At 56.9% G+C, this 81,291-nt stretch carries 79 protein-coding genes; 71 read left to right on the top strand and 8 right to left on the bottom strand.

The features are described from left to right. From KGZ89_08575 to KGZ89_08560, 4 genes are all read left to right on the top strand, one after another. Window positions 1-696: NAD(+)/NADH kinase (locus KGZ89_08575; GenBank protein MBS3974904.1), on the top strand; the 696-nt coding region annotated here is incomplete at its 5' end. 8 nt (window positions 697-704) lie between these two features. Further along, window positions 705-2,357 (top strand): DNA repair protein RecN, encoded by a 1,653-nt coding sequence (gene recN, locus KGZ89_08570; protein ID MBS3974903.1) that lies wholly within the window; start codon window positions 705-707, stop codon window positions 2,355-2,357. Next, a complete protein-coding gene (locus tag KGZ89_08565) occupies window positions 2,347-3,468 on the top strand; it encodes a hypothetical protein (GenBank protein MBS3974902.1) in 1,122 nt (373 codons plus the stop codon). Before recN ends, KGZ89_08565 begins: the two co-directional genes overlap by 11 nt. Before the next feature lie 13 nt (window positions 3,469-3,481). Continuing rightward, window positions 3,482-4,330: a copper transporter gene (locus KGZ89_08560; GenBank protein MBS3974901.1), complete on the top strand. Its 849-nt coding sequence runs from the start codon at window positions 3,482-3,484 to the stop codon at window positions 4,328-4,330. 22 nt (window positions 4,331-4,352) lie between these two features. On the opposite strand, the gene KGZ89_08555 is transcribed toward KGZ89_08560, so the two are convergent. Both KGZ89_08555 and murJ read right to left on the bottom strand, forming a co-directional pair. Next, window positions 4,353-5,069, bottom strand: coding sequence for a glycosyltransferase family 2 protein (locus KGZ89_08555; protein ID MBS3974900.1), 717 nt, complete (start codon window positions 5,067-5,069; stop codon window positions 4,353-4,355). Further along, on the bottom strand, window positions 5,030-6,604 hold the full coding sequence (gene murJ / locus KGZ89_08550) for a murein biosynthesis integral membrane protein MurJ (GenBank protein MBS3974899.1): 1,575 nt from the start codon (window positions 6,602-6,604) through the stop codon (window positions 5,030-5,032). The genes KGZ89_08555 and murJ overlap by 40 nt, the downstream gene beginning before the upstream one ends. Before the next feature lie 122 nt (window positions 6,605-6,726). Between murJ and KGZ89_08545 the strand changes: the two genes are divergently transcribed. The 12 genes from KGZ89_08545 to KGZ89_08490 all read left to right on the top strand — a co-directional run bounded on the left by KGZ89_08545 (window position 6,727) and on the right by KGZ89_08490 (window position 21,441). Continuing rightward, window positions 6,727-7,242: a GNAT family N-acetyltransferase gene (locus KGZ89_08545; GenBank protein MBS3974898.1), complete on the top strand. Its 516-nt coding sequence runs from the start codon at window positions 6,727-6,729 to the stop codon at window positions 7,240-7,242. Window positions 7,243-7,244: 2 nt separating this feature from the next. Continuing rightward, window positions 7,245-9,587 carry a hypothetical protein gene (locus KGZ89_08540; protein MBS3974897.1) on the top strand — a complete coding sequence of 781 codons (2,343 nt, stop codon included), beginning with the start codon at window positions 7,245-7,247 and terminating at the stop codon, window positions 9,585-9,587. Continuing rightward, window positions 9,584-10,516, top strand: coding sequence for a hypothetical protein (locus KGZ89_08535; GenBank protein ID MBS3974896.1), 933 nt, complete (start codon window positions 9,584-9,586; stop codon window positions 10,514-10,516). Before KGZ89_08540 ends, KGZ89_08535 begins: the two co-directional genes overlap by 4 nt. A gap of 55 nt (window positions 10,517-10,571) precedes the next feature. Next, complete coding sequence (locus KGZ89_08530; GenBank protein ID MBS3974895.1) at window positions 10,572-12,185, top strand: CTP synthase; 1,614 nt, start codon at window positions 10,572-10,574, stop codon at window positions 12,183-12,185. A 7-nt stretch (window positions 12,186-12,192) separates the two neighbouring features. Continuing rightward, window positions 12,193-13,311 (top strand): M20/M25/M40 family metallo-hydrolase, encoded by a 1,119-nt coding sequence (locus tag KGZ89_08525; protein ID MBS3974894.1) that lies wholly within the window; start codon window positions 12,193-12,195, stop codon window positions 13,309-13,311. Between the two features lie 84 nt (window positions 13,312-13,395). Beyond that, window positions 13,396-14,397, top strand: coding sequence for a DUF3866 family protein (locus KGZ89_08520; GenBank protein ID MBS3974893.1), 1,002 nt, complete (start codon window positions 13,396-13,398; stop codon window positions 14,395-14,397). A 66-nt stretch (window positions 14,398-14,463) separates the two neighbouring features. After that, window positions 14,464-15,597 (top strand): alanine dehydrogenase, encoded by a 1,134-nt coding sequence (gene ald, locus KGZ89_08515; protein MBS3974892.1) that lies wholly within the window; start codon window positions 14,464-14,466, stop codon window positions 15,595-15,597. Between the two features lie 13 nt (window positions 15,598-15,610). After that, complete coding sequence (locus KGZ89_08510) at window positions 15,611-16,495, top strand: tyrosine recombinase XerC (GenBank protein MBS3974891.1); 885 nt, start codon at window positions 15,611-15,613, stop codon at window positions 16,493-16,495. Window positions 16,496-16,615: 120 nt separating this feature from the next. Continuing rightward, window positions 16,616-17,689, top strand: coding sequence for a BMP family ABC transporter substrate-binding protein (locus KGZ89_08505; protein MBS3974890.1), 1,074 nt, complete (start codon window positions 16,616-16,618; stop codon window positions 17,687-17,689). Window positions 17,690-17,832: 143 nt separating this feature from the next. Continuing rightward, window positions 17,833-19,398 (top strand): ABC transporter ATP-binding protein, encoded by a 1,566-nt coding sequence (locus KGZ89_08500; protein ID MBS3974889.1) that lies wholly within the window; start codon window positions 17,833-17,835, stop codon window positions 19,396-19,398. Continuing rightward, window positions 19,395-20,495, top strand: coding sequence for an ABC transporter permease (locus KGZ89_08495; GenBank protein MBS3974888.1), 1,101 nt, complete (start codon window positions 19,395-19,397; stop codon window positions 20,493-20,495). The genes KGZ89_08500 and KGZ89_08495 overlap by 4 nt, the downstream gene beginning before the upstream one ends. Beyond that, window positions 20,488-21,441, top strand: a complete 954-nt coding sequence (locus KGZ89_08490; GenBank protein MBS3974887.1) for an ABC transporter permease — start codon at window positions 20,488-20,490, stop codon at window positions 21,439-21,441. The genes KGZ89_08495 and KGZ89_08490 overlap by 8 nt, the downstream gene beginning before the upstream one ends. A 178-nt stretch (window positions 21,442-21,619) precedes the next feature. On the opposite strand, the gene KGZ89_08485 is transcribed toward KGZ89_08490, so the two are convergent. From KGZ89_08485 to KGZ89_08475, 3 genes are all read right to left on the bottom strand, one after another. Beyond that, window positions 21,620-21,871, bottom strand: coding sequence for a hypothetical protein (locus tag KGZ89_08485; protein MBS3974886.1), 252 nt, complete (start codon window positions 21,869-21,871; stop codon window positions 21,620-21,622). A gap of 3 nt (window positions 21,872-21,874) precedes the next feature. After that, entirely contained in the window at window positions 21,875-22,900 is a 1,026-nt protein-coding gene (locus tag KGZ89_08480) for a DUF4349 domain-containing protein (protein MBS3974885.1), read from the bottom strand. A gap of 110 nt (window positions 22,901-23,010) precedes the next feature. Beyond that, on the bottom strand, window positions 23,011-23,157 hold the full coding sequence (locus KGZ89_08475) for a hypothetical protein (protein MBS3974884.1): 147 nt from the start codon (window positions 23,155-23,157) through the stop codon (window positions 23,011-23,013). A 351-nt stretch (window positions 23,158-23,508) separates the two neighbouring features. Here KGZ89_08475 and mraZ point away from each other — a divergent pair, with 351 nt between their 5' ends. The 14 genes from mraZ (at window position 23,509) to ftsZ (ending at window position 39,205) form a co-directional block, all read left to right on the top strand. Then, entirely contained in the window at window positions 23,509-23,940 is a 432-nt protein-coding gene (mraZ, locus tag KGZ89_08470; GenBank protein MBS3974883.1) for a division/cell wall cluster transcriptional repressor MraZ, read from the top strand. Next, a complete protein-coding gene (gene rsmH, locus KGZ89_08465) occupies window positions 23,870-24,883 on the top strand; it encodes a 16S rRNA (cytosine(1402)-N(4))-methyltransferase RsmH (protein MBS3974882.1) in 1,014 nt (337 codons plus the stop codon). The genes mraZ and rsmH overlap by 71 nt, the downstream gene beginning before the upstream one ends. A gap of 48 nt (window positions 24,884-24,931) precedes the next feature. Then, window positions 24,932-25,333 carry a hypothetical protein gene (locus KGZ89_08460; protein ID MBS3974881.1) on the top strand — a complete coding sequence of 134 codons (402 nt, stop codon included), beginning with the start codon at window positions 24,932-24,934 and terminating at the stop codon, window positions 25,331-25,333. Between the two features lie 34 nt (window positions 25,334-25,367). Continuing rightward, window positions 25,368-27,098, top strand: a complete 1,731-nt coding sequence (locus KGZ89_08455; GenBank protein ID MBS3974880.1) for a penicillin-binding protein 2 — start codon at window positions 25,368-25,370, stop codon at window positions 27,096-27,098. A gap of 50 nt (window positions 27,099-27,148) precedes the next feature. Continuing rightward, on the top strand, window positions 27,149-28,603 hold the full coding sequence (locus KGZ89_08450) for a UDP-N-acetylmuramoyl-L-alanyl-D-glutamate--2,6-diaminopimelate ligase (protein ID MBS3974879.1): 1,455 nt from the start codon (window positions 27,149-27,151) through the stop codon (window positions 28,601-28,603). Next, window positions 28,597-30,009, top strand: coding sequence for a UDP-N-acetylmuramoyl-tripeptide--D-alanyl-D-alanine ligase (locus tag KGZ89_08445; GenBank protein ID MBS3974878.1), 1,413 nt, complete (start codon window positions 28,597-28,599; stop codon window positions 30,007-30,009). The genes KGZ89_08450 and KGZ89_08445 overlap by 7 nt, the downstream gene beginning before the upstream one ends. After that, window positions 30,005-31,045: a phospho-N-acetylmuramoyl-pentapeptide-transferase gene (gene mraY / locus KGZ89_08440; protein MBS3974877.1), complete on the top strand. Its 1,041-nt coding sequence runs from the start codon at window positions 30,005-30,007 to the stop codon at window positions 31,043-31,045. The genes KGZ89_08445 and mraY overlap by 5 nt, the downstream gene beginning before the upstream one ends. Before the next feature lie 3 nt (window positions 31,046-31,048). Beyond that, a complete protein-coding gene (gene murD / locus KGZ89_08435) occupies window positions 31,049-32,440 on the top strand; it encodes a UDP-N-acetylmuramoyl-L-alanine--D-glutamate ligase (protein ID MBS3974876.1) in 1,392 nt (463 codons plus the stop codon). Next, a complete protein-coding gene (ftsW, locus tag KGZ89_08430; protein ID MBS3974875.1) occupies window positions 32,437-33,678 on the top strand; it encodes a putative lipid II flippase FtsW in 1,242 nt (413 codons plus the stop codon). The genes murD and ftsW overlap by 4 nt, the downstream gene beginning before the upstream one ends. Next, window positions 33,590-34,705, top strand: coding sequence for an undecaprenyldiphospho-muramoylpentapeptide beta-N-acetylglucosaminyltransferase (gene murG, locus KGZ89_08425; GenBank protein ID MBS3974874.1), 1,116 nt, complete (start codon window positions 33,590-33,592; stop codon window positions 34,703-34,705). Before ftsW ends, murG begins: the two co-directional genes overlap by 89 nt. 90 nt (window positions 34,706-34,795) lie before the next feature. Beyond that, window positions 34,796-36,139, top strand: coding sequence for a UDP-N-acetylmuramate--L-alanine ligase (locus KGZ89_08420; GenBank protein MBS3974873.1), 1,344 nt, complete (start codon window positions 34,796-34,798; stop codon window positions 36,137-36,139). A 59-nt stretch (window positions 36,140-36,198) separates the two neighbouring features. Further along, window positions 36,199-37,041 carry a UDP-N-acetylmuramate dehydrogenase gene (gene murB, locus KGZ89_08415; GenBank protein MBS3974872.1) on the top strand — a complete coding sequence of 281 codons (843 nt, stop codon included), beginning with the start codon at window positions 36,199-36,201 and terminating at the stop codon, window positions 37,039-37,041. Further along, window positions 37,038-37,949 (top strand): FtsQ-type POTRA domain-containing protein, encoded by a 912-nt coding sequence (locus KGZ89_08410; protein ID MBS3974871.1) that lies wholly within the window; start codon window positions 37,038-37,040, stop codon window positions 37,947-37,949. The genes murB and KGZ89_08410 overlap by 4 nt, the downstream gene beginning before the upstream one ends. Window positions 37,950-38,125: 176 nt before the next feature. Beyond that, a complete protein-coding gene (gene ftsZ / locus KGZ89_08405; protein MBS3974870.1) occupies window positions 38,126-39,205 on the top strand; it encodes a cell division protein FtsZ in 1,080 nt (359 codons plus the stop codon). Between the two features lie 26 nt (window positions 39,206-39,231). Here the strand turns inward: ftsZ and KGZ89_08400 are convergent, their stop codons facing one another. Further along, a complete protein-coding gene (locus KGZ89_08400; protein MBS3974869.1) occupies window positions 39,232-40,023 on the bottom strand; it encodes a DUF4013 domain-containing protein in 792 nt (263 codons plus the stop codon). Between the two features lie 101 nt (window positions 40,024-40,124). Between KGZ89_08400 and KGZ89_08395 the strand changes: the two genes are divergently transcribed. The 13 genes from KGZ89_08395 (at window position 40,125) to KGZ89_08335 (ending at window position 52,672) form a co-directional block, all read left to right on the top strand. Continuing rightward, the gene (locus KGZ89_08395) at window positions 40,125-40,964 is read left to right on the top strand and encodes a laccase domain-containing protein (protein ID MBS3974868.1); all 840 of its coding nucleotides are present in this window, start codon (window positions 40,125-40,127) and stop codon (window positions 40,962-40,964) included. 78 nt (window positions 40,965-41,042) lie between these two features. Further along, window positions 41,043-41,705, top strand: a complete 663-nt coding sequence (gene phoU / locus KGZ89_08390; protein MBS3974867.1) for a phosphate signaling complex protein PhoU — start codon at window positions 41,043-41,045, stop codon at window positions 41,703-41,705. An 11-nt stretch (window positions 41,706-41,716) separates the two neighbouring features. Further along, entirely contained in the window at window positions 41,717-42,394 is a 678-nt protein-coding gene (locus KGZ89_08385) for a YggS family pyridoxal phosphate-dependent enzyme (protein ID MBS3974866.1), read from the top strand. Window positions 42,395-42,420: 26 nt separating this feature from the next. Continuing rightward, on the top strand, window positions 42,421-42,963 hold the full coding sequence (locus KGZ89_08380; GenBank protein ID MBS3974865.1) for a cell division protein SepF: 543 nt from the start codon (window positions 42,421-42,423) through the stop codon (window positions 42,961-42,963). After that, entirely contained in the window at window positions 42,960-43,793 is an 834-nt protein-coding gene (gene proC / locus KGZ89_08375) for a pyrroline-5-carboxylate reductase (protein ID MBS3974864.1), read from the top strand. Before KGZ89_08380 ends, proC begins: the two co-directional genes overlap by 4 nt. Further along, window positions 43,793-44,062, top strand: a complete 270-nt coding sequence (locus KGZ89_08370) for a YggT family protein (protein ID MBS3974863.1) — start codon at window positions 43,793-43,795, stop codon at window positions 44,060-44,062. Before proC ends, KGZ89_08370 begins: the two co-directional genes overlap by 1 nt. A 22-nt stretch (window positions 44,063-44,084) precedes the next feature. Then, complete coding sequence (locus KGZ89_08365; protein ID MBS3974862.1) at window positions 44,085-44,885, top strand: DivIVA domain-containing protein; 801 nt, start codon at window positions 44,085-44,087, stop codon at window positions 44,883-44,885. A gap of 8 nt (window positions 44,886-44,893) precedes the next feature. Next, window positions 44,894-47,728: an isoleucine--tRNA ligase gene (gene ileS, locus KGZ89_08360; protein ID MBS3974861.1), complete on the top strand. Its 2,835-nt coding sequence runs from the start codon at window positions 44,894-44,896 to the stop codon at window positions 47,726-47,728. 111 nt (window positions 47,729-47,839) lie between these two features. Beyond that, entirely contained in the window at window positions 47,840-48,205 is a 366-nt protein-coding gene (locus KGZ89_08355; GenBank protein ID MBS3974860.1) for a TraR/DksA C4-type zinc finger protein, read from the top strand. Window positions 48,206-48,228: 23 nt separating this feature from the next. Next, window positions 48,229-48,714 carry a signal peptidase II gene (gene lspA / locus KGZ89_08350; GenBank protein MBS3974859.1) on the top strand — a complete coding sequence of 162 codons (486 nt, stop codon included), beginning with the start codon at window positions 48,229-48,231 and terminating at the stop codon, window positions 48,712-48,714. Window positions 48,715-48,723: 9 nt separating this feature from the next. After that, the gene (locus KGZ89_08345; GenBank protein MBS3974858.1) at window positions 48,724-49,725 is read left to right on the top strand and encodes an RluA family pseudouridine synthase; all 1,002 of its coding nucleotides are present in this window, start codon (window positions 48,724-48,726) and stop codon (window positions 49,723-49,725) included. Between the two features lie 59 nt (window positions 49,726-49,784). Then, window positions 49,785-50,165: a response regulator gene (locus KGZ89_08340; GenBank protein MBS3974857.1), complete on the top strand. Its 381-nt coding sequence runs from the start codon at window positions 49,785-49,787 to the stop codon at window positions 50,163-50,165. Continuing rightward, window positions 50,162-52,672: a PAS domain S-box protein gene (locus tag KGZ89_08335; protein MBS3974856.1), complete on the top strand. Its 2,511-nt coding sequence runs from the start codon at window positions 50,162-50,164 to the stop codon at window positions 52,670-52,672. Before KGZ89_08340 ends, KGZ89_08335 begins: the two co-directional genes overlap by 4 nt. Window positions 52,673-52,674: 2 nt before the next feature. Here the strand turns inward: KGZ89_08335 and KGZ89_08330 are convergent, their stop codons facing one another. Further along, a complete protein-coding gene (locus KGZ89_08330; protein ID MBS3974855.1) occupies window positions 52,675-55,245 on the bottom strand; it encodes a cell wall-binding repeat-containing protein in 2,571 nt (856 codons plus the stop codon). 244 nt (window positions 55,246-55,489) lie between these two features. On the opposite strand from KGZ89_08330, the gene pyrR reads away from it, so the two are divergent. The 13 genes from pyrR (at window position 55,490) to rpoZ (ending at window position 68,052) form a co-directional block, all read left to right on the top strand. Continuing rightward, window positions 55,490-56,044 (top strand): bifunctional pyr operon transcriptional regulator/uracil phosphoribosyltransferase PyrR, encoded by a 555-nt coding sequence (gene pyrR, locus KGZ89_08325; GenBank protein MBS3974854.1) that lies wholly within the window; start codon window positions 55,490-55,492, stop codon window positions 56,042-56,044. A gap of 1 nt (window position 56,045) precedes the next feature. Further along, window positions 56,046-56,981 (top strand): aspartate carbamoyltransferase catalytic subunit, encoded by a 936-nt coding sequence (locus KGZ89_08320; protein MBS3974853.1) that lies wholly within the window; start codon window positions 56,046-56,048, stop codon window positions 56,979-56,981. After that, window positions 56,965-58,260, top strand: coding sequence for a dihydroorotase (locus tag KGZ89_08315; protein MBS3974852.1), 1,296 nt, complete (start codon window positions 56,965-56,967; stop codon window positions 58,258-58,260). The genes KGZ89_08320 and KGZ89_08315 overlap by 17 nt, the downstream gene beginning before the upstream one ends. Beyond that, the gene (gene carA, locus KGZ89_08310) at window positions 58,257-59,534 is read left to right on the top strand and encodes a glutamine-hydrolyzing carbamoyl-phosphate synthase small subunit (GenBank protein ID MBS3974851.1); all 1,278 of its coding nucleotides are present in this window, start codon (window positions 58,257-58,259) and stop codon (window positions 59,532-59,534) included. Before KGZ89_08315 ends, carA begins: the two co-directional genes overlap by 4 nt. After that, window positions 59,524-60,375: a universal stress protein gene (locus tag KGZ89_08305; protein ID MBS3974850.1), complete on the top strand. Its 852-nt coding sequence runs from the start codon at window positions 59,524-59,526 to the stop codon at window positions 60,373-60,375. The genes carA and KGZ89_08305 overlap by 11 nt, the downstream gene beginning before the upstream one ends. Window positions 60,376-60,436: 61 nt before the next feature. Continuing rightward, window positions 60,437-63,670, top strand: a complete 3,234-nt coding sequence (carB, locus tag KGZ89_08300; GenBank protein MBS3974849.1) for a carbamoyl-phosphate synthase large subunit — start codon at window positions 60,437-60,439, stop codon at window positions 63,668-63,670. Further along, complete coding sequence (locus KGZ89_08295) at window positions 63,663-64,469, top strand: dihydroorotate dehydrogenase electron transfer subunit (protein MBS3974848.1); 807 nt, start codon at window positions 63,663-63,665, stop codon at window positions 64,467-64,469. The genes carB and KGZ89_08295 overlap by 8 nt, the downstream gene beginning before the upstream one ends. Then, window positions 64,466-65,410: a dihydroorotate dehydrogenase gene (locus KGZ89_08290; GenBank protein ID MBS3974847.1), complete on the top strand. Its 945-nt coding sequence runs from the start codon at window positions 64,466-64,468 to the stop codon at window positions 65,408-65,410. The genes KGZ89_08295 and KGZ89_08290 overlap by 4 nt, the downstream gene beginning before the upstream one ends. After that, a complete protein-coding gene (gene pyrF / locus KGZ89_08285) occupies window positions 65,407-66,114 on the top strand; it encodes an orotidine-5'-phosphate decarboxylase (protein ID MBS3974846.1) in 708 nt (235 codons plus the stop codon). Before KGZ89_08290 ends, pyrF begins: the two co-directional genes overlap by 4 nt. Window positions 66,115-66,136: 22 nt before the next feature. Continuing rightward, window positions 66,137-66,712 (top strand): orotate phosphoribosyltransferase, encoded by a 576-nt coding sequence (pyrE, locus tag KGZ89_08280; GenBank protein ID MBS3974845.1) that lies wholly within the window; start codon window positions 66,137-66,139, stop codon window positions 66,710-66,712. 130 nt (window positions 66,713-66,842) lie between these two features. Next, window positions 66,843-67,151 carry an integration host factor gene (locus KGZ89_08275; GenBank protein ID MBS3974844.1) on the top strand — a complete coding sequence of 103 codons (309 nt, stop codon included), beginning with the start codon at window positions 66,843-66,845 and terminating at the stop codon, window positions 67,149-67,151. Between the two features lie 40 nt (window positions 67,152-67,191). Further along, window positions 67,192-67,764 carry a guanylate kinase gene (gene gmk, locus KGZ89_08270; GenBank protein MBS3974843.1) on the top strand — a complete coding sequence of 191 codons (573 nt, stop codon included), beginning with the start codon at window positions 67,192-67,194 and terminating at the stop codon, window positions 67,762-67,764. Between the two features lie 39 nt (window positions 67,765-67,803). After that, window positions 67,804-68,052 (top strand): DNA-directed RNA polymerase subunit omega, encoded by a 249-nt coding sequence (gene rpoZ, locus KGZ89_08265; GenBank protein MBS3974842.1) that lies wholly within the window; start codon window positions 67,804-67,806, stop codon window positions 68,050-68,052. A 24-nt stretch (window positions 68,053-68,076) separates the two neighbouring features. Here the strand turns inward: rpoZ and KGZ89_08260 are convergent, their stop codons facing one another. Then, window positions 68,077-68,613: a ferritin gene (locus KGZ89_08260; protein ID MBS3974841.1), complete on the bottom strand. Its 537-nt coding sequence runs from the start codon at window positions 68,611-68,613 to the stop codon at window positions 68,077-68,079. Window positions 68,614-68,748: 135 nt separating this feature from the next. Between KGZ89_08260 and KGZ89_08255 the strand changes: the two genes are divergently transcribed. The 15 genes from KGZ89_08255 to KGZ89_08185 all read left to right on the top strand — a co-directional run bounded on the left by KGZ89_08255 (window position 68,749) and on the right by KGZ89_08185 (window position 81,148). Continuing rightward, complete coding sequence (locus tag KGZ89_08255) at window positions 68,749-69,420, top strand: ribulose-phosphate 3-epimerase (GenBank protein ID MBS3974840.1); 672 nt, start codon at window positions 68,749-68,751, stop codon at window positions 69,418-69,420. A 71-nt stretch (window positions 69,421-69,491) separates the two neighbouring features. Further along, window positions 69,492-70,604 carry a bifunctional diaminohydroxyphosphoribosylaminopyrimidine deaminase/5-amino-6-(5-phosphoribosylamino)uracil reductase RibD gene (gene ribD, locus KGZ89_08250; GenBank protein ID MBS3974839.1) on the top strand — a complete coding sequence of 371 codons (1,113 nt, stop codon included), beginning with the start codon at window positions 69,492-69,494 and terminating at the stop codon, window positions 70,602-70,604. A 31-nt stretch (window positions 70,605-70,635) separates the two neighbouring features. Continuing rightward, window positions 70,636-71,304: a riboflavin synthase gene (locus KGZ89_08245; protein MBS3974838.1), complete on the top strand. Its 669-nt coding sequence runs from the start codon at window positions 70,636-70,638 to the stop codon at window positions 71,302-71,304. Further along, window positions 71,222-72,571 (top strand): bifunctional 3,4-dihydroxy-2-butanone-4-phosphate synthase/GTP cyclohydrolase II, encoded by a 1,350-nt coding sequence (locus KGZ89_08240; protein ID MBS3974837.1) that lies wholly within the window; start codon window positions 71,222-71,224, stop codon window positions 72,569-72,571. The genes KGZ89_08245 and KGZ89_08240 overlap by 83 nt, the downstream gene beginning before the upstream one ends. Then, entirely contained in the window at window positions 72,568-73,029 is a 462-nt protein-coding gene (locus KGZ89_08235) for a 6,7-dimethyl-8-ribityllumazine synthase (GenBank protein MBS3974836.1), read from the top strand. Before KGZ89_08240 ends, KGZ89_08235 begins: the two co-directional genes overlap by 4 nt. Before the next feature lie 352 nt (window positions 73,030-73,381). Next, window positions 73,382-73,813 (top strand): Rrf2 family transcriptional regulator, encoded by a 432-nt coding sequence (locus KGZ89_08230; GenBank protein ID MBS3974835.1) that lies wholly within the window; start codon window positions 73,382-73,384, stop codon window positions 73,811-73,813. A 4-nt stretch (window positions 73,814-73,817) separates the two neighbouring features. Further along, window positions 73,818-75,026: an aminotransferase class V-fold PLP-dependent enzyme gene (locus KGZ89_08225; GenBank protein MBS3974834.1), complete on the top strand. Its 1,209-nt coding sequence runs from the start codon at window positions 73,818-73,820 to the stop codon at window positions 75,024-75,026. A gap of 69 nt (window positions 75,027-75,095) precedes the next feature. Next, entirely contained in the window at window positions 75,096-75,542 is a 447-nt protein-coding gene (locus tag KGZ89_08220) for an iron-sulfur cluster assembly scaffold protein (GenBank protein ID MBS3974833.1), read from the top strand. A 2-nt stretch (window positions 75,543-75,544) separates the two neighbouring features. Next, window positions 75,545-76,594: a tRNA 2-thiouridine(34) synthase MnmA gene (gene mnmA, locus KGZ89_08215; protein MBS3974832.1), complete on the top strand. Its 1,050-nt coding sequence runs from the start codon at window positions 75,545-75,547 to the stop codon at window positions 76,592-76,594. Continuing rightward, on the top strand, window positions 76,582-77,412 hold the full coding sequence (locus KGZ89_08210) for a histidinol-phosphatase HisJ family protein (GenBank protein ID MBS3974831.1): 831 nt from the start codon (window positions 76,582-76,584) through the stop codon (window positions 77,410-77,412). Before mnmA ends, KGZ89_08210 begins: the two co-directional genes overlap by 13 nt. Then, on the top strand, window positions 77,376-78,491 hold the full coding sequence (locus tag KGZ89_08205; protein MBS3974830.1) for a Nif3-like dinuclear metal center hexameric protein: 1,116 nt from the start codon (window positions 77,376-77,378) through the stop codon (window positions 78,489-78,491). The genes KGZ89_08210 and KGZ89_08205 overlap by 37 nt, the downstream gene beginning before the upstream one ends. After that, entirely contained in the window at window positions 78,488-79,243 is a 756-nt protein-coding gene (locus KGZ89_08200; GenBank protein ID MBS3974829.1) for a hypothetical protein, read from the top strand. Before KGZ89_08205 ends, KGZ89_08200 begins: the two co-directional genes overlap by 4 nt. Continuing rightward, window positions 79,215-79,694, top strand: a complete 480-nt coding sequence (locus KGZ89_08195; GenBank protein MBS3974828.1) for a ribonuclease HI family protein — start codon at window positions 79,215-79,217, stop codon at window positions 79,692-79,694. Before KGZ89_08200 ends, KGZ89_08195 begins: the two co-directional genes overlap by 29 nt. 17 nt (window positions 79,695-79,711) lie before the next feature. Further along, entirely contained in the window at window positions 79,712-80,077 is a 366-nt protein-coding gene (gene queD, locus KGZ89_08190; protein MBS3974827.1) for a 6-carboxytetrahydropterin synthase QueD, read from the top strand. 423 nt (window positions 80,078-80,500) lie between these two features. Next, window positions 80,501-81,148, top strand: coding sequence for a metal-dependent transcriptional regulator (locus tag KGZ89_08185; protein MBS3974826.1), 648 nt, complete (start codon window positions 80,501-80,503; stop codon window positions 81,146-81,148). The last annotated feature ends 143 nt before the right edge of the window (window positions 81,149-81,291 follow it).

Here is an 81,291-nt window from a genome sequence, read left to right as displayed (position 1 = left end):
CCGCCCGCCGAGATAGGCGTACCAGTGCTGACTGTCGCCTTGGGCGGAGATGGCACGATCCTCAAAGCCGTGCACCTGCTCGGCGATGTCGAGGCACCGATACTCGGTATCAATCTCGGGCGTCTCGGCTTTATGACGGGCGCTTCGGGTACGCATCTCAAAGAGGTGGTTTCCTCGGCGCTGGCCGGTGAAGGCCGACTGGAGCGCAGGACCACGCTACAGGCCGAAGTGATCATGGACGGGCGCGTGACCGGGCGATACAGGGCGCTCAACGAGATTATGGCGAGTCGATCGGATGCGGGAAGGGTCATCGAGATCGCTCTTGATGTCAATGGCACCAACATGACGACATTTCGCTGTGACGGGCTTATTGTGGCTTCCTCCACCGGATCGACCGCGTATGCGCTCTCGGCGGGCGGGCCCATAGTCTCTCCCGAGGTCCGGTGTCATATAGTGATGCCCGTTGCTCCTCATACGCTTGCGCAGAGGGCTTTGGTGCTCTCGCAGAACGACATTGTGGATCTGCGCTTTCCAAACCCGGCCAGGAGAGATGCATGCCTTCACGTTGACGGCCTCGTGATGCCGTGCCGAAGGGCGATCGAACGTATCTCGGTAACTAGATCCGATCATGAAGTCCTGCTCCTGAAGCTTGAGGGACGGGATTTCTTTGAAGTTGTGCGAAACGAATTTTTTTAGGAGGCAGAGTGCTAAGCCAGTTGCACGTTCGCGATCTGGCCCTCATCGAAGAGATCTGGCTCGAGTTCAAGGAAGGCATGAATGTGCTTTCGGGCGAAACCGGTGCGGGCAAGACGGCGTTGGTAGAGGCCTTGAAGCTGCTGGCGGGTGCCCGCGCGGACTCCGGCATGATTCGCGCTGGCTCGCAGGAGGCGTTGGTTGAAGGCGTCATTGAGCAAGATGGCCGTGAAATCCTCGTCAAGCGCCGATTGACCACGGATGGAAGATCGAAGTGCTCTATCAATGGCGAGATATCTACGGTAAGAGGCCTTACTGATCTTCTCGGCCCCATGCTTGACATGCATGGACAACACGAGCATCAGGCCCTGCTGAACCCAGCTACCCACGTCTCCTATCTCGACAGGTATATTGGCGATCATGCCGTAGTCTCGCTGGCCGCTTATGTATCTGCGAGAGGCACCTATCTTTCGGCCGAAAAGGCGCTCGCTGGTCTCGTGCGCTCCCTCGAAGCCTCTAATCGGGAGCTCGAGGACTTGAGGTTCCTCGTCGCCGAGATAGACGCCGTTGCTCCCCAAGCGGGCGAGGACGAGCAGATCAGCTCTGAGGTAGCCGTTCTTCAGCACAGTGCGCGTTTGACCGAGGCGGCGGCCGAGGCGCACGCTTGGCTCAGTGACGATGGTGGCCTGACCGACTCGGCCAGCAAGGCCTTACACGCGCTTGCTCGGAGCACAGGGATCGATGCTCGTCTCGATCAGCTAAAAGACAGGCTTGAGGATGTGCTTTCCGGGGTGCACGATATCGGGTTTGAGCTCCGTGATTACATCGAGAAGCTTGCGCATAACCAGGAGGAGCTCGAGGCGCGATATTCACGCCTGGCGGCATTGACTGACCTGAAGAAGAAGTACGGATCGACCATCGAAGAGGTGCTGGCACGCCATGCCGATGCTATGCAAAGACTCGAGTTCATAACGGATGGGGAGTCCGGCCTGGCGCAGGCCAGGGCCGTACTTGACGCGGCGCGATCCGACTATGAATCCTCGGCTGCCACCCTCGCTGCACTTAGGGAGGGATCGGTCGGGGAGTTTCTGGAAAAACTGCACGATGCGGCATCGGACCTGGCAATGGAGGCTGCTCGCTTCGCTGTCTCCATCACGCAGTTGCAGTTTGGGGCGTGGGCGACAGATGGCCCTCATCGAGTCGAGTTTACCTTTGCCCCGGGACCCGATCAGCCGTTTCGTCCTTTGGGGCGCATCGCCTCGGGAGGAGAGCTTTCCCGCGTGATGCTTGCCTTGAAAAGCGTGCTGGGCAAGGCTGACAGGGTTCCGATTCTTGTATTTGATGAAGTCGATGCGGGAATAGGCGGTATGACGGCAATCTCCGTAGGCAAAAGGCTGAAGACTTTGGCAAGGGAGCACCAGGTGCTTGTAGTCACTCATCTTCCACAGGTGGCGGCGTTCGCCGATGAGCACCTGGTAGTGAGCAAGTCAGTCGATGACGGCAAGGTTCGCACTACCGTTGCGACCGTGAAGGGTGAAGCCAGAGAGGGCGAGATCGCTCGCATGTTGGCAGGCAAAGACAGCGATAAGGCTCGAGCCCACGCGCGCGAGCTGCTTTCTAGCGCTTCAGAAGCCGAAACCGGAGGCGGAAGCCATGCGGCTTAGCGGGATCGCCAAAGTAGACAGAAGCACGAAGGTGCTTGTCAAGCGCCTCGGACACGATGATATTGCCGTGATCGATCATGTCGACATTGACAGGGTAAGCGCAGAGGCTCTCCTCGGCACAGGGGTAGAGTGTGTCATCAACGCTTCAAAGTCGATTTCGGGCTCGTACCCGAACGAGGGTCCCATCATTTTGGCCAGGGGCGGAGTGCACCTGCTCGATGACGTCGGCCAGGACGTACTCGAGAGGGTTTGCGAGGGACAGACCGTCGAGATCATCGACAACACAGTCCTGGTTGAAGGTGAAGTTGTTGGATCCGGTAGATGGCTGACGGTGGAGAGTATCGAAAGCGCTATGACCGATGCCGGCAATAAGCTGGGGGATCAGCTTCACAAGTTCACTCGCAATACACTTGCTTATCTCGAGAAAGAGAAAGAGCTTTTCACCAAGGCCGTAAAAGTGCCAGATACCGACGTCGAGTTGGCTGGCCGACATGTGCTGGTTGTGGTGCGGGGGTACGACTACAAGCAGGATCTTGATGCTCTGAGGCCTTATATCCGAGAGATGCGCCCTGCGCTAATAGGCGTGGATGGTGGCGCAGACGCCATCTTACAGGCAGGATTTATCCCGGACATAATCGTCGGGGATATGGATTCGGTAAGTGATGATGCGCTAAAGTCGGGCGCGCAGATTATCGTTCATGCGTATGCTGATGGCCGAGCGCCAGGGATGGAGCGCATTGAATCCCTAGGTCTTTCGGCTACAACCTGGCCGCTCCCGGCTACCAGCGAAGATCTCGCGTTGCTTTTGGCCTACGAGTCAGGGGCGGAGTTAATTGTGGCCGTTGGCACGCACGCTAACCTTGTAGAGTATCTTGATAAAGGGCGCAACGGGATGGCTTCGACCTTTCTTGTGCGTTTGAAGGTAGGCCCAAAGCTGGTGGACGCAAAAGGGGTGAACAAGCTGTATCGCTCCACCGTGCGCACCTCGGATTTACTGTTGCTTTCGCTTGCAGGCATGGCGGTTGTAGCGGCGATTATCACGATATCACCAGCAGCCCAGGAGATTCTGGCTTTAGTTTTGTTGCGTATCAGGGTGTGGCTCGGAATTTAATCGAAAGGAAGCGATGATGTATAACCTTCGCTATCATATCGCCTCGCTCGTCGCGGTGTTTCTGGCTTTGACGGTCGGACTACTACTCGGCACCATCGTGGCCGAGCGTGGCGTGCTCGACGCCCAGCGTGGGGCTCTTGTCGAAGGCCTTCAGCGGGATTTTACCGATCTGCTCGAAAGAAACACCGAGCTTGCCAATGAGAACAGCAGCATGCTCGAGTTTATAGCCGCGATTTCACCGGGTCTGACTGCCAACGCGCTTGAAGGCAGGCAGGTGATTGTGGTTACCAGTGAAGCCGATGTGAATAACTACGAGACTATCGCCGATGCGATAGTCGCAGCAGGCGGACTGCCCACGCAGGTAGTGCTGATGCACGAGAACCTGGGCCTTGCGAGAGCGGAGACAACGGCTGCGCTCTCTCCGATGTTCGACATTACCGCGGAGAACTTGAGGTCGTCGGTGGTAGCCTCGCTCGCCGCCGAGTGGTCTGCTCCAGGCCCTCGGCCTGTCACGTCAGCGCTTAGAGCCGCAGGTGTGTTGGGTGGAGATGTCCTGCCTGAAGCCGTAGCGGCGCAGGGCTTTGTTACTATCGCGGTGCGGGATGGCGCTCCTGATCTCGCAGGACTGGAGCTTGCCGAGCAGATCAAGTTACGCAACCTGCCCGCCGCAGGCGTCGAGGTGGTCGGTTCAGAAACAGGGCTTGCTGCAACGGCCGCAGATAGCGGCCTATCGGCTGTCGACCACTTGGGGACACCAGAAGGAGCCTACTCTCTGATCACTGTGCTGTCAGGTCAGGCTCAGGGTTACTTCGGAGTAGCGGACACTGCCGATAGCAGATTCCCTAGCGTGCCCGGCCGCTGACGCATTACCCCTTCGGCCAAAATCACCGTCGCTCAAAAGCTAGGCGCAGTAGCGCCAACGCTACATGCAAGAACTGTCGGCCGCGGTGGATAATGCCCGATATGTCCCGACCAGTGGCGGCGTGACGCATCGTAGTGGGAACTTCGAGCAACCGCATTCCTTGGCGCAGGGCCCTGATCGTTAAAGCAACCTCCACGCCGTACCCTGAAGCAAACGGCAACACGCAGCGCAGCGCCTCGGCGTTGATCGCTCGCTGCCCCGATAGCGGCGCATTGGCGTGAAATGGACCACCCAGGGATCGGATTCCAAAGTTCGCCAGTCTCATCACAAAGCCAAATCCGGCTTTTGTGGCAGGCTTTGGAAACTGTGCGATCGTCATGTCCGCCTCGCCATCAATCACAGGCTTTAGTAGCAGTGACACCTGAGAGGCGCTCTGCTCCAGGTCGGCATCGAGTAGCACCAGAATGTCAGGCCATTGAGACAGGGAGTCGATGCCGGCTTGCAGCGCCGCGCCCTTCCCTGAGTTGTGAGCCAGAGAGATAACCTGGGCTCCGGCGTTTCTGGCAGCCTCGGCCGTTGAGTCGCTCGACCCGTCATCGATGACGCTGACGGCGTTGATCTCGGGGATTTCAAGGATCGCTTTGACCGTCGCCGCAATGCGCCGCTCTTCGTTATATGCAGGGACTAGGGCCACTACTTTCACTGTTTTGAGCTCCTTTTTTGTCGCCCGATCTTGGATAGCCCCTTGCGGACTAACTCTTCTCCGTACGAGAGCTCTTGCACTCGCAGGAGCCGGGCTGCCCCCCAGGTCACGGCCAGGCCGGTGATGCCTCCTGCCAAAACAGTTGCGAGAGCGATTTTCGGAAGCGCATCAGGGTTAGGGAATGCCTGCGCGACACCAAAAGCCGCACCGCCGCCAATCGCTGCGGCAATCGCGATCTTCACTATCGTTTTTACTACAGTCCCAGCCCCGAAGTTGCCGATCTTTCGGCGCAACAGATAGGCGAGGAGAATAGCGCTCATCGCATAAAACACCGCATCAGAGATCGGTATGCCAACAAGTCCTATACCCGCAAAGCCGAGCGCACCGGTGGTAAGTACGGCGTAAAGCCCTACGTGCACTACGGTGAGCCCAAGATTTGTGAGCATAGGGGTGCGCGTGTCTTTCAGGGAATAGAAGGTCTTGAGGACGAACATGAAGCTTGCAAAGAAGAAAAGCCCCGATGCCCACCACTGGAGCACCGCCGCGACCTGAGGGACATCTTCGGCGGTGAACTTTCCGGCTCGGTATAGCGTTATCAGTGGATGCGCAAGCGCTATCAGCAATGCCGAGGCGGGCAGTATAAGCATCGCTGTGGCTCGAATTCCTGTCGTGAAGCGTGTCCGGAACTCTTCGAGGTCCTGTCTTCCGGCGGCATCTGATAGCTCCGTGAAAAACGCGGTTGCCAATGCTACCGCGAGAATGCCATAGGGCAGCTGGTAGAACATCCATGCATAGCTTAGTGTCGCAGGGCCATCAGCGGCGACATCGAGAGCATAGGCGTTTCTAAACGATACCGCGACGATGTTGGTGATCACGTATATCACCGTCGGCAAAGCCATCTTGCCCATAGCTTTTAGCCCCGGGTGGGAAAGGTCGATTCTCCATGTGTACTTTGGCCTAAGAGCGATCAGGCTCGGAAGCTGCACTCCAAACATCACGAGGACACCCAGAGTCGTACCGATCGCCAAAGTCCACTTAGCGGCTGTTGGATCGACGCTTACAATCTGGGTGTATGCGATGAGGGTCGCGATCACTGTCAGGTTGTTGAAAGCCGGGCCGAGCGCCGGCCACAGGAAGCGCCGATGGGCGTTTAGTAAGCCTGATATTACGGCCCCGGCACCATAAAAGGCGACCTGAATCGCGAATATCTGGAAGAAGAACACTATCAGGGCGGCGTCTTGTGCGTCCGTCCGGAAGGTCTGGGTCCAGACGACCTGCTCGGCAAAGAAAATTGCAAGCGCAGCAGCAGCTCCCAGCGCCAGTACCGTGATGTTGAACAGGTAGCTGGCGTATTTCCATGCGTCTTCTTCGCCGTACTGCTTCAGGCGCTCCATAAATATCGGAATAAACAGTGAGGAGATTATTCCGCCTGCCACAAGCTCGTAGAGCATGTTGGGAATGTTATTTGCTACATGGTACGAGGCCGCTAGCGCTGTTACGCCCAGTGCGTAAGCTGTGGCCCAGACGCGTACGAAGCCCGTGATCCGGGAGAGCCCCGTAGACATCGACATTATCGCTGTCGATCGCGCAATGGTCGGACGAATAATCTTGACCTCCTCAGGTAACGCCTGAATAACATCGATGTGCCGCCTGCGAGTATACTCATATATTAGGCTATCGCATGTGAAAGGGAATGCTTGTGAAGATATTGGAGATGAACTCATCAACGGCCCGCGGAGTCAGCGCGCTCGTCAAAAGGGTGTTTCCCTTCGAGGGGCATATATCTTCCTGGATATATACAACCCCCGAAGGTTCACTGTTCCGAAAGATCGGGCTTGGGGCAGTTGGCATTAGAAAGGTAACGGTCGTATGGGCTGCTTTAGATGACAGAGGCAACGTTGTGGGAACGATAGGCCTGTTTCGTCACCGCTTCGATGCCGATGAGGCTTTTTGGTTGACATATTTCTGCGTTGCGCCCGAAGCCAGGGGCGCAGGCGTTGGCAGTAGACTTCTCGATCGCGCCATCGAGCGGGCCAGGCAGGATGGCGCCGATTATTTGCGTCTGTACACCTCGGACGCCTCAGATGAGGCCGATGCTCAGCGGCTCTACGAAAGTCGAGGGCTTCATGTTTACAAAACGATGAATCTGATCTTTTACAATATTTTGTTCAGGGAAAAATCACTGGGCGATAGCGAAAGGGTGGCTTGAGGGTGAGCAGAGTTCATGTAAGGCTCTCCGCGATTGCACTAATCGCCGTTTTGCTCTTTTCGGGCACGGCATCTCCTGTTCTTGCCAGCGCGGAATCGCCGAAGACCGACACTGTCGTACTGGTGCTGGCTCCATATCTGACATGGGACGATGTCATGGGCGAGGATGCGCCGAATTTGCGCTTTCTAGCCGAGAACGGCGCTGTTGCAAGCTTGAACACGATCAGTCGCAACAGGCTTGCACTCAGGCGAGATAATCCGGCCCAGGCGGCACTGACATACTCGTCGGGAACGTGGGCGGCCGCCGATCCCAGAGCGGCTGAAGCGTACAGTATCGACGAGCGCATACTCAGTGGCCTGGTGAAAGATGTCTACACCCGCACCATGGGAGTTGACGCTGGTGGCGCAGAGGTTGTCTTTTTGGGACTGCCGAGAACTCAGCGACTGAACGACAGATCTCCGACTCTGGATGTGAAGGTAGGCTCGCTCGGTCAAACCATCGTCGAAGCTGGCGGGGCTACAGCCGCGATCGGCAACTCCGATTTCGGACTGACTGACGATGAGGCCACACATAGGCGCCCGGCGGCGCTCGCCGCCATGGACACTTCAGGAAGGGTGCGGTTTGGAGATGTATCACAGCGGCTATTGAAAGGGGATCCGTTCTCACCCTTCGATGTCGTAGCTGATCTGGGCAGTTACAGCTCCGCTTTTTCGCAGGCGATAATCTCTCTTGAGGCGGCAGGCGGTCCGGGTCTGCTGGTAGTCGATCCCGGCGATCTGACAAGAGCTGAACACGCTGCGCACGATTTTGCGCCCAAGGTTGCCGCCGCCCATAGAGCCCAGGCTATAAGCTCTCTCGATGCGCTGCTGGGGATGATTCGCGCTGAGATGCCTAAAGACGCCGCACTCATGGTCGTTGGCTCATCCACTTCGTTCGCACTGACTGACAGAAGTCCGTTCGCTCCGTTCATCCTCTACTCTCCCGAGCGGCCGGATTGGAGTGGCATGGCGATGTCATCTTCGACGAAGCGTGACGGGCTGGTTGCAAATTTGGACGTTGCCTCGACGGTGGCTTCGCTGCTGGGTATCGAAAGACCTGTCTCGGCGTTGGGAAATGCGGTAACAACAAGTGGCGCTGGCGAACCTCTTTCGGAGCGCATCGAGAAAATTCAACACCGCGACGCCGTCTCTGTGGCGATTGAGGGCGCGAGGGCGCCGACCATCAACGGATTCATTGCTCTTACGATGCTGCTCTTCGGGATATGCGTGCTTCTGTTGTTTCGGATGAGGCTTCTCTCGGAGAGGGCCAGAAGCGTGGCTGGCAGGGCGGCAAGCATAGGACTGCTCTTTATCGTGGCGGCTCCCGCAGCCTCAACGTTGATGTTCGCTGTGGGTATGGATCCTGTAACTTCCGCCGAGGCAGTATTGAAGTTTCTCGCGGTCGCTTTAGGTATCGGCGCGGTAGCTTCTCTGATGATTTTTTCGCGATACACGAGAGTGGCGCTTGGAACCACAGCCCTTGCTACAGTACTCCTGCTTGTGCTGGATCAGTGGCTCGGCGGTCCATGGTCCTTCACGGGGATACTTGGCTTTTCGCCGTTGGTTGCAGCGCGCTACTATGGGCTGGGCAACGAAGGCGCCGCAATTCTAATGGGCGCTTTAATTGTCGGCTCGGCCCTGATCTTCGATGAGTTTGCCGACTCTCGCATAGCGCGTTTTGTCAGGCGCTGGCTGTTCCCAGCGGTCGGGGTATTGGTGGTTGTCACGGCCTCGGCCCCGTTTTTGGGCGCGAATGTGGCCGTTGCTCTCTGGGGCCTCGTTGCAGTTGGGATATTTTGGGCGCAGGCCAATCGTATCAAGATCGACTGGAAGCTGGCGGTCGGAGTGCTTGTTGCGGCTATCGTGATGATAGCCGGGTTCGCGCTTTTCGATATCTCCGCCGATATGGGCACCCAAACTCATCTTGGCCGGGCGCTTGAGAGCGCACGGCAAGGAGGTCTCGGCGAGCTCTGGACGATCGTGGAGCGCAAGGCCGCTACCAATTTAAGAGTGCTGACCACGACAAACTGGTCTTTTGTGCTTATTGGAGTGCTGCTTTTCCTGGGGTATATGCGCTGGCGTCCGCAGGGCGACTTTGCCGAGACGCTACGGGAAAATCCTGCGTTTTCGGCGGCTGTGACAGCATTGCTTGCCGCCGGAGCGGTTGCCTACCTGACCGAGGACTCCGGTATTGTGATCCCCGCATTGATGCTTGTATATGTCGGAGCCGGCATACTCTACTTGATGATCAGCCGCCTGGCCTTTCAGTCAAAGGCAGAACCTGAGCATGAGGGAGATCTCAAGTGACATACTTTGCTGATCTCGCGACGGGAGTCGTTCTTGCCATAGTCGGCGGATGGCTTGTGCCGCTCGCCGGAATGTCATTGCTGGTTCCAGCGTTGAGGGATTCAAGGCTAAAGGTCGCCAACTACCGCGGCGCCGAGGTGTTTCTCGGGCTTGGACTGGTGTGGGTGTTCTGGGTTGCAGGTGTCCGTATTTTTGGTCCAGCGGGTGCCACCTCATTCGTCGTTATCGACGGCGGGATCTCTAGTGCGGCAGGAGCGGTTGCTGTCGCCGCCGCTGCCCTGACAGTCACGTGGGCACTGCTGTTCGGGCTGATCGATGATGTGTTCGGGACTTCCGGCGATAAAGGGTTCAAGGGGCACTTCACATCTCTTGCCCGCGGTCGCTTGAGCACGGGCGCCCTCAAGGCGTTTGGCATCGGACTTGTCGCGCTGGCGGCAGGCGCGCAAATCGCTTCGCGGCGGGAGCTTCTCGGCGTGGAGTATGCGGTCGTACTGATCTGCTCGGCGGCGATGATCGCTCTTTGCGCCAACCTCGTGAACCTGCTCGATTTGCGGCCCGGCCGAGCGATCAAGGGATATGGCGTACTGTGTGTAGCAGGCGCCTGTGCACTCGCTTTCCCGCTCGGGGGAGAGGTGCTCTTGACAGTGGCCTCGACCCTGATCGCGCTGGTTTGGCTTCTCGGCCCTGTGATCGCGGTGGCTCGCTGGGATTTCGGCGAGGAGGGCATGCTCGGTGATGCTGGAGCGAATGCAGCTGGAGCCCTTGCCGGCTTCGTGCTGGCGTTTGCCCTGTCGACCGGCGCACTTGTGGTTGCGACCATCATCTTGCTGGCGCTAAACGCTCTCTCCGAGCGGGTTTCGTACTCGCGTCTGATTGAATCAAATTCGATGCTTTCACGTATCGATTTGTGGGGGCGACAATCACGTTGACTCGCGTATAGTGTCAGATAGAAAAGTTGGTTACACGGGAGGCGGAAAGGGCAGTATGGCGAAATACGTGTTCGTGACGGGCGGAGTGGTCTCCTCGCTAGGGAAAGGAATCACCGCAGCATCCCTGGGGAGACTCTTGAAGTCCAGGGGGCTGAAGGTCTCGATTCAAAAGCTCGACCCCTACCTGAACGTCGATCCCGGCACTATGAGCCCATTTCAGCACGGAGAAGTTTTTGTCACGGACGATGGCGGCGAAACCGATCTGGATCTCGGACACTACGAGCGATTCATAGACGAGTCGCTGACTCGGAATTGTAATGTCACCGCCGGCAAGATATACCAGTCTGTCATCACCCGCGAGAGGCGCGGTGATTATCTCGGCGGCACGGTTCAGGTTATTCCGCACGTCACGAATGAGATCAAGGACCGCATAAAGCGTATCGCCGAGGATGCCTCTCCGGATGTCATTATCACCGAGGTAGGCGGGACCGTTGGAGATATAGAATCGCTGCCGTTTCTCGAGGCCATCAGACAGCTTCGCAGGGAGCTCGGCAGGGATAATTCTTGCTTCATCCATGTCACTCTGGTGCCGTGGATCGACGCGAGCGCGGAGCTCAAGACCAAGCCGACCCAGCACTCCGTTCAGGAGTTGCGTGGTATCGGAATCCAACCCGATTTCATCGTTTGCAGGTCAAATCGGCCGGTTGATGAATCCACTCGCAGGAAGATCGCGCTCTTTTGCGATGTCGATCCGAACGCGGTAGTCGAGGCAATAGATGCTCGCAGCATCTATGAGGTGCCACTGAACCTTTCTGCCGAGCGCCTGGACGAGATGGTTATCGAGCGCCTGGGGCTTGTTTGCGGGCAACTCGATCTGAAGGAGTGGACGAACTTTGTGGTGCGCTCTCAATCCATCGACAAGGAAGTAGACATCGCCTTGGTCGGCAAGTATGTTGCGCTTCCAGACGCTTACCTGTCTGTGACCGAGGCGCTCCAGCACTCGGGCACCTGGCACGATCACCGAGTGAAGGTGCACTGGCTCGACGCGGAGTCCCTGAGCCCCGAAGATGTCGGTCAGACGCTGGCGAAATTCGACGGAATACTGGTTCCCGGCGGATTTGGTATCCGCGGGATAGAGGGCAAGATCCGGGCCGCATGTGTGGCGCGTACAACAGGAATGCCCTATCTGGGGATATGCCTGGGCATGCAGGTCGCGGTCGCTGAGTTCGCCCGAAACGTCGCAGGGCTTCCGGGCGCAAACTCAAGCGAGTTCGATCCAGTCACCGAGCATCCAGTAATCGACCTCATGCTCGACCAGCGCGAGGTCAAAAACCTTGGAGGCACGATGAGGCTCGGCACCTACCCGTGCGCTATAACGCCAGACACTCTGGCGGCCGCGGCGTATGGCGAGAGATTGATCTACGAGCGGCATCGGCACAGGTATGAATTCAACAACGCATACAGGGATCGGCTGACCAGCGCGGGGATGGTGATCAGCGGGCTTTCGCCCGATGGTCGCCTGGTGGAGATGATCGAGCTACCGGAACATCCCTGGTTCGTCGGCGCGCAAGGCCACCCCGAGTTCAAGAGCCGGCCCTCTCGGCCAGCGCCGTTGTTCAGGGATTTTGTGGGCGCGGCTGTTCGCTATCGCGATTCGCGCCAGGGCTGATACGGTTGTGAGCGACAGGATCCTGGACACCTTTCTGGACCTGGTGCGCATCGACAGCCCCGTTCGCAGCGAGCGTCAGGTGGCCCAGTACTGCGCCGCGAGATTCTCCGAGGCGGGAGCGGCAACAACGTTCGATGAAAGCGCGGTCATTACCGGCTCGGACACGGGTAACCTGATCGCCACGCTGCCTTCCCGCGAGTGCGAGGGGGTAGTGATTCTCTCGGCGCACATGGATTGCGTTGACCCGTGCATCGGTGTTACCCCGGTGATCGAAGACGGCGTGGTCCGCTCTTGCGGTCAAACCGTGCTTGGCGCTGACGACAAGGCGGGGATAGCCGTCATCATAGAGGCCGTTCGCGCACTTGCGGATAGCTCAGAACCGCATCCCGAGATAAAGGTTGTGTTGACCGTCGCCGAGGAGAAGGGGCTCGCCGGCGCGAAGGCGCTATCTCCCAAGGCGTTTGAGGGGGATGTTTGCCTGGTGCTGGATGCGGCCGGATCACCCGGTCAGGTTGTGGTCGGGGCTCCAACTCACTATACCTTCGAGGCTATCTTCACAGGCACATCCGCTCATGCGGGGATCGCTCCCGAGGAAGGGCGCTCAGCTTTGGCGATGGCCGCTAGCTCGGTGTGCGCCATGGAGCTTGGACGCCTCGACGAATCCACGACCGCCAACATCGGCGTGATCGAGGGAGGAACTGCCACAAACGTTGTACCTGCCTCGGCGCGTATGACAGGTGAGTGCCGCTCGCTCTTTCGGGAAAAGGTCGAACAGGCTCGGAGCTCGATGGACGAGAGCATGCGAGAGAGCGCCGAGAAACTCGGCGGTTCTGCCGAGGTCAATTGGGTCCTCGAATATGAAGGCTTTACGGTAAGCGACGACGCGCGTTATCTGCCGCAGGTGCTGGACGCCTGCCGCGATGCCGGAATCCCGCCTGTCAAGGTCACTACGGGCGGAGGTAGTGACGGGAGCATCTTTGCTTCGAGAGGAGTGTCGACCTTCGTTTTGGCGTGCGGAATACGCGATGCGCACTCGACAACCGAGCACATAGCGATAGACGACTTGCGAGTCACGCTCGAAATTGTGTTGGCGTTTATCAAGCGCCTGAGCAAGGAGTCGATGTAATTGAGGCTGGAATGGGGAGAGGTAATCGAGGTGGCTCGCGAAGGCGATTCCATCCAGCACCTGGAGGTCTCACTCGACTCGGGCTTGAGCGGTTCGGCTATCTGTTACACGCGATTGAGTGGGCCGTGTGCGATCGGCGATCGTGTTTTGCTCAACACCACAGCGGTCAGGCTCGCCTTGGGCACTGGCGGCCGGCATTTCGTCGTCGCTCGTGCCGACAAGTTGGCGGGCGTGGCGTACGAGGACGACTCGACGGGGCATATCATGAAGGTGAGGTATACCCCTATGCAGCACGATGTCCTCTCCGTTGAGGAGCAGGGCAGCCCCCATCACGAGGTCATGGCCACCGCCGAGGATTTACTTGGGCTTCCCGTCGCATGTTGTGGCCTGCACAGCCAGGCCCCTCTTGTGGCAGCCGCGGTAAAGTCGAGCTTCCCGACGGCGAAGGTGGTCTATGTGATGACGGATCAGGCCGCGTTGCCGATCGCTCTATCGGACGTCATCAGGAGCTCTGTAGACTCGGGGTTGATCGACTCGACGATAACGTGCGGTCAAGCATTCGGCGGAGATCTCGAGGCAGTGAATTTGCACTCCGCGCTGCTTGTGGCAAAGCACGTCACCAAAGCCGATGTGGCAATCGCCGCGATCGGCCCTGGAGTTACGGGCACGGCCACGCCTTTTGGCCATGGTGGCGTCGCTCAAGGTGAGGCGATTAATGCGGTAGCGGTGCTTGGTGGGGCGCCGGTCGCGGTGCTCAGGATGTCGTTTGCGGACTCGCGCAAGCGGCACCGGGGCGTGAGCCACCACACCCTTGCGGCGCTTTCGAAGGTTGCTCTCGCCAAGGCGTATGTGGCGGTTCCACGATTGCCGGGTGAGCAGGCTGGCATAGTCGAGCGAATGCTTGAGCAATCCGGTGTGTGGCATCTGCATAAACAGGCTCTGGTCGAGCAAGCACTCGCACCTTCCTTGCGCGACGTGGAGGTGCGTACAATGGGTCGTGGCCCAGGTGACGACCCGGCGTTTTTCCTGGCCGCTTTTGCGGCCGGTGAAGTTTGTGCGGGATTGGCGTTAGGTCGGGAGTATTGAGTATGCTTGCGTTTTGAGTCTCGAGTTTTCATTTTTTTGGCACACCCGGAAGAGGAGGAAAGGCCCGTGATAGTCGGAGTACCCAAAGAGATAAAGAACAACGAGTTTCGGGTGGGCTTGACACCCGGTGGTGTCGCCGAGTTTGTCGCGCACGGACATGCGGTGCTCATAGAGGCCGGCGCGGGCGTTGGCTCTTCATTCAGCGACACAGAGTACACCGCTGCCGGCGCCCAGATGGTCGCTTCGGCGGCAGAAGTTTTCGAGCGCGCCGATATGATCATCAAGGTAAAGGAGCCTCAGGCCGAGGAGATCGAGCTATTGCGCCCGGGGCAGATACTCTACACGTTCCTGCACTTGGCTCCCGATCGTCCTCAGACCGAAGGCCTCGTGAAGTCAGGGGCGATATCTATCGCGTATGAAACAGTAGAGCTTCCCAACCGCTCACTCCCGCTGCTTGCTCCGATGTCGGAGGTCGCCGGCAGGATGGCAGCCCAGGTCGGCGCGGCGTACCTTCAGAAGCCCAACGGCGGACGTGGAGTTCTCATGGGTGGGGTTCCCGGTGTACTTCCGGCGAAAGTCGTTGTCTTCGGGGGTGGAGTAGTCGGCACGAACGCCGCTTATGTGGCGATGGGAATGGGCGCGGACGTTACCATAATGGACATCAATCTGGATAGGCTTCGTTATCTCGACGAGATATGGGGAAATCGCATCCGGACCATGTATTCCAGCAAGCACAATATCGAGCAGATCATCACCGAGGCCGATCTGCTGATCGGCGCTGTGCTTCTCATCGGCGCCAAGACGCCGTTTTTGGTCACGCGAGACATGCTTTCCGCGATGAAACAGGGCGCGGTTATAGTTGACGTGTCCGTAGATCAGGGAGGCTGCATCGAAACCACAAAGCCCACTACACATGCCGATCCCACCTACTTTGTAGATGGCGTCTTGCACTATGGCGTGGCAAATATGCCAGGCGCCGTCCCGCACACCTCCACCCTGGCGCTGATGAACTCCACGTTGCGCTATGGTCTGGCGATAGCGGACAAGGGCTGGAAGCAGGCGGTACTCGACGATCCTTCGCTTGCCAAAGGGGTAAATGTGCTCGATGGAGCGGTCACCTATCAGCCTGTAGCTGAAGCTCACGACGTGGCGTACACGCCTCTATCGGAGATGATCGGAAGTGCGACAGCATCTCGATGATTTTATCGCCCATATGACTGTCGAGCGGGGAGCCTCGGCTCACACCGTGGACGCATATCGCCGTGACATCGGCAGCTACCTCGATCTTCTCGGCGATCGTGGGGTGTCAAGCGTCGATCACATAACCTCAGATGATGTGCGGGCGTTCATCTCAAAGCTTTACCACGATGGGCTGGCGCACAGCTCGACAGAGCGAAAGCTGGCATCGGTGAAGAGCTTCCACAAGTTCCTGGTGCGAGAAGAGGTAACCGCTAATCACCCGACATCCGACGTTCCGCTGCCGAAGGTGAGCCAGCGGCTTCCCGAGGTTATCTCGGCGGATCAGGCCGAAGCGCTGCTCTCTCAGCCCTTTGAGCCTACGTTTGCGGGGCACAGGGATCGGGCGATCCTCGAGGTTCTGTACGGGTGTGGGATGCGGGTAAGCGAGCTTATCGGCCTTGACATGACCTCACTGGACCTGCAGGAGGGCTTCATCCGCGTGTTCGGCAAAAACTCCAAGGAGCGCGATGTCCCTGTCGCCGGAGCTGCGCTGCGGGCGCTGGAGGAGTACCTCGCTTCCGGGCGACTCTTTCTTCGCGGGAAGGGTCGTCGCGGCGGGATCGAGCCTGCCGCTGTTTTTCTGAACTGCCGAGGAGGAAGAATCTCCAGGCAGGCCGTTTTCGGCATAGTCCGAAAGTACGGCCGTCGTGTCGGCCTGACCCTGCATCCCCACGTTCTTCGGCACTCCTACGCCACCCACATGCTGGAAGGCGGTGCAGATCTGAGGGTTCTTCAGGAGCTTCTCGGCCATGCCGATATAGCGACTACGCAGGTTTATACCCACGTGAACAGGCGTCATATTCGCGAGGAGTATATGTCGACCCACCCGCGCGCCAGAGTTCGCTCGGCAGGTCGGTGATCTATGAACGTCTCTTGCGCACACGCCATCAAAGCCTGTTGCCTCGCTGCGTCGAATTAGGTGTATAGTGAATAAGTACCGTAAGTTTTTGTATTGTCTACGACAAGGAGGACGATGCGCGTGAACGGTCGGACACGTAAGCTTCTCTCAATGGTGGTGGCGCTCGCTCTGATCGCCGCGGTGTTCGCGGGGTGCGCTCCGCAGGAGACCCCTCAGCCGGAACCGGAGGCCCCCGGAGTCGACTTTTCGGCGGCCATGGTTACCGACGTTGGAGGGCTTGGCGACAAGTCTTTCAATGACATGGCTTGGGCGGGTCTTGAAAGAGCTCGTGATGAGCTGGGTGTTGAGGTCAAGTCTTTGCAGTCAAACGAGATCGCGGATTATGAGCCAAATATCGATCAGTTGGCCAACGCTAACTTCAACGCGATCTTCACAGTCGGGTTTCTGATGACCGATGTCACCAACAACAAGGCGCCGGAGTATCCGGATGTCGTTTTTGGAGGAATCGATCAGTTCTTCGAGGCCCCGGCGTCAAATCAGGTCGGCTTGCTCTTCAAAGAGAACGAGGCTGCTTACTTGGCCGGCGTTGTGGCTGGACTCGCAACCTTGGATCAGACCCTGGATGAGCGCATCAATGATGCCAACACGATCGCTTTTATCGGCGGTATGGACATTCCGCCAGTGGAGAAGTTCGAGGTCGGATTTATTGCGGGTGCGAGATCTGTCAATCCGGACGTCAAGGTGATCTCCCTGTACGCGGGCGACTTTGACGATCAGGCAAAGGGCAAGGAACTGGCGATGTCCGCCATCGGTCAGGGTGCGGACGTGGTCTTCGCGGCTGCCGGCCTTACCGGACTGGGCTCCATTACTGCAGCCCAGGAGAGAGGCGCATTGTTTATCGGCGTTGACGCTGACCAGTATTTGACAGTTCCCAACTCGGGTGATGTCATGCTCACCTCGGCAGTCAAGCGCGTTGATGTAGCAGTGTTCGAGACGATCAGAGCGGCCCTGGAAGGCACCTTCGAGGGTGCTCAGAACATCTCCTTCGGCCTTGCCGAGGAAGGTGTAGGCCTGGCGCCCTTCCATGATTTTGACGACAATGTATCGCAGGAAATCAAGGACGCTGTGGAGAAGGCACGTGAGGATGTGCTCTCCGGCGCCGTGGCCGTTCCTCAGACGAGAGATGAGCTGTAAAGACAAGGAGTCAGTGATACTTGGCATCGGTTATGCTGGTGACGTATCTGGCTGATTCGACGTAAGGGCGACTGGAATGCGATGACGCGCCGGTCGCCCTTACGCTTGTATGCGGCGTCCGATATTTTTGACGGGAAACGATGATGAGTGCTGCCCTGCTTGAGGTTCGTGAACTGACGAAGCGCTTTCCAGGTGTTCTGGCAAGCGATAGAGTCTCGTTTACCTTATCCGAGGGTGAGATTGTGGCCTTGCTTGGGGAAAACGGGGCCGGTAAATCTACGCTGATGAAGATCGTCTATGGGTTGCTCAGTGCGGATTCTGGTGAGATTCTGCTTGACGGCAACCCCGTCAATATTCGGTCTCCTCGAGCCGCGATCGATCTTGGTATCGGCATGGTGCACCAGCATTTTATGCTTGTTGAGCCCTTGTCGGTTACGGAAAATATTGTTTTGGGCCACGAGCCTGCGCACCCGGGCGGAGTTTTGGATATGCGCAAGGCCCGACAGGACGTCATGGAGCTTTCTCGGCGATACGGACTCCGTGTCGATCCGGACTCCATCATCCGTGACCTGCCAGTAGGCATGCAGCAGCGGGTCGAGATATTGAAAGCTCTTTACCGAAGCGCGAGGATATTGATTCTCGATGAGCCAACAGCGGTGCTGACACCGCAGGAGGTAAAGGAGCTCTTTTCTGTAGTGCGCTCCCTGGTAGCCGAAGGGCTGTCGGTTGTATTCATTACCCACAAGCTCGAGGAAGTGATGTCGATCGCTGACAGGGTTTTAGTCATGCGAGACGGGCACATTGTTGGCGAGACTCGACCGGCTCAGACAGATACAGCAGGCCTCGCGCGATTGATGGTTGGCCGCGACGTGGTCTTCAGGGTTGAGAAGAAGCCGTCGGAGTGCGGAGAGGCACTGCTCGAAGTCACTGAGGTTTCTGTGCCTGACGAGCGTCGACTTGAGGCGGTGCGTGGAGTATCCTTTAGCGTCTGTGCGGGTGAGGTGGTGGCGATAGCGGGTGTCTCCGGAAACGGCCAGAGTGAGCTCGTCGAGGCTATCACCGGTTTACGCAAGGTCTCAAGTGGTACCATCAGATTGTCCGGCAAGGACATTACCGGAGCCTCTGTAAGGCAGACGATCGCGGCGGGTGTATCCCATGTGCCTGAAGATCGTCATCGTAGAGGCATGGTGCTCGAGTTCAACCTGTCAGACAATATCCTCCTCGGCGATCATCGGAATCAGCCCTTCTCCCGATATGGAATCCTGAACCCAGAATCTATTAGAGACACCGCCAAAGAGCGAGTCTCTGAGTATGATGTGCGCACCCCTTCCGTCGATGTGCCGGGCACCTCGCTCTCAGGCGGCAATCAGCAAAAGCTGGTTCTCGCCCGTGAGTTGGGTCGCGACCCGAAGCTGCTTGTCGCCGCTCAACCTACCAGGGGACTCGACGTTGGGGCAATCGAGTTTGTTCACAAGCAGATTCTTGCCGAGCGTGATTCCGGCACGGGAGTTTTGCTGGTATCGCTTGAGCTCGAGGAGATTCAGTCACTAGCCGATCGAATTCTCGTGATGTATGAAGGCCGGATAGTCAAGGAGTTTCAGGCAGGAGAAGCAAGCGACGAAGAACTCGGTTATTACATGACCGGGGGAGGCGGCGAGAAGTTGACTGATAAAGCGAGTCAATTGCCACGGGAAGAGAGTAACCGATGATCTCCAGCGAAAAGGAGGTACGCGCAGCCAGGATCCGAGCAGCGCTTGAGCATGTCGCAACGCCGTTTGTCTCGATCGCACTGGCCATGCTTGTGGGATCTTTAATCATCTGGCTGGTCGGCTACGATCCCGGCAAGGCCTTCCTTGCCCTGCTCGACGGCTCGTTTGGCGGCCCGCGTCAAATTGGCGACACGATGCTTCGCGCAACTCCGCTAATATTCACCGGTCTCGCGGTGGCTTACGGATTCAGGGCTGGGTTGTTCAACATTGGCGCAGAGGGCCAGCTTTTCATGGGCGGCCTGGTCGCCGCCTGGCTTGGCCTTTTGCTTGCCGGCTTGCCACCTGTCGTCACGATCCCCACAATTATCGTTGCCGGAATGATCTCGGGAGCCGCATGGGCGTTCGTGCCCGCGGTTCTCAAAGCCCGGGTGGGCGCTCACGAGGTAATCACCACAATGATGTTTACCTTCATAGCGCGGTACATAGTCTCGTGGCTTGTTACCGGCCCTCTTCAGGCCGAGGGGGCGATTCCGCAGACTAAGGAGCTTCCACCAGAATCAACTTTGCCAAGACTCGTGGAGCTTATGCCCTTCCTGGAGACGGGACGCGCTCACGTTGGGTTCTTTATGGCTTTGGCGTTTGCGGTGTTCGTTTGGTGGATACTCAAGCGTACCACTTTGGGTTTTGAGGCCCGAGCGGTTGGCTACAATCCTTTTGCCTCCGAGACAAGCGGCATATCCGTCTCATCGACTACCGTCAAGTCGCTTTGCATCTCAGGCGCACTGGCATCCATGGCGGGAGTCATGGAGGTGATTGCGGTACACGGCCGGCTGTTCGATCAATTCTCGGCGGGCTTTGGATTTACCGGAATCGCGGTTGCGCTTTTAGCGAGAAACAATCCGCTCGCTGTCGTCGCAGCGGCCATATTGTTCGGAGCGTTGTCCGCGGGCGCCGGAACCATGCAGATGCAGGCCGACGTGCCTCCGGAGGTAATCTTCATAATTCAGGCCCTGATAATCTTTTTTGTGGCCGCGCAGCAGCTGGCTCGCTGGGTTGTCAGGCCTCTGAGCGGCAAAGGGGAGGCAAAAGGTGCTTAGCGATATACTCGCCCCCGATCTTTTTGCTTCGGCAATTCGAATCGCAACTCCGATTGCCCTTGCCGCGATCGGCGGCGCCATCTGTGAGCGGGCCGGTGTGGTGAACATCGCGCTCGAGGGAATCATGCTTTTCTCGGCGTTCATGGGTGTGGTCGGGGCCACCTTCACAGGGAGTGCGTGGGGAGGCGTCGCGGTAGCGGTTGTAGCGGGCTTGTCGCTGGCGCTCGTTCACGCGTTCGCTTCGATCACGCTCAAGACCGATCAGGTTGTCTCGGGCACGGCTATAAATATTTTAGCTGGCGGCCTGACCGGATTTTTCATGGAAGTGATCTTCCAGCGCCCTGGAACCACCGACCCGGTGACGCGACTTAGCCCGTTACTGGAATTGAATGGGCCGACAACAGGGTATCTGGCAGATATCTGGGTGTGGATCAATACGACGCTGTTCAGCTACACCCCTATCGTTTACATTGCGATTTTGATCGCTATCGTTGGGCAGTGGGCCATGTTCAATACGCGTTGGGGATTGCGTCTGCGAGCGCTCGGCGAGCATCCGCAAGCCGCGGACACGGTCGGTATCAACGTGTATCGCGGCAGGTATGTAGCTGTGCTCATGAGCGGCGCTTTGGCTGGTCTGGCCGGAGCGAATCTGACGCTGGAGCAGGTCGGGTCGTTTACCGAAGGAATGACCAACGGTCGCGGTTTTATCGCTCTTGCCGCAAACATATTCGGCCGCTGGACGCCCGCGGGGTCGTACGGCGCCTCGCTGCTGTTCGGCTTTGCGGATGCGCTTCAGATCAAGTTGCAGCTGCTGCGTGATGTAGTTGCTATTCCATCACAGTTTTTCCTGATGCTACCCTATGTGCTGACCGTGGTTGTCCTCGCGGGTGTTGTTGGCAGGGCTGTTGCGCCCGCGGCTGTGGGTAAGCCTTACGAGAAGAGCTGACATGGTGATGCGAAAAGGCAGTTTCTCACTACCAGCCACTGTGTTTTGGGCGGGAACCTGGGCGGTAGGGGTCGCGATTGGCGTGGCGCTAGGAGCCTGGATTACCGTCGTATCAGGTGAAGGCGCACCGGGTGTGCAATCACTCGATATCGCCGAGGACCTACTGATGCTTCCAGCGCTAGCCGGAGTGGCGGTCTTCCTGTTGTATCTCTCTGGAAGCGGTCTCGTCGCCTTGGTGAGAGTGCGCACGGTGCCGAAAAGCTCCGACGATCACTAGTGCGATCACAAAGACTACCGCCGCGATAATGTCTTCGGGAATATCGGGGCTGAAATCGAAGCCCCTGCCGATCGATCTTATCAGGTAGGCGGCGGCCGGAATGGCAACCGCCGCCCACAAGGGGATTTTGATCTTTGGTCTCAGTAGGCCCATCGCTTAAGCGGCGGGATCCTTGGAGCCCGAGACCGCCTTCATGGCGCGCCTCCTGTTGAGGTAGAGGCGCAGTACCAGCGCTGCAAGCGCCAGAATGATGATCACCGGCGTGAGTGCTCCGAGCAACACGATCAATGTGTTGATGGTGCGCACGAAGGCTCGAACAGACTCGGTCAGTGCCGCTACGAAGCCCCAATCTTCACCGGTCGGACGCACGATGGGCTTTGGTCCAGTAAGCTCTATCGTGACAACAGAGTGTGCCGCTTGCCTTTCCAGGTAAGCTATTTGCGCTTGCATCGACTCGATTTCTCCGCGAATGCGGGACAGCTCTTTTTCAACCGCGAGCATCTCGGTCACGTTCTTAGCTTTTGCGAGAAAGTCGCGCAACTGAACCTCGCTTGCCTGCAGGTTCTTCAGCCGAGCATCGAGATCCAAGTGTTCCTGCGTCACGTCACTTTGGGTTTCCGCGTGGCGCAGCACGGCTCCGATCTCTGAAATCGTTGCTATAAAGGTTTCGAGGTTTTCAGCGGGCACCCTGACCGTGAGGTATCCGGAAATAGGAGCTCCGTCCATCGCCGTCACTTCGGATTGCCTGTAGATTGGGAATCCTTCGTCGGTGCTCACATTCAGGTCTATTATGGTTCCGTTGTGCTCTTTCGCCGCCGCCCTGAGTGATTCAACCGCAGAATCGATCGCATCGACACCAAGACGCATCTCGACGCGTTGGACGATCAGTCGATCTTCCTGGGGAATTGCAGATGCATCAGGACCGGCGCCCGGAGCAGGGGCAAGAAGGATTTCCGCCTGCGGGTCTCCATAAGGGGTCATGTCAGGCGAGACTGCCCGATCTCCATCGGCGGCCGTGTCCTGGTATATCATCGGCTCCGGCGTTCCGAGATCTGTTCCCGCGCCTTCGTCTGTGGAAATTGCCGAGCACCCCGTTACCAGAAGTGTCAAGGCGACGAATGCCGCTACCAGATAGAGAATCGGCGAATATTGAGGGAGTTTTACGCTTTTCGATCTTTCCACTTGGTCCTCCAAATGTCTGCTGGATTATTCGCTATCAGCAACACTGACGCCCTCTGCCTAGGTTGGCAGGAGGGCGTCGGACACAAAGACAGTGGAAACTACCTACCAGCTTATTCGGACTTGTCTTCGAGCTTCTTCATTTCCAGGGCTGCATAGACACCCAGTGCAATACCCATGGCGACCACTATGAAGAAAGCCCACCACATCGTGATCCACAAAGTGCCTGCAACATTGGCTCCGAACAGGGCTCCGACCATGAAACCTTCACCTCCGAAAGCGGGTTCGACCTGATTTAGATTCTACTCCCACTTTGCAAAAGCGGCAACAGTGTCGAATCTCGATTGTTGAATTCCACTGTCAATGTGCGTTTCCTGCGTACCTGATCAATTTGACGATGAAAGCGCTCGTTTGGTTTTCAGAAACGCGCCCCGGAGTACCCGGATTCGTAGGCAAATCGCTCGATTGTGTGATTTGGTGGGAAAAATTCCCATCTAGGTGTTGAAAAGTGGGACATAGTGGTATACAGTTTATCCCATCAGGCCACGGTGGCCTTTGGGCAATGTCCGACGGAGTATTCCTCGAGACACGAGGGGAGGCGATGAGCACATATGTTTCTAGGCGATCACCGGCACACGCTGGATGCCAAAGGACGTGTCTCGCTGCCTTCGCGATTCCGCTCGGAGATGACGGGCAAGCTTGTCGTCGCAAAAGGGTTGGACAAGTGTCTTTACGTCTATCCAGCCGGCGAGTACGGACGCTTCGTCGAAGAGTTGGTGGCAAAGGAGGACTTTGAGCCTCGTTTGCGAAAGATTCGCAGATTTTTCACGGCCGGGGCGGTTGAGGTCGAGCTTGACTCCGCCGGACGCATTGGGCTGCCAGGAAACTTACGAGCCTATGCCGGCCTTTCCAAAGACGTTGCGATCGCGGGCAACGGCAACAGGATAGAAATTTGGGACTCCGCGATGTGGGATGAGTACAGCGAGGCTGGGGAGAACATCGAAGACCTCGCAAAAGAGTTGTCCGAAGCGGGCATGCTCTGAAGGCTTGATAATGGAATATCGGCACACTCCAGTTTTGCTGGCCGAGGTCACGCAGTACTTATCATTGCAACCCGGTTCGATAATCGTCGATTGCACCTTAGGCGGGGCAGGACACGCGAAGCGGATAGTAGATTTGATTGCGCCCTCAGGCATCCTTGTCGGAATCGACCAGGATGATGCAGCACTAAACGTAGCAGCGGACATACTCCGCCTCGGCCAGCATGTCGTGTTGTTGAAAGGGAACTTCGCCGATCTCGATCGGCTGTTGTTGCAGGCGCAGGTTCCCTATGTCAACGGATTTCTCTTCGACCTCGGTGTGTCCTCGCCACAGCTTGATCTGGTTGAACGTGGTTTTACTTATCAGGAGGACACTTCGTTGGACATGCGGATGGATCTCGGCGGGCCTATCACAGCAGCGGATATCGTAAATACCTACTCCGAATCACAGCTGGCCCGCATCATCCGCGAGTACGGGGAGGAAAAGTGGGCCTCGCGAATAGCAGCTTTCATCGTAGCAGCGCGAGGCCGCCGCCCCGTAAAGACCACCGGTGAGCTCGTAGAGATCATCAAGATGGCTGTTCCCGCAGCCGCGCGCCGACAGGGACCGCACCCTGCGCGAAGGACCTTTCAGGCCCTGCGAATCGAGGTCAACTCTGAGCTGGAGGTCTTGGAAAAGGCGCTTCATACGGCAGTCAGATGGTTGGCGCCAGGCGGACGGTTGGTGGTCATAAGCTACCACTCGCTTGAGGACAAGATCGTAAAGCGCGTTATTACCGATTTGCAGGACCGCTGTAAGTGCCCTCCGGCAATGCCGGTGTGCGCATGTGGAAAAGTGCCGAAACTCCGGACAATTACAGGAAAGCCGGTGGTTCCAACCGCCGCAGAAATAGAAGTGAACCCCAGATCTCGCAGCGCAAGACTGAGGGTCGCAGAGAAGATCTAGCCCGCATTGCATCATTTTGCGGCAAGGAAGAGCGAACAGGAGAGGAAGATGGGCGTCGCAGCTTGTTCAAAAAAACGGCATAACGCGGATAGCCGCAGTCGCATGATATTCCAGTTCGCAACTCTATTTATGGTGTTGTTGGCTATCTTTGGTATCGGCAGGGTGACAATTATGGCTAACGCTGCCGAGCTAACCTTTGAGCAAGCGCGCCTTGCCGCCGAGATCGAAGATGAGCGCGAAAGAGGCGAGATTCTAGAGCTGAGTCGCATAAATCTTGCCACACCTTCCCGGATCGAGTCGATAGCGGCCGGATCGCTAAATATGATGCCGGCCACTCAGGTGAGCTATCTGGCTGTGAACACGAGGGTCCGCGAGCCGATCCTCGCTGAGAATAACTCTCCCGCCCAGGCGACTTCGATGGAGGACGCAGAGGCGGCAGCACCAAGGTAGTTCGGGTTAGCACTGCACGTTTACAGGAGGAATGTTGGGCGAGAGGCGCAAGAAACGCGCGAAGTCAACCTCAGGCAGCGGTCGTTTCATCTTTCTGTGGGTTGCGGTCACGCTGGCCCTGCTCGCCATATCCGCTCGTCTGGTCGAGCTGCACGTCATCGAGGCTCCTGCGTTTGCAAAGTTAGCCGAAGAGCAGCGGACAAGAGATTTGGAGCTTCTGCCTCGGCGGGGCACGATATTTGACCGTGAAGGCGAACCGCTGGCCATCAGCGTAGAGGCACGCTCCATATATGCATCCCCTAGATTCGTAAAGGATCCTGCTGCAACTGCAAAGTCGCTTTCGACCATACTCGGCGGCAATGCTGCTGAGTATGAGGAGAAGCTTCGCCGGGATGCCGGATTCGTCTACATCGCCAGAAAGGTCGATATCGAGCGGGCCAACGCACTAAAGGAGCTGGATCTTGCCGGTATCGGCTTTCTCGATGACTCCCGCCGTGTCTATCCCTTCGGCGAGCTTGCGGCTCAGGTTCTCGGGTTCGTAGGCGTCGACAACATAGGTCTTACCGGCATCGAAAAACAGTACGACGATGTGCTGGCAGGCACTCCTGGTCGTATCATCGCTGAGCGAGACCCCTCTGGTCGACCTATTCCGGGCGGCGTGAGCCATACAGAGCTGCCCGTCGATGGCGAAGACATACAGCTCACGATCGACAAAGACATTCAGCATAAAGCACAAATGGTGCTGGCCGAGACGGTAAAATCCTCAGGCGCTATCGGCGGTAATGTGATTGTGATGGATGCAAATGATGGCAGCATCTATGCGATGGCTTCCTACCCTGGGTTCGATCCAAACAACTTCCGGTCGGCCGATCAAAGCGCGGTCAGGAATCGGGCTCTAACAGATGTGTATGAGCCAGGTTCGACCCTGAAGGCGTTGACGGTCGCCGCCGCTATCGATAGAGGCTTGTTCACGCCAGAAAGCGTCTTTGATCTGCCGGCCACGATACAGATAGGCGGAAGGACGATCGGTGAGGCTCGCAGAAGGGAGTTTGCCCGGATGGACCTCACCGAAATATTGGCTTTTTCCAGCAACGTTGGCTCGGTCAAGCTCGGTATGGCCATGGGGCCGGAAACCCTATACGACTACTTCGATAGATTTGGCTTGAACGAGGCACCCGGAATCGACTTCCCGGGACAGTCAAGAGGCGTACTTATCCCGGTTGATCAATGGTCCCCCTCAACGCTAGGTACACTCACTTACGGTCAGGGAATATCGCTAACTCCAATGCAGCTTGCGCGCGCTATGTGCGCGATTGCAAACGGCGGCACTCTCCCAGCTCCGCATCTGCTGAGTTCAGCTGACGGAGCTCAAACCACCGGGCCACGCGCCATCAGCGAGTCGACCTCTGCGACGATGCGCGAAATGCTTGTCTCGGCGGTTACATCAGGAACGGGTAGCGCCGCGGCTATGCCGGGATACTCGGTTGCGGGAAAGACGGGCACCGCCCTGAAGATCAAAGAAGATGGATCGGGGTATGCGAAAGGAAAGTACATCGCTTCATTTGCGGGCTTTTTGCCGGCTGGCGATCCGCAAGTAGTGATACTTGTGAATATAGACGAGCCTGGCGGCAACGCTTTCGGTGGAGTGGTCGCCGCTCCTGCGTTTAGAAGGATCGCCGAGTTTGTCGTTTCACACATCGGGATATCTCCTCAACCCGAAAGGCAAATTGACGATACGACGACAGTAGGCGCCGATGTCCTGTAGTCAAGAGTGCGCGATGCTAGTATCGTTCATTCGCGACGACTCGAGAGCGGGTGATAACGGTTTACGATTTACTCGACTTGATCCCCGGGGAATTGGTGATTTCAGGCCATCCGGTTAGCTGCACGGGGATAACATACAACTCTCGCAACACTCGCTCTGGCGATGTGTTTTTCTGCATTTCTGGTCACCAGTTCGATGGACACGAGTTTGCTCACGACGCGGTGAAAAATGGAGCCGTTGCCATCGTGGCTGTCAAGCCGCATTCAGCAGGCACCGAGATCCCGACTGTGCTGGTTCGTGATTCGCGGATCGCGCTTGCGGCCGCCTCGGCAGAAATTTTTGACTGCCCAAGTCACAAGTTGCCTGTTATAGGGGTTACGGGAACAAACGGCAAAACAACAACTACTTATCTTGTCGACTCGATTCTGAGAAGCGTTGGCAGCATCACTGGGCTGATCGGAACGGTGGAAACGAGGATCGGCCGGGAAACTTTTCAAAACGAGCGAACGACACCGGAATCACTCGAGCTACAGGGATTGCTCGCCCGGATGGTTGACTCGGGCGTGCAGGCGGTGTCCATGGAAGTATCATCGCACGCCATCGACTTGCACCGAGTTGACTACATGCGTTTCGCGGTCGCCGCATTTACCAATCTCACACAAGACCACCTTGACTACCATCGAACGATGGAGGAGTACTTCTCGGTGAAAAAGCGCCTGTTTACCCAGGCGGAAGCGGAGAACAGGGTGGTAAACATCGACGATGCCGCCGGCTTAATTCTCGCCTCCGAGCTTGACAGTGTGATCACCGTCGGACTCACTCCGAGTGCCGAAGTAAGAGCCGAGACAGTCAAGCTGTCGCCCGGCCAATCCAGCTTTCAGCTATGCCTGCCGAGTGGCTCTGCTGATGTGTTTTTGACTTTAGCCGGAGCCTACAATGTCAGTAACGCACTTGTAGCCGCAGGCTGCGCCTATGCTTTGGGGTACAGCGCCGAGCAGATCGCATCTGGCCTCGCGCAGGCCGTGCAGGTTCCGGGCCGCCTTGAGCGAGTCGATGAGGGTCAGCCCTTCTCTGTGTTTGTTGATTACGCGCATACTCCGGATAGTCTTGAGCAAGTGCTGAGCGCGCTTAGGGCAGTGACGCCCGGCAAGCTTATCGTTGTCTTTGGGTGCGGCGGTGATCGGGATCCCGCGAAAAGGCCGTTGATGGGGGCCGCCGCGGCGAAGGTCGCAGACTATGTGATCTTCACGAGCGACAATCCCCGTAGCGAGAACCCTGAAGCTATCATCGCGCAGATCGAGCGTGGGGTCGACCAGGGGTTCTCCAGTTACCAGGTTGAACCAGATAGAGCCCAGGCTATTGGAGCGGCACTGTCACTTGCCCGGGAGGGGGATGCAGTCTTGATCGCGGGAAAAGGACACGAGGATTACCAGATATTCGCCGATAAGACTATCAGGTTCGTTGACCGCGAGGTCGCCACGGAGGTTTTGAGGTCACTATGCTGACATTGCCGGTATGGTCACTTGCTGAGATAACCAAAGGCGAAATCCTTTTTGGATCCACCGATACAATGGCCAATGGGCTCAAGATAGATTCAAGGCAGATCGAGCCGGGCAATATCTTTGTTGCATTCGAGGGAAACAATGTAGACGGACACGACTATCTTGAGCAGGCGATCTCTCTGGGAGCCAGGGTGCTGCTCGTCACGTGCTCCGATGATCGTCTGGGAGCCGTTGCGGAGTATGCTTCCAAAAGATTGGTTGTAGCGGTTCGGGTCGCCGATGCCCTCGGTGCGGTTCAGGCACTTGCGAGGCATCATCGCTCCAGGCTCTTTTGCCCGGTCATAGGGGTTACGGGCTCGACCGGCAAAACCACCACTAAGGACTTCATTACAAGCGTGTTATCGCGGGCCGCCAGGGTGGTGGCAACAGAGGGAAACAAAAACAACGAGCTTGGAGTGCCCCTTACGCTTTTCGAGGCCGGAGCCGATGCCGATGTGATCGTGCTGGAGATGGCCATGCGGGGAACGGGGCAGATCAGGGCACTCGCGCAGATCGCGCAGCCCACAGCAGGGGTTATCACGAATATCGGCACAAGTCATATCGAGCTTCTCGGCAGTCAAGATGCTATTGCTGACGCAAAGGCCGAGCTCGTCGATTCGATAACCGCCAAGGGCACTGTTTTTCTCAACGGAGACGATGCATATACAGAGCGGATCGCTGCGGAAGCTGTTGCCAGGGTTGTTACATACGGCCTCGGGCAGGACAACGAGGTTCGGGCAGAGCGAGTCTCACTTGATGAGCGAAGCCTGGCGACCTTCGACATCGTCGCAGATGATTCCTCGGTCAGCATCACGCTTGGGCTGCCGGGGCGACACAATGTGTATAACGCGCTCGCAGCTGCAGCCGTCGGCAGGCACCTGGGGATGAGCCTCGAAGGGATCGCTACCGGATTGCAAGAGGCGCTCGTCACCGAGATGCGGATGCAGGCTTTCGTCACCGCCGGTGGCGTGCATGTAATCAACGACGCCTACAACGCCTCGCCCGCCTCGATGCGAGCGGCGATCGAGACGCTATCGGCAATCTCGATGGCAGATCGCAGAGTTGCGGTCTTGGGCGACATGGCCGAGCTTGGCTCTTTGACCGAGTTGGCGCACTTTCGCATTGGCGAGGAGGTCTCAAGGCTTCGGATCGACTATCTGTTGACAGTTGGAGAGCGAGCGATAAGGATTGCCGATGGAGCCAAAGCCGAAGGTATGGAGCACGCGAGAGTGATGAGCTTCGATACCATTGACGACGCAAACCGAAAGCTAAAAGAGCTGCTGCGTCCGCGAGACGCGGTTCTCGTCAAGGCCTCTCGTGTGATTGGATTGGAAAGAATAGTCGAGGAGCTAGTGAGTCCAAGTGATTGATATTGCAACATATCCAACTTATCAGGTGTTTTTGGGCATAGTGCTGGCGGTAGTGGCCTGCGTTGCGCTCTTTCCATTATGGATAAAGATGCTGAGATATCGCAATATCGGGCAGCAGGTGCGGGCCGATGGGCCGCAGGGGCATCTAATCAAACAGGGCACTCCAACCATGGGCGGAGTGCTGATCATACTTGTCGTTACAGCGATCTATGTTCTCATGGGAAACTTTGGCCGCCTGTCGCTGCTGGCGCTTGCGGCAGTCATCGCGTGCGGTGCGCTCGGCTTTTTGGACGACTGGTCAAAAGTGGCGCGGGAACGCTCTTTGGGGCTTACCCCCAGAATCAAGATAGCTGGGCAGGGTGCCATCGCGCTTCTCTTCGGCCTTTTGGCGGTGAACTGGGGACATGTTTCCTCGGAAGTGCTTATTCCGATGACTGGTGTGTCGCTGGACTTGGGCGTATATACCTCGATCTTTCAGCTTGGTTCATACGCAATCGTGGTTCCATGGCTATATCTTGGTCTGGTGTTTCTGATGATGATCAGTACGACCAATACTGTGAATCTCTCGGACGGACTCGATGGACTGGCCGCCGGCACCATCACAATAGTGATGCTTGCTTACGCCGGAATAGCGTTTCGTCAGGATCATCTCGATATCGCTCTGCTTGCGGCCGCCGCCGCAGGAGCCTGTGTAGGTTTTCTCTGGTACAACAGCCATCCTGCGGACATCTTCATGGGTGATACAGGATCGCTTGGGCTTGGAGCCGGACTTGCGGCTCTTGCGATCATAACGAAGACGGAGCTTCTTTTTGTGCTTATCGGCGGAATCTATGTAATCCAGGGCCTCTCTGTGATATTGCAGGTGGCCTCGTACAAGCTGACCGGCAAGCGAATATTCAAGATGGCGCCCATCCACCACCACTTCGAGATGCTTGGCTGGTCGGAGACGAAGGTCATGGTTCGCTTTTGGGTGGTGACAGGAATTTTGGCAGGCGCAGGATTCGCCTTGTACTTTGTGGGCACGGTGAGAGGGTAAACGATGCGCGGTTTACCTGAAAAAGTGGCTGTGCTTGGTTTAGGAAGATCGGGGCTGAGCGTGATCGGATACCTGCTGCGGCAACGCAGGGACCCCGGTGAGCTTCGCATCACGGCGTACGACTCCGGCGAATCCGGGAAACTCAAGGATTACGCCACCGCACTGCGCGAAAGATCTGTCGACGTGTTTCTTGGCGCAACCGAATTGGTCGAGCCGGCGGATCTTGTTGTGGTAAGTCCCGGCATCCCTCCGCATGCGCCGCTCTTTGCCTCGGCCGCGCTGTCGTCCGAGCGGATGATCGGCGAGCTGGAGTTCGCCTTTGAGCGCTCGAGCTCTCCGTGGTTGGCGGTGACCGGCACGAACGGCAAGACAACGGTCACAGCGCTCCTTGCCCATCTGCTGCGGGAGGGTGGCCTGGCTGTCGAGTGCGTCGGCAACATCGGGCGTCCCGCAATCGATGTGGCAGATGTTTCTCTGGCTGAGACAGCCATAGTCGCCGAGGTGTCCTCTTTTCAGCTTGTGTTGACTCAGGAGTTTCGACCCAAGGTAGCCGTGCTGCTCAACATCTCCGAGGACCACCTGGACTGGCATGGTTCGCTTGAGAGGTACATCGCCGACAAGACCCGGATATTTCGCAACATGGGCCACGGCGATGTCGCGGTCATAGACACTGACGACCCAAGGCTTCCCGTCATCGCAGATGCCCTTGAGCTTCGAGGCGTTCGGATCTTTCGTGTATCGCGAAGAGCGCTTGAACCCGGCGGAGCCGGGATGCTAGATGGCACCCTGGTTCTGGACGGCCCCCTCGGCCCGATTGAGCTGGTTTTCGCAACCGAGCTACTCATACCTGGAGCTCACAACATCAACAACGCCCTAGCCGCCGCCGCGGCAGCTTTCGCATGGGGCGTCGAGGTAGAGGCTATTCGCCGAGGACTGAGAAGCTTTGCGCCTGTGACTCATCGGTTGCAAAGGATCGACACGATCGATGGCGTCGAGTACGTCAATGACTCCAAGGCCACAAACCCGGCTTCTGCGATTGTGGCGCTAGCGGCATTTCCTGACAGGGGCATAGTGCTGTTGATGGGCGGAAGAAACAAGGGAAGCGAGTTTAGCGGCGTCGCCATTGCCGCCAGGGATTGTGCGGCCAGAGTGGTGGCTTTTGGCGAGGCGGCCCCAGAGGTCGTCTCGGCGATGAAGGCCTGCGGCGTGGAGTGCTTGAGTGCGGGCAGGCTTGGCGATGCACTTGCGGTGGCCAAGCAGCTGGCTCGGCCAGGGGATGTCGTTTTGCTGTCGCCCGGATGCGCATCTTTCGATGAGTTTGATGACTTCGAGCACCGCGGTCGGTACTTTGCTGGCCAGGTAGCACGCTTTGCGGAGGAGGAAGGCGTCAGATGAGCGCCGCGCCCAAATACGCAGGCGGCAGCAAAGCGCGGTATCTTCTCCTTGGGGCTACCGTTTACCTGGTGTTGCTTGGTCTTGTAATGGTGTACTCGGCCTCTTCGGTGTCTGGCTACATAATGTTTGAGGACAGCATGTACCATCTCAAGCGGCACGCTCTTTTTCTCGGTGTCGGCTTGTTGCTGATGGTGCTTTCGCAAGCCGTGGACTATCGTAAGCTGTCCTTGCTTGCATGGCCGTTTCTCGGCGTTTGCCTGGTTGCGCTGGTGTTGGTACTTGTGACTGGCTCAGAAGTATGGGGAGCGACGCGCTGGCTGGATTTGGGCTTTATCACAGTCCAGCCCTCCGAGTATGCGAAACTGGCCAGCCTTTTAGTTGCTGCCTTACTGCTCTCTCAGTGGCGAGCCGGGATCATCGAAGCCAAACAGCTGGCTATCAGGTTGCTTCTGGTGTTCTCGGCGGTCGCTTCACTTGTGATGCTGCAGCCAGATATGGGCACAACTGTGATCATTGCCGCCTCCATCTATCTGGTACTTGTTCTGGGCCGAGTTAGCGCTGCCTTGCTGGCGGGAATGACGGCATTGGGCGCTGTTGGCGCTTTCGCATTGATGTTCCTGGCATCCTACAGGGAGGAGCGGGTGCTTGCGTTTCGTGATCCCTGGGCAGATCCGCTCGGCTCCGGGTACCAGTCGATTCAGGCGATGCTCGCCTTTGGCTCCGGCGGGGTAGATGGCCTGGGCGTCGGGATGTCAAAGCAGAAGTTTTCGTACTTGCCTGCCGCTCATACCGATTTCATATTTGCGATCATCGGCGAGGAGCTGGGCCTGATCGGCTCGCTATCGGTGGTTCTGGCTTTTGGAGTGATCACGTATGCTGGGTTCAGGATTGCATTCGGATCCAAAGACATGTTTGGCCGACTGGTAGCTGGCGGACTGACCGGCACTATCGTCATTCAGGCGATAATCAATATGGCCATGGTGGTCGGTCTCATGCCGGTGACCGGAAAGCCGTTGCCGCTCGTCAGTTACGGCGGAACGGCCATGACGCTTACGCTGATATGTATTGGAGTGATCTTGTCGGTCTCGTCGCATGGAGCATCCGGGAGAGCAACAGTCAGGGCACCTGTCAGAAAGAAGGAGCATCGTAGTGCGCATATGGATGAGCGGCGGCGGGACGGCGGGGCACATATATCCGGCACTGGCCGTCGCCGAAGCGCTTCAGCAAGACGGACATAACGACATTACATACTTCGGAACGCCAACTGGACCAGAACGTCGTCTGGCAAGCGAGGCCGGTCTTCCGTTCGCCCCATTGGCAGCCCAGGGTTATGATCGCGCAAACCCACTTTCTCTTCTCCGCGCTCTGGCGGTCGCTGCGCTCTCCACGACCCGGGCCATAGTGCGTATTGTTGCCGATAAGCCCGACGTCATCGTCGCATTTGGTGGATATGTCTGTGTGCCGGTCGGATTAGCAGCCGCACTAACGCGCACCCCGCTCGTTTTGCACGAGCAAAACTCGGTGCCGGGTCTTGCCAATCGGATACTGGCCCGCTACGCTGCGGTGCTCGCTCTGACCTATCCGGGCGCCTCGGAAAAGCTCGTCGGCGTCTCGAAGGTGGTTGTTACGGGCAACCCCGTTCGCCCTGCGGTTCTGTTGGCAGATCGAGCGCAGGGCAGAAAGTCATTAGGCATTCCCGATGACTCCTTGGTGCTGTTGATATTCGGCGGCTCTCGAGGCGCGCGCCGTATCAACGAAGTCGCCGTTGAGGTTGCCGAGCAGCTCCTTCACAATCCCGACGTGCACATCGTGCACATTACCGGCAAGGGGGCCGAGCATGACTCGGTCGTATCCGCCCTGCGGGCAAGGGGAGTGAACTCACAGCGCTACAAAGCGCTCGACTACATCGATGATATGGGCTCGGCGTTGGCGGCGGCCGATCTTGTCGTCTCTCGAGCCGGGGCTACATCCATAGCCGAGATCACCGCTCTCGGTCGTCCGGCGGTCCTCGTTCCCTATCCATACGCCACCGAAGACCACCAGACGCTGAATGCGTCAGCGGTTGCCGATGCCGGCGGCGCGATCTTGATACCGGACAAGGAACTCAATCCTGAAAATTTCGTCGAAACGGTGACATCAATCCTCTTCGACCCAGTTAAGCGTGCTAACATGTCGGCCGCGTCACGGTCGTTTGCCAACCCGCAGGCGACACGACTTCTCGCCGATACCGTGATAGCGGCTGCCAGCAAACGAAAGCACCCTTAGGGTGCACAACTAATACGACAAGGAGAGCCAGTGAGGCGTGACAGTACACTACCCGAAAGTGCGCACTTTATCGGTATAGGTGGCGCAGGGATGAGCGGTATTGCCCTCGTTTTACATGGGATGGGCAAGAGGGTCACCGGCTCCGATCTAAAAGAATCGCGCTATACGAAGGCTATGTCCGAGGCTGGCATTCGGGTGAGTATCGGTCATGACTCAAGCGCCCTCGGCGATGCCGATTTGGTGGTTGTATCCTCGGCGATTGGCGACCACAATCCTGAGCTGGTCGAAGCCAAAAGGAGGGGACTGCCGATCTGGCCCAGAGCCAGAATGCTTGCATCTCTGGCTGGAGATCGCGTTACGGTTGCGGTAGCGGGAACTCACGGCAAGACTTCGACAAGTGCGATGATCGCCACGATGCTCGAAGGGATCGACGCCGATCCGACGTTTGTGGTCGGCGGTGAGGTCTCAAGGTTTCGTATCAATGCCAAGCTCGGCTCGGGAACCCACTATGTCGTTGAAGCGGACGAGTCGGATGGCTCCCTTCTTTATCTTGACCCTGCGATAGCGTTGGTCACAAACATCGAGGCCGAGCATTTGGATCACTACGGTTCCCTTGAGGCCGTGGAGGCAATCTTTACGCAGTTTATGGCACGGGTACCTGGCGACGGAGTCTTGGTGCTCTGTGCTGAAGATCGGCGATTACTGGAGCTGGCAAGCGATCTCCCCGCAGCTAAGGTCACATACGGATTCAGCGAGGGTGCCGATGTCCGCTGCCATTCACTGGAAAACGACGGGATGGGGTATCGCTTCGTCGTAACCTTTCCGGACGGAAGGTCCGTTGGGGCCAAGACCACCGTCCCCGGTCGACATATGGTCCAAAACGCTACCGGCGCCTTGGCCGTCGCCGCGCGACTCGGATTTGATCCCGAGGCGTCCGCGCAAGCCCTGGCTACCTATGGTGGCGTCAAGCGTCGATTCGATCGTATCGGAAGCGTAGACGAGGTGACAGTGTTTGATGACTACGCGCATCACCCCACAGAGATAAAGGCGACCCTGAGAGCTGCCAAAGAGTGCGGATATGAGCGCGTGTGCGCCGTTTTCCAGCCTCATCGCTACACCAGGACCGAGGCTCTCGCCAACGACTTCGGGGAGGCATTTACCGATGCGGACCACCTGGTTCTAATGGATGTATTCAGTGCCGGCGAACAGCCGATACCTGGGGTTTCGGGTAAAACCGTACTGGAAGCGGTTTTGTTCGCATTCCCCCGAGCAAGGGTCGCGTACCTTCCGCACCGCGCCGACGTCCCGGAGTATTTGAGCCAGATACTTCGCTCCGGTGATATGTTGATCACGATGGGGGCAGGGGATGTCACAACGATTGGGCCGGATGTGCTAAGGGTCCTTGATGAGCGGAGAGAGATCCAGTGTCGGTAGAGGCCGCATACAGTCGGTTACTGGAGAATGTCAGCGGTCTAGTCCGCCGAGATGAGAGCATGGCGAAACACACAACGTACAGGACAGGCGGGCCGGCCGATCTGTTCGTGATCGCTGATACCGTTTCGGATCTGTCGCTTAGCATAGGAGTGCTCGATGAATGCGGCATAGAGTGGAAGGTTCTTGGCAAGGGCAGCAACGTGCTGGTTGCCGACAGCGGCTACCGTGGAGCGGTGCTCGTATTGGGGCGCGATTTCCGTAAGCATCAGATCGGTGATGGCCACTTGATTGCTGGGGCCGGGGCGCTTCTCGGCCATGTGGTGCACGATGCATACGCAGCTGGTCTGTCAGGACTTGAGTTTGCAGTAGGCATACCTGGCACAGTCGGTGGAGCGCTTGCGATGAATGCCGGATCGCGCGATGAGTGGATAGGCAGCCTGGTGCAGTCGGTAACGCTCTACACTCCAGAAAACGGGCTGGTCAGGGTCGAGGGACATAAAGTCGGATGGAGCTATCGTTACAGTGATATCTCAAGTAGAGGTATAGCCTTAGAGTGCTTGATCCGCGCCGAGACCGGAGATGTCAGTGCAATCAGGCGTAGAATGGATGCAAGCCTGTCGCGCAGAAAGCGCACCCAGCCCATCGGCCTGCCCTGCGGGGGCAGCGTCTTTAGGAATCCCGAGGGAGACTCTGCCGGTCGGCTTATCGAGGCTGCCGGGCTCAAGGGTCGCCGAGCAGGTCAGGCTGCTATTTCGGATGTGCACGCAAACTTTATCGTCAATCTCGGAGGTGCTAAGGCTAGCGATGTGCTCCGGCTGATGCACGACGCTCGCGAAGCTGTTTTTGACAAGTTTGGCATAGAGCTGGAGCCAGAGATACGTTTTATGGGGTCGTTCTCGTGAAGCGCAGAAAAGTAGTAATATCCGCGAAGCAGGCTGCCGATGGAGCTCGTCCAAGGTCTAAGGAGAAGACCAGAACCGAGCCTCCTCGCCGTGCTTCGCGCTCGGAAGTGAGACTTGCCTCCGAAAAGGGCAAATCCAAAATCTCCAAGCAAAAGCGCATTGCGCGAGAGCGCAGGTTAGCCGTTAGGAGGCGAAGGGCAATTCTAGTGATTGTGCTTCTGGCTCTGGCGTTGCTCTTGATTGCCTTTGGAGTGTTTTCGATATATCAATCAGACCTCTTCAGAATCACAACGGTTACGGTTGAGGGAAACGATCGGTTGAGCGATGAGTCCGTCCGGGCGGCTGCCTCAATCCCCGAAGATGAGACTCTGCTGAGGCTCTCAACGCTAGAGATAGAAGAGCGAATTAAGCGCGATCCATGGGTTTCCGCCGCCACGGTCTCGCGCAGGTTTCCCGGCACCGTGATTATCGATGTAGAGGAAAGGGTTCCGGTCGCCATGCTGGATGTTGGCGATTCCTCGTTCTTTCTTCTTGATGCTCGTGGTTACATCCTGGCTCGACAGACTCCTGATGAGACAGTCACTGCCGTGGTGATACGGGATATAGGTGATATCGAGACAACACCAGGGGTAAGGCCCAGGTCCGAGCCTTTGGAAAACGCTCTTGAAGTGTGGAATGGGCTCAGTCCACAGATGCGCGAGATGGTTCGTGCGATCTCTGCACCTTCGGTAGGGGAAACCGCGCTAATCACAGAGGAAGGGGTTGAGATATTTGTTGGCCCTTCGGTGGATATTACAAGGAAAGAGGAGATTGCGCGGGAGATAATGACAGAGCACGCGGGTAGCGTTGTTTACATCAATGTGCGCTCTATAGAAAGACCTACTTGGCGCGCACTTGAGACTTTCTAGACCCACTCACAGCCGGCAGGGACAATAGCATAACGTCCTGAACAGCGGATTTACAGAAACTCTTGAATTTCTCTTGCATTCAATATAACCTTTATGCAAAGATATACTGTTTTACAGCAAATGTAAACGTCAACTTTAGGTTTATGGTATACCGCCGAGATGATCGGGGAGTGAAAATGATTGAAACGGGAGCTAACTATCTAGCAGTCATAAAAGTGGTTGGTGTGGGTGGCGCAGGCACAAACGCCGTGAACCGGATGGTCGAGGCGAGCGTAAAGGGCGTAGAGTTCATTGCCATCAATACCGATGCACAGGCTTTGCTGATGTCCGATGCGGACTATAAGGTTCACGTCGGCGTCAACTTAACCAAAGGACTTGGCGCAGGCGCTGATCCCGATGTTGGTTTTCAAGCTGCCGAAGAGAATCGTGCCGAGATCAAGGAGGCGCTTCAGGGCGCTGATATGGTATTTGTTACTGCCGGTCAGGGCGGCGGAACTGGAACGGGAGCAGCTCCAGTCATTGCCCAGATCGCAAAGGAAGAGATCGGCGCGCTAACAGTCGGGGTTGTAACCCGCCCATTTGCGTTCGAAGGTCGCAAGCGTGCTCTTCAGGCCGAAGAAGGCATCAAGCGGCTACGTGAATTTGTAGACACACTGATTGTCATTCCCAACGATCGATTGCTTCAGGTCGCCGAAAAGAAGACGTCGATTCTGGATGCGTTTCGGGTAGCAGATGATATTCTTCGCCAGGGAACACAGGGTATTACTGACCTCATCACTGTTCCTGGACTGATCAACCTGGACTTTGCGGATGTTCGCACCATCATGCAGGATGCCGGAAGTGCGCTAATGGGAATAGGTATATCGGCGGGCGACAATCGTGCCCACGATGCCGCCAAAGCAGCCATTTCCAGCCCGCTTCTGGAGAGCAGTATCGAAGGAGCTCAAGGGGTATTGCTGTCAATTGCTGGTGGTAGCGACCTTGGGCTGTTCGAGGTAAACGAAGCTGCCCAAGCGGTCGCCGAGGCCGCGCATCCAGAGGCCAACATTATATTTGGCGCTGTAATCGATGACTCCATGATGGATCAGATCAGGGTTACAGTGATTGCGACTGGCTTTGAGGGTCGCCGCCGCCAGGAGTCTATGCAGTTTGCAGGCGAAGAGGGCTCGGAAGTTTCCATCCCGAAGTTCGAGCCAATTGGCTCGTCCGAAGAGGAGCTGGACATACCTGCGTTTCTGAAAAAACGCATGTTCTGATCCGCTATTTTTGATTGATGCGCCGGTTACTGCGGCGGTGAGGGCGGTTTCGGCTCCTCAGGAGGTGCAGGAGTTGCGGGTGGCGCAGGCTCCGGTGGCGGCGCCTGCGGTGCGACGAAAGGTGCAGGGGGTGGCGCAGGTGGGTTTACCTGTCCGTCTGCCTGCCCCAAGCTCATTGCTGCTTTGGCCCACTGACCAAATAAATGAGCGCTGAAGATATACGAAAGAAAGTATATCCACGGCGCCAGAATGTATCCGATCAACAGCATTGACAGAGCACTTACGGTAATGCCTGCAACCACACCTATGAGCAGGCTTAGCCCCCACGCCTTGAAAAATCCTGTCCTCGAACGAATGAGCTTTATCAGGTATCCGATCGCAAACATCGAACTGAACTGTCCGGTGATTGAGTAGTTCACCATTGCGGCGGACAATGGTAGCGAGGCTACGATCATCCAAATCAAAGACAGCAAGCCAAGCAAGAGGCCAGTTCCAGCCACAGCTGCCGCTGCATACGGATCTTGGGAAGCGATGGCGGCAGCAGCGCCAGCCATAATTACGCCGGAAAGAACGATAGCGGGCAGCATGTAGATGGTCGTGCCCACGAGCAATAGGAATCCGCTGACCCACTTGCTCCCGAAGTTACTCCAGGCCGGAAGCGACTCGTCGTCGTTGGCAACAGAGCGGACGTAGGCCATCATTGCCCCTAGTTGCGCAGGTATAGTGACTATCAGCAGTCCCCACAGGCCTCCCAGCAAGACTTTGACTACCCAATCCCGGTCTTTGAATGGAGCGTTTAGCGCTCGAGACAGATCCATCACTAGCCCCCGTTCTTAGAAGATCATGTTGTCAATTGCCGCGTCTCTACTATTTGTTTTACAGTACTTACCGGGATATTTCTAGAGGTTGATTGCCCTTCATGCGAGAACGGCACACTATGCCTGCACTTCTAAAGATCACAAGGAAGACATTCGCCGATAAGGTCATAGGTTATACCGATGAGGCACTCTTCGAGCGATCCGGCGTAAGGATTCTTTTCACGGAGCGCGAAGGCGGGACAAGCCCGACTCCGTATGATTCCTTGAATCTTGCCGAACATGTGGGGGATGACCCCTCGCTGGTCAGATCGAACCGAAGTATGTTGCTGCGTGCTCTTGGCAAAGCAGATGATCCGCAACGTATTATCTGCGCGAAGCAGGTTCACAGTGATGGAGTGGCGCTGCTCGACGCCAGCTATTTGCGCAGTGGCACCAGCGCGACAGCGGGTTACGCATCCCTCGATGCCGCAGACGCCTTGCTGACATCGCAAAAAGACCTTCCCTTGCTGATGCTCTTCGCTGATTGCGTCCCAATTATCCTTGTTGCCGAAGGACCCGTCCTCTCCGTTGGAGTCGTGCATGCCGGATGGCGCGGAGCCCTTCTCGGCCTGCCGGGGAAGGCTGCGCGTATGTTAGCCGATCTGGCGGGTTGCGCGCCCTCGGAGATTCTTGCGTATATCGGCCCGCACATCTGCGGGCGTTGTTACGAGGTCGGCAAGGAGGTCGCCGACTCTTTCGCTCGAGAGTATGGCCGCACTGCTGTTTTGGGACGCAACGTTGATTTGAGCGAGGTGGTAACTATCGATCTTCTGCGCGCCGGTCTTACAACGAGCGCCATTGCGAAGGTCGGTAAGTGCACTCTGGAGAGCACCGACAAGTTCTATTCGTTTCGCGCTTCTGGCGTGACTGGGCGACACGGTGCTTTGGTGATGATTGAGTAGCATAAACCTGAGCCCAATCTCGAGAACATTGTTATACTTGCGAGTGAATATCGATCGAGCACAAAGGAGAGCGCATCGATGCGCGAGGAATTTAGAAACGAACTTAAGGCTCTCAAGGCAGAGGTCGTGCAGATATCCAACGATGTTACGGAGACGACCCGGCTGGCGGTCCGTTCCCTGGTTGATGGAGATGTTGATATAGCCGAGCAGGTAATAGCCGGCGATGCCGCTTTCGACCGCAGATGCCTTGGAGTCGAGGAGCACGCAATAGAGATCATTGCTACACAGTTTCCCGTCGCCCGGGACCTGAGGCTCCTGTACTCACTCACCTACATCTCCTTGCATCTGGAGCGGATGGCGGATCTCGGCGTGAATATCGCTCGGGCTACAAAGCGTACTGCGGCCAGAAGGGGACCTCAAACCCTCTACGACTTGATCCAAGCGCAAGGAAACCTGGTTTACAGGGTGCTGGAAGCGATGAGCGAGGCTCTCGCAACCAGCGACATAGAGCTGGCGAGAAAACTCGAGGATCTCGACGAGCCGATCGATCACCTCTACAAGCAGTTCTTCAGGGAGCTTGGGCGGCTGCAGGAGGATGAAGACATCGAGTGGGCGTCATCGATGGTACTTGCGGCACGTTACTTGGAGCGCATCGCGGACAACGCTGTCGACATAGGCGAGCGCATCGCCTATCTGGTGACCGGAGAGTTCGAAGGCGCCTTTACGCCTACCGAGGAATAGTCGACTCATAATTGAGCGCCATTGCCGATCGATATTGGTTAGTTCGCAACAAGGTAGCTGACGCCGCCGATCATGTCGGTCGCTTTCCCTCGGAAGTTACCATCGTTGGAGTCACAAAAAACGTAGGCGTTGAAGAGGTTCGCCTTGCCATGGCTGCGGGAATGTGTGACTTCGGCGAGAACCGTGTGCAGGAGTTCGTCGGCAAGCAAGCCCTGTTTCCCGATGCCAGATGGCATTTCGTTGGAACCCTACAGACCAACAAGGTCAAAGATGTGGTCGGCCGTGCACATTTGATTCACTCTGTCGACTCGCTACGCCTGCTGGAGACGATAGATAAAAAGGCATTTCAGGCCGGCGTTGTCCAGGCGCTGTTGCTGCAATTCAACATCGCTGGCGAGCAGACCAAACATGGTTTTAGCTCCTCACAGGCCAGTGAGATGCTAGCTGCCGCTGCCGAGTTTGAGAATGTCCGGGTCAGAGGGTTGATGACGATGGCGCCCTTCGGCTCTCCGCAAGAAGCTCGAAAAGTGTTTCTGGAACTGCGTAACCTGCGGGATTCTGTATGCGCGAGGACCTCAAATGGGGTAGAGTTAGAGGAGCTTTCCATGGGCATGACCAACGATTATTGCGAGGCTGTGGAAGAAGGATCAACTATTGTCCGTATTGGGCGGGCCATCTTCGGCAAGTAGACGGTTCGGAGTCTTGAGGAGTCATTGTGGGTTTGTGGAGCAGAATCAAGGCGCGTTTGGGTTTTGGGGATTACGAATACGACGACTATTACGACGAGGAAGACGATACCGAGGATGAGCCCAGGCCACCTGCGGAAGCTTATACCTCGCCATACGGTATGCGTTCTGGTGGCGTAAGGCGAGTAGAGCGTCTGAGCGAGTTCGATCGGGATACGGAGTGGGACCGGGGTGCCAGACACCCTGGCGTCACCTCGGTAGATACCGCGACCCCAAGGGTTTCTCCGCAGGTCAAAATGCACATCGTCGAGCCTAGGAGCTTTACCGAGGCGCAAGGAATCGCCGATCGTTACAAGAAGGGCACACCGGTCATAATGAACATGACGGGGACCGCCCCTGAGCTTGGCAGGCGGTTCATAGATTTTGCGAGCGGCCTTACCTACGGCCTCAACGGCGGGTTGCAGAAGGTTTCCGATAAGGTCTTCATGCTTACACCAGAAAACGTGGATGTCTCGGAGGGAGACGTCAAGAGGATGCGGGACAAGGGCGTGTTTGGCGGTATCGACGCATGACAGATGTTAGTGGCAACTGGTTTGGCAGGCCTGCTCGCCTCGCCGTTATTGGCGGAGGAAGGATGGGGGAGGCCATCGTTGCCGGAATGCTGTCAGCCGGAGTCGTCGGCAGGGAGCATGTTGTCGTGGCCGAGCCTTCTGAAAGCAGGAGGCGGAAGCTGAAAGAGACGCTTGACCTCAACTGCGTCGAGAGCGCCGAGCAAGCCGTTGATGGGGCGACCATTATCCTGCTGGCTGTCAAACCTCAAATCATCGAGCAGGTTGTTTCCGAGATAGCCGGTAAGGTCGGCGACGCGCTCATTCTGTCGATAGCGGCGGGCATCACATGCGCGAGATTGGAAGCGTTGCTTCCTGATGCAACTCCCGTGGTCAGAGTGATGCCTAACGCTCCAGTGTTGGCCGGAGGGGGCATGAGTGTGATAAGCGCTGGGACTCACGCTATCGATTCTCAGGTTGAACTGGTAAGCGAGTTATTCGGAAGTGTCGGGAAGAGCGTGGTACTGCCGGAAAGTTTTCAGGATGTGGCAACGGCCATTTCCGGATGCGGTCCGGCATATGTCGCGATAGTGATAGATGCACTGGCAAGAGCGGGTGTCCGGCATGGGCTTTCAAGAGATGTCGCCCAGCTATTGGCAACCCAGACTTTGCGAGGCACAATTGACCTTCTCGACAAGACTGGCATGCACCCCGGTGAGCTTGCCGATGTTGTTGCAAGTCCCGGCGGTGTCACGGCTGCCGCAATCGAGGTGCTTGAATCTTCAGGTGTCCGTAAGGCTTTTGCGGACACAGTTACCGCGGCGATCAATCGTTCCAGGGAGCTGAACAAGTAATGTCACTCGCACAGATTCTTATGCGTGCTATAGATTTTTACTCACTGCTGATCATCGTATATGTGCTGCTGTCCTGGCTGCCCGCTTCCGGAACGGTCTGGGAGATTCGGCGGATTTTAGGAACAGTAGTAGAGCCCTATATCGGCATATTTAGAAGAATCATCCCTAATCTGGGAATGATCGACATATCGCCGCTGGTGGCCATCTTGGTGCTTTCATGGCTCGTGCGGCCGCTTCTGCTGGCAGTGTTAAGCGTCCTGGGATTGTAAAAAGAGGGAAAGGTCGTTAGAGATGAAGCTCACGCCACTCGATATCCATCATAAGGAATTTCGGAACTCTTTGCGCGGGTACAGCGTCGAAGAGGTCGATAAATTTCTCGACGAGGTCGCCGATGAGTTCGAGCGCCTCTTCAAGGAGAACATCGATCTTTCCGAGCGTCTTGAGACGGCGCGCGATCAGATAAGGGAGTTCGAGGCTCAAAAGGAGACGCTGCACAATACCTTAGTGGCGGCGCAGCGTTCCGCGGAAGACATAACGTCGAGGGCAAAAGGGGAAGCCGCGGTAGTGCTGCGTGATGCCGAGATGAAGGCTAAGGAGATCATACACAACGCCCTGACCCAGAAGCAGACGGTTTCGGCGGAGCTCGTCCGGATCAAAAAGGCCGAAGAGGAGTTTCGTGCTGCCTTCAAGCAGGTGTTGGAGTCCCATCTGAAGGGAATCGCTCCCTTGCCGCTCGCCGATGACGTTCAGGTTCTGGTGGGAGAGACTGGTCAGGGCATGGTTACTGACGTAAAGGTGGAGCAGCCCGCCCCGCCATTGCCTGTGCACGCCGAGGAGAAGGCCCCCGCGACTCCCTCGCCATCTAGGTCCGAGCGCGCGAAGCATCCGGTCAGCGAAGCTCCTGCCGTCGAAGACTTGACTATCGAGCCTCCTGCTTCAGGATTCGTGCAAAGCATCGCGTTGGGTGAGATCGACGACTCTGATTTGATCGCCGAGGAGCCCGTATTTGGGGATCCGAAAGAGTTTCAACTGGGATCCCTGGATATGTTTGGCGAGCGCGACGAAGATTCCGAGATAGAGAAGATAGACTGAGGAGCATAGTGGGCGATAAGCCGGATTACAAAGACACGATGAATCTCCCGCAAACGGAGTTTCCGATGCGGGCTAACCTGGCCGAGCGCGAACCTCAGTGGTTGAAGTTTTGGCAGGAGCAGGATGTATATCGCAAGCGGTTGAGCATGAATGTGAACGGGCAGCGATTCGTATTGCACGATGGGCCGCCTTACGCAAATGGTCACATCCATATGGGCACCGCATTCAACAAGGTCCTAAAGGACCTCATCGTCAAGTACAAGTCGATGCGGGGCTATTTTGCTCCCTATATACCTGGTTGGGACTGCCACGGACAGCCAATTGAGCATCAGGTGGAAAAAGAACTCGGCCCTGAACGCATGGCCAAGATCGGACAATCGGAGCTTAGAGAGAGATGTCGCGAATGGGCGATGAACTACGTTTCCGTTCAATCCGAGGAGTTTCAGAGGCTCGGTGTTCAAGGTGACTTCGAGGACCCATATCTGACGCTCGCGCCTGCTTATGAGGCGGGTAACGTCAGGGTATTTCGGCGGATGTATGAGCGGGGGATGATCTACAAGGGCTCCAAACCCATCCACTGGTGCATACGGTGCAAAACCGCCTTGGCCGAGGCGGAGATCGAGTACTCGGAGGTGGAGAGCAACTCGATTTACGTGCGCCTTGAGCTCTTGGAGGTTCCGAAGGCTTTTGCCGAGTTTGCGACAGAAGCCTCGGTACTGATCTGGACGACAACGCCGTGGACGCTGCCGGCCAATGTGGCGGCGACTTTATCGGCGGATGCAAGTTACGTTGCGCTTCGAGTGAGCGGGAGGGTCATCATCGTAGCGGAGCCGCTGGTCGAGCGGCTTGCCGAGACGATCGCGTGGCCACAGTGGGAGCTCATAAGCGATCCGGCGGGTCAGCCGATACGGGTCAAAGGCGAGGATTTGGCGGGAGCAAAGTACAGGCACCCCATACACGATGGAGTCGAAGGTATCGTTATCACAGGCGAGCATGTTGACCTGTCGGTTGGGACCGGAGCAGTGCACACCGCGCCGGGACACGGCGAGGAAGACTGGCTTGTGGGGCAGAGGTACGGGCTGCCAACCCCGATGCCCGTTAATGACTTAGGCGTCTTTGACCAGGGCGGCGGCAGATTCGAGGGTATGCATATTCTGCGAGCAAATCCCGCGATCATTGAGTGGCTAGATGAGATCGGCTCGCTGGAGCACAAGGGGAAGACCTCGCACAGCTACCCGCATTGCTGGCGCTGTAAGCAGCCAGTCATCTTCCGAGCCACGGAGCAGTGGTTTGTCTCAATGGGCGCAAAAGGCGCCGAGGCAAAGCCGCTTCGTGAGGCCGCGCTCGTCGCGATAGAGGATGTGCAGTGGATTCCCGGTTGGTCGGTAAATCGGATCAGATCTATGGTCACTGACCGTCCCGATTGGTGTATTTCGCGCCAGCGAGCATGGGGAGTTCCGATCCCGGTGTTCAAGTGCGCCATGTGCAGCCACACGGTTGCCAACGATGCCACCTTCGACGCCGTAGAGGCGCTTTTCGAGTCCGAAGGCGCCGATGCGTGGTTTCGCAAGCAGCCGAGCGAGTACCTGCCGCAATCACCTTTAACCGAGTGTGAGCGATGTGGTTCGGCCGAGCTGCTCCCCGAAGACGATATCTTGGACGTCTGGTTCGAATCCGGCGTTTCACATACGAGCGTTTTGGATACTCGCCCTGAGCTGTGCCGCCCTGCCGAGCTGTACCTGGAAGGCACCGATCAGCATCGCGGATGGTTCCAGTCGGCTCTTCTCACTGGAGTCGGCGCATACGACGCGCCCCCGTATAAGGCTGTCCTGACCCACGGTTTTATCGTGGACGGCGAGGGCAGAAAGATGAGCAAATCACTTGGCAACGTTATATCGCCGCTCGACGTGATCAAAGTATCCGGCGCCGACATCATCAGGCTGTGGGTCGCAGCGGCGGACTACAGTCAGGATGTCTCGATCTCAAATGATATCCTCGCCAGAACAAGTGACGCATACCGGCGAATCAGGAACACCTTCCGCTTCCTCCTTTCGAACCTCAATGACTTCACGCCTGAAAACTCGGTGGCATGGGCTGACATGCCCGAGATCGATCGATACGCTTTGACCCGATTGACTGAGATAGTTGAAAGAGTCGGCAAATCCTACGATGACTGGAAGTTCCACCAGGTCTATCACACGGTGTTCAACTACTGCGTTACCGACCTGAGCTCGTTTTACCTCGACGTGATCAAGGATCGACTATACTCCGATGCGCCCGATTCCCTCTCGCGGCGCAGCGCTCAAACGGTGCTCGCCGCCATACTTCTGGACACCGTGCGCCTGCTCGCACCCGTCATCACCTTTACCGCTGAGGAGGTCTGGCAGCACATTCCTGCGAAGATTAGAGGCGATGCGGCAAGTGTCCAGCTAGCTGGCTGGCCGGAAAGCCGAGTTCCAGCGAGCAAAGCCGAGGAAGCTTCCAGCCTGCGCTCCATATACTCGGAGGTTCTCGGCGTAAGGGAAGCGGTCACGAAGGCGCTTGAAGAGGCTCGGGAAGCAAAGGTCATCGGCAAGAGCCAGGAAGCGGCCGTCACCATTGGCGCGCCATCAGAGCTCCTCGGCATACTCAGCGCCCGCAGCAAGACTTCATTGGCCGACATGTTTATCGTCAGCTCGGTGCGACTTGAGCTTGAGCCAAAGCTAAATGTAGCGATCGACCTGGCCGATGGAGAAAAGTGTCCGCGATGCTGGAATGTCAGAGAGCTGGGAACAGATACCCTGCATCCGGATTTGTGCGCCAGATGCGCAGCTGTCATTCGCGACAAGCAGGGCGAAACCTAGCGGGTAGCGGCGCCCGGATTCCATCGATTTTCCAAGGCAGATGATATAATTCTTGTCTATATAGATTTTCTACCCACGGCTGATCTGTTTTAGGGATTGGATACAGCTTCTATGGATTCGCAGGCACTCAGTGTGTTTCGAGCTCGACTTGTAGAAGAGCATGATCGGCTGGAGGCCGAGGTTGAGCGCATCCGCCTCGAGGGCTATGAATTACTCTCTGAGGAGAGCGGCGAAAACAACTACCGAGATCATATGGCCGATCAGGGAAGTGCAACTTTCGCGCGAGAGATGGATCTGACGCTAGATGAGAACCTACGTTTCTCTCTCGCAAATGTAAAGGCGGCCCTCAAAAGACTCGAGGATGGTACCTACGATACGTGCGAACATTGCCGACAAGCTATATCGATTGAGCGTCTTGAAGCCATGCCGACCGTGACCTTGTGCATACAGTGCAAATCAGAAGAAGAATCTCGGTAGTTTGCGCCAGGCCGCTGCCGGCTATGCTAGCGGTCGGTGGCGTGCTGCTGGCGTTAGACCAGGTGACCAAGGCGTTTGCCCGAGCATACCTCGCTCCCGCGCAGTCCGTCCCTCTGCTGGACGGGGTGTTTTATCTGACGCATATCTTGAATCCCGGCGCGGCATTTGGGCTTTTCGCCGGAGGCAGGACACTGTTTCTGATCACCTTTGCTGTTGTTGTAGTGCTGGCCGTTGTTTATTGGATGGTCTTCAAGCCCAACACCTGGTGGGTTGTTATTGCGATTGCAATGTTTATGAGTGGCGCGTCTGGCAACTTTATCGACAGGCTGCTCTTTGGTAAGGTAACCGATTTCCTGGATTTTGCGCTGATCAGATGGCCCGTGTTCAACATTGCCGATATGGCGATTGTAATCGGTGTCGTAATGTTGATTATCTGGGTGTTTGTTGAGCCCAGAGAAAAATATGACGAGGATCCCGCTTTGAACAGCGGCAACAGCGAAGTGATTTGAAGTTTACAAATGAACCGTAAGTTCGAACATATTGTCCGATCCGCCGAGGCTGGATCACGCATTGACAGGTTGCTCGGCAATTGCGGGGAGTTTACATCGCGTTCAGCTGCCGCCCGCCTGCTTGACGAGGGGCTTGTAACCGTCAATGGCCAGGTCGCCTCCAGGTGTCACGTGACGCGCGCAGGAGAGAAGATCTCGGCGGTTCTGCCGGTACGGGATGAGCTGGAGATTTTCCCCGAGATGATTCCTCTAGATATACGTCATGAGGACGATGACATCATTGTGCTGTCCAAGCAAGCTGGCCTTGTGGTGCATCCCGCATACGGCAACTGGACAGGGACCCTGGTCAACGCGCTTCTTGCCCACTCTCAAGAGCTCGGGACCTTGCAGGGCTGGGACAGGCCAGGTATCGTGCACAGGCTCGACAAGGACACCACCGGTTTGATGGTAGTGGCCAAAAACGATGAGGCCCAGGCGGTATTAGTGGAGGCCATCAAGATCCGCGCCGTAGATCGTCGTTACATTACCCTTGTACACGGTTACATCGCACCCGACACCGGGCTTATTGACGCTCCAATTGCGCGGGATCCAAAGGACAGGACCCGTATGGCGGTTTCGAGTTCGGCTCTGGCGAAGCAGGCGGTGACGACCTTCTCGGTGCTGGAAAGATTTTCCGCTGGCAAACTCGACGATGGATACACCCTCGTCGAGTGCAAGCTTTACACAGGAAGAACACATCAGATTCGTGTTCACATGAGTTACACCGATCACCCGGTGGTAGGAGATCCGGTCTATGGCCTGAAAAGAGCGAGGGCCAGTCGTGGACTTCAAAGACAGTTCTTGCATTCGTACCGGCTGATATTTGATCATCCCATCACCGACGCCCAGCTGAGTTTTACTGACTGCTTACCCAATGACCTCGCCGATTTTCTCATTGAGCTTGGGCCGGAATCGATGGGCAGAACAGCCAAGGGAGAGAGGATCCTGCCCGGGCTTCTGTCAAAACGGTAAATTGGGTAAGACTAAGTACAATAAGAGAATCGATTTTTTCCTGATGCAGGGGGGCGATTATGTCGACGAAAATCTTAGTGGTCGAAGACGACCCGCAAAACCTGTATTTGACCAAGTTTCTGCTTGAGCGGGCGGGTCACGAGATCGTTGTCGCGACCGATGGGGTTCAGGCTGTCGCGCTCGCCGAGTGCCGCCCTGACCTGATACTCATGGATATGCTGATGCCTCGCCTGGACGGTTGGGCCGCTACCCGTAAGATCCGGGAGCTTTACGGACGTGCTATCCCCATCGTGGCGTTGACATCTTACTCAATGAAGGGCGACCGCGAGTCGATAATTCAAGTAGGGTGTGATGGGTGTATCACCAAACCGATTGATCCTGAAACATTTTGTGAGCAAGTAGAGCTCTATCTCCAACCGAGAGTCCAGGAGGACGAGTGAATATTCTGCTAGTTGAAGATGACGGGCCATCACGTTACCTGATGACCGCGATACTGAGGTCGGCGAATCACGAGGTTGTTTCCGTTTGCAACGGCATTGAGGCGCTGGACGCGACACGCTCTCACAGCTTCGACTTGCTCGTTACCGACATTTTAATGCCCAAAATGGATGGCTTCCAGCTTGTTTGGCGGTGGAAGAATGACCCGACTTTAGTCAATGTGCCGGTAGTGTTCGTGACGGCTTCCTATACCGATGATGAGGACGAGAAGTTCGCGATAGAGCTTGGTGCGGATGGCTTTTTGAATAAGCCAGTTGATGCTGACAGGTTGCTTGCGACTGTGGAGGAGGTAGCGCACATCTCCAGCACTAGTAAGGCTTGCGCGCCGATCCAGCGGGATGAAGCTCGCATTCTGCGAGCTTACAGTGACCGTGTTGTCTGCAAGTTGGAGCAGAAACTTGCCGAACTTGAGCGCTCGAATGCGATCATCGATCAGACAACGAGGGAGCTAGGTGATCAGATCGTCGTGAAGAGCCGTCTGATTGACAGCCTGACCCAAGAGATAGGCAAAGGTGTGGCTAAGGCTGAAGAGCTGCAAAAAGCACTTGATTTCAACAAGCTTGTCATCGATACGGCAGAAGTGTTCATCTGCTCCACAGATTCCGCCGGGCGGATCGTACTTTTCTCTCCCGGGGCGGAGCGAATATCTGGTTATGCCGCCGACGAGATGCTCGGAAAGTGCGCGGCAGAAATTTTTTCTCCGCCGGATCAGGTCAAGGCACGCAAGATAATGGACGAAGCCATTATGGCCGATGGCTTGCCGGTCTCATATTCAGAGGCTTGGGTCATGAACTCTGGAGTGATGAAGATACTCAGGTGGTCGGTGTCGGTGATCAAGGATGCACACGGCAGCCCGATAGGTGTCATCCGTTTTGGTATCGATGTCACGGAGCAACTCTACGTCCGCGGGGCCGAACGGGTGATGAGTATACTTGACGTATCCATTCTTCAAAGCAGCTCTCTCGCGGAGATGTTGCACTCTGCAAGCGATCAAATTGCGCATGAATTCAAGATGGGCTCAGTTCTTATAATGCTGTTCGATGAAAAAGATGGTTTGGAGCTCACGGCAGCTACCGGACGCCTCTCCCCGAAGGCAACTAAACCGCTTCTGGACTTCGCATGCACACGATTTGCTGATGATGGGATGCCCCCAGTGGCCTTTGTGGTGGACCTCTGTGATTCGCAAGCGCGAAGCGAATGGCAGGTTCTGGCGCAAGACCCCAATGTGAGGAGCGCGGTTTTTTGTCCCATCAAGGCTGAAAATCGTGTGAAAGGTTGTCTGATCGCGCTTTCTGACTTCAATGAGACCGCCGCCGACATGAAGATCCAGTCGATGGAAGCCGTGGCATGCCGAGTGGGTGCGGCGCTGAGCGTTGCCGAAACTAGGGAAAAGGTGCTACTTCAATCCGCGGCACTGGATTGGGCAGGCAATGCCATTCTGATTACCGATGCTTACGGCAAGATCATCTGGGCCAACACGGTGCATAGGGAGATGACTGGATACTTCGCGAGTGAGGTCATCGGCACAGAACTCTTCTCGACCGGTCAGGGATACGCGGAATTGGGCTATCGCGATGTATGGAACTCGGTCGTGGGAGGCAAGCGCTGGCAAGGAGAGTTATTGAATAAAGATCGCAGTGGGCGGGAGTATCTTGAGAGCGTGACGATCTCTCCAGTGTTCGATGGTGCCGGCAAGGTTGTCAGCGTAGTGATAGTCAAAAGTGACGCAAGTAAAAGCCTGAAATTTGAGCGGCTAAGAAGCGATTTCGTCTCGATGGTCTCTCACGAGTTGCGCACTCCTCTTACCAAGATTATTGGCTACTCCGATCTTTTGGAGTCAAAGATAGGTGTAGATCACGAGCAGTATGACACGGCGGTTGCGGCCATTAGACAAAACGCCGCCACAATGCATCATATGATCGAGAAACTGCTTTCAGTGACACAGTTGATGGCCGGACTCGATGATCTCAAGTCACGGACCGTTGATATTTGCAAGCTAGTTGACCAGATGTCAACGGGCGCGGCCGCGGAATCGGGCAGGCGTGTAGACGTAGCGCTATCCGCCGAAGCTTGCGAGCTTGATGTGGATCCGGAGTTTATCGGCAGAGCGCTCGGCAACATTCTTGACAACGCCTTAAAATATTCGCCTGAAGGCAGCACGGTATCGGTTACCGTGGAGCGAGCCGGTTCGCATATGTCGATTTCCGTCGCCGATGAAGGTGCCGGTATCGATGAGGATCGGCTAGAGGAGATATTCGAACCCTTCATTCAGGCTGACATGTCTTCCACGAGAGACCACGGTGGCATAGGCCTTGGGTTGTTTTTAGCCAAGCGCTTTGTCGAGGCTCACGGAGGAGAGATTGAGGTGCGCCGGAGAGTCGAGCATGGTTCGGTATTTGATATCCGGCTCCCGCTCGGAAAGCATATGCTTGAGTGCGACGAGGAATAAATTTAGCGCAAAAGCGCGTTTCTTATCTCGAACTCAAGGTCATATCCAATTGCCCCCGACCCGCCCAGAAATGTGACATTACCGATAGTATGGCCAGGAGAGCGCAGCCACGCTGTCAGGTCTGTCCGCACGGCTGTAGCCTGATCGGTCAGGATGATCGGAGTGCGCCTGCCTCCGAATAGCTGTCCGGCCGCAAGTGCGTCAGGAAATGCCGTACCCGTGGCGAAGCCCAGGCGGCCGGCGTCGAATAGGGGTTTGGATCCACTACGGCCATACTCGGCGATCTTGCGCGAAGTCTCATAGCGGTTGGCGCCCCAGATGCGATAAGGTCTCCACAGGCTGGCTCGCAGGTGGTCATGCACCGCTTTTGAGATCACGCCCTCGCCGCCGAGTACTAAAGTCTCATAAGGCCTGATGACCCTGAGGGCTCCTTCTGTCGAGGTCGTAAGAGCAGAGCGTCGCGTCAGCAAGATGGGGATACGCGCCGAGGCGGCCAACGCTGACCCGGCAAGCGCGTCTGGAAAGTTTTCCCCAGAAGCAACGACTACCCGGTTGGCCTGGCTGTTGGCTGCGGGGTGCGTGTAGTCTCTGACGCGGTTGGCGATTCTTGCGGCGGTTGCGTACCTGTCGTGGCCTTGAAGGCGCTCGACAGTGCCGGTAATCGGAAGGCTTCTTATCGCGCTCTCAACTGCCGGGGAGATCGCTCCCGACCCGCCGAGGATATAGATGCGCTGTGGCCGCAAGCGAAGTATCTCGTCACGTACCTCTAGTGACAGGCGGTTTGCGCGGGTCAGCAGTAGAGGTCCGCTGGACACAGAGGCAAGCGTTCCACCCGCTAGTCCATCGGGCCAGTTTTCGCCTGAAGCGATTACGACCGAAGAAGATGTTGCGGGAAAGGATGCTTGGCTGATCGCGAGCGCTGTCCGGAAGCGGTTGGCTCCTTCCAGCCGCAAGGAATTGATCGTATGCGACCCTGCCGCAACGTTTACGCTCACGGTGGTAGGCTGCTGAGCGCTCCATCTGTCGGAAGCGAACGATCGTACCCACACCGTATTGGGCCCGCTAGCAGGCAGCACGAGCCTTCCGCTTGTGCTGGTGGTTCGGTAGGCGCTACCTCCTTCGTACCCATAAAGGTAGAACACTCCTTGGCCTTCTGCTGCACTCCAGGTCAAACGCACCTCACGGCTGTTTTGCGCGTGGGGTCCGACGGAGAGAGTGACTGGATTTTGAATAGCTATCGCCTGTTGCATGTGCTCGAAGAGTCTGTACGAATCGAACCTGCCGAACCCTGTTTCGTTGTCGAATTCAGGCTCAGAACCGTAAGTGCCGACAGCGGTGGTTTGAGCGAATGAAAGCATCTCCTCAGGGGTAAGATCGGGCACCAACGACCAGAGGTAGGCTATCGAGCCCGCGACCAAAGGAGTCGCAAAAGAGGTTCCAGCTACCTGGGTAGTGTCTCCACTGGGCCTGACCGTCCAGATTCTCCGACCAGCGGCGACCACGTCCAGTTCCGGGCCAGAATTCGAGAATTCTGAGCGCTGACCGGACTCAAAATCTATCGAGCCGACGGCTAGGGCTCCCTCGCACGCGGCGGGGTATAAAACGGGCCCATTGTTGTTACCCGCAGCGGCGACAACCAAGGAGCCTTTAGCGATGCAGTAGTCCACAGCTGCCTGCCATACGTCGCGAGTCGCCGTGTCAGGCACCGATCGGCGGTCGACCATGGTGGTCGCAGGGTCTCCGAATGAGGCGTTGATCACCCTGGCGCTCCTGTTGGCGGCGTCCATCATCGCAGCTATGATGTCAGCCCTGTAGCCTTCGTTACGGCTGTCAAGCGCCTTGTACACAAGTATGCTGCTATCGAGATCGTAGAGCGCTCCAGCGATGGCAAAATTATTGTTGGTGTTGGCCGCGATGACGCTGGCGACAGCCGTTCCGTGGAAGTTATTAGAGTCATCCGAAGTGTTCGCACTTGGGGTAGGCGCCACGTTATTCAGCACCGGAACAAAGCGCCCGGTATCCTCCATCAAAGGAATCGACACGCCGGTATCTATGATCGCCATCGTCACCCCTCGGCGGTGTCTGTTCATGGCAAAGCCACTCGTCTCATCGCGGGTAATCTGCCACACCGACTCAAGCCCTATCGAATTTGTCGCGATAGTGCTCGGGCCCAGATAGAGGTGCTGGCCTTTGATAGGCGGCGGGTATCTCGGATCGTTCGGAGGTGATGAAAGGGCTTCGATCAGCCGGTTTTCCGCCGCGGCCACGACGGAGGGGTTATCCAGCGCATTCTTCACGGCCTTACGGGGATCGGCGCCTTTTGGTAGATGGACTTCTATCAATCGCTCGTTTACAACATCGATATCCGATGGCGCGTGCCCGTCCTTTGCTAGCTGGTGAAAGTCAGAGACGGCCATGGTGTCGTCTTCATAGATGACGATTATGCTCGGAGCGCTGTCAGGTGCAGCCGGAGCCGAAGCGAGGCTTAGAGTGCTAATTGAAAGCAGGCAAACGATCGCTATGGAGATCGGCAGGCGGCCCAAGGATCTGAAGAAGTCGCGGCTTTTTTTCATCATGTCTCTATTATATATCCCGGCGAGACACCATTGGCAGTCAGCCTTACAACTGGTATCCTGAGACACGACCTTTAACTGCGGTCCTGTGAGGCCGGCAAGGAACCAAAGATGGCTTACCGCCTTAGCGGCGGGGGGTCAGATCCGCCTTCTTGCCGGTAGCGCGAGGAGGCTTTTTTATGCTACACAGCATGTTGACTCCCACGGGCGAGAATAAGTGGCTTTCCCGGGCCGGTGATGCGTGATGGGGTATCGCATCAAAGCGGTGGTGATGGATGCGGATGCTATCGAACGCGCGATTACCCGGATAGCACATGAGGTGCTGGAGCAGAACAAGGGCGCCGAAGACATCGCGGTGGTAGGGATTTTGACCAGGGGAGCCCGGCTCGCCGAGCGTCTCTCGCGAAAGATATTCGAAATCGAGGGAGCCAGAATACCGACTGGCTCGCTGGACATCTCCTTTTATAGAGACGATGTCGGCGTGCGCCTCAATCCAGAAGTACACCGTACCGAAATTCCCTTTCAGGTTGAGGGCAGAAACATAGTGTTAGTCGACGATGTGCTCTTTACGGGCAGGACTATCCGCGCCGCGATGGACGCGATCATGGATTACGGTCGCCCGGGGTCGATCAAGTTGGCCGTACTTGTTGACCGCGGCCACAGAGAGCTTCCGATTAGGGCGGACTTTGCCGGCAAGAACATCCCTTCAAGCCGGAAGGAAAAAGTCCAGGTCTCATTGAGCGAGACAGATGGACGCGATGTCGTGGAAATTCTCGAAGTGACACGGGAAGGGGCGTGAGTTGCTTAGCTGCAGACATATCACCGCAGTCGAGGATATGACCACCGAGGATATTTTGGTAATCCTCGACACAGCTGAATCTTTTCTCGAAGTCAATCAGCGCAGGATCAAGAAGCTTCCAACGCTGAGAGGGAGGACGATAGTCAATCTGTTTCTCGAGCCCTCTACCCGCACGAGGACAAGTTTTGAGATAGCGGCGAAGCGCCTCAGCGCGGACGCGATCAATATCTCCGGTTCCGCCAGTGCTACGGTGAAGGGGGAGTCGTTGCGCGATACGGCGCAAACGCTCTCCGCGATGGCCTGCGATCTTGTGGTCGTAAGGCACGCCTACGCCGGCGCGGCCAGTATACTGGCGCAGTGCATGGACTCTCAAGTGATAAATGGCGGCGACGGGAAGCATCAACATCCCACTCAGGCACTGCTCGATCTTTTCACTATACGCAAAAAGATGGATCGCCTTGATGGGCTGAAGGTGGGCATTGTTGGCGACATCGCCAATTCGCGCGTGGCAAGATCGCTTGTTCCCGCGCTGAAGGCGGTGGGAGCCTCGGCCGTCCTTGTTGGTCCTCCGACACTGATGCCTTCTCGTCCGACCGCACTTGGTGCCGAGGTGTCCTTCTCCCTCGACGAGGTGTTGGACGATCTCGATGTCGTATATTTACTACGGATACAGATGGAGCGAAGTGAACAGGCGGCGTTTCCCAGTATCAGGGAGTACGCAAAGCTGTACGCGATCAACTCGGCGCGGCTCAATCGTATGAAGCCGGGGGCGCTGCTGATGCATCCCGGTCCGATGAACCGCGGCGTTGAAGTGTCTTCCGATGTTGCGGACAGTGCTCGATCGGTCGTTCTCGACCAGGTCACTGCGGGTGTCGCGGTTCGTATGGCGGTGATGTACCTGATGCTGGGAGGTTCCGATAGTGGCTCTACTGCTTAAGGGTGGACGTGTTGTAGACCCTCAGGTTGGACTTGACGGCGTCATGGATGTGGTCGTGTGTGACGGCGTTATCGTAGAGGTGGGCGAATATCTTGAAATCCCGAAAGGCGAAGTGATCGATTGCTCGGGAAAGCTGGTGCTCCCGGGACTCGTCGACCTCCATGTTCATCTTCGCGAGCCTGGCCGGGAGGATGTGGAGACGATCGAAAGCGGAACACGCGCCGCGGCGCGAGGAGGCTTTACGGCAGTTTGCGCGATGCCCAATACCTCCTCGGCGATAGATACCGGCTCGAAAGTACGCTTTGTCATCGAGCGCGCCCTAGAGCGCGGTCTTGTCCGGGTTCATCCCATCGGTGCCTGTACGGTAGGACAGCAGGGCCAGGCGCTTGCCGAGATCGCCGACATGATCGCGGAGGGAGCCGTAGGGTTTAGCGATGATGGGCGCGGCATCCAAAGTGCCGGCATGATGCGCAGAGCCATGGATTACGCGAAAGCGTTCGGCACGACGGTCATCAGTCACTGCGAAGATGAGTCGCTCGCCGGGAAAGGCGTGGTCAACGAAGGAGTTGTTTCGACCCTGCTGGGCTTGAGCGGTCAGCCCGCCGCCGCCGAAGATGTGATGGTCGCGCGTGACATTCGTCTCGCCGAGCTGACGGGGTGTCGACTTCATCTCGCGCATCTGTCGACGAAGGAAAGCGCCGAGCTTGTTCGGCAGGCCAAGGCCAGGGGCGTGAAGGTGACCGCCGAAGTGACTCCGCATCATCTGTTTCTCGATGAGAGCGCGCTAAGCTCAGAGTACGATACCAACCTAAAGATGAATCCTCCCTTGAGGACACCGGAAGATAGGCAGGCGCTTATCGAAGCCCTCATTGACGGCACCATCGATTGCGTGGCGACTGATCACGCTCCGCATGCGGCTCATGAGAAGGAGCGCGAATTCGAGCTGGCTCCATTCGGAATCACGGGTCTGGAAACCGCGCTTCCCTTAGTGATCACGCATTTGATCCGGCCGGGTTTGCTGAGCTGGCCTGATTTCGCCAGAGCGCTCGCTGTCGCTCCGCGGATGGCTCTTGGTCTGCCCGAGGTCAAGGTAGCCGCGGGCTTCTCGGCGGATATCACCGTTATTGATCCTGAGGCTAAGGTAGAAGTTGAGGCAGAGTCTTTCGAGAGCAAATCCGTCAATTCGCCATTTATTGGCGAGCGACTTTTTGGCAAGGCCACAGAGGTCCTAGTTGGAGGAAGGCTTGCTTTGAGAAGCGGAGAGGTAGTTCCAAGATGAAGATTCCCGCCGCTGTACTGGCGCTCGAGGACGGCACCGTATATGAGGGTCGCTCTTGCGGCGCTTCCGGCGAGGCTTCCGGCGAGGTTGTTTTCAACACCTCGCTTACCGGCTATCAGGAGATCCTGACGGATCCAAGTTATGCCGGGCAGATCATCACGATGACGATGCCGCACATAGGAAACTATGGCGTCAACGGAGCTGATATGGAGTCTCGCGGTGTTTTCGCCCGAGGGCTTGTAGTTCGCTCGATGTGCGAGACGCCGAGCAATTGGCGCTCGGAAGAGTCTCTCCCGCACTTTCTGGTGCGTCACAACGTGGTTGCGATCGAGGGCATCGACACCAGGAGTCTTACCAAGCGGATTCGCGAAGTCGGCGCCATGAAGGCGATAGTGTCGACGACTGACTTTGACCCGGACTCACTGGTGGCCAAAGCTCGCAAATCGCCAGGACTTGTCGGCAGGGATCTTGTCTCGGAGGTCGCGGTAAGCGCGCCATATACCTGGGGCATGCCTGTCCCGGGAGGAGGAGTTCCCGTCGATCTGGGTAACCTGCCTGATCCTGTCCGGTATCGGGTGGTCGCGTTTGACTCGGGAATCAAGTACAACATCTTGCGATGCCTTGCCAATGCCGGCTGTGAGGTTATCGTGGTTCCGCCAAAAACGAGCGCTTCGGCAGTTCGGGAGCTAAAGCCACAAGGCCTCTTCTTTGCCAATGGACCTGGGGATCCGGCCGCTGTGGATTTCCTCTACTCGACGCTTCAGGAGCTTCTCGGCGAAGTGCCTGTTTTCGGCATATGCCTCGGTCATCAGATGCTCTCCCTCGCACTGGGATGCACGACATATAAGCTCAAGTACGGCCATCGCGGCGGCAATCAGCCTGTGATGAACCTGCTCTCCGGTGAGGTCGAGATTACCAGCCAGAACCACGGATTTTGCGTGGATTTCTCCTCGATAGGGCCGCTAATCGCCGAGGAAAGCGGCGGCCTTGCTCATGACTGCGGAGACATCGCGTCTTGGGTCGCATCCCGAGTCGCTCCTGTTGTCGCATCGAGCCGCTTCGGGCGTGTTCAGCTTACGCATGTCAATCTCAACGACATGACTGTCGAGGGCATCAGGTTACTCGATATTCCGGCTTTTTCGGTGCAGTACCACCCCGAGGCTGCGCCAGGGCCACACGACTCAAAGTACCTGTTTGAGGTCTTCACACGAATGATGGATGGGGACGAAAACCCCTGGGTTGCGAGAAATCAAGGTGATCTCGATGTTGCGTAATGTCCTGATTCCAGTGGGTCTGAGCGAGGAAGACGAGCTCGTAGTAGATTTCGCCAAAGGATTGTATGAGTCGGGTGCCCGTAGATTGATCATCGCCCACACTGTGGATGCAAGTGGCATGGAGGGTCCGATTATCGCAAGAGCGATAGACAAAGCTCTTCTGGAGCTGCGGAAAGTGGCATCGCGCCTGCCGGCGAGCGGGATGGACGTTGAGCTTCGTATAGCAACCGGAGATCCTGTTGCCGAGATGGTGGCGCTCGCCGCCGAGGCGGGGATCGACAGTGTTGTATGCGGCACGCATGCCAAGGATTTGCTGACCAAACTCATCGCTGGTTCCGTCTCCGAACAGATAGCACTGGAAGCGACGGTTCCGACGATGCTGATTCGTTACGACCTCCTTCGCGACCGAGCCGAGCCAAGCGAACTTGCCTCGGCATTTGGTCGCAGGGTGCTCATTCCCACTGACTTTACGCCCTCAGCCACAAGGGCCTTTATCACCGCTACCGCGATGGAAAAAGGGCTGCTGGAAGCGGTGCATATCGTGCATGTGATCACTGAAGCACTGGAGCCGGAGGCAATGGCCGAAGCGCAGCAGGAAGCATACTCCCGGGTGGAGGGGCTTGTCAGAACCGCATCGGGTTCGGGGATAGAGGTTAGCGCAGTAGTTATGCACGGAGATCCTGTCGATGTAATTCTCGGCCAGGCGAAAAAGACGGGTGCTACCGGCATCATGTTGGGGCGCAAGGACGCTGGTCCGCTACGCGCGATTTCGGTTTCTCCAGGCGCCACGGCGATGGGGTTGATCAGCGGCGCTGAGTGCCCGGTTGTGTTTGTTCCATAGATGAACATTTGTGATCTTTTTGTACAGCAGAGAAATCCGGCCAGAAAAGTGAAGGAGCAGTATGCCGCGGCGTGACGACATACACAAGATTCTGGTTGTAGGCGCGGGCCCGATCGTCATAGGGCAGGCGTGCGAGTTTGACTACTCGGGCTCGCAGGCGTGCAAGGTTTTGCGTGAGGAAGGGTACGAGATAGTCCTGGTCAACAGCAATCCGGCAACGATCATGACCGACCCTGAACTTGCGCATCGCACTTACGTCGAGCCGGTGACTCCGCAGTTCGTCGCCAAGGTCATCGAGCGTGAGCGGCCGGATGCTCTTTTGCCGACCCTCGGCGGGCAGACGGGCCTGAACTGCGCTGTCGCTCTGGCGGAGTCAGGCGTTCTCGACGAGTACGGCGTCGAGCTTATCGGCGCGAAGCTGGATGCGATCAAGATGGGCGAGGACCGCAGGTTGTTTGCTGAGGCTATGGGTCGAATAGGTCTTTCCGTGCCTCGCGGCGGCTACGCTTACTCGGTTCACGATGCGGAGCGCGTGGTCGAGAAGATCGGCATGCCAGTTGTGATCAGGCCATCGTTTACGCTCGGCGGAGCAGGTGGCGGGATTGCGTACAACATTGAGGAGCTTCGCGAGATCGTGGCTGGAGGAATCGCGCTTTCGCCACGCGGAGAGGTGCTCGTCGAGGAGAGCGTGCTGGGCTGGAAGGAGTATGAGATGGAGGTGATGAGGGACCGCAAAGATAACGTTGTGATCGTGTGTTGCATCGAGAACTTCGATCCAATGGGGATTCATACCGGCGACTCCATCACCGTGGCGCCGGCCCAGACCCTGACCGATCGCGAGTATCAAAAGATGCGGGATGCGTCCATCGCGATCATGCGCGAGATAGGAGTGGAGACCGGCGGCAGCAACGTTCAATTCGCCGTGAACCCGGAAGACGGCAAGCTTGTCGTAATCGAGATGAATCCTCGTGTTTCGCGCTCAAGCGCTCTGGCCTCAAAAGCCACTGGTTTTCCCATCGCTAAATTCGCGGCGAAACTCGCTGTCGGGTATACGCTCGACGAGATTTCCAATGACATCACCAAAAAGACCCCTGCCAGCTTTGAGCCAAGCATCGACTATACGGTCGTCAAGGTGCCGAGATGGGCGTTTGAGAAGTTTGAGGGCACCGATGAGACCCTGACGACGAAGATGAAGTCGGTCGGCGAAGTGATGGCGATAGGTCGTACATTTGAAGAGGCGCTCGGAAAAGCAATGCGCTCGCTTGAGAATGGAAGACTTGGGCTGGGGGCGGATGGCAAGGATTCTATATGTGAGCACAAGTTCGAGAATATGCTCTCAACCCCGACAGAGCAGCGAATATTCTATATCGCCGAGGCCTTTCGCCGAGGTAAGTCGGTCGAGGATGTCCACCTGTTGACCAGGGTAGATAGGTGGTTTCTGCAGAAAATAGAATCTATGGTTCAAGTAGAGGGTTATATCAGGCGGGCCGGGACGCTGGCTGAAGTAGACGCTGAGCTTATGTGTCAGGCAAAACAGCACGGTCTTGGTGATGCCCAGATAGGGTGGTTACTCGAAGCTTCCGAGGACCAAGTCCGGCAACACAGGCTCGAGTTGGGTGTAATACCTGCCTTCAAAGCGGTTGACACCTGCGCGGCCGAGTTTGCGGCGGAAACACCATATTTCTACAAGACCTACGAGGCCGAGAGCGAGACCGGCCCCGCTGACGCTAAGGGCAGGATAATGATTCTTGGTGCCGGGCCGAATCGCATCGGCCAGGGAATCGAGTTCGATTACTGTTGCGTGCATGCTGCCTACGCCTTGGGCGAGGCGGGTTTTGAGACAATCATGGTCAACTGCAACCCGGAAACAGTCTCTACCGACTATGACACCAGCGACAGGCTGTACTTCGAACCCCTTACGTTTGAAGACGTCATGGACATAATCGACGTCGAGAAGCCCATCGGCGTGCTTGTGACCTTTGGCGGTCAGACTCCGCTGAAACTCGCGCAGAGATTGGCAAGCGCGGGAGTCCCCATCTTGGGCACCGGCCCGGATGCGATCGATCTTGCCGAGGATCGCAAGCGATTCCAGGCCCTTCTCGATAGGCTAGAGATTGCGTATCCTCCCGCAGGTACGGCTCACACTCTTCAGGAGGCCGCCGATGTCGCAGCTTCGATAGGCTTTCCTCTACTGGTCCGTCCCAGTTACGTGCTTGGCGGCCGTGGAATGGTTATCGCGTACTGTGAAGATTATCTCGAGCGATATATGCACGAAGCGACCGTAATCTCGCCAGATCACCCTGTGCTTCTCGACAGATTTCTTGAAGGGGCGATCGAGGTGGACGTGGACGCTGTTTGCGACACACGTGACGTCTACATCGGCGGTGTCATGGAGCACATCGAGGAGGCGGGAATCCACTCCGGAGATTCGGCCTGCTGCATACCGCCTTTCACGCTCGGTCAGGAGACGATCGATCTGATTCGCGCGCATACGCGCACGCTCGCGCTTGAGCTTGGCGTCAAAGGACTTATGAATATTCAGTTTGCGGTAAAGGATGCCGCGGTTTATGTCATCGAGGTAAATCCGCGGGCGAGCAGGACAGTGCCGTTCGTCAGCAAGGCTACGGGAGTTCCGTTGGCCAAGATCGCAGCGCGTGTAATGGCGGGCGAGATGCTCTCAGATATGGGTCTGCCAGCCGACGACCGTGAGCTGGAGTGGTTTTGCGTCAAGGAGGCGGTCATGCCATTCGGTAGATTTCCGGGCTCGGACAGCGTGCTTGGTCCCGAGATGAAGTCCACCGGTGAAGTGATGGGTATTGCCAAGGACTTTCCTTCGGCGTACGCCAAATCCCAGTTGGCTGTAGATTACTCGCTTCCTGTCGGCGGGAAAGCGTTTATTAGCGTGTGTGACAGAGACAAACGAGCGGTTGTCCCTGTCGCAAGGCATCTGCACGCGCTTGGGTTTGAGATTCTTTCGACCCGGGGAACCGCTCGAACCCTGAAAGCCGCCGGGATTCCAGTCATCGAGGTGCTAAAGAAACACGAAGGGCGCCCCAATATTTTGGATGCGTTGGTAAACGGCGAGGTTCAACTTGTGATCAACACGCCGTTCGGGCAAGAGACGCGTTCTGATGGATATCATATTCGCACCGCTGCGGTACAGCACGGGGTAACCAACATAACGACCATGTCGGCCGCCCAGGCGGCTGTAGGAGCGATTGAGGCCGCAAAGCGAGGTAACCTTGAAGTTGTCGCTTTGCAGGACTTCCAGGAGGCAGGCGTGCTCGATGTGTGATCTATGCGAGACGCAGCAAAGTCGCATACTACCGAGCCTCACAGAAGCGGTGGTTATTGCCAATGAGATGATCACCGGGAAAGTCGGACTCATGGTCTTGCGTGCTCCAGCTGTGGCCGCGACGGTTGAGCCGGGGCAGTTCGTTCATCTTCGAGTGGCCAAAGGCCGCGATTTTCTTTTGCGCCGCCCTTTTTCGGTCTATAGAGCTTTTGACGAGACGATTCACATTCTCTATCAGGTAGTCGGGATTGGCACGTCGGAGATGGCGGAAGCCAAGGAAGGCGCGAAAATGGACCTTATCGGCCCTATCGGCCGAGGATGGAAGATCCCTGACCGAGCCAAAAGCGCACTTCTCGTGGCGGGAGGTGTTGGCGCCGCGCCCCTGGCGATGCTGGCGGAGCGGCTTTCCGAAAATGGAGTCTCCGTGAGCGTTGCTCTCGGTGCTTTGACCGCCGATGAGCTCTACTGCCTCGACCTGTTTCGGCAAACAGCTCAATCGGTGGCCTGTTGTACCGATGACGGCTCGACCGGCATCGAAGGCAGGGTTACGATCGCCGCAAGCGATATGTTATCCCAGGGCGCCTTTGATGTTGTCTACACCTGCGGACCCGAAGTCATGCAGCAGGCAGTCGTCATGCTCGCTAGAAAAGCCGCAGTGCCGTGCCAGGTTTCACTGGAGCGCCTGATGGCTTGCGGGATCGGCGCTTGCCTTTCTTGTGTCGTTGCCACGAAAGATGGAAACAAGCGAGCATGCGTGGATGGGCCAGTGTTCGACGCCGATGAGGTGCTGTGGAGATGAACGACGACGTCAGGTCGACATCGCAAGTGGATATGAGCGTGCGTATAGGTCCGCTTGAGCTTGCCAATCCTGTGGTGACCGCAAGTGGCACGTTCGCAAGTGGGGTAGAGTACTCGGACTTTTTTGACCTGAACCGCCTCGGGGCTTTAGTCACTAAGGGAGTGTCCGCGAAAAGCTGGGAGGGTAATCCCGCGCCAAGGATCGCCGAGACAGCCAGCGGCATGCTCAACTCGATAGGGCTCCAAAACCCCGGAGCAGACCGCTTCATAGAGCGCGATCTTCGCTGGCTACGGGAGCACTTTCCGACAGTGCCGTTGATTGTAAACGTCAACGGCCACACGGTAGAAGAGTATGTAGAGGTAGTGGAGCGCCTCGATGCGCAGGAGGGTATCTCGGCGTACGAGGTCAACATATCCTGCCCGAATGTAGATGCCGGGGGCATGGCGTTTGGCACCACCTGCGCCGCAGCCGCGCAGGTCACACGTGCAGTGCGGTCGGTAACGCATCGGCCACTGATCGTAAAGCTTTCACCAAACGTCACTGACATAACTAAGATAGCCCGGGCGGTCGAGGATGAAGGTGCCGAGGCCCTCTCACTCATCAACACCGTGCTGGGCATGTCGATAGATGCGAATACATTCAGGCCCAGACTCGCTCGTGTCGTAGGTGGTCTGTCGGGCCCGGCGATAAAGCCGATTGCCCTGCGGATGGTCTGGCAGGTTGCCTCGGCGGTCAAGATACCCATTATCGGCATGGGGGGGATCGCTTCAGCGACAGACGCAGCCGAATTCATGCTCGCAGGCGCCAGCGCGGTGGCGGTGGGGACGGCGAACTTCATTGATCCTCTTGCTTGTGTGAGGACTATCGATGGGTTGCACGAGTTTTGCCGCTCGAAGGGCATCGCTCGTGTCTCAGACCTGACAGGAGCACTCAGAACATGAAGTTGACAAGAGATTCGCTCATCGTCGCGCTGGATACGGACGCGACCACAGCGCTAAAGATCGCCTCGTCGCTACAGGGCGAGGTGCGTTGGGTCAAAATCGGTATGACCCTGTATTACTCGGCGGGTCCGGCAATCGTAAAAAAGCTGCTGGAGATGGGGTTCGAGATATTTCTGGACCTCAAGCTCTACGACATCCCGCATCAAGTCGAAGGCGCGGCACGGGAGATTTCCCGCCTCGGCGTATCGATGATCACAGTACACGCCTCTGGTGGTGCCGAGATGATGCGCTTGGCCGTGAAGGGCGCCGCCGAGGGGGCGCAAGCTTGCGGGCTGAATCCCCCGAAGGTACTCGCGGTATCGGTCCTCACGAGCTTTTCCGCCGACGCCCTGCGCGAAACAGGCGTTGACCGCTCCATCGCCGAGCAAGTCGCCTTGCTTGTCGATCTCGCAGCTGCGGCGGGAGTCGATGGAGTCGTCTGCTCGCCCCATGAGGCGACTTTGGCCAGAGCCGCACTGCCCTCAGGCGCGTGGGTGGTCACCCCCGGAGTCCGGGCCGCAGCTTCTTCCCCCGACGATCAGGTGCGTGTGGCCACTGTCGAAGAGGCGCTTTCGGCAGGAGCTTCTCATGTGGTTATCGGCCGCCCAATCACGCAGGCCGACGATGTCCGCTTTGCTGTCCGTCATCTGTACCAAGGAGAGTAGGGAGTGCATGGAAAAGTATGTTATAGGCGAAGACCAGATCAAGGAGCTCTTTTCGAAAACCGGCGCGATACTCTCGGGCCACTTCGTTCTTTCCAGCGGCAGACACTCCGATACCTATGTTCAGTGTGCAAGAGTTTTTGAGGATCCAGAGACCACAATGCAGCTTGCTTCGGCTTTGGCGGAACGGATTTCACCGAAAAAGGTTGATTTGGTCGCAGCGCCAGCCGTCGGTGGAATTATTCTTGGATTTGCGGTTGCCCATATTCTCGGCGTCAGGTTTATATTTAGCGAACGTGAAGCCGGGGTGATGACGTTCAGACGCTCATTCCAGGTGCCTGAAGAGGCCAGAGTACTCGTGGTTGAAGATGTTGTTACTACAGGTGGGAGCGCCGCGGAGGTAGAAACCCTGATTCGCGCCTGCGGGGGGTCTCCGATCGGCGTAGCATCACTTATCGACCGGGGAGGATCCAAGCGTTTTATGGCCGAGAGCTACTCTCTACTTCAACTTGACGTTGAGTCATGGGAGGCCGATTCTTGTTCGCTGTGCGGCGCTGGCGAGCCGATCACATCACCTGGAAGCAGGCGAATAGCCGATTGAGGATTGCTGTTTTCGCACGTCAGGGGTAATGTTATCTCCGAGTTATTGAGTTGTAAGTGTGGGCAAGGTGTGTCTACAATTCAGGTTGTGTAATCAGACCGCCCTGCCTAAATGAGGACGAGGAGGAACTATGGCACTTCCAAAGCTTTCCGACGCGGATCGTCAGGCTGCCCTAAAGAAGGCGGCCGAGGCGCGCCAGAAACGCGCTGAGCTTCGCGCCAAGATCAAGAACGGGGATGTGACTTTCGCCCAGGCGATGGCTCAAGATTCAGATCCGATCGTCGCTCGGATGAAAGTGTCGACCTTGCTCGAGAGCCTTCCGGGCTACGGAAAAGCAAAAGCATCCAAACTCATGGATGAGCTCGATATATCTTCCAATCGTCGCGTTCAGGGACTAGGCGCCCGTCAGCGTGAGCAGCTGATGGCTCGTCTCGGTTAGTAGCAGCTTGCGGGCGGCTAGACTGACGGAATCGAGAATATTGGCCAATCGCGTCGGAAATGTGTTCATAGTTTCTGGTCCTTCGGGCGCGGGTAAAGGGACCCTGGTTCAGGCTTTGAAAGACAGGGTTCCTGATCTTTGGGTTTCGGTCTCGGCGACAACTCGTACTCCACGCGTCGGTGAGTTAGATGGCGTAAGTTATATCTTCCTGTCTCCGGAAGAGTTTCTTCAGCGCAAAGAGGCGGGTGAGTTTCTCGAGTGGGCATGCGTCCACGGGAACTACTATGGAACGCCTCGTGGTCTGATAGACGAAAAGGTCGCCGAGGGCAAGCAGGTGATACTTGAGATCGACCCGCAAGGCGCGCTTCAGGTAAAAAAGGCGATGCCGGACTCGGTCCTAATCTTCATTAAAACGCCCTCCATGGAGGAGCTTGAGAGTCGCCTGAACACCAGAGGCACCGAGAGTCCCGAGCAGATTAAGGTGCGTATCAGGACCGCGATCCTGGAGATGGAGCTTGCCGAAACCTATGATTTCGTGGTAACTAATGACGATGTCAATAGAGCCACTGAGGCGATTGTGCGAATAATTGACGAACATGCCGAGACACCCTGATTAAAACTTCAGGTTCGAAAGGTTGGGTAGATTCAAGCAATGGTAATCAAGCCAGAGATAGATGTTTTGCTCTCCAAGGTTGACTCAAAGTTCACGCTTTGCATATTGGCCGCTCGCCGAGCGCGCCAGATAAACGACATGCTGAATGGCGTGCGCAGTCAAGCGATACTTTCGATGTCGCCGATACAGATCGCCTCTCTGACCAGCGCCAAGCCGCTATCATCAGCTCTCAATGAGATCGCCGATGGCGAGATATCCTATCTGAGAGCGCAAGATAGCTACAAGTAAGTATCGGTTCCTCGACAGCGCCGTTTAGCAGCGAGCGATTCTGCTTGCGGTGCCGTCGAGCGCTATGTGGTCGGCCTCTATTGAGCTTACCGCCGAGAAAACCTCGCGTATCCGCTCGTTTGTCGCCCGCTCTGCCGCCAGGGCATAGAACTTCATCGCTTTTTGCTCTCGTGCGACGGACTCCTCGATATTCGCGCACCAATCTTTAGCTATCTCGCTCGGGATTTTGAGATCCTTGGGTTCACGAACCCCTGCCAGCTTGCAAAAAAGCTCACAGTGCTCGGCCTCGATTTTGGAGAGCCGTTTGTATGCGCTTGCGAGGTGCGGCATCGATCTGTCCGCTCCCATCGCCAGGTAGAATCGGGTGTTGCTTCGTTCGAGCTCAATCGCTTCGAGCAGATCGTTTTGTTCAATCTCGGTGAGATTCACATCGTTGATCGTCTCGGGATACTCCATCAGATCCACCAGATGCTCCTTATGGGCTCCACAGTAAGGGCAGTGCGTGGGTGCGTCCGCACCGAGGTAGCTATCGCCGCAGATGCGGCATCGGTAGATGTTCATCTCTGTCTCCTGTCGTTTTTGGCTCGGCAAAACGATTCTTCCGTGCAGCTTTAATGTAAATGCGCGGAACCATTCAGCGTTCTGTAAAATGGTATACCCAGTAACGCCCATCAAGCCGAAAAGGACTCAAGAGCAATGGCAGAAACGATTCTCATGGCTCCATCTGTGCTGTCTGCTGATTTCACTGCACTTGGCAAGGCCGTGAAAGGTATCTCGGAAGGTGGCGCTGACTTTATCCATGTAGATGTGATGGATGGACACTACGTTCAAAACCTCACCGTTGGTCCTCCGATCGTAAAAGCCTTGAAGCGAATTACAGCTACTCCGCTCGACGTTCATCTGATGATCAGCAACGCGGATTTGACGGTTGGTTGGTATCTGGATGCGGGCGCGGACATGGTGACGGTTCACGTGGAGGCGTGCGATCATCTGCACAGGGTTCTTCATACGATCAGGGCTTCCGGCGCTCGCACGGGAGTCTCCTTGAATCCCGCCACTCCTGTTGAGTCGATCCGAGAGGTCGTCGGAGTCGTGGACATGATCTTGCTGATGAGTGTCAACCCTGGGTTTGGCGGACAATCGTTCATCCCTCGTACCCTGGACAAGATTCGGGCATTGGTCAGGCTTTGCGCCGAGGAAGGCGCTACTCCCATAATCCAGGTCGATGGCGGCATAGATGCGCGTACCGCGCCTCTCGTCGCTCAGGCCGGAGCAAGGTGCCTGGTGGCCGGAAACGCGGTTTTCTGTCAGGAAGACCCGGTTTTAGCTATGAATGAAATTCGCGCTGCTGCCCTATCGGCGATCTGATCGATCGCATATTCGGCGATGGCGCCGCTCCTGCAGCTGTCAGCAGGATAGAAGAGAGGTGTTTCTCGGCGTTGCGTTTACTTACCGACGATTCGCAGTTGATCTCCGATCCATTTATGCGCAGGGCGTATGAGCTTGCCAAGCTCGGGGCAGGCCTCACTTCGCCCAATCCGATGGTTGGTTGCGTGATCGTGCGCGAAGGCGAGATCGTTGGCGAGGGGTACCACGCCGGCGCAGGCAAGCCTCACGCTGAGGCGGTGGCACTCGAGCAGGCAGGTGCCAGGGCGGCTGGTGCGATTGCGTACGTGACACTGGAGCCGTGCGCGCACTATGGGTTGACGCCTCCGTGCACCGAGGCGCTGATAGCAGCGGGGATATCCACTGTCGTTGCCGGCATGAAAGACCCCAACCCAAAAGCTCGGGGCGGTTGTAAGTTTCTGCGCGACAATGGAGTGGAGGTGAGTTTCGCTTCCGAACCCGCCCCATTCGAGCGACTGAATGAGGAGTGGCTGCACCATCTGCGCACAGGATTGCCCTTCACGAGAGTGAAGGTTGCACTGTCTTTGGATGGAAAGATCACCTCTGCTCCCGGCAAGCGATGCTCTGTTTCGGGCGAAGGCGGTGCGGAGATCACGATGACACTGCGCTCCAGAGCCGATGCGGTGTTAGTCGGTGCTTCAACCGCGGCCACAGATAATCCCGCGCTTACCGTTCGCGACGCTACAGGCGCATTAGCATCTCGGCAACCGGCCCGGGCGATCCTTTGCACGCGAAACTTGCCTAAGGTGGACATGCTTACTGATGGCGCGGGCAAGGTTTTGATCCTGGTTGAGTCTTGTGCGACAGTCGACGAGTTTCCTGAGTGTGCGACGCTGGTACGCTATGATACTGCTGGCGGCGTGATATCTGCGCTGAAGGCGTTGTCCGAGTTCGATGTCAGAAGCCTTCTGGTTGAAGCTGGCTCGAGGCTTTTTTCGGCCCTGTGGCAAGGCGGGCTCATAGATGAGCTCGTTGTTGTTCACGCAGGTGGAGTGTTTGGTGCGTCGGCGCCCTCTCTGTATACGGGCGCAGGCCAGTTTGAGAACAACCGCCTCGAAGCTCGCATGCGCGCGGTGGAAGCAGGTATCGCTGGCGGCGATGCAGTTACGGTTTGGCGGCGCGCGGAAGATATCTGCGAGCAGTAAAGTCACGGCTTTTTGAAAGAGGTAGCGACAGATGTTTACTGGCATGATTGAGTCCGAGGGAATCATCACCCGGGCTGAGCGCGTCGGAAGTGGAATGCGCCTGGAGGTCTACGCCCCGGAATTCGGCCGGGACATGGCGATAGGTGATTCCATAGCCGTCGATGGTGCTTGCTTGACGGTAATAAAGTTCATCAGAGGCGCTTTTCTTGCCGATGTAAGCGAGGAAACGATGCGGATGACGACTTTGGGGACTCTTCGCCAGGGCCGTAAGGTAAACCTTGAACGCGCATTGCGGTTTTCCGATCGTCTCGGCGGCCACTTTGTGACCGGCCATATCGATGGGACTGGATCACTGTTGATGCGGCACCCTGCCGGAAACTCCACGATCTACCAGTTCTCGGCGCCTGAAAAACTGCTGGATTACATCGTGTCCAAAGGATCGATCGCAGTAGACGGCATCTCTTTGACGATAGCGGATACGCGCGATGATAGCTTTGCCTGCGCGGTCATCCCGCACACCGAGAAAGCCACAACGCTAAAGGACAAGGCGATCGGTGCTGCGGTGAATCTTGAGGTTGATATGCTCGCCAAGTACGTGGAGAGGTTTGTGGGGCACTATGTCGGCGCGGACGAGGGCGCTTCCAGGCCAGCCCGCCGCGGTCTTGGTGATCTGTTGCGCGAATTTACAGAAGGCAGGTAGTTTGAAAGTGGAAGAGAGAGCTTCCGGCGAGACACCGTTTTCAACGATCTCCAGCGCAGTTGAGCGCATCGCCGCGGGCCAAATGGTCATAGTCGTCGACGATGAGGGCCGGGAGAACGAGGGCGACCTTGTGATGGCCGCCGAGAAAGTGACACCGGAGGCGATAAACTTTATGGCTTCCTATGGTCGCGGATTGATTTGCATGCCGATGACGGCCGAGCGTTTGCAGTTTTTGCGGATTCCGCCGATGACCAACGACAACACCTCCGCCTACGACACGGCATTTCATGTCTCGATCGGAGCCAAGGGCCTTATTACAACCGGGATTTCGGCTCATGACAGAGCGATGACTATAGCTGTCGCCGCTAACCCGGACTCTGGTCCGCAAGACATTTCGATGCCGGGACACGTCTTCCCATTACGAGCGAAGGCTGGAGGTGTGCTTGAGCGGGCCGGCCATACCGAGGCCTCCTTAGATCTGGTGCGCCTGGCGGGGCTTACTCCGGCCGCTGTGATATGCGAGATTATGAGTGAAGACGGAGCGATGGCGCGTCGACCTGAGCTCGAGCGATTCGCTCGTGAGCATGATATGCCGATCGTAACCGTAGCTGACCTGATTCGCTACAGGCACGCGACCGAGCGGCTTGTAAAGCGCATCTCACAGGTTCAGATGCCTACGCGGTTCGGAGAGTTCGTTTTGTATGGCTATTCGTCGATGATCGATAACTCGACTCACCTTGCCTTTGTGGCCGGCAATCCAGCAGGGAAGAAAGACGTGCTCGTCCGGGTACACTCGGAGTGTCTTACCGGCGATATCTTCGGCTCCCTGCGTTGTGATTGTGGACCTCAACTTGCCGAGGCGCTCAGGCGCATCCAGGAAGAGGGCGAGGGAGTTGTTTTGTATGTTCTGGGACATGAAGGTCGCGGCATCGGGTTGGCCAACAAGCTTGCCGCCTACGAGCTGCAGGAGCGGGGATGCGATACTGTTGAAGCCAATGAGTCACTGGGTTTTGCACCGGACCTGCGCGACTATGGTATTGGAGCTCAGATATTGGCCGATCTCGACCTTACCTCCATGCGACTTATGACAAACAATCCGACGAAGATAATCGGCCTTGAAGGGTATGGCCTGATAGTGAGCGAGCAGGTTCCACTGGAGGTGCCCGCATGCCCTCAAAACATTGCGTATCTAAAAACGAAGCGTGAGAGGCTAGAGCACAGATTGCGACTTGAAGATCCGGACGTGAGTGAAGGAGAGACCAGATGAGAGTCTTCGAAGGTGATTTGATCGGCACGAATCTTCGGATGGGGATAGTGATAAGCAGGTTCAATGAGCTGCTCTCTTCCAGGCTGCTCGGTGGCGCTACCGACGCGCTTTCCCGCCATGGCGTCGATATGGATCTCGTAGAGGTCGCCTGGGTTCCCGGTGCGTTTGAGATTCCGTTGCTGGCCAAAAAGATGGCGGACTCGGGCAGGTATGACGCTGTCATTACGCTAGGAGTCATAATTCGTGGCTCCACCCCGCACTTCGAGTATGTAGCAGCCGAGGCCAGCAAGGGTGTCGCGAAAATATCGGTTGACTCCGGTGTGCCGGTGATATTTGGGCTCATAACTGCCGATACCATCGAACAAGCGGTAGAGCGAAGTGGGACGAAAGCCGGAAACAAAGGTTGGGACGCCGCCGTATCCGCTATCGAGATGGCAAATCTGCTCAAATCGGTTTAGCTGAAAAAGCGAGAAAGCCCCGGCCCTTCCGGGCTACGAGACTTTCTCAGTCGAATCCAGCGGGTTCTTGCCACCCTGTGGCTATCAACCATGGATCGGTTTAGAGTGTTGCCCGCCTCGAGAAGCGGATGTACAAACTATCACGGCACCAGAGTCCGTACAAGAGAAAAAGTGTTCGATTCGACGAGCGGTCATGTTTTTCGTAGCAGTGGTACTCGCTTGAAGGCAACTGGTCGAATATGACGGTTGTGGCGTTTTTTCTTCAGTCGCTCAAAGCCTCTTGACAATCGCTTCTGTCGGGGAATAATAAATCATACGAATTTAGTCATGATTCTTCAGCGATTGGCGATAGATGCGATTGACTGCAAGAAGCGAGTATGGACTGCTCGCTATGGTAGAGATAGCCGCCTCTGGTACGCGCCCTGTCAGCGCGCGGCTCATCTCCGAGCATCAAAACATCCCGATAAAGTTCCTGGAGCAGCTGCTTGTGGCCCTGCGTCGAGCCGATCTGGTCACCGCGATTCGTGGAGCTCGAGGTGGCTTTGTTTTGGCGGGCGCCTCCTCGGCGATCACGGTGCTCGATATCGTTGAGGCCCTTGAGGGTCCTATGGTTGCCCCGAGATGTGAATCCGACCGCGGCGCCACATGCGGCAGGGCGGGCCACTGTGCCGCCGCTGTCGTATGGCATCGGGCGACCGAGGCGCTAAAGGCCGTGTTCGCGGATACAACCTTGGCTGAGCTAGTGACCTATCAGCATGAAATCGATGAGACGAAGGTTCAATAAATCAATGGAAGCGGCCTTGAAGGACTCAGACACTCAGCGATTTGTCTATATGGACTACGCGGCGACCACTCCGGTTGACTCCCGCGTGCTCGAGACTATGCTCCCGTATCTGTCGGAGCGATTCGGGAATCCGAACTCCATGTATGCGCTCGGTCGCCAAGCGTATCGTGCGATGGAGGAGGCACGTGAGAAGGTCGCGCACCTCATCGGCGCGGCCAGTGCAAATGAAGTCATCTTCACAGGTTCGGGAACCGAGTCTGACAACGCTCTTCTGCTCGGTATCGCGGCCCGCGCCAAGCCTGACCGCAAGCACGTTATCGTCTCTGCCTTTGAGCACCACGCGGTTTTAGAGCCGGCGCATACGCTTGAGAAGCGCGGATTCGAGGTTACCTACCTTCGGCCACGCATCGATGGTGTGATAGCACTCGATGATCTCCAGGCCGCTCTGCGCGATGACACGGCTTTGGTCTCCGTGATGCACGGCAACAACGAGATAGGAACCGTGCAGCCCATCCGTGAGTTAGCGGCTGCCGCTCATGAACGCGGGGCCTATATGCACACCGATGCGGCGCAGACTCTGGGGAAGGTTCCCTTTGATGTTGCCGATATGGGCATCGATGCCGCCAGTTTTTCCGGGCACAAAATCTACGCTCCCAAGGGGATTGGCGTCATGTACCTGAAAAGGGGTACTCCTTTCGAACCGCTGCTGAAAGGTGGCGGCCAGGAGTATAAAAAGCGTAGTGGCACCCAAAATGTTGCAGGCGCGGTTGGATTTGCCACCGCCTTGCAGCTCATGATCGAGGATCTGCCGGCCGAGGCGAAAAGACTTAGTGCGCTGCGGGACCGACTGGCACAAGGCGTGCTCAACGGAATCGAGAACACGGAGATGACCTCCTCGGCGCTAGAGAGGCTGCCCAACATCGTCAGCTTGTTGATAAAGGGCGTTGAAGGAGAAGCGATGCTGTTGCAGCTTGACGGTAAAGGCATCGCGGTTTCCACCGGATCCGCGTGTAGCAGCGGCTCGCTGGAGCCAAGTCACGTGTTGCTATCCATAGGCTGTCCGCCCGAGGTAGCCCATGGCTCATTGCGTGTTTCACTCGGTAGGTATTCGAGCGAAGAAGACGTGGAGTACTTCCTCCAGACGCTTCCGCCCATAGTGGAGCGTCTTCGCGCGATGTCTCCGGTTTATGCGAAGATGTTTGGTTCAGCGTAAGGTCAGGCAGTGTGATTCGCCCTTTTGGCGAGCGATTGGAGAAATGCGGTGCTATACAGCGACAAAGTGATGGACCACTTCAACAATCCCCGCAATGTCGGGGTACTCGATGATCCGGACGGGGTTGGCGAGGTCGGCAATCCTGTATGTGGCGACATGATGAAGATCACGATAAAGGTCGAAAAAGACACGATTGACGACATTCGGTTTCAGACCTTAGGGTGCGGTGCGGCTATCGCCACATCTTCGATAGTTACCGAGATGGCGCGCGGCATGACGTTGGAGCAGGCGGTCGCGATCACGAAGAAGCAGGTTGCCGATGAGCTGGGCGGATTGCCACCCGCCAAGATGCACTGTAGTGTGCTTGCCACCGACGGCCTGAAATCGGCGGTCGATGATTACTTGACGCGAAACGGCCGGATGCCCATATCCGGAGGACTTGAGCACGACGATCCTGATTTCGATCCGCACGGCCATGTGGACGAGGATGCTTGCGAGGTAGGAGACAAGGCCTGATCATGCGGGTTTTTGTGGCGATGAGCGGCGGCGTCGATTCTTCGGTGGCCGCCGCGTTACTTGTCGAGGCCGGCCATGATGTCACAGGGGTCACAATGCAGCTGCTGCCGGAGGGTGACGATGTCGGTCAATGTTGCGGCCTGGACGCTGTCCGCTCGGCTAGGCGCGTTTGCGACGCGCTGGAGATTCCGCACTACACATTGAACTTCCGCGACGTATTTCAGGAGCGCGTCATCAAGCCCTTTATCAGCGCCTACGCCGAGGGGAAAACGCCGAATCCGTGCATCGAGTGCAACGATCGCGTGAAGTTTTCGGATCTTTTGGCCCGTGTGACGGCTCAGGGCGCGGATGCTTTGGCGACTGGCCACTACGCCGGAATAGTTCGGGACACCGATGGCCTGCCGCTGGTCGAACGAGGAGCGGATGCGACCAAAGACCAGTCCTATTTCCTCTATCGCCTCGATCGCCCGGCTATAGATCGTGTCATGTTTCCCTTGGGGCGCCTACTCAAATCCGAGGTCAGGGCGAAAGCCGCCGCACTCGGCCTGCCAGCCGCTACCCGTGCGGACTCTCAAGAGATATGTTTCGTCCCTAAGCAAGGAACCGGAAGCTTCATCAAGGGTTTTGCTCCAGAGGCCGTGAAACCCGGACCTATCCTGGACACCTCAGGCAGACAGATCGGCACACACCGAGGGATTGGACTTTACACCTTGGGCCAGCGCAAGGGCCTTGGGGTTTCCTCGGCATATCCGCTCTATGTCAACCGGATCGACCCCGATGCCAACTGCCTGGTGGTCGGCACAAAAAAAGATATGCTACGCCGAGAAGTGCGGCTGGTAAACACGCTCTGGCGTCTTGCAGCCGGTTCTGCCAATGTTGAAGTGCAAACGCGTTACAGGGCGCAACCTGTGCCAGCTGTGGCGAGTGTCACCGGATCGGGAATCACCGTCGTCTTCGACGAACCTGTGCCGGTGGTTGCACCAGGTCAAGCCGTTGTTTGCTATCAGCGCAACCGAGTCGTTGCCGGAGGAGTTGCCGAATGCGAGAGATGATCGATTGCCACGTCCACACCGCGCGCTGCGGTCACGCGAAAGGCTCCGCTGTCGAGTACGTTGAGGCGGCCATCGAGAAGGGTATTGCAACGCTTGTGTTTACCGAGCATCTTCCGCTTCCCGATGACCTTGACCCGGATCGCCGACTAAGCCTTCCGCCTGGTGAGCTCGAAGAGTACGCGAGCGAGGTTCTTGCGCTTGCCGAAAGCTACAGGGAGATACAGGTGGTTCTCGGCGCTGAAGTGGATTGGCTTGAAGATCGGCAGGAGTACATGCTGGAGATGATCGATCGAGCCCGCGGACTTGGCCTCGCCTACCTTTTGGGCTCCGTGCACTTTCTCGGCGGTTGGGCCTTTGACAGTCCGCATGAGCTTGAGCGTTGGGGTGAGGTTGCAGTCGATGACGTCTACGAGCGTTACTTCTCCCAGTGGTGCGCCGCGGCCTCGAGCGGTTTGTTCGACTGCATGGCGCATCCCGATCTGCCGAAAAAGTTTGGGCACAGGCCGACTCGGGATGCCGACGCCTGGTATGAGAGCGCCGCTTCATGTGCGGCTCTCGGCGGGACGGCGATAGAGGTAAGCACGGCAGGAATTCGCAAACCGGTGGGGGAGATATATCCCGCTCCACCGATGCTCTCGGCGTTTTTCAGTGCCGGTGTCGAGGCCACCGTGGGATCAGATGCTCATGAACCCGCCGAGGTAGGGTACGGGCTCTCGCAGGCGTATGCCGCTTTGACCGACGCAGGTTACACTTACGCGGTTTGTCCGAATGGAGGAGGAAAGTGGCGAAAGGTGATGCTCGACATCAGCCGAGGGTAGTTGACGTTCTTCGCGCTATCGAGGACGCGTTTCCCTCGCATTGGGCCGAGTCCTGGGACAAGGTGGGGTTGTTGTGTGGCGATCCAGACGCGCCGGCAAGCGGCGTTCATGTGTGCCTGGATCCCTCGGTTAGCGCCCTTGAGCAGGCTATATCAGCGGGCGCGAATGTGCTTGCGACTCATCACCCCTTGCTTTTGCAGCCGGAGATGCCGATTTCTGGTGGGCGATCTTACGAAATCGTCCGAGCCGCGATAGAGGCCAACATCTCGATAATCGCCGCGCACACGAATCTGGATCGCGCACCAAAGGGAGCATCGGCACTGGCGGACGCAATCGGGGTGCCGTCAGGCGAACCACTCGAACGTTCATATATGCCGATGGTGATGGTGACGGTGTATGTCCCCGCCGAGTCGGCCGTGAGCCTCAGAGAGGCAATGGCCAAAGCTGGCGCGGGGCGCATAGGAGCCTACCAGGGCTGCTCGTTTTCTGTCGACGGCACAGGCAGATTTATGCCGATGGCGGAGTCGAACCCGTATATCGGCGCCTCCGGTCAGGAGAGCTCTGTTCCCGAGCAGCGGATCGAAGCCGTTTGCGCTCCAGCTGCCGTTGACGGGGTCGTCTCGGCGATAAGGACGTCGCACCCGTACGAGGAGCCGCTGGTGACTTTGACTGAGATGCGAATCCCAAGGAGCGCGGCACGCCTAGGCAGAGTGTGCACTATTCCCTCCACTACACTCGCGTCCCTGGCCGAGCAGGTAGCATCGAAGTTGGATTGCGCGCCTCGCATCTGGGGCGATCCTTTGGCGAGAGTGTCGAAGGTCGCCACGGCGAGTGGCTCGGCGGGATCGTTGATTCCCGACGCGCTCGCCGCCGATGCCGACGTGCTCATAGCGGGCGAAGTACGGTATCATGACGCGTTGGACGCTGTAGCCCAACATCTTTGTGTGATAGAGATCGGTCACGATATTAGCGAGTGGCCTTTGGTGCACGTCTTGGCAGACGCGATTCGAAACACCCCCGGGCTTTCGCGGGAGCGCGTCACGGTGGGCAGGCCCGAACGAAAGTGGTGGACGTTTTGACAAGAAGAGATATGCACGATATCGGCCTGACTCTTATCAGGCTCCAGGATTTGGATTCCGGGATCATGCGATTGCGCAAGCGCCTTGATGAGATGCCTGAGATGCACGCAGTTGTTCAGACCAGAGCAAAGAAGCGGCAGGTCGAGTCGCTAAAGGTCAAGTCGAAAGAGCTGCTCTCCCGGTTTGAGCGCGAGGTGGCCAGGATAGATGACGAGTGCTCAGGCCTAAGAGAGAAGATAGATGCCGAGCAGCGCAAGATAATGTCTGGCGAGGTGACCAATCCAAAGGAACTGCTCAACATCACCCGTGAGATGGATGCCCTCAGAAGGCGCCGCGAGAAGCTTGAGATGGAGCAGGTAAGCCTGATGGAGCGCGCCGAAAAGGCCAAGCAGCAGCTGGATCAGGTGCAAGAGGCTCTCCAAAAACTTGAATCCAGGGAAGAACAGCTAATTGAGGTGTTCAAGAAGGTCGGCGGAGAGCTTCAGGTAGATATCGCCGAGCAGCTGCAGGAGCGAGATAAAACATTGGCCGAGTTGCCGGAGGACCTCGGCGTTAAATATGAGTCACTGAAAGAGGCCAAAGACCAACTCGCAGTCGGACAGTTGCAGGGGGAGACGTGCACTGCTTGCAGGATGTCACTGCCCGCTGATGCCGTTCGGGTACTACTGGCGGGCTCCGCGGTCGGAGTCTGCCCGGCTTGCCGCCGGATGCTGGTCGTTATCGATGCCGGAGACGGAGAACCAGTTGCATAAGGCTCTCCTCAAATCGGACGGCGGAGCCAGGGGTAATCCGGGACCTGCCGGCGTTGGCTTCGTTCTCTTTGCCGATGACGGTTCTATAGAGTACTCTGGCGGCCGCTACCTCGGCGAGGCCACCAACAATATCGCCGAGTATGAGGCTCTGATCTGGGGACTTGAGGTGGCCCATTTCGCAGGCGTCACGCAGATTACTGCTTGTGCCGACAGTGAACTTGTGGTCAAGCAGATCAACGGAGAGTATCGAGTCAAGCATGCTAATCTCAAGCCGCTGCACCAAAAGGCGCGTGCTTTGTTACAGAAGTTCGAATCTTTTCGCGTGATCTATATACCTCGCGAGCAGAACAAAGAAGCAGACTTTTTGGTCAACGAAGCGATAGATGCCCGGGGCGAGGTTGGCAACGCACCTTCATCGAATGAGGTTTCTGTAAGCGACACGTTGTTTTAGCAGAAGGGGAAGGCAACTTGTACGAGCTGACCGTCAAGTCCCATTTCGACGCCGCACATGTGCTCAGTGGTTATCCGGGCGAGTGTAGCTTACTTCACGGCCACACCTGGGACATAGAGGTGACTGTGGCAGGAGAGACGCTCGATGAAATCGGGATCGTCTATGACTTCAAGCAACTCAAGAGCGATCTTGCGCAAGTCCTTGCGAGTTACGATCACGTTTACCTAAATGACGTCGAGCCGTTCAATACACTAAATCCGACTGCGGAAAATCTGGCGAGGGTGATCTTCGAGGCCCTATCGGCGACAGTGGACCGAAGAGTTAGCGTCAAAGAGGTAGTGGTGTGGGAATCGCCTGTGGCCAAGATCGTGTACAGACCCTAGCTTGGCAAAAGAGACGCCCCAAGAAACCTCGCTCTAGGAGTAAGTACTAGGCAACTTCCCATTTCTTTCCTTTGGGTGATCAATCCTTCGAGCCAACTCACGCGTGCTCGCAATCATGAACCTCCGCCGGCAGCTACTGGTACACTGCTTTTCCCTATACTTCGAGTCCAACCTCTTGGGGCATGTATCACCTTACTTTGTTGCGAATCGTCGGTCAAGGGGTTTTTTGGAAATATTCAATATACGTGATTAGCGGTAGAAAATAAGCGACCAACGGATTATAAGAGCTGAAATCCGGATCATCGGCTATTTTAGGCGAATTTCTGCGTGGGGTTGATAGCGCACGCTTTCCGGGGGTGTTAGAATGACCTAACAAAAAGCATTTCCCGAGCCATTCCCCCCACTGAAGGTGTGGAGGTTGTGATGTCCACAGCGACTCTCGAAGAGTATCTGGAAGCGATATACAAGATATCTGAAAACGGAGTGACCCGACCGACAAAGATCGCGGCTGCTATGGGAGTTTCCGGCCCTACGGTCACAGCCACACTGAAGCGACTTGAGTCGAGGGGGCTTATTACCCGCAGCGGCGGCAAGGTTTCACTGTCCGCGCAGGGTCAGGTCTTGGCGTTGGACATCATACGCCGCCACAGGATATCCGAGCGCTTTCTCGTCGACATACTCGGGATGTCGTGGGACGAGGCTCATGAAGATGCGTGCAGATTGGAGCACGCGCTATCTTCCAGAGTCCTTGAAAGGCTCGAAAAGTTTTTGGACAATCCCGACTCCTGTCCGCATGGACATCCCATTCCCACCGCCGAGGGACATGTCAGTTTGATCGAGGCTACTCCACTTGGGGATCATGAGCCTGGAGCCAGCCTGCTTATCTCAAGGGTAACCGAGGAGGATGAGGCCATGTTGGCCTACCTCGGGTCGATGAATATGTATCCGGGTAGCCAGGTACTCATCCGCGAGGTAGCACCTTTCTTTGGACCTATCACAATAGAGGTAGATGGTGTAACTCATGTCATCGGACGGGAAGTGGCCAACAGTGTGTTTGTGGTTAAATATTAGCGCAATCTGCAACAGCTAGACGAAAGCGAAGCGCATGCGTGACACAAAACTTGTCAGGTCTTTTGGAGTTCGGACGCTGATGCTGATGATTTTGATGGTCAGTGCTTTAGGGTTGGCGCTGTCCTGGCGAGTCGAGCAGGTTT

The sequence above is a fragment of the Actinomycetota bacterium genome (assembly GCA_018334075.1).
Lineage (GTDB): Bacteria > Actinomycetota > Coriobacteriia > Anaerosomatales > UBA912 > JAGXSC01.
Note: the sequence above shows the minus strand (reverse complement) of the source record. Positions and strands in the feature narration are given on the sequence as shown.

Bases quoted from the DNA above. Each gene is read 5' to 3' on its own strand.
- carA (MBS3974851.1), top strand. From the start codon at position 58,257: ATGAAGATTCCCGCCGCTGTACTGGCGCTCGAGGACGGCACCGTATAT.
- lspA (MBS3974859.1), top strand. From the start codon at position 48,229: ATGCTAGCGGTCGGTGGCGTGCTGCTGGCGTTAGACCAGGTGACCAAG.
- KGZ89_08185 (MBS3974826.1), top strand. From the start codon at position 80,501: ATGTCCACAGCGACTCTCGAAGAGTATCTGGAAGCGATATACAAGATA.
- KGZ89_08210 (MBS3974831.1), top strand. From the start codon at position 76,582: ATGCGAGAGATGATCGATTGCCACGTCCACACCGCGCGCTGCGGTCAC.
- murB (MBS3974872.1), top strand. From the start codon at position 36,199: ATGGCGAAACACACAACGTACAGGACAGGCGGGCCGGCCGATCTGTTC.
- phoU (MBS3974867.1), top strand. From the start codon at position 41,043: ATGCGCGAGGAATTTAGAAACGAACTTAAGGCTCTCAAGGCAGAGGTC.
- KGZ89_08245 (MBS3974838.1), top strand. From the start codon at position 70,636: ATGTTTACTGGCATGATTGAGTCCGAGGGAATCATCACCCGGGCTGAG.
- KGZ89_08365 (MBS3974862.1), top strand. From the start codon at position 44,085: ATGAAGCTCACGCCACTCGATATCCATCATAAGGAATTTCGGAACTCT.
- KGZ89_08330 (MBS3974855.1), bottom strand. From the start codon at position 55,245: ATGAAAAAAAGCCGCGACTTCTTCAGATCCTTGGGCCGCCTGCCGATC.
- KGZ89_08345 (MBS3974858.1), top strand. From the start codon at position 48,724: ATGAACCGTAAGTTCGAACATATTGTCCGATCCGCCGAGGCTGGATCA.
- KGZ89_08340 (MBS3974857.1), top strand. From the start codon at position 49,785: ATGTCGACGAAAATCTTAGTGGTCGAAGACGACCCGCAAAACCTGTAT.
- KGZ89_08225 (MBS3974834.1), top strand. From the start codon at position 73,818: ATGGAAGCGGCCTTGAAGGACTCAGACACTCAGCGATTTGTCTATATG.
- KGZ89_08195 (MBS3974828.1), top strand. From the start codon at position 79,215: ATGCCGGAGACGGAGAACCAGTTGCATAAGGCTCTCCTCAAATCGGAC.
- KGZ89_08220 (MBS3974833.1), top strand. From the start codon at position 75,096: ATGGACCACTTCAACAATCCCCGCAATGTCGGGGTACTCGATGATCCG.
- ftsW (MBS3974875.1), top strand. From the start codon at position 32,437: ATGAGCGCCGCGCCCAAATACGCAGGCGGCAGCAAAGCGCGGTATCTT.
- KGZ89_08305 (MBS3974850.1), top strand. From the start codon at position 59,524: ATGTTGCGTAATGTCCTGATTCCAGTGGGTCTGAGCGAGGAAGACGAG.
- KGZ89_08510 (MBS3974891.1), top strand. From the start codon at position 15,611: ATGACTGTCGAGCGGGGAGCCTCGGCTCACACCGTGGACGCATATCGC.
- KGZ89_08500 (MBS3974889.1), top strand. From the start codon at position 17,833: ATGAGTGCTGCCCTGCTTGAGGTTCGTGAACTGACGAAGCGCTTTCCA.
- rsmH (MBS3974882.1), top strand. From the start codon at position 23,870: ATGAGTACAGCGAGGCTGGGGAGAACATCGAAGACCTCGCAAAAGAGT.
- proC (MBS3974864.1), top strand. From the start codon at position 42,960: ATGACAGATGTTAGTGGCAACTGGTTTGGCAGGCCTGCTCGCCTCGCC.
- KGZ89_08235 (MBS3974836.1), top strand. From the start codon at position 72,568: ATGAGAGTCTTCGAAGGTGATTTGATCGGCACGAATCTTCGGATGGGG.
- rpoZ (MBS3974842.1), top strand. From the start codon at position 67,804: ATGGTAATCAAGCCAGAGATAGATGTTTTGCTCTCCAAGGTTGACTCA.
- murJ (MBS3974899.1), bottom strand. From the start codon at position 6,604: ATGTCGATGTCTACGGGGCTCTCCCGGATCACGGGCTTCGTACGCGTC.
- KGZ89_08485 (MBS3974886.1), bottom strand. From the start codon at position 21,871: ATGGGCCTACTGAGACCAAAGATCAAAATCCCCTTGTGGGCGGCGGTT.
- mnmA (MBS3974832.1), top strand. From the start codon at position 75,545: ATGCGGGTTTTTGTGGCGATGAGCGGCGGCGTCGATTCTTCGGTGGCC.
- mraZ (MBS3974883.1), top strand. From the start codon at position 23,509: ATGTTTCTAGGCGATCACCGGCACACGCTGGATGCCAAAGGACGTGTC.
- KGZ89_08275 (MBS3974844.1), top strand. From the start codon at position 66,843: ATGGCACTTCCAAAGCTTTCCGACGCGGATCGTCAGGCTGCCCTAAAG.
- pyrF (MBS3974846.1), top strand. From the start codon at position 65,407: ATGAAGTTGACAAGAGATTCGCTCATCGTCGCGCTGGATACGGACGCG.
- KGZ89_08420 (MBS3974873.1), top strand. From the start codon at position 34,796: ATGAGCGGTATTGCCCTCGTTTTACATGGGATGGGCAAGAGGGTCACC.
- ftsZ (MBS3974870.1), top strand. From the start codon at position 38,126: ATGATTGAAACGGGAGCTAACTATCTAGCAGTCATAAAAGTGGTTGGT.
- KGZ89_08290 (MBS3974847.1), top strand. From the start codon at position 64,466: ATGAACGACGACGTCAGGTCGACATCGCAAGTGGATATGAGCGTGCGT.
- KGZ89_08475 (MBS3974884.1), bottom strand. From the start codon at position 23,157: ATGGTCGGAGCCCTGTTCGGAGCCAATGTTGCAGGCACTTTGTGGATC.
- KGZ89_08400 (MBS3974869.1), bottom strand. From the start codon at position 40,023: ATGGATCTGTCTCGAGCGCTAAACGCTCCATTCAAAGACCGGGATTGG.
- KGZ89_08530 (MBS3974895.1), top strand. From the start codon at position 10,572: ATGGCGAAATACGTGTTCGTGACGGGCGGAGTGGTCTCCTCGCTAGGG.
- pyrR (MBS3974854.1), top strand. From the start codon at position 55,490: ATGGGGTATCGCATCAAAGCGGTGGTGATGGATGCGGATGCTATCGAA.
- KGZ89_08545 (MBS3974898.1), top strand. From the start codon at position 6,727: ATGCTTGTGAAGATATTGGAGATGAACTCATCAACGGCCCGCGGAGTC.
- KGZ89_08370 (MBS3974863.1), top strand. From the start codon at position 43,793: ATGTCACTCGCACAGATTCTTATGCGTGCTATAGATTTTTACTCACTG.
- KGZ89_08240 (MBS3974837.1), top strand. From the start codon at position 71,222: ATGTCGGCGCGGACGAGGGCGCTTCCAGGCCAGCCCGCCGCGGTCTTG.
- KGZ89_08560 (MBS3974901.1), top strand. From the start codon at position 3,482: ATGATGTATAACCTTCGCTATCATATCGCCTCGCTCGTCGCGGTGTTT.
- KGZ89_08295 (MBS3974848.1), top strand. From the start codon at position 63,663: ATGTGTGATCTATGCGAGACGCAGCAAAGTCGCATACTACCGAGCCTC.
- KGZ89_08260 (MBS3974841.1), bottom strand. From the start codon at position 68,613: ATGAACATCTACCGATGCCGCATCTGCGGCGATAGCTACCTCGGTGCG.
- KGZ89_08460 (MBS3974881.1), top strand. From the start codon at position 24,932: ATGGGCGTCGCAGCTTGTTCAAAAAAACGGCATAACGCGGATAGCCGC.
- KGZ89_08395 (MBS3974868.1), top strand. From the start codon at position 40,125: ATGCGAGAACGGCACACTATGCCTGCACTTCTAAAGATCACAAGGAAG.
- KGZ89_08355 (MBS3974860.1), top strand. From the start codon at position 47,840: ATGGATTCGCAGGCACTCAGTGTGTTTCGAGCTCGACTTGTAGAAGAG.
- KGZ89_08495 (MBS3974888.1), top strand. From the start codon at position 19,395: ATGATCTCCAGCGAAAAGGAGGTACGCGCAGCCAGGATCCGAGCAGCG.
- KGZ89_08565 (MBS3974902.1), top strand. From the start codon at position 2,347: ATGCGGCTTAGCGGGATCGCCAAAGTAGACAGAAGCACGAAGGTGCTT.
- murD (MBS3974876.1), top strand. From the start codon at position 31,049: ATGCGCGGTTTACCTGAAAAAGTGGCTGTGCTTGGTTTAGGAAGATCG.
- KGZ89_08445 (MBS3974878.1), top strand. From the start codon at position 28,597: ATGCTGACATTGCCGGTATGGTCACTTGCTGAGATAACCAAAGGCGAA.
- KGZ89_08230 (MBS3974835.1), top strand. From the start codon at position 73,382: ATGCGATTGACTGCAAGAAGCGAGTATGGACTGCTCGCTATGGTAGAG.
- carB (MBS3974849.1), top strand. From the start codon at position 60,437: ATGCCGCGGCGTGACGACATACACAAGATTCTGGTTGTAGGCGCGGGC.
- KGZ89_08255 (MBS3974840.1), top strand. From the start codon at position 68,749: ATGGCAGAAACGATTCTCATGGCTCCATCTGTGCTGTCTGCTGATTTC.